The sequence below is a fragment of the Stenotrophomonas daejeonensis genome (assembly GCF_001431505.1).
Classification (GTDB): Bacteria; Pseudomonadota; Gammaproteobacteria; order Xanthomonadales; family Xanthomonadaceae; genus Stenotrophomonas; species Stenotrophomonas daejeonensis.
Map to the genome: position 1 here is coordinate 1 of NZ_LDJP01000016.1, position 115343 is coordinate 115343.

97 protein-coding genes, 1 tRNA gene and 2 pseudogenes (1 of these 100 running past the window's edge) are annotated in these 115343 nt (G+C 68.1%); 53 read left to right on the forward strand and 47 right to left on the reverse strand.

The features are described 5' to 3' along the window. The 6 genes and pseudogenes from ABB34_RS03435 to pilG all read right to left on the reverse strand — a co-directional run. Positions 1-871 (reverse strand): annotated as a pseudogene (locus ABB34_RS03435) (chemotaxis protein CheB); the annotation flags it as partial. After that, positions 858-7022 (reverse strand): Hpt domain-containing protein, encoded by a 6165-nt coding sequence (locus ABB34_RS03440; protein ID WP_057639853.1) that lies wholly within the window; start codon positions 7020-7022, stop codon positions 858-860. The gene ABB34_RS03440 and the pseudogene ABB34_RS03435, both read right to left, overlap by 14 nt. Before the next feature lie 111 nt (positions 7023-7133). Further along, the gene (locus ABB34_RS03445) at positions 7134-9170 is read right to left on the reverse strand and encodes a methyl-accepting chemotaxis protein (RefSeq protein WP_057639854.1); all 2037 of its coding nucleotides are present in this window, start codon (positions 9168-9170) and stop codon (positions 7134-7136) included. A 38-nt stretch (positions 9171-9208) separates the two neighbouring features. Next, positions 9209-9739 carry a chemotaxis protein CheW gene (locus ABB34_RS03450; RefSeq protein WP_057639855.1) on the reverse strand — a complete coding sequence of 177 codons (531 nt, stop codon included), beginning with the start codon at positions 9737-9739 and terminating at the stop codon, positions 9209-9211. Beyond that, the gene (locus ABB34_RS03455; RefSeq protein ID WP_057639856.1) at positions 9739-10101 is read right to left on the reverse strand and encodes a response regulator; all 363 of its coding nucleotides are present in this window, start codon (positions 10099-10101) and stop codon (positions 9739-9741) included. The genes ABB34_RS03450 and ABB34_RS03455 overlap by 1 nt, the downstream gene beginning before the upstream one ends. Positions 10102-10120: 19 nt before the next feature. Further along, positions 10121-10522, reverse strand: coding sequence for a twitching motility response regulator PilG (gene pilG, locus ABB34_RS03460; protein ID WP_057639857.1), 402 nt, complete (start codon positions 10520-10522; stop codon positions 10121-10123). Positions 10523-10775: 253 nt separating this feature from the next. Here pilG and gshB point away from each other — a divergent pair, with 253 nt between their 5' ends. Together gshB and ABB34_RS03470 are read left to right on the forward strand one after the other, a co-directional pair. Then, a complete protein-coding gene (gene gshB, locus ABB34_RS03465) occupies positions 10776-11723 on the forward strand; it encodes a glutathione synthase (RefSeq protein ID WP_057639858.1) in 948 nt (315 codons plus the stop codon). After that, on the forward strand, positions 11720-12610 hold the full coding sequence (locus ABB34_RS03470; RefSeq protein ID WP_057639859.1) for an energy transducer TonB family protein: 891 nt from the start codon (positions 11720-11722) through the stop codon (positions 12608-12610). Before gshB ends, ABB34_RS03470 begins: the two co-directional genes overlap by 4 nt. A gap of 164 nt (positions 12611-12774) precedes the next feature. Here ABB34_RS03470 and ABB34_RS03475 read toward each other — a convergent pair whose 3' ends face one another. Continuing rightward, a complete protein-coding gene (locus tag ABB34_RS03475) occupies positions 12775-14460 on the reverse strand; it encodes an amidohydrolase (protein ID WP_057639860.1) in 1686 nt (561 codons plus the stop codon). A gap of 363 nt (positions 14461-14823) precedes the next feature. On the opposite strand from ABB34_RS03475, the gene ABB34_RS03480 reads away from it, so the two are divergent. The 3 genes from ABB34_RS03480 (at position 14824) to ABB34_RS03490 (ending at position 16411) form a co-directional block, all read left to right on the forward strand. Continuing rightward, a complete protein-coding gene (locus tag ABB34_RS03480; RefSeq protein WP_057639948.1) occupies positions 14824-15222 on the forward strand; it encodes an HU family DNA-binding protein in 399 nt (132 codons plus the stop codon). Positions 15223-15439: 217 nt separating this feature from the next. Beyond that, a complete protein-coding gene (locus ABB34_RS03485; RefSeq protein WP_057639861.1) occupies positions 15440-15739 on the forward strand; it encodes a DUF3861 family protein in 300 nt (99 codons plus the stop codon). Between the two features lie 84 nt (positions 15740-15823). Further along, a complete protein-coding gene (locus ABB34_RS03490; protein WP_057639862.1) occupies positions 15824-16411 on the forward strand; it encodes a DUF1439 domain-containing protein in 588 nt (195 codons plus the stop codon). Between the two features lie 104 nt (positions 16412-16515). Here the strand turns inward: ABB34_RS03490 and ABB34_RS03495 are convergent, their stop codons facing one another. Then, positions 16516-16983 carry an SET domain-containing protein gene (locus tag ABB34_RS03495; protein ID WP_057639863.1) on the reverse strand — a complete coding sequence of 156 codons (468 nt, stop codon included), beginning with the start codon at positions 16981-16983 and terminating at the stop codon, positions 16516-16518. A gap of 176 nt (positions 16984-17159) precedes the next feature. On the opposite strand from ABB34_RS03495, the gene ABB34_RS03500 reads away from it, so the two are divergent. From ABB34_RS03500 to ABB34_RS15630, 13 genes are all read left to right on the forward strand, one after another. Next, positions 17160-17606, forward strand: a complete 447-nt coding sequence (locus tag ABB34_RS03500; protein WP_057639864.1) for an SUF system Fe-S cluster assembly regulator — start codon at positions 17160-17162, stop codon at positions 17604-17606. Positions 17607-17628: 22 nt separating this feature from the next. Continuing rightward, entirely contained in the window at positions 17629-19104 is a 1476-nt protein-coding gene (gene sufB / locus ABB34_RS03505) for a Fe-S cluster assembly protein SufB (protein WP_057639865.1), read from the forward strand. A 164-nt stretch (positions 19105-19268) separates the two neighbouring features. Continuing rightward, on the forward strand, positions 19269-20033 hold the full coding sequence (gene sufC, locus ABB34_RS03510) for a Fe-S cluster assembly ATPase SufC (RefSeq protein ID WP_057639949.1): 765 nt from the start codon (positions 19269-19271) through the stop codon (positions 20031-20033). After that, the gene (gene sufD / locus ABB34_RS03515) at positions 20033-21292 is read left to right on the forward strand and encodes a Fe-S cluster assembly protein SufD (protein ID WP_057639866.1); all 1260 of its coding nucleotides are present in this window, start codon (positions 20033-20035) and stop codon (positions 21290-21292) included. The genes sufC and sufD overlap by 1 nt, the downstream gene beginning before the upstream one ends. Then, on the forward strand, positions 21289-22545 hold the full coding sequence (locus ABB34_RS03520; RefSeq protein ID WP_057639867.1) for a cysteine desulfurase: 1257 nt from the start codon (positions 21289-21291) through the stop codon (positions 22543-22545). The genes sufD and ABB34_RS03520 overlap by 4 nt, the downstream gene beginning before the upstream one ends. Positions 22546-22655: 110 nt before the next feature. Next, complete coding sequence (locus ABB34_RS03525; RefSeq protein ID WP_057639868.1) at positions 22656-23192, forward strand: GNAT family N-acetyltransferase; 537 nt, start codon at positions 22656-22658, stop codon at positions 23190-23192. Next, positions 23189-23521: a non-heme iron oxygenase ferredoxin subunit gene (locus tag ABB34_RS03530; RefSeq protein WP_057639869.1), complete on the forward strand. Its 333-nt coding sequence runs from the start codon at positions 23189-23191 to the stop codon at positions 23519-23521. The genes ABB34_RS03525 and ABB34_RS03530 overlap by 4 nt, the downstream gene beginning before the upstream one ends. Before the next feature lie 81 nt (positions 23522-23602). Then, positions 23603-24046, forward strand: coding sequence for a hypothetical protein (locus ABB34_RS03535; protein WP_057639870.1), 444 nt, complete (start codon positions 23603-23605; stop codon positions 24044-24046). Positions 24047-24204: 158 nt separating this feature from the next. Continuing rightward, complete coding sequence (locus ABB34_RS03540) at positions 24205-26520, forward strand: catecholate siderophore receptor Fiu (RefSeq protein ID WP_057639871.1); 2316 nt, start codon at positions 24205-24207, stop codon at positions 26518-26520. A 75-nt stretch (positions 26521-26595) separates the two neighbouring features. Then, positions 26596-27273 carry a Fe2+-dependent dioxygenase gene (locus ABB34_RS03545; RefSeq protein WP_057639872.1) on the forward strand — a complete coding sequence of 226 codons (678 nt, stop codon included), beginning with the start codon at positions 26596-26598 and terminating at the stop codon, positions 27271-27273. A gap of 153 nt (positions 27274-27426) precedes the next feature. Then, positions 27427-27840, forward strand: a complete 414-nt coding sequence (locus ABB34_RS03550; protein WP_057639873.1) for a hypothetical protein — start codon at positions 27427-27429, stop codon at positions 27838-27840. Between the two features lie 136 nt (positions 27841-27976). Continuing rightward, positions 27977-29056, forward strand: coding sequence for a TonB-dependent receptor plug domain-containing protein (locus ABB34_RS15625; RefSeq protein WP_245625398.1), 1080 nt, complete (start codon positions 27977-27979; stop codon positions 29054-29056). Positions 29057-29113: 57 nt separating this feature from the next. Continuing rightward, the gene (locus tag ABB34_RS15630; RefSeq protein ID WP_245625399.1) at positions 29114-30382 is read left to right on the forward strand and encodes a TonB-dependent receptor domain-containing protein; all 1269 of its coding nucleotides are present in this window, start codon (positions 29114-29116) and stop codon (positions 30380-30382) included. 57 nt (positions 30383-30439) lie between these two features. Here the strand turns inward: ABB34_RS15630 and ABB34_RS03560 are convergent, their stop codons facing one another. Next, positions 30440-30721 (reverse strand): BrnA antitoxin family protein, encoded by a 282-nt coding sequence (locus tag ABB34_RS03560; RefSeq protein ID WP_057639874.1) that lies wholly within the window; start codon positions 30719-30721, stop codon positions 30440-30442. Beyond that, complete coding sequence (locus ABB34_RS03565; protein ID WP_057639875.1) at positions 30699-30974, reverse strand: BrnT family toxin; 276 nt, start codon at positions 30972-30974, stop codon at positions 30699-30701. Before ABB34_RS03565 ends, ABB34_RS03560 begins: the two co-directional genes overlap by 23 nt. Positions 30975-31156: 182 nt before the next feature. Between ABB34_RS03565 and ABB34_RS03570 the strand changes: the two genes are divergently transcribed. The 5 genes from ABB34_RS03570 (at position 31157) to ABB34_RS03590 (ending at position 36053) form a co-directional block, all read left to right on the forward strand. Then, positions 31157-31801: a PepSY-associated TM helix domain-containing protein gene (locus ABB34_RS03570; RefSeq protein ID WP_057639876.1), complete on the forward strand. Its 645-nt coding sequence runs from the start codon at positions 31157-31159 to the stop codon at positions 31799-31801. Positions 31802-31826: 25 nt separating this feature from the next. Further along, the gene (locus tag ABB34_RS03575; protein WP_057639877.1) at positions 31827-32348 is read left to right on the forward strand and encodes a DUF2271 domain-containing protein; all 522 of its coding nucleotides are present in this window, start codon (positions 31827-31829) and stop codon (positions 32346-32348) included. Between the two features lie 26 nt (positions 32349-32374). Then, positions 32375-33181, forward strand: coding sequence for a DUF4198 domain-containing protein (locus tag ABB34_RS03580; RefSeq protein WP_057639878.1), 807 nt, complete (start codon positions 32375-32377; stop codon positions 33179-33181). Positions 33182-33474: 293 nt separating this feature from the next. Next, a complete protein-coding gene (locus ABB34_RS03585; RefSeq protein WP_425478961.1) occupies positions 33475-34449 on the forward strand; it encodes an FAD:protein FMN transferase in 975 nt (324 codons plus the stop codon). Then, a complete protein-coding gene (locus tag ABB34_RS03590; RefSeq protein WP_057639879.1) occupies positions 34446-36053 on the forward strand; it encodes a sulfite reductase subunit alpha in 1608 nt (535 codons plus the stop codon). The genes ABB34_RS03585 and ABB34_RS03590 overlap by 4 nt, the downstream gene beginning before the upstream one ends. Positions 36054-36128: 75 nt before the next feature. Here the strand turns inward: ABB34_RS03590 and ABB34_RS03595 are convergent, their stop codons facing one another. Together ABB34_RS03595 and ABB34_RS03600 are read right to left on the reverse strand one after the other, a co-directional pair. Beyond that, a complete protein-coding gene (locus ABB34_RS03595) occupies positions 36129-36716 on the reverse strand; it encodes a HutD/Ves family protein (RefSeq protein ID WP_057639880.1) in 588 nt (195 codons plus the stop codon). A gap of 103 nt (positions 36717-36819) precedes the next feature. After that, on the reverse strand, positions 36820-38553 hold the full coding sequence (locus ABB34_RS03600; protein WP_057639881.1) for a 3-hydroxybutyrate oligomer hydrolase family protein: 1734 nt from the start codon (positions 38551-38553) through the stop codon (positions 36820-36822). 213 nt (positions 38554-38766) lie between these two features. Between ABB34_RS03600 and ABB34_RS03605 the strand changes: the two genes are divergently transcribed. Continuing rightward, positions 38767-39564, forward strand: coding sequence for a 3-hydroxybutyrate dehydrogenase (locus tag ABB34_RS03605; protein ID WP_057639951.1), 798 nt, complete (start codon positions 38767-38769; stop codon positions 39562-39564). A 120-nt stretch (positions 39565-39684) separates the two neighbouring features. Beyond that, positions 39685-40347 carry a response regulator transcription factor gene (locus ABB34_RS03610; RefSeq protein WP_057639882.1) on the forward strand — a complete coding sequence of 221 codons (663 nt, stop codon included), beginning with the start codon at positions 39685-39687 and terminating at the stop codon, positions 40345-40347. Positions 40348-40440: 93 nt separating this feature from the next. On the opposite strand, the gene trxC is transcribed toward ABB34_RS03610, so the two are convergent. Genes trxC through ABB34_RS03635 form a run of 5 tightly spaced genes read right to left on the reverse strand, consistent with a single transcriptional unit; the run spans position 40441 to position 45899 of the window. Beyond that, on the reverse strand, positions 40441-40875 hold the full coding sequence (trxC, locus tag ABB34_RS03615) for a thioredoxin TrxC (protein ID WP_057639883.1): 435 nt from the start codon (positions 40873-40875) through the stop codon (positions 40441-40443). Next, positions 40872-41348: an OsmC family protein gene (locus ABB34_RS03620; protein ID WP_057639952.1), complete on the reverse strand. Its 477-nt coding sequence runs from the start codon at positions 41346-41348 to the stop codon at positions 40872-40874. Before ABB34_RS03620 ends, trxC begins: the two co-directional genes overlap by 4 nt. A 28-nt stretch (positions 41349-41376) precedes the next feature. Further along, positions 41377-44616 (reverse strand): efflux RND transporter permease subunit, encoded by a 3240-nt coding sequence (locus ABB34_RS03625; protein WP_211258149.1) that lies wholly within the window; start codon positions 44614-44616, stop codon positions 41377-41379. 1 nt (position 44617) lies between these two features. Next, on the reverse strand, positions 44618-45685 hold the full coding sequence (locus tag ABB34_RS03630; RefSeq protein ID WP_057639884.1) for an efflux RND transporter periplasmic adaptor subunit: 1068 nt from the start codon (positions 45683-45685) through the stop codon (positions 44618-44620). A gap of 10 nt (positions 45686-45695) precedes the next feature. Continuing rightward, entirely contained in the window at positions 45696-45899 is a 204-nt protein-coding gene (locus ABB34_RS03635; protein WP_057639885.1) for a YgaP family membrane protein, read from the reverse strand. 190 nt (positions 45900-46089) lie between these two features. On the opposite strand from ABB34_RS03635, the gene ABB34_RS03640 reads away from it, so the two are divergent. Then, the gene (locus ABB34_RS03640) at positions 46090-46437 is read left to right on the forward strand and encodes an ArsR/SmtB family transcription factor (protein WP_057639954.1); all 348 of its coding nucleotides are present in this window, start codon (positions 46090-46092) and stop codon (positions 46435-46437) included. A gap of 25 nt (positions 46438-46462) precedes the next feature. On the opposite strand, the gene hda is transcribed toward ABB34_RS03640, so the two are convergent. The 3 genes from hda to ABB34_RS03655 are packed head-to-tail and all read right to left on the reverse strand — an operon-like array spanning position 46463 to position 49496. Continuing rightward, complete coding sequence (hda, locus tag ABB34_RS03645; RefSeq protein WP_057639886.1) at positions 46463-47164, reverse strand: DnaA regulatory inactivator Hda; 702 nt, start codon at positions 47162-47164, stop codon at positions 46463-46465. Beyond that, a complete protein-coding gene (locus ABB34_RS03650; protein ID WP_057639887.1) occupies positions 47161-48333 on the reverse strand; it encodes an AI-2E family transporter in 1173 nt (390 codons plus the stop codon). Before ABB34_RS03650 ends, hda begins: the two co-directional genes overlap by 4 nt. After that, entirely contained in the window at positions 48330-49496 is a 1167-nt protein-coding gene (locus ABB34_RS03655; protein ID WP_239737494.1) for a DUF2066 domain-containing protein, read from the reverse strand. Before ABB34_RS03655 ends, ABB34_RS03650 begins: the two co-directional genes overlap by 4 nt. 46 nt (positions 49497-49542) lie before the next feature. Here ABB34_RS03655 and purM point away from each other — a divergent pair, with 46 nt between their 5' ends. From purM to ABB34_RS03680, 5 genes are all read left to right on the forward strand, one after another. Continuing rightward, a complete protein-coding gene (gene purM, locus ABB34_RS03660) occupies positions 49543-50601 on the forward strand; it encodes a phosphoribosylformylglycinamidine cyclo-ligase (RefSeq protein WP_057639889.1) in 1059 nt (352 codons plus the stop codon). 12 nt (positions 50602-50613) lie between these two features. Continuing rightward, the gene (locus tag ABB34_RS03665) at positions 50614-51222 is read left to right on the forward strand and encodes a DUF2238 domain-containing protein (RefSeq protein WP_057639890.1); all 609 of its coding nucleotides are present in this window, start codon (positions 50614-50616) and stop codon (positions 51220-51222) included. Then, entirely contained in the window at positions 51219-51872 is a 654-nt protein-coding gene (gene purN / locus ABB34_RS03670; RefSeq protein ID WP_057639891.1) for a phosphoribosylglycinamide formyltransferase, read from the forward strand. Before ABB34_RS03665 ends, purN begins: the two co-directional genes overlap by 4 nt. Before the next feature lie 64 nt (positions 51873-51936). Beyond that, the gene (locus ABB34_RS03675; protein WP_057639892.1) at positions 51937-52707 is read left to right on the forward strand and encodes a DUF3108 domain-containing protein; all 771 of its coding nucleotides are present in this window, start codon (positions 51937-51939) and stop codon (positions 52705-52707) included. 2 nt (positions 52708-52709) lie between these two features. Beyond that, the gene (locus tag ABB34_RS03680; RefSeq protein WP_057639893.1) at positions 52710-53393 is read left to right on the forward strand and encodes a DUF3108 domain-containing protein; all 684 of its coding nucleotides are present in this window, start codon (positions 52710-52712) and stop codon (positions 53391-53393) included. A 227-nt stretch (positions 53394-53620) separates the two neighbouring features. Here the strand turns inward: ABB34_RS03680 and sucD are convergent, their stop codons facing one another. Beyond that, entirely contained in the window at positions 53621-54496 is an 876-nt protein-coding gene (gene sucD / locus ABB34_RS03685) for a succinate--CoA ligase subunit alpha (protein ID WP_057639894.1), read from the reverse strand. Positions 54497-54672: 176 nt separating this feature from the next. Continuing rightward, on the reverse strand, positions 54673-55845 hold the full coding sequence (gene sucC / locus ABB34_RS03690; protein WP_057639895.1) for an ADP-forming succinate--CoA ligase subunit beta: 1173 nt from the start codon (positions 55843-55845) through the stop codon (positions 54673-54675). A gap of 256 nt (positions 55846-56101) precedes the next feature. Between sucC and ABB34_RS03695 the strand changes: the two genes are divergently transcribed. From ABB34_RS03695 to ABB34_RS03705, 3 genes are all read left to right on the forward strand, one after another. After that, positions 56102-57718: a sensor histidine kinase gene (locus ABB34_RS03695; protein WP_057639896.1), complete on the forward strand. Its 1617-nt coding sequence runs from the start codon at positions 56102-56104 to the stop codon at positions 57716-57718. Positions 57719-58023: 305 nt separating this feature from the next. After that, complete coding sequence (locus tag ABB34_RS03700; protein ID WP_057639955.1) at positions 58024-59394, forward strand: sigma-54-dependent transcriptional regulator; 1371 nt, start codon at positions 58024-58026, stop codon at positions 59392-59394. Between the two features lie 223 nt (positions 59395-59617). After that, positions 59618-60127 (forward strand): REP-associated tyrosine transposase, encoded by a 510-nt coding sequence (locus ABB34_RS03705; protein WP_057639897.1) that lies wholly within the window; start codon positions 59618-59620, stop codon positions 60125-60127. A gap of 203 nt (positions 60128-60330) precedes the next feature. Here ABB34_RS03705 and ABB34_RS03710 read toward each other — a convergent pair whose 3' ends face one another. The 3 genes from ABB34_RS03710 to pilB all read right to left on the reverse strand — a co-directional run bounded on the left by ABB34_RS03710 (position 60331) and on the right by pilB (position 66522). Further along, on the reverse strand, positions 60331-62256 hold the full coding sequence (locus ABB34_RS03710) for a sensor histidine kinase (RefSeq protein WP_057639898.1): 1926 nt from the start codon (positions 62254-62256) through the stop codon (positions 60331-60333). Next, a complete protein-coding gene (locus tag ABB34_RS03715; RefSeq protein WP_211258150.1) occupies positions 62249-64453 on the reverse strand; it encodes a GGDEF/EAL domain-containing response regulator in 2205 nt (734 codons plus the stop codon). The genes ABB34_RS03710 and ABB34_RS03715 overlap by 8 nt, the downstream gene beginning before the upstream one ends. A gap of 344 nt (positions 64454-64797) precedes the next feature. Next, positions 64798-66522 (reverse strand): type IV-A pilus assembly ATPase PilB, encoded by a 1725-nt coding sequence (gene pilB / locus ABB34_RS03720; RefSeq protein ID WP_057639900.1) that lies wholly within the window; start codon positions 66520-66522, stop codon positions 64798-64800. 233 nt (positions 66523-66755) lie between these two features. Here pilB and ABB34_RS03725 point away from each other — a divergent pair, with 233 nt between their 5' ends. From ABB34_RS03725 to ABB34_RS14760, 3 genes are read left to right on the forward strand one after another with little or no spacing between them, the layout of a single operon-like run. Beyond that, entirely contained in the window at positions 66756-67613 is an 858-nt protein-coding gene (locus tag ABB34_RS03725) for a glycosyltransferase family 2 protein (protein ID WP_057639901.1), read from the forward strand. 58 nt (positions 67614-67671) lie between these two features. Next, on the forward strand, positions 67672-68796 hold the full coding sequence (locus tag ABB34_RS14755) for a glycosyltransferase family 4 protein (RefSeq protein WP_152979491.1): 1125 nt from the start codon (positions 67672-67674) through the stop codon (positions 68794-68796). A gap of 10 nt (positions 68797-68806) precedes the next feature. Beyond that, a complete protein-coding gene (locus ABB34_RS14760; protein WP_245625400.1) occupies positions 68807-69961 on the forward strand; it encodes a CDP-glycerol glycerophosphotransferase family protein in 1155 nt (384 codons plus the stop codon). On the opposite strand, the gene ABB34_RS14765 is transcribed toward ABB34_RS14760, so the two are convergent. The 6 genes from ABB34_RS14765 to ABB34_RS15765 all read right to left on the reverse strand — a co-directional run bounded on the left by ABB34_RS14765 (position 69939) and on the right by ABB34_RS15765 (position 76519). Then, positions 69939-70364 carry an FAD synthase family protein gene (locus tag ABB34_RS14765; protein ID WP_245625401.1) on the reverse strand — a complete coding sequence of 142 codons (426 nt, stop codon included), beginning with the start codon at positions 70362-70364 and terminating at the stop codon, positions 69939-69941. The two genes, ABB34_RS14760 and ABB34_RS14765, sit on opposite strands and share 23 nt — an antisense overlap. 76 nt (positions 70365-70440) lie before the next feature. After that, positions 70441-71934 (reverse strand): LicD family protein, encoded by a 1494-nt coding sequence (locus tag ABB34_RS15135; RefSeq protein ID WP_161808887.1) that lies wholly within the window; start codon positions 71932-71934, stop codon positions 70441-70443. Between the two features lie 4 nt (positions 71935-71938). Then, positions 71939-73666 (reverse strand): ABC transporter ATP-binding protein, encoded by a 1728-nt coding sequence (locus tag ABB34_RS03730; protein WP_057639902.1) that lies wholly within the window; start codon positions 73664-73666, stop codon positions 71939-71941. A gap of 130 nt (positions 73667-73796) precedes the next feature. Beyond that, entirely contained in the window at positions 73797-74162 is a 366-nt protein-coding gene (locus ABB34_RS15760) for a prepilin-type N-terminal cleavage/methylation domain-containing protein (protein ID WP_057639903.1), read from the reverse strand. Positions 74163-74220: 58 nt separating this feature from the next. Continuing rightward, the gene (locus tag ABB34_RS15140) at positions 74221-76059 is read right to left on the reverse strand and encodes a hypothetical protein (protein ID WP_057639904.1); all 1839 of its coding nucleotides are present in this window, start codon (positions 76057-76059) and stop codon (positions 74221-74223) included. Positions 76060-76153: 94 nt separating this feature from the next. Beyond that, a complete protein-coding gene (locus tag ABB34_RS15765; protein WP_057639905.1) occupies positions 76154-76519 on the reverse strand; it encodes a prepilin-type N-terminal cleavage/methylation domain-containing protein in 366 nt (121 codons plus the stop codon). A 380-nt stretch (positions 76520-76899) separates the two neighbouring features. Here ABB34_RS15765 and ABB34_RS03750 point away from each other — a divergent pair, with 380 nt between their 5' ends. The 3 genes from ABB34_RS03750 to coaE all read left to right on the forward strand — a co-directional run bounded on the left by ABB34_RS03750 (position 76900) and on the right by coaE (position 79745). Then, entirely contained in the window at positions 76900-78159 is a 1260-nt protein-coding gene (locus ABB34_RS03750; RefSeq protein ID WP_057639906.1) for a type II secretion system F family protein, read from the forward strand. Positions 78160-78166: 7 nt separating this feature from the next. Beyond that, positions 78167-79027 (forward strand): prepilin peptidase, encoded by an 861-nt coding sequence (locus ABB34_RS03755; RefSeq protein ID WP_057639907.1) that lies wholly within the window; start codon positions 78167-78169, stop codon positions 79025-79027. A 94-nt stretch (positions 79028-79121) separates the two neighbouring features. Continuing rightward, the gene (coaE, locus tag ABB34_RS03760; protein ID WP_057639956.1) at positions 79122-79745 is read left to right on the forward strand and encodes a dephospho-CoA kinase; all 624 of its coding nucleotides are present in this window, start codon (positions 79122-79124) and stop codon (positions 79743-79745) included. 75 nt (positions 79746-79820) lie between these two features. On the opposite strand, the gene ABB34_RS03765 is transcribed toward coaE, so the two are convergent. The 5 genes from ABB34_RS03765 to ABB34_RS03785 all read right to left on the reverse strand — a co-directional run bounded on the left by ABB34_RS03765 (position 79821) and on the right by ABB34_RS03785 (position 85264). Further along, positions 79821-81158 (reverse strand): sensor histidine kinase, encoded by a 1338-nt coding sequence (locus ABB34_RS03765; protein WP_057639908.1) that lies wholly within the window; start codon positions 81156-81158, stop codon positions 79821-79823. Further along, the gene (locus ABB34_RS03770; protein ID WP_057639909.1) at positions 81151-81828 is read right to left on the reverse strand and encodes a response regulator transcription factor; all 678 of its coding nucleotides are present in this window, start codon (positions 81826-81828) and stop codon (positions 81151-81153) included. The genes ABB34_RS03765 and ABB34_RS03770 overlap by 8 nt, the downstream gene beginning before the upstream one ends. Before the next feature lie 408 nt (positions 81829-82236). Further along, positions 82237-83112, reverse strand: coding sequence for a 30S ribosomal protein S6--L-glutamate ligase (gene rimK, locus ABB34_RS03775; RefSeq protein WP_057639957.1), 876 nt, complete (start codon positions 83110-83112; stop codon positions 82237-82239). 51 nt (positions 83113-83163) lie between these two features. Then, positions 83164-83237: transfer RNA gene (locus ABB34_RS03780), tRNA-Gly, on the reverse strand. A gap of 197 nt (positions 83238-83434) precedes the next feature. Next, positions 83435-85264 carry an autotransporter domain-containing esterase gene (locus ABB34_RS03785; RefSeq protein ID WP_057639910.1) on the reverse strand — a complete coding sequence of 610 codons (1830 nt, stop codon included), beginning with the start codon at positions 85262-85264 and terminating at the stop codon, positions 83435-83437. A 138-nt stretch (positions 85265-85402) separates the two neighbouring features. Between ABB34_RS03785 and thiS the strand changes: the two genes are divergently transcribed. From thiS to ABB34_RS03805, 4 genes are all read left to right on the forward strand, one after another. Next, complete coding sequence (gene thiS / locus ABB34_RS03790) at positions 85403-85603, forward strand: sulfur carrier protein ThiS (RefSeq protein ID WP_057639911.1); 201 nt, start codon at positions 85403-85405, stop codon at positions 85601-85603. Positions 85604-85739: 136 nt separating this feature from the next. Beyond that, the gene (locus ABB34_RS03795) at positions 85740-86534 is read left to right on the forward strand and encodes a thiazole synthase (RefSeq protein ID WP_057639912.1); all 795 of its coding nucleotides are present in this window, start codon (positions 85740-85742) and stop codon (positions 86532-86534) included. Further along, positions 86534-87286, forward strand: a complete 753-nt coding sequence (gene trmB, locus ABB34_RS03800; protein WP_057639913.1) for a tRNA (guanosine(46)-N7)-methyltransferase TrmB — start codon at positions 86534-86536, stop codon at positions 87284-87286. The genes ABB34_RS03795 and trmB overlap by 1 nt, the downstream gene beginning before the upstream one ends. Before the next feature lie 131 nt (positions 87287-87417). Next, a complete protein-coding gene (locus tag ABB34_RS03805; protein WP_057639914.1) occupies positions 87418-89265 on the forward strand; it encodes an SLC13 family permease in 1848 nt (615 codons plus the stop codon). A gap of 90 nt (positions 89266-89355) precedes the next feature. On the opposite strand, the gene ABB34_RS03810 is transcribed toward ABB34_RS03805, so the two are convergent. Further along, the gene (locus ABB34_RS03810; RefSeq protein ID WP_057639915.1) at positions 89356-89703 is read right to left on the reverse strand and encodes a Rieske (2Fe-2S) protein; all 348 of its coding nucleotides are present in this window, start codon (positions 89701-89703) and stop codon (positions 89356-89358) included. A 188-nt stretch (positions 89704-89891) separates the two neighbouring features. On the opposite strand from ABB34_RS03810, the gene ABB34_RS03815 reads away from it, so the two are divergent. The 5 genes from ABB34_RS03815 to ABB34_RS03835 all read left to right on the forward strand — a co-directional run bounded on the left by ABB34_RS03815 (position 89892) and on the right by ABB34_RS03835 (position 95168). Further along, the gene (locus tag ABB34_RS03815; RefSeq protein ID WP_057639916.1) at positions 89892-90164 is read left to right on the forward strand and encodes a hypothetical protein; all 273 of its coding nucleotides are present in this window, start codon (positions 89892-89894) and stop codon (positions 90162-90164) included. Positions 90165-90332: 168 nt separating this feature from the next. Next, complete coding sequence (locus ABB34_RS03820) at positions 90333-91040, forward strand: fumarylacetoacetate hydrolase family protein (RefSeq protein WP_057639917.1); 708 nt, start codon at positions 90333-90335, stop codon at positions 91038-91040. Positions 91041-91098: 58 nt separating this feature from the next. After that, the gene (gene mscL, locus ABB34_RS03825; RefSeq protein ID WP_057639918.1) at positions 91099-91512 is read left to right on the forward strand and encodes a large-conductance mechanosensitive channel protein MscL; all 414 of its coding nucleotides are present in this window, start codon (positions 91099-91101) and stop codon (positions 91510-91512) included. A gap of 323 nt (positions 91513-91835) precedes the next feature. Beyond that, positions 91836-93251 (forward strand): M28 family peptidase, encoded by a 1416-nt coding sequence (locus ABB34_RS03830; RefSeq protein WP_057639919.1) that lies wholly within the window; start codon positions 91836-91838, stop codon positions 93249-93251. A 279-nt stretch (positions 93252-93530) separates the two neighbouring features. Continuing rightward, the gene (locus ABB34_RS03835; protein WP_057639920.1) at positions 93531-95168 is read left to right on the forward strand and encodes an NAD+ synthase; all 1638 of its coding nucleotides are present in this window, start codon (positions 93531-93533) and stop codon (positions 95166-95168) included. 157 nt (positions 95169-95325) lie between these two features. Here the strand turns inward: ABB34_RS03835 and ABB34_RS03840 are convergent, their stop codons facing one another. The 6 genes and pseudogenes from ABB34_RS03840 to cysD all read right to left on the reverse strand — a co-directional run bounded on the left by ABB34_RS03840 (position 95326) and on the right by cysD (position 105280). Further along, positions 95326-96159, reverse strand: coding sequence for a TrmH family RNA methyltransferase (locus ABB34_RS03840; RefSeq protein ID WP_057639921.1), 834 nt, complete (start codon positions 96157-96159; stop codon positions 95326-95328). Continuing rightward, positions 96152-97672: an alanine/glycine:cation symporter family protein gene (locus ABB34_RS03845; RefSeq protein WP_057639922.1), complete on the reverse strand. Its 1521-nt coding sequence runs from the start codon at positions 97670-97672 to the stop codon at positions 96152-96154. Before ABB34_RS03845 ends, ABB34_RS03840 begins: the two co-directional genes overlap by 8 nt. Positions 97673-97899: 227 nt before the next feature. Then, positions 97900-101025: an efflux RND transporter permease subunit gene (locus ABB34_RS03850; RefSeq protein WP_057639923.1), complete on the reverse strand. Its 3126-nt coding sequence runs from the start codon at positions 101023-101025 to the stop codon at positions 97900-97902. Further along, positions 101022-102092: an efflux RND transporter periplasmic adaptor subunit gene (locus ABB34_RS03855; protein ID WP_057639924.1), complete on the reverse strand. Its 1071-nt coding sequence runs from the start codon at positions 102090-102092 to the stop codon at positions 101022-101024. Before ABB34_RS03855 ends, ABB34_RS03850 begins: the two co-directional genes overlap by 4 nt. 396 nt (positions 102093-102488) lie before the next feature. Then, positions 102489-104342, reverse strand: a pseudogene (gene cysN / locus ABB34_RS03860) (sulfate adenylyltransferase subunit CysN); the annotation flags it as partial. 26 nt (positions 104343-104368) lie between these two features. Beyond that, positions 104369-105280 (reverse strand): sulfate adenylyltransferase subunit CysD, encoded by a 912-nt coding sequence (gene cysD / locus ABB34_RS03865; RefSeq protein WP_057639926.1) that lies wholly within the window; start codon positions 105278-105280, stop codon positions 104369-104371. A gap of 194 nt (positions 105281-105474) precedes the next feature. Here cysD and ABB34_RS03870 point away from each other — a divergent pair, with 194 nt between their 5' ends. The 3 genes from ABB34_RS03870 (at position 105475) to ABB34_RS03880 (ending at position 109878) form a co-directional block, all read left to right on the forward strand. Continuing rightward, positions 105475-107319, forward strand: a complete 1845-nt coding sequence (locus ABB34_RS03870; protein ID WP_057639927.1) for an assimilatory sulfite reductase (NADPH) flavoprotein subunit — start codon at positions 105475-105477, stop codon at positions 107317-107319. Positions 107320-107395: 76 nt separating this feature from the next. After that, the gene (cysI, locus tag ABB34_RS03875; RefSeq protein ID WP_275452832.1) at positions 107396-109138 is read left to right on the forward strand and encodes an assimilatory sulfite reductase (NADPH) hemoprotein subunit; all 1743 of its coding nucleotides are present in this window, start codon (positions 107396-107398) and stop codon (positions 109136-109138) included. Beyond that, the gene (locus ABB34_RS03880; protein WP_057639929.1) at positions 109135-109878 is read left to right on the forward strand and encodes a phosphoadenylyl-sulfate reductase; all 744 of its coding nucleotides are present in this window, start codon (positions 109135-109137) and stop codon (positions 109876-109878) included. The genes cysI and ABB34_RS03880 overlap by 4 nt, the downstream gene beginning before the upstream one ends. 24 nt (positions 109879-109902) lie before the next feature. On the opposite strand, the gene ABB34_RS03885 is transcribed toward ABB34_RS03880, so the two are convergent. From ABB34_RS03885 to ABB34_RS03900, 4 genes are all read right to left on the reverse strand, one after another. Continuing rightward, entirely contained in the window at positions 109903-110343 is a 441-nt protein-coding gene (locus ABB34_RS03885) for a BLUF domain-containing protein (RefSeq protein WP_161808888.1), read from the reverse strand. A 79-nt stretch (positions 110344-110422) separates the two neighbouring features. Beyond that, entirely contained in the window at positions 110423-112483 is a 2061-nt protein-coding gene (locus ABB34_RS03890) for a TonB-dependent copper receptor (RefSeq protein WP_057639931.1), read from the reverse strand. 73 nt (positions 112484-112556) lie between these two features. Further along, positions 112557-112937 (reverse strand): DUF2946 domain-containing protein, encoded by a 381-nt coding sequence (locus tag ABB34_RS03895; protein WP_057639932.1) that lies wholly within the window; start codon positions 112935-112937, stop codon positions 112557-112559. A gap of 191 nt (positions 112938-113128) precedes the next feature. Then, the gene (locus tag ABB34_RS03900; protein ID WP_057639933.1) at positions 113129-114112 is read right to left on the reverse strand and encodes a LysR family transcriptional regulator; all 984 of its coding nucleotides are present in this window, start codon (positions 114110-114112) and stop codon (positions 113129-113131) included. A 166-nt stretch (positions 114113-114278) separates the two neighbouring features. On the opposite strand from ABB34_RS03900, the gene cysG reads away from it, so the two are divergent. Continuing rightward, positions 114279-115343, forward strand: the 5' portion of a protein-coding gene (gene cysG / locus ABB34_RS03905) for a siroheme synthase CysG (protein ID WP_057639934.1). 393 nt of this gene lie beyond the right edge of the window; 1065 of the gene's 1458 nt are visible here — the first part of the coding sequence; its start codon is at positions 114279-114281; its stop codon lies beyond the right edge, outside the window.

Here is a 115343-nt window from a genome sequence, read left to right on the forward strand (position 1 = left end):
CGCCGATGCCGGCCAGCAACAGCACCGCGCCCTGCACCGGGTTCGCCGTCCCTGCCCCGGCTTCCACCACCGGTTCCAGTTCCAGCATCGAATCGGAAAGGAGAGCCGGCGTCGGCTCGGCAGCCGCGGCGGCGTCCGCCACCGGGGCGACATAGGCGTCGTCGTCCACCAGCGACCAGTTGGCGAAACTGCCCGGCTCCACCGCCGGCAACGGCGATGCAGCCGGCGGCACGCTCGCTTGCGCGTCAATGGCCGGCAACGGCGGCGGCAACGCGGGCGCGGCCGGCGTTTCGTCCAACGGCGCGCGCGGCGCCATCGCCATCAGTTCCTCGAAGCTGAGCACGCCCGCTTCCGGTTCGGCCGGCGGCACGTACAGGGCATCGGCCGGCACTTCGTCGGCATGCTCGACGGCTTCGTCGAGGTGGAACTGCAGCGGCGCGTCGGCGTGGCGTTCGGCCGGGCGCTCGGGCATGCCTGGCTCCGGCAACGGCGCGACGTCCTGTTCCTGTCCCGGCGGCAGCACGTTGTCGTGGCCGTGCAGCTTGGCCGCCAGGTGGCGGACCCAGCGCTGCGCTTCCCAGCCTTCACGGCGCCCGGCCAGCTCCGCCTCGTCGAACACCAGGCTCAGGTGCGGCGCCTGCAGCACGGTTTCGAGGCGCTCCAGCGCGTCCTCGACCGCCGGCTCCAGCGCCACCAGCACCACGCTGGCGCTGGAGGCCTGCAAGGCCGCCGCGTCGAGCGTGTTCGGGTCGTCTTCCAGCACCAGGCGGCCACCGGCGGCCTGCAGGGCTTCCTTCAGGCGCTCGCGTGCGGCGCCCGGCCGGGCCAGCAGGGCCACCGGCTTGTCGGTGGGGCGGTCATTCGCGAGCACGGGCAATCCCCAGCAGGTCGTAGACATTGCGCATCAGATCCAGCTCCTGGTACGGCTTGCCGAGGTAGCGCTGCACGCCGATCTCGAAGGCGCGCTGGCGGTGCTTGTCGCCGCTGCGCGAGGTGATCATCACGATCGGCACCGCCTTGTAGCGCGCGTCGGCACGCATCGCGGTGGCCAGCTCGTAGCCGTCCATGCGCGGCATCTCGATGTCCAGCAGCATCAGGTCGGGCACGCGCTCTTCCAGCCGCTCCAGCGCTTCCACGCCGTCGCGCGCAACCACCACCTCGAAGTTGTGGCGTTCCAGCACGCGGCCGGTGACCTTGCGCATGGTCAGCGAGTCGTCCACCACCATCACCAGCGGCACCTCGTGCTGGCCGGTGGCCGCCTCGGCCTGTACCGGCGCCTGCGGCTGCGACAGGTGGCGGCGCACCAGCGGGGCGACGTCCAGGATCACCACCACGTTGCCTTCGCCGGTGATGGTGGCGCCGTAGATGCCCTGCACCGAGGCGATCTGCAGGCCCACCGGCTTGACCACGATTTCGCGGTTGCCCAGCACCTGGTCGATCGCCACCGCGGCGCGCAGTTCGCCGGCGCGGACCAGCAGCAGCGGCACCTGCGGCTGGCCCTCGGCCTTGGCCGCGGCCTGGCCGACCAGCGTGCCCAAGTCGTGCAGCGAATAGTCCTCGCCGTTGTAGTGGTAGCCGCCCTGGCCGGATTCGAAGCGTTCGCGGGCAATGCGGCCGATACCGCTGACCGAGGCCACCGGCACGGCGAAGGTGGTTTCGCCGATGCGCACGAACACCGCCTGGGTGACCGCCAGCGTCTGCGGCAAGCGCAGGGTGAAGGTGACGCCCTGCCCGCGCACGGAGTGGATGTCCACCGAGCCGCCGAGCTGGCGCACTTCGTTGCGCACCACGTCCATGCCCACTCCGCGGCCGGCGAGCTGGCTGACCTGCTCGCTGGTGCTGAAGCCGGAGGCGAAGATCAGGTTGTCCAGCTGCGCGTCGTCGAGCTGCGCGCCGGCTTCGATCAGGCCGCGCTGCTCGGCGCGGCGGCGGATCGCCTCGCGGTCGAGGCCGGCACCGTCGTCGGCCACTTCCAGCACGATTTCCGAACCTTCGCGGCGCAGGCGCAGGGTGATGTTGCCCTCTTCCGGCTTGCCGGCGGCCTGGCGCGCGGCCGGCGTTTCCAGACCATGCGCGACGGAGTTGCGCAGCATGTGTTCCAGCGGCGCGACCATGCGGTCGAGCACGTTGCGATCCAGTTCGCCGTGGGTACCGTCCAGCAGCAGATGCACCTGCTTGCCGGTTTCCTGCGCGGCCTGGCGGACCACGCGGCGCAGGCGCGGCACGAGGCCGTCGAACGGCACCATGCGCGCGCGCATCAGGCCGTCCTGCAGTTCCGAGCTGACCCGCGACTGCTGTTGCAGCAGGGTGTCGTAGTTGCGCGACAGGTCGTCGAGCACGCCCTGCAGGCCACCCAGGTCGGCCGCCGACTCGTTCAACGCGCGGCTGAGCTGCTGCAGCGTGGAGAAGCGGTCCAGCTCCAGCGGGTCGAACGCCTGCTCGGCCTGGTCCTGCTCGCGCTGGTAACGGGCGACGATCTGCGCTTCGGTTTCCAGGTCCAGGCGGCGCAACTGGTCGCGCAGACGGGCGTTGGTGCGGTCCAGCTCGGCCATCGCGTTGCGGAACGCACCCAGCTGCTGTTCCAGGCGCGAGCGGTAGATCGCCACTTCGCCGGCGTGGTTGACCAGGTTGTCGAGCAGGTCTGCGCGGACGCGGACCTGTTCCTGCGTGCGCGGGGCGCCCTCCTCGTCGCTGGCCTGCGCTTCCACCACCGGCGCCGACAGCGGCGCGGTGGCAATGGCGGCGACCGGGGCGGCGACGGCCTCGGCGACCGGCACCGCGGTTTCGACAGTCACCGGCGCGGGAATTTCTTCGGCTGCCGGTTCGCTTTCAGGCGTCGCTTCCGGCGATACGGCATCGAACGTGGGCAGCGCCACCTCGACCGGAGCTTGCGGCTGCGGCGCGAGGTCGGCGGCCGGCGCGGCTTCCTGCACCGGGCTGCGGCCGGCGGTGCGGGCCTCGAAGGCTTCGACCAAGTCGCCGGGCATCCGTACCGCACGGTGGGCGCCGGTGTGGAGCAGCAACTGGTGCAGGCGGTCGAAACCGCGTTCGAGCAGTTGCACGTCGCTGCGGCCGATTTCGGTGCGGTTGGCCGCCACCGCTTCCAGCAACGATTCGATGCCGTGGCCGAGGTCGCCGATGGCGTTGATGCCGGCCATGCGCGCGCCGCCCTTGAGCGTGTGCAGGTCGCGCTGCAGCTCGGCCAGCAGTTCGCGGTCTTCCGGCGCCGAGCGCAACTGGCTGATGACGCCATCGCAATGGTCGAGCAGGTCCTTGCCTTCCTCGACGAAGATATCGACAAGTTCGCGGTCGAGTTCGTCGAAGTCGAGCGGGCCGGCATCGAGCCCAGCCTTGTCGGCGCTGGCCACGGCCATCGCGGGTGCGGGGATTTCCTCTTCGACCGGCGCGGTCAACGGCGCCAGCTCGACGGCTTCGGCTTCGGCTTCGGCTTCGGCTTCGGCTTCCAGCGTCAGGCCAGCGGCGTGTTCGTCAAGCGCCGCGAGCGGTGCTTCCGCCTCGGCCTCCGGCATTGCCGGTACAACCTCGGCGGGTGCGTCGATTTCATCGATCGCGATCGTTTCGACGACGGCTTCGGTTGCCTCGTGATCGACAACGGGTTCTTCGATGCCCGCCTGCGGCACCTCGACCTCGGCGCTTTCGGCCGGCAATCCGGGCGGCAGGACGACCGGCGCTGGATCGGCATGGTCGTCGGTACCGGCGGCGATGCCCGGATCGAACGCTTCCATCGACAGCGTGGGGGCAGGCACGTCTTCCTGCGCATCGGCAGTTTCGACGGCCGGTTCGAGCGGGATGCCGGCGTCGAAAGTTGCCGGCACGTCGTCCACGAACGCGACAGGCAGTTCCGCAGCCACGTCGTCCAGACGGATTTCGTCTCCACCGGTGACCGCCTGCGCGGCTCCACTGTCGCCAGACGGCAGGTCCAGCAGCGACGGGTCGAAATAAGCGGAAAGATCCTCGATGCCCGCCAGTTCCTGCACCTCGGCGACCGGGGTTTCGGGTGCGGCGTCAGCGTCGTCCGCCTCGTCATCGGCAAGGTCGTCGACCAGCGGCGGCCACTGCGCCTCGGGCAATGCATCGACCAGCACCTGCAGGCGCGCGGCCAGCGGTGCGAACGACGGAATCAGCGGCGAAGGCGCCTGCAATGCAGTGATCGTCGCCGCCACCGCGGCGGCGGCCTCGGCCATCGCTTCGACCCCCTGCGGGTCCGGGGTGACCGCGTTGGCCAGCGAACGCTTGACGAAGGACTCGACCGGCGCGGTCACCGCGGTGATTTCCGGCACGTCGGTCATCGCGAAGGCGCCACTCATCGTGTGCACCGCGCGCAGCAATTCGTCGGTCACCGGCTGCGGCTGCGGACGCGAGCGCGCCAGCCACTCCTCGACCGTGGCCAGGTGCTGGCCGACTTCGGCTTCGAGGATTTCGCGCAGCACGCTGTCCACCGACGCCGGCGTGCCGGTCGGCACCGGTTCCACAGCAAGTTGCGGTTGCTGCACGACCGGTGCGGCGGCGGGCGCCGCCACTTCGCCGGCGACGTGGAAGGCTTCCTCGCCGGCGGCGATGCGGTCGGCCACGTCCTGCATGCCGAGCACGTCGGAATGGATGTGGCCGCTGCCGCGCAGCGCGGCATTGAACTGCGGCAGCACCTCGTAGGCCTGGTTGACCATCGCCACCACCGCCGGGCTGGCCGGGCGGCTGCCGTCGAGCACGCGGTTGAGCATGCTCTCGATCTTCCAGCTGAACTCACCCAGCGTGCGTGCGCCCACCAGCCGGCCACTGCCCTTCAGCGTGTGGAACACGCGCCGCACCGGGCGCAGGCGTTCCAGGTTGTCCGGCGCGGCGCGCCAGATCGGCAGCAGGCGGCCGAGGTTTTCCAGTTCCTCGTCGAATTCCTCGATGAACACCTCGCGGATGTCCTGGTCGATCTGCTCGGCGCTGTCGTCGAAACCGCCTTCCACGCGCGGCACGCTGGCCGCGGCGGAAGCCGCTATCGGCACCGACGGAGCGGGTACCGCCGTTTCCGCCGGTGCGGTGGATTCCGCGGCGAGCGGGTCGAACGCAGCCGCGGCCATGTTCAACTCGGCCATGAAGGCGGCGATTTCGGGGTCCACTTCGATCGCTGGCGCGTCGGCCGGCTGCGTCGATGCGTCCTCGGCTTCGACCTCGGCGGGCGTGGTAAGCGGCATCCCCGGTGCGGGGCCCGCATCATGCCCGGCTTCGGCCACAGGCTGCTGGACTTCGGCCTCGAAATCGAAGGGCGTGGCGCTGCCATCGCCGGTATCGGCGGGGGCATCGGCCAGATTCCAGTCCTCGGCGGACACTGGGTCGAAGGCGAGGAAACCATCGCTGACCGGCTTGGCCTCCCCGGCGGCTTCATGCGTCGTCACCGGCTCGGTGCCGAAGGAATGCGGAAGTTCCGGCAGCTCGACCGGCACCGGCGCGGCGCCATCGTCGGCATCCAGCGCAGTGAACGTCATGCCATCGGCCGCGGTGACCACCGGTGCAATGTCGGCAGGCGCCGGATCGGCAGCCGGGATCGGCAGTTCGGGCGGCGGCACTGCCGCTGGCGACTCCGGCGGAGTCGGCTTGGCGTGGATGGCCTCGGCAAACAGCAGCGGCCGCGGCGGCGCAGCCGGAGCTTCCACCACCGGCGCCGGGACGCTGGCAACGGGAGCGGCGATTTCTTCGCTGGCCGGCGGCGGCACGACGGGGGCCGCCAAGGCAACCTCGGCGACCGGCACATCCGCATCCTGCCGCTCCGGCGGCACCGGCCAGTAGTGCAGCGCTTCCAGGCTGCTGCGGGTGATGTCGAGGATTTCGTCGCGGCCCGGACGGCGCTCGCGCAGGGCTTCGAGGTAGTACTCCAGGCTGGCCATCGCATCGGCCAGCGTGTCGAGCTGGCGACCACCGGGGACGCGCTTGCGGCCGATCAGCTCGACGCCGATGTACTGGCGCACGCCGCCCAGGTAATCGGCGGGAGTCGGCAGGTCGAGCATGCGCAGCGCGCCGGCGACCTCGTCGAGAAGGCGCGGCACGTCCTGCAGGCGGGCATGGTCCCAGTTGGTCTCGATGAAGGCGATGAAGGCTTCGCGCGCGGCGGCGAAATTGGCGATGGCCTCGTGTGCCAGCACCTCGACCGTGCGCCGGGTTTCCACCGAGGCCGGGTCTTCGTCGCCATCGATGTTGGCGCCCAGGTAGGCAACCTGATCGTCCAGCGAGGCATCGACGTAGAGCAGTGCACCGGCGATGTCCAGCAGCAGGTTGTCGTCGATCGGCCGGGTACCGGCCACCACTTCGCGCAGCGCGTCGCGCTGCTGCGTCACCACGCCGCGCGCCACGCCCAGCCCCATCACCCCGAGCGTGTCGGCCACGGCGTTGAGCTCGTCGACCTGCGGCTGCAGTTCGGACGGCGTGCCGCCCATGCGCACGTGCAGGTCCAGTGCGTCCTTGATGCGCAGCAGTTCTTCCTTGACCGCGCCGCCGACCGTGTCCAGCAGCTCGCGGTTGCGCCCGGCCAGGCTGCCGCGCGCGTGTTCCAGCTCGGCTTCGCTGGCGTCGCCGGCCTCCGGGTTGAAGGCGAACAGCACGCTTTCGTTGATGCCTTCGGCGCCGCGTGCGGCGCGGATCTCGTTGAGCAGCGGCAGCAGCACGATCGGGATGTCGCGGTGGCCGTTCTGCAGGCGTTCCAGGTAGTCGGGCAGCAGCACGGTGCCGCGCATCAGCGTGGCGCAGGCTTCGTCGCGGTCGGGCACGCCGCCGTCGCGCACGGCGTCGGCCAGCTGCTCCAGCTCCTCGGCAACCATCGCCGGGGCGTACAGCTCGACCATGCGCAGCGTGCCCTGCACCTGGTGCAGGTAGCCGGCGCAGAAACGCATGCGGCTGCCGTCAGCGGGGTCCTCGACGAAATACTCGATTTCATTGCGGGCCTGGCGCAGGGTTTCGTCCAGTTCCGGCTTGACCCAGCCCAGCGCCGCGTGGCTCATCGCATCGCGCAAGGTATTCATCGCACTCCCCCGTACAGCATCGATCGCATGCCGTCCGGGCGGCCCTGCTTTGCGTTGTGACGACACTTCATCAGCTGGTTCCTTTGCATCCCCGCCCCCCGTTCAGGCGCTTCAGGCCGGCAGCTTGAAGTCGGCCACCGAGCGGCGCAGCTCGGCTGCCAGCTGGTTCAGCTGGCCCAGCGACTCGGCGGTCTGCCCAGCACCCTGCGAGGTCTGGCCGGTGATCTGCCGGATCACGCCCATCGTCTGGGTGATGTCGGTAGCGGCGGCGGACTGCTGGTGGGCGGCGATGGAGATGTTTCGAATGAGGGTGTTCAGCGCGTTGGACACGCGCTCGATCTCGGTCAGTGCGGTACCGGCGTCCTCGGCCAGGCGCGCGCCGGACACCACTTCGGCGGTGGTCTGCTCCATCGAGGTCACCGCTTCGTTGGTGTCGGCCTGAATCGCCTGCACCAGGCCTTCGATCCGGCGGGTCGCGCCGGAGGTGCGCTCTGCCAGTCGCTGCACTTCGTCGGCCACCACCGCGAAACCGCGGCCGGCCTCGCCGGCCGAGGCCGCCTGCACCGCCGCGTTCAACGCCAGGATGTTGGTCTGCTCGGAAATGTCGTTGATCAGTTCCACGATCGAACCGATCTCCTGCGAGGACTCGCCCAGCCGCTTGATGCGCTTGGAGGTTTCCTGGATCTGGTCGCGGATCTGGTCCATGCCCTGGATGGTCTGGCGCACCACGCCGGCGCCCTCGGTGGCGATGACCACCGAGCGCTGCGCCACTTCGGCCGACTCGTTGGAGTTGCGCGACACCTGTTCGATGGACGAGGCGATCTCGCCGATGCGGTCCGAGGCGCTGGTGATCTCGTCGGCCTGGTGGCCGGCCGCTTCGGCCAGCTGGATGGCGGTGGCCTGAGTTTCCTGCGCCGACACCGCCACCTTGCTGGAGGTGTCGTTGATGGTGGTCACCAGGTGGCGCAGTTCGTCCACGGCGTAGTTGATTGCGTCGGCGATGGCGCCGGTCATGTCCTCGGTCACCGAGGCCTTCACCGTCAGGTCGCCTTCACCCAGCGAGCTGATTTCGTCCAGCAGCCGCATGATCGCCTGCTGGTTGCGGCTGTTGAACTCCACCTGGGTCTGGTAGCGCAGTTCCTGCTCGCGCGAGCGGCTGCGCACCGAGCTCCAGACGAAGGCGATGATCGACAGCAGCGACAGCGCGCCGAACACCACGCTCCACCAGAAGTTCGGGAAGATGCGGGTGTCGCGGGTGGAACCGAACGCGGAGAAGGCGTCGAACAGCTTCTTGCTGTCGGCCAGCATCTTGTCCGAGCCGGCCGCCAGCGCCGCCGCCGAGGACTGCGCGGCGAACAGGTTGCGCGAGCTGGCCAGGATGGTGTCGGCGTCCTTCTTCATCTTCGCCCACTGGTTGGCCGACTGCTCCAGCGCCACCTGCACGTTGGCGTTGCGCACCGCGGTAATGCCCAGTTCCTCGTTGCCGTTGCGCAGGCCTTCCAGCACCTGGCTGAACACGGTCATGTCGCGCGCCAGCGCGTCGCCGGCGCTGCTGGCACCGACGCCGCCGGCACGGATTTCCGTGACCCGGCGTGCCATCGTGCCGACGACCACCACCTGCTGCAGGCCACTGTAGATCTGCGAGGCCTGGGCGCCGCTGGCGGTCATCGCGCGCACCACCTCGTTCAGCTGCGCCTGCAGCTGCGGCACCGCGCCGACGAAGTTGTCGGCATTGCCGGCCAGCGCCAGCACCGCCGGCTCGCTGGCCACGATCTGCTCGGCGTTCTTGGACAGCGGCTGCCAGGTATCGACCAGCGTGCGCAGCGGCGCGGCCACGCCCGGCTCCTGGCCGAAGCGCCCGTCCAGCGCGGCCACCGTGCTCTCCACCTTGGTGCGGGTGTCCTTGAACGCGGCGTAGGCGTCGCGGTTGCCGGCCACGGCCTCGCGGCCCTGGTTGGCCAGCTGCTGCGACAGCACCTGCAGGTCGGCCACGCCGGTGCTGGCGCCGGCCAGGCGGCTGCCCTGCCACGTCGCCACGCCGGTGTTGGCGCCGAACACGATCATCGACAACACCAGCAGGCCCAGCCAGAAATTGGTTCCCACGTTGCCGGTCTTGCCCGCCTTGGCGGCATCTGCAGCAGTACTCATGTTCAACCTCTATCCAATACGGAAGGGCGGGCCCGCGCTCAGGCGGCGGCCTGCCGGAATTCAGGGGTGCGGGACAGCAGCGAAAGCGAGAACACGCCCCAGTCGTGGCTGCCGTCGTTGAACGCACGCTCGACGAAATGGGCATAGCGGCCGCGGGCGATGGCGCCGGCGTCCACCTGCTGCGAGGCTTCGAAGCTGCGCTGGCCGTACAGCTCGTCGATGCTCAGCGCGACGTCGCCGCCGGTCTGGCGCATGATCAGCACGCGGTGGCCTTCCTGCTGGACGGTGCGCTGCCCTTCCAGGAAATACTTCAGGTCCACCACCGGGAACAGGTTGCCGCGCAGGTTGCCCACGCCCAGCAGCCACGGCTGCGCGCCCGGCACCGGGGTGACCGGCGGCATCGGCACGATTTCCACCACTTCGCGGAAATCGGACACCAGCCGCTGGTTGCCGACGCGGTAGCCGACGCCGCGCCACACGTCCTGCGCGAACTGCCGCTCGGGCAACTGCACCGCGTGCGCCAGGCTGCGGCGTTCGTAGGCTTCGAGGATGTCGAATGGCGAGCGCATCAGCCCACCAACTGGTTGATGCGCGCGATCAACGCATCTTCGCGCGGCGGCTTGACGATGTAGTCGGTAGCGCCCTGGCGCATGCCCCAGGCCATGTCGGTTTCCATGCTCTTGGTGCTGACGATCAGCACCGGGATGTTGCGCGTGGCCTCGTCGCGCGACAGCGCGCGGGTGGCCTGGAAACCGCTCATGCCCGGCAGCACCACGTCCATCAGCACCAGCTGCGGCGACTGGCTGCGGGCGATCTGCAGGCCTTCCTCGGCATTGTCGGTGGCCAGCACCTCGTGCCCGGCCTTTTCGAGCCATTGCGTGAACACCGCCCGGTCGGTCGGTGAGTCCTCGATCAACAGGATTCGAGCCATTGTTGCCTTACCCCCTGGTTCAGGCGTTGACGTATGTGCGGATGGCACCCAACAGTTCGTCGCGCGTGAACGGCTTGGTGAGGTACTGCTCCGAGCCGACGATGCGGCCACGCGCCTTGTCGAACAGGCCGTCCTTGGAGGACAGCATGATCACCGGCGTGGCCTTGAACAGCTGGTTGCCCTTGATCAGCGCGCAGGTCTGGTAGCCATCCAGGCGCGGCATCATGATGTCCACGAAGATGATCTGCGGCTGCTGGTCGGCGATCTTGGCCAGTGCCTCGAAGCCGTCGCTCGCGGTCACGACCTCGCAGCCTTCGCGCTTGAGCAGCGTTTCGGCAGTGCGTCGGATGGTCTTCGAATCATCGATGACCATCACCTTCAATCCTGCGAGTTCCCCACCCGCAGCCATGTTTTCAACCATTGGCAATTCCCCGGCGCGCGCAACGCTCCATTTGGACACGGCGTTGCTGCGAAGGCGATCTATATCCCAATACCGCCGCGAACTGTCAAGGGCGGGCGTTGCGGCGCGGCCGCCGGGAGCCCGGATGTGAACCCCATCGCAGTCGCGTGCGCGGGGCCATTCAGCCGCGCAACGCACCGGGCCACGCGCGGCGCTGGGCGCCCGCCATGCGCGGACGCTACCATCGCCCCCCTGACCCGAAAGGCTGCGGACCATGCTGGACGTCATCGTGGTGATGGACCCCATCGCCCAGATCAAGATCGCCAAGGACACCACCTTCGCCATGCTGCTGGAAGCCCAGCGCCGCGGCCACCGCCTGCACTACGTGCGCCCCGGCGGGCTGGCGCTGCGCGGCGGCGCTGCGGTGGCCGAGGCGGCGCCGCTGCAGGTGCGCGACGACAAGGCCGGCTGGTTCACGCTGGGCGAGTTCGCGCCGCTGGCGTTCGGCCCTGGCCAGGTGGTGCTGATGCGCAAGGACCCGCCGTTCGACGGCGAGTACCTGTACGACACCCACGTCCTCGGCGTCGCCCAGCAGGCCGGCGCGCAGGTGGTCAACGACCCGCAGGGGCTGCGCGACTTCAACGAGAAGCTGGCCGCGCTGCTGTTCCCGCAGTGCTGCCCGCCCACCCTTGTCAGCCGCGACGTCCGCGACCTGAAGGCGTTCGCGCTGGAACACGGGCAGGTGGTGCTCAAGCCGCTGGACGGCATGGGCGGGCGCTCGATCTTCCGCAGCGGCACGGGCGACCCCAACCTCAACGTGATCCTGGAAACCCTGACCGACGGCGGCCGCCGGCTGGCGCTGGCGCAGCGCTTCATCCCCGACATCAGCGCCGGCGACAAGCGCATCCTGCTGATCGACGGCGAACCGGTGGACTACTGCCTGGCGCGCATCCCGCAGGGCGACGAGTTCCGCGGCAACCTCGCCGCCGGCGGCCGCGGCGAAGGCCGGCCACTGAGCGAGCGCGACCGCTGGATCGCCGCGCAGGTCGGCCCGGAGATGAAGCGCCGCGGCATGCGCTTCGTCGGCCTGGACGTGATCGGCGACTACCTCACCGAGGTCAACGTCACCAGCCCCACCTGCGTGCGCGAGCTGGACGCGCAGTTCGGGCTGAACATCGCCGGGCAGCTGTTCGACGCGATCGAGGCCGGCCCCACCCGATGAACGCCCCCCCCGGCACCCTGCCCGCGCCGCCGCAGGCCACCGAGCAGCAGCGCCTGGGCGCCACCCTGGTGCTGTCGGCGCTGGTGCACGGCCTGCTGATCCTCGGCGTGGGCTTCGCGGTCAGCGACAACGCGCCGCTGGTGCCGACCCTGGACGTGATCTTCAGCCAGACCAGCACGCCGCTGACGCCGAAGCAGGCCGACTTCCTCGCCCAGGCCAACCAGCAGGGCGGCGGCGACCACGACACGCCGCAGCGGCCGCGCGACAGCCAGGGCGGCATCGTGCCGCAACCGCGCGCCGGGCTGGCGCCGGTGCCGCAGCAACGTCAGTCCGCCGCCATGCAGCCACCGCCGCAGGCACGCGTGGTCAGCAGCCAGCGCGGCGAAGACGTGGTGCCCAACGCGCAGCCCCGGCCGCTGCCCGAGCTGCCCGACGCCAACGCGCCGATGACCGCGCGCGAGCAGCGCGACGCCGAGATGGCGCGGCTGGCCGCCGAAGTGCACCTGCGCTCGGAGCAATACGCCAAGCGCCCGAACCGCAAGTTCGTCTCGGCCAGTACCCGCGAATACATCTATGCCAACTACCTGCGCGCCTGGGTGGACCGCGCCGAGCGCGTCGGCAACCTGAACTACCCGGACGAAGCGCGCCAGCGCCGGCTCGGCGGGCAGGTGGTGATCACCGTCGGCGTGCGCCGCGACGGCAGCGTGGAAAGCAGCCGCATCCTGCGCAGCAGCGGCACCCCGCTGCTCGACGCCGCCGCGCTGCGGGTGGTGGAGCTGGCGCAGCCGTTTCCGCCGTTGCCTCGGACCAACGACGACATCGACATCCTGCAGGTCACCCGCACCTGGGTGTTCCTGCCCGGCGGCAGCCTGCGCGACGACCGCTGATGGCAGGTCGGGGACGTAGCCCCGACCTGCGACGTTTCCCGTAGATGCGGGGCTTGCCCCGCATGTGGCTTCACCGGGAAAGCGCCGTGTGGGGCAAGCCCCACACCTACAAGTGCATTCGGCAGTTGCCGATGGCCGCATCACGCCTGAAGTGCGCCCCACACTCAATCGGCGTGCAAATCAGCCTCGTACGCCGCCTCGCCATCGACCCACGTGGACAACACCTTCAATTCGTCCAGACGCACGTCCTCATCCAGCGGGTCGCGGTCGAAGACGACGAAATCGGCATGCAGGCCGGGTTGCAGGCGGCCGACCTCGGCCTCGTCGTGGCCGGCCCACGCCGCATCGCTGGTGAAACCACGCAGCGCTTCGGCCGCGCTCAGCCGTTGCTCCGGCTGCCAGCCACCCGGCGGCTGGCCGTCGCGGTCCTGCCGCGTCACCGCCGCGTACAGGCCCAGGCGCGGATCGACCCGTTCAACCGGGAAATCCGATCCCAGCGCCAGATGCGCGCCACTGTGCAGGTAGCGCTGCCACGCATAGGCGCCCTTGATCCGCTCCGGGCCGACGCGCAGTTCGGCCCAGCCCATGTCCGAGGTGGCGTGGGTCGGCTGCATCGAGGCGACGACACCCAGCCCGGCGAAGCGCGGGATGTCCTCCAGCGCCACCACCTGCGCATGCTCCACCCGCCAACGGTGGTCGCTGCCCTTGTCCGCGCCCAGCACCCGTTCATAGGTATCGAGCACGATGCGGTTGCCGCGGTCGCCAATGGCATGGGTCGCCACCTGCAGCTTGCAGCCGGCGGCCTTGCGCACGGCCACTTCGTAGTCCTGCGGCGAGGTCACCAGCAGGCCGCGGTTGTGCGGGTCGTCGCTGTAGTCGGCCAGCATCGCCGCGCCGCGGCTGCCCAGCGCGCCATCCATGAACAGCTTGACCCCGCGCATCTGCAGGCGCCCGCCCGGATGCCGGTACGGGCCATCCGCGCACAGGTCGTCCAGCGCGGCGCGGTTGCCATCGGCATAGGCATCGATGCGCAGCGGCAGCCTGCCCTGGTCGGCCAGTTGCTTCATCAGCGCCAGGTCTTCGCGCGACACGCCCATGTCGTGCACGCCGGTGAGGCCATTGCGCACCGCTTCGTGCAATGCGGCCAGCAGGCGCTTCTCGCGCGCGGCCGCATCCGGCGACGGGATGTGGGCGCTCACCAGTCCGGCGGCGTTATCCACCAGCACGCCGGTCGCGTTGCCGGCGGCATCGCGCACGATGCGCCCGCCCTGCGGCTGCCAGTCGCCGGCCAGCGGCTTGCCGGCCGCCTGCTCGGCGATGCGCAGCGCCGCACTGTTGACCCAGCCGGCGTGTCCGTCGATGCGATCCAGGTACACCGGGCGCTCCGGGAAGGCCGCATCCAGATCCGCGGCGGTGGGAAAGCCGGTGCCGTCCTCCCAATGGTTCTGGTCCCAGCCAGCGCCGAGCAGCCATTCGCCCGGCGCCAGCGTCTGCTCGAATGCACGCAGGCGCTGCACCACTTCGGTGCGGCTGCGCGTACCGGTCAGGTCCGCCTGCGCCAGCGCGTTGCCCAGGTAGACCAGGTGCGCATGCGCGTCGATCAACCCGGGTACCACGGTGGCGGCGCCGGCATCGATGCGCGGGGCCTGCGGATACTGCCGCAACAACGCCTCGCGCTGCCCCACCGCCAACAGGCGGCCATCTTCCGTGTCCCATGCCAGTGCGGTGGCCAGCGGCTGCTGCGGATCGCCGGTGCGGATGCTGTCGGCGACCAGCACGCGTACTTCGGCATGGGCCGGCAATGCGTGCAGGCACGGAAGCAACAGGGCAAGACAGGCGATGCGGCGCATGCGGGGCACTCCCGGACTGAGGTGCGGCGACTATGCCGCCATCGAGCGGGAGGTGACAAACCGGATCGGCACGAACGATGCGCAGCATCGGCCGGCAGCTTGTGCATTGCAGCGCCCGGACATGCGCGAAAGCCGGCCTGCCGGCGCCAGTCCGCAACCGCCGCGAAGTGCGGGCACAAGCGGGAAAACCCGGCTTTTTCCGCATGCCACGAGCGCTCACATGCCGCATGACGGCCGATGGAAGCGATTTTGACGGGCTTTTTTGTGCGATTCCCTATTGGCGATGCCCGGCGCATGCCCTACATTTCGCTAGCCGACGGGGTCGGCACGACCAACAACCAACCGTTCACGGAACAGGAAATCATGGCAAAGACCGCTAAGAAGGCTGCCCCGAAGAAGGCAGTGAAGAAAGTTGCACCGAAGGCTGCCGCCAAGCCGGCCGCTCCCAAGCCGATCAAGGAAGCCCTGACCAAGTCCGGTCTGGTCGCCCACCTGGCCGAAGCGACCAGCGTCGCCGCCAAGGACGTCCGCGCCGTGCTGGCCGCGCTGGAAGGCGCCGTTTCCGCGTCGGTCCACAAGAAGGGCGCGGGCAGCTTCACCCTGCCGGGCCTGCTGAAGATCAGCACCGTGCACGTGCCGGCCAAGCCGAAGCGCAAGGGCATCAACCCGTTCACCAAGGAAGAGCAGGTGTTCGCCGCCAAGCCGGCCACCACCAAGATCAAGGTCCGCCCGCTGAAGAAGCTCAAGGACGCCGCGCTCTGACAACGCGCGCGCCTTTCAGGCGAACCGGACGGGACGGCAATGCCGTCCCGTTTGTTTTTGTCCCGGCATCCACGGCCGCGTGACGACGCTGCAACGGACCGGTCCGTTCCAGGCGCGACGCCCGTTCCACGCTGGAACACAGCGTCATGGCCGGGACCTCGCCGCGGCCATGCCGGCGGCCTATGGTGGCCCTCAGGCACTCTCCCCCGGCACCACCATGTCCAACCCGCACCGCTATCGCATCACCGTCACCCCCATCGAGGCCGATGGCTTGCCCTGCACCGGCCGCTGCACCATCGAGTTCGAGCAGCGCAGCCCGCGCAACTGGATGCGCGAACTGGAAGGCATGCAACGCCAGTTGTCCTGCACAGAGGCCGCCAGCGCGGTGGTTGCCGCCGGCCTGCTAGAAACGCTGGCGGCGTCGGCACGCAACGACGCCCATCTGCTGGCGGCATTGCAACCGGAACTGGGCGGGCTGGTCACCAAGCTGCAGGCGTTGCGCGACGTGCAGCAATGAACGCCATGCCGGCGGCGCGCGGCTAACCGGGCGTTCACCGTTTGCGGTTATCGTGCGAGCCATCGCCACCACCGTCCACGACCGATGAACTTCCGCACCCTGCTGTTGCCCGCCGCGGCCTGCCTCGCCCTTGCCGCCACCGCCCACGCCGCGCCGCAGGTCAAGGGCCGGCAGCTCACCGTGGATGCGGCCGACGTGCAGCAGTACCTGGACGGCAGCTTCCCGCGCTCGCAGAAGGCATTGGGTGGCCTGCTCGCGCTGACGGTCAGCCAGCCCCACCTCACCTTGCCGGCCGGCAACCGCCTGAACCTGCAGTTCGACCTGGCGATGGCCGCCGCCGGCAGCGCATCGATGCCGGTGGGCAGCGTGGGCCTGAGCAGCGGCCTGCGCTACGACGCCGGCACCCGCGGCTTCCACCTCGAACAGCCCACCATCGACACCTTCAAGCCGGCGATGGCCGGCGGCGAGCTCGACGCCGGCACCCGCAGCCTGCTCAACACGTGGCTGGCCGACTACGCGCGCCGCGAGCCGATCTACCGCATCGACCCGGCCATCGCCCGGATCATGGACACCCTGCAGGTGCAGTCGGTGGGCATCGAGAACGGCCGCATCGCGGTGGATTTCAACCGGAACCTCGGCAACCTGTTGCCGCAAGGGCTGCTGGGCAACTGAGGATCCATGCCGGGCAAATCCGGCGCCTGTAGGTCGGGGTTACATCCCCGACGCAGGCAGTCCCGTATCCCGTGCGTCGGGGATGTAACCCCGGCCTACGGACCCTAGCGCTTCGGCTGCAGCATCGTCCCGGTGCACTTGCGCGAGCCGCAACGGCATTCCCAGATCTTTTTCAGCCGCGGGGTGTGCCGCTCGGCCAGGGTGATGCCGTAGTTGTAGGTCAGCTCCTCGCCCGGCTTGATGTCGCGGATCGCCTCGATGAACACCTTGTCGGCGGTGCGGTCGTCGCCCTCGGCCTCGGCGATCACCGCCTCGCAGTTCGGCGCGCAGCTGTGGTTGATCCAGCGCGCATCATTGCCCTTGTGGTTGGCGTCGATGACGTAGTCGTCATTCAGGGTGAACAGGAAGGTGTGGCCGCTCTCCACGTCGCCGGCGTCGTCGGCATCCACCTCGGCATGGGTGCGGCGCAGGCCCCTGTACTCGATCACCCGCTCGCCCTTGCGCAGGGGAGCCAGCGCAAACACGCCGTTGCCGTGGATGGTGGATTTGCGCGCCTGGATCTTCTTGGGCATGGGGACGACCGTGAACGATGGGAACGGTGATTCTCGCGCAGGAACGCGCCGCATCCCAAGCCCGGCGCCATCCGAGGCCGCCTTGACCTGGGTCAACCGGCCGGCATTGCCCGGGTTTGAGGCGCCGGCGGCAAAAGAGTACAATTTCGGTCCACATTGAATTCCCCCGCCCAGCGATGCTCCGCGTCACCAAGCTCACCGATTACGCCACCGTCGTGCTGACCGTGCTCGCCGCACGGCCAGGCGAAGTGCTGAGCGCGACCGAACTGGCCGAGGCCGCCGGGCTGGAGCCGCCCACCGTCAGCAAGCTGCTCAAGCCGCTGGCACAGGCCGGGCTGGTGGAAGGCCTGCGCGGCGTGCGCGGCGGCTACCGCCTGGCCCGCCCCGCCACCGACATCAGCCTGATCGAGATCGTCGAGGCGATGGAAGGCCCGCTGGCGATCACCGAATGCAGCCACGACCACAGCCAGTGCGGCATCGCCGACCAGTGCGGCGTGCGCTCGAACTGGCGCCTGATCAACGACGTGCTGGCCGAAGCGCTGCGCGGCGTCACCCTGGCGCAGATGCTGCACCCCTTGCCCATTGCCGACCGACGACGGATCACCGTCGCCGTCGTTTCCTGAATCACCGTAGGCAGCCCCCCACATGGCCACCGAAACCATCGAAACCCCCGCCACCGCCGACAGCGCCAACCGCGAGATCCACGAGCAGCTCGGCCGCAAGTACGACGCCGGCTTCGTCACCGACATCGAGTCGGACTCGCTGCCGCCGGGCCTGGACGAGGACACCATCCGTGCGCTCTCCGCGCGCAAGGAGGAGCCGGAGTGGATGACGCAATGGCGCCTGGACGCCTACCGCCACTTCCTGACCATGCGCCAGCCGGACTGGGCCAAGCTGAAGATCGGCGCGATCGACCTGCAGGCGCTGAGCTACTACTCCGCGCCAAAGGGGCCGAAGTACAAGTCGCTGGACGAGGTTCCCAAGGAGCTGCTCGACACCTACGACCGGCTCGGCGTGCCGCTGCACGAGCGTGCCAAGCTGGCCGGCGTGGCGGTGGACGCGGTGTTCGACTCGGTGTCCGTCGGCACCACCTTCCGCAAGGAGCTGGCCGAGAAGGGCATCGTCTTCTGCTCCATGTCCGAGGCCATCAAGGAACACCCCGAGCTGGTCAAGCAGTACCTGGGCACCGTGGTACCGGTGGGCGACAACTACTTCGCCGCGCTGAACTCGGCGGTGTTCTCCGACGGCAGCTTCGTGTTCATCCCGGCCGGGGTGCGCTGCCCGATGGAGCTGAGCACCTACTTCCGCATCAACGCCGGCCACACCGGCCAGTTCGAGCGCACCCTGATCATCTGCGAGGACAAGGCCTACGTCTCGTACCTGGAAGGCTGCACCGCGCCGATGCGCGACGAGAACCAGCTGCACGCGGCGGTGGTCGAGCTGGTCGCGCTGGAAGACGCCGAGATCAAGTACTCCACCGTGCAGAACTGGTACCCCGGCGACGAGAACGGCGTCGGCGGCATCTACAACTTCGTCACCAAGCGCGCCGAATGCCGCGGCGCGCGCGCCAAGGTGACCTGGACGCAGGTGGAAACCGGCAGCGCCATCACCTGGAAATACCCGTCCTGCGTGCTGCTGGGCGACGACTCGGTGGGCGAGTTCCACTCGGTGGCGCTCACCCACCACCGCCAGCAGGCCGACACCGGCACCAAGATGATCCACGTCGGCAAGCGCACCAAGAGCAAGATCGTCAGCAAGGGCATCAGCGCCGGCCACGGCCAGAACACCTACCGCGGGCTGGTCAAGGTCGCCGCCGGCGCCGATGGCGCGCGCAACTACACCCAGTGCGACTCGCTGCTGATCGGCAAGAAGTGCGGCGCCCACACCTTCCCCTACATCGAGGTGAAGAACCCCGGCGCCACCGTCGAGCACGAGGCCACCACCTCCAAGATCTCCGACGACCAGATGTTCTACTGCCGCTCGCGCGGCATCGACCAGGAGAACGCGGTGTCGATGATCGTCGACGGCTTCTGCAAGCAGGTGTTCCGCGAACTGCCGATGGAGTTCGCGGTGGAAGCGAAGAAATTGCTGGAAGTCAGCCTCGAAGGTTCGGTCGGCTGACGCGCTTTTCCCTTCTCCCTCCGGGAGAAGGTGGCGCGAAGCGCCGGATGAGGGTACGGGCGAAGCCTCGTGCGCCGAACTCCGCAGCGGCTTCGCCCCGAACCCTCACCCCAACCCCTCTCCCGCCGGGAGAGGGGCTTGAAGCAAAAGACATGGACAACATCATGCTCAAGATCGAAAACCTCCACGCAAGCATCGCCGGCAAGGAAATCCTCAAGGGCCTGTCGCTGGACGTGAAGCCGGGCGAAGTGCACGCCATCATGGGCCCCAACGGCGCCGGCAAGTCCACGCTCGGCAACGTGCTGTCCGGCCGCGAGGGCTACGAGGTCAGCGAGGGCAGCGTGGCGTTCGAGGGGGCCGACCTGCTGGAACTGGAACCGGAGGCGCGCGCCGCCGCCGGCCTGTTCCTGGCCTTCCAGTACCCGGTGGAAATCCCCGGCGTCAACAACACCTACTTCCTGCGCGCCGCGCTCAACGCCCAGCGCAAGACCCGTGGCGAGGAGGAACTGGATTCGATGCAGTTCCTCAAGCTGGTGCGGCAGAAGCTGGCGGTGCTGCACCTGAAGGACGAGCTACTGCACCGTGGCGTCAACGAGGGCTTCTCCGGCGGCGAGAAGAAGCGCAACGAGATCTTCCAGCTGGCGGTGCTGGAGCCGAAGCTGGCGATCCTCGACGAGACCGACTCGGGCCTGGACATCGACGCGCTCAAGAGCGTGGCCGACGGCGTCAATGCACTGCGCAACGCCGAGCGCTCGTTCATCGTCATCACCCACTACCAGCGCCTGCTCGACTACATCAAGCCGGACGTGGTGCACGTGCTGGCCGACGGCCGCATCGTCAAGAGCGGCGGCCCCGAGCTGGCGCTGGAACTGGAGGCCCACGGCTACGACTTCCTGAAGGACCGCGTGGTGCGCGAGGCGGCCAAGTAATGAGCGCGCTCCTGCAATCACTGGCCAGCGCCTTCTGCGGCAGCGACGAGCGCCGCGAGGTGCTCGATGCCGCGCTGCATGCCGGCCTGCCCGCCGCGCGCAACGAAGCGTGGAAATACACCTCGCTGCGCCAGCTCGAACGCCGCAGCTTCAGCCCGGCGCCGCTGCAGGCCCCGGCCATCGACGCCGCGCTGCTGGCCGGCATCCCCGCACCGCGGCTGGTGTTCGTCAACGGCCGTCCCAGCGACGCGCACAGCGACCTGTCCGGGCTGGACGCCGGCGTGCGGGTGCGCACGCTGTCGGCCGTGCGGCACGACGAGCCGGAGGCCGCGCGCTTCCTGCAGCGCCGCTTCGACCGCGCCGAGGAAGTCTTCGCCCAGCTCAACGCCGCGCTCGCCGACGAAGGCGTGCTGGTGCAGGTGGCCGCCGATGCCATCGCCGCGACGCCGCTGCACCTGGTGTTCGTGGGCTGCGGCGACGGCACCGACCGCGCGTGGCACCATCGCCACCTGCTCGACCTGCAGCCCGGTGCGTCGCTGAAGCTGGTCGAACACCACCTGCAGGGCAGCGACAACGCCAACTTCGACAACACGCTGGTGCACGTGCAGCTCGCGCAGGGCGCGCAGCTCGCCCACGCCCGCGTGCAGGCCGATGGCGCACGCGCGACTTCGCTGCTGCGCACCGACGCGGTGCTGGAGCGCGATGCCCGCTACAGCCGCGTCGACCTGGAACTGGGCGCGGCGCTGAGCCGCCACGAGCTGAACGTGCGGCTGCAAGGCGACAACGCCCGGCTCACCGCCAACGGCGTGCTGCTCGGCAACGGCCGCCGCCACATCGATACCCGGCTGGGCATCGAGCACGTCGCCCGCGACACCGCCGCCGAACTGCTGTGGCGCGGCGTGGCCGCCGGCCGCAGCCGCGTGGTTTTCCACGGCGGCATCCACATCCGCGAGGGCGCCGACGGCACCGACGCCAACCTGTCCAACAAGAACCTGCTGCTGTCGGCCGACGCCGAGATCGACACCCAGCCGACGCTGGTGATCGACGCCGACGAGGTCAAGGCCGCGCACGGCGCCACCGTCGGCCAACTCGACGCCAACGCGCTGTTCTACCTGCGCTCGCGCGGCCTGCCGGCCGAACAGGCGCGGGCGATGCTCAGCGCCGCGTTCTGCCACGAGCCGCTGGCCGTGGCCGGCGCCCTCGGCGACACCCTGGCCCGCCACCTCGACCACGCGCTGCAACAGGCAGGCATGGCATGAACCTTTCCTCCCCGCTTCCACTCCAGGCCACGGACGCCGCACCCGACTGGGCCCGCGTGCGCGTCGACTTCCCGCTGCTGATGCGCGAAGTGCATGGCAAGCCGCTGGTGTATTTCGACAACGCCAACACCGCGCAGAAGCCGCTGCCGGTGATCGAGGCCACCAGCGCGTTCTACCGCCGCCACAACGCCAACGTCAGCCGCGCCGTGCACGCGCTCGGCACCGAGGCCACCGACGCCTACGAAGGCGCGCGCGGCAAGCTGGCCCGTTTCCTGGGCGTCCGCGCCGACGAACTGGTGCTGTGCAGCGGCACCACCTTCGCCATCAACCTGGTCGCCTATTCGTGGGCGCTGCCAAGGTTGAAGGCCGGCGACGTGATCCTGGTCTCGCGCATGGAGCACCACGCCAACATCGTGCCGTGGCAACTGGTGGCCCAGCGCACCGGCGCGACGATCCGCGTGGCCGAGATCGCCCCCGACGGCACGCTGGACCTGGACGCGCTGCACGCGGCGATGACCCCCGAGGTGAAGCTGCTGGCGGTGGCGCACGTGTCCAACGTGCTGGGCACCATCAACCCGGTGCGCGAGATCTGCCGCGAAGCGCGCCGGCGCGGCATCGTCACCGTGGTCGATGGCTCGCAGGCCGCGCCGCACCTGCCGCTGGACGTGGCCGCCATCGGCTGCGACTTCTACGCCGTCACCGGCCACAAGATGTGCGGCCCCACCGGCACCGGCGCACTGTGGGCGCGGCGCGAGCACCTGCAGGCGATGCCGCCGTTCCTCGGCGGTGGCGAGATGATCAAGGAAGTCAGCTTCGACGGCACCGTGTTCAACGACCCGCCGCACAAGTTCGAGGCCGGCACCCCGAACATCGCCGGCTTCGTCGGCCTCGGCGTGGCCGTGGACTACCTCGACGCGCTGGGCCGCGAACACATCGCCGCGCGCGAGCAGGAACTGCTGGCGCACTTCACCGAGGAACTGCGGCGCGTGGATGGCGTGCGCATCTTCGGCACCGCCGCGCACAAGGCCGCGGTGGTGTCGTTCCAGGTCGAAGGCGCGCATTCGCACGACATGGCCACCCTGCTCGACCTGCAGGGCGTGGCGGTACGTTCCGGCCAGCACTGCGCGCACCCGCTGCTGCAGTACTTCGGCGTCGCCGCCACCTGCCGTGCCTCGCTGGCGTTCTACAACACGCACGAGGAAATCGAGGCCTTCATGGCGGCATTGAAGAAGGTGCGCGCGTTGCTGGGGTGATTCTTGCCTGTAGGAGCGACGCGAGTCGCGACCGGGCCTTCCCGGCAAAGCCCCGGTCGCGACTCGCGTCGCTCCTACAGGCGAAGTGAGGCGCGGGCTAAACTACCGCCATGACCGACCTCACCTTCCGCGCCGCCACGGCGGACGACATCCCGGCCCTGATCGAACTGGTCACTTCCGCCTACCGCGGCGATGCCTCGCGCGTGGGCTGGACCACCGAGGCCGACATCCTCGATGGCGAGCGCATCGATGCCGAAAGCATCCTGGTCCAGCTGCAGCGCCCGCGCAGCGTGATCCTGGTCGCCGAGCGCGATGGCCGCATGCAGGCCTGCTGCCACATCGCCGACGAGGACGGCCACGGCTATTTCGGCATGTTCGCGGTCAGCCCGGCGGCACAGGGCGGCGGCATCGGCAAGCGGGTGATGCAGGAGGCAGAGCACCACGTGGCCGAACAGTGGCAGCTGCCGGCCATGCAGATGACGGTGATCGACTGCCGCGACGAACTGATCGCCTTCTACGAGCGCCGCGGCTATGCCCGCACCGGCATCAAGAAGCCGTTTCCCTACGGCGACGAGCGCTTCGGCATCCCCAGGCGCGACGACCTGCGCTTCGAGGTGCTGGAAAAGCCGCTGGATGCCCGCGCATGAGCGAGACCTGGACCTTCATCTGCGACAGCGACGAACTGCTGCCGGGTGAAATGAAGACCGGCTTCGACGAGGTGACCGGTGCGCCCATCGTGGTGTTCAACCTCGACGGCGAGCTGTACGCGCTGGAAGACCAGTGCACGCACGAGGAATTCGAGCTGTCCTCCGGCCACCTCGACACCGCCGAGGGCAGCGTCGAATGCGTCCTCCACGGCGCCCGCTTCGACGTGCGCGACGGCCGCGCGCTGTGCGCCCCGGCCTATACCGCGGCGCCGAAATTCCCGGTCAAGCGCGAAAACGGCGGCATCTGGGCGCGCGACGACCGCGACTGAGCTTTCCGGTGCCGTCTTGGCGGCATTGATGATCGCGGTCACGATATGGACATGCGAATCATTATCGTTTAATTTATCGTCATGTATCCACATGACGCCAGCCGTCGGGCGGCCTTCCGGCCCGCTTCCGGCAACGTGCCGGCCCGCCCGCAGCGGGCGGGCCGGCACCTGTGGCTGGTCGTCCTGCTCCTGCTGGCCGTCGCCGCGACCGCGCTGGCTGCCGCCGGCGGGCATGGTGCCGGTGCCGATGACGCCCCGCGGCTTTCGGCCACGCTCCCCGCCGCACTCGACGGTTGTCCGCCGGCTCCGCTGCAGCCCTTGCTGCACCCGCCCGGCATCAGCGAAACCGACGGCGAAAGCGGGCGCAGCCAGCGCCCGACGGATACCACGCCGGCCCCGTGGCCCGCACGCACTACCCGCAACGGCACCGCGATGAGGGTACCCACCGTCTTCGCCAGCCCGACCCTCGGCCAGCCTTACCGCACGCCACCCGCGCACGCCCCGCCGACCCACCGCCACGGCTGAACCCACGCGCGGGCCTGCCCGCGGCCGATCCGCGGCGCGGCGCCTCCCCGTTTTCCCCTCGTTGTATCCCACCGCGCATCAGCCGGTGTCGGGCCCCGTGTCCGGCATCCCGGTTGTCGCTTCCGTGTCCTTCTCCTCCGTCCAAGGCCCTCAACTCCATGAGCCACATCAAGAGTCGCAAGCACGCCTCCCCCGCCCGTACCGTCGGCCACCTGGCCACCGCCGGCCTCGTCACCGGCCTGAGCCTGGCCGCGCTGCCGGGCCTTGCCCATGCCGAGGCGCCGCCCGATGCCCGCACCCTGGACCAGGTCGAGGTGCACGCCACCCGCGGCTACAAGAGCGAGAAATCCGCCTCGCCCAAGTTCACCCAGACCCTGCAGAACACCCCGCAGACCGTCCAGGTCATCACCGGCGACCTGTTCAACCAGCAGGGCGCCACCACCCTGACCGAAGCGCTGCGCAACAGCGCCGGCGTGGGCACCTTCTATGCCGGCGAGAACGGCAACACCAGCACCGGCGACACCGTGTACATGCGCGGCTTCGACACCTCCAGCAGCATCTTCGTCGATGGCGTGCGCGACCTCGGCTCGATCTCGCGCGACGTGTTCAACACCGAGCAGGTGGAAGTGGTGAAGGGCCCGGCCGGCACCGACAACGGCCGCAGCGCGCCGACCGGCGCGATCAACATGGTCAGCAAGCAGGCGCACCTGCACGATGCCGTCTCCGGCACCGTCTCGGCCGGCGTCGATGGCCAGCAGCGCGCCACCGCCGACTGGAACCAGACCCTGGGCGAAACCTCGGCACTGCGCCTGAACGGGTTGTGGCAGGACAGCGACGTCGCCGGCCGCGACCACGTCAACAACAGCCGCTGGGGCATCGCGCCGTCGCTGGGCTTCGGCCTCGGCACCGACACCCGCTACCACCTGAACCTGCTCTACCTCAAGCAGGACAACATCCCCGATGGCTTCGTGCCGACCATCGGCCTGCCGGGCTGGGAGCCGCAGCCGGGCCTGGAGCAGCTGGCCGGACACCCGGTCGATCCGGAAAACTTCTACGGCACCCGCTACGACCACGACGACGTGACCGCGCAGCAGGCCACCTTCCGCTTCGAGCACGACTTCTCCGACACGCTGAAGCTGAGCAACATCGCGCGCTGGGGCAAGACCGAGCAGGACTACCTGCTGACCGCGTTCATGTCCACCGGCGGCAACGTCGACAACCCGCTGGCCGGCAACATCAAGTGGACCGACATCGATGACCTGTCCAGCTACACCCTCAAGCGCAGCAACCTGACCTACAAGAACCAGGAAAACACCATCCTCACCGACCAGCTCAACCTGCGCGCCGACTTCGCCACCGGCAGCGTGCAGCACAACCTGAGCACCGGCCTGGAGTTCACCCGCGAGCAACAGAAGTCCTGGGGCCTGGCCGGCACCGTCGACGGCAACTGGACGCCCGCCAACCTGTACCACCCGGACTGGAACGCCAGTGGCCTGAGCACCCACCGCACCGGCGCCCACAACGACGGCAAGACCACCACCTCGTCGCTGTACCTGTTCGACACGCTGAAGTTCGGCGAGAGCTTCATGCTGACCGCCGGCGTGCGCGCCGACCACTACAAGACCGAATACGCCAATGCCGCGGTATGCGGCGGTCGCGGCGGCCCGGCCTGCGGCAGCAACCCGGCCGGCACCGTCATCGCCAGCCCGACGCTGGAGGACTCGGACACCCTGGTCAACTGGAAGCTCGGCGCGGTCTACAAGCCGGTCGAGGCCATCCGCCTGTACGCCAACTACGCCCTCTCGCAGCAGCCCCCCGGCGGCAGCAACTTCCAGTTGAACGAGTCGCCCAACAGTGCCAACAGCATCAACATGGACCCGCAGGAAACCCGCACCGCCGAGGTCGGCAGCAAGTGGAGTTTCCTCGATGACGCGCTGGCGCTGAACTTGGCCCTGTTCCGCACCGAGGTGACCAACGAGATCACCGGCAACAACGATGACGGCTACTACCAGAACGGCCAGAAGACCGTGGAAGGCGTGGAAATCTCCACCGTCGGCCGCATCACCGACAACTGGTCGGTGTCGGCCGGCTACACCCACCAGAAGACCCAGGTGGACAAGGGCGGCCTGCTGACCGCCGACGGCAGCAACAACCTGACCTATACCCCGGAAGACGCGTTCACCAGCTGGACCACCTACAGCTTCCCGTTCGGCCTGACCATCGGCGGTGGCGTACGCTACTCCGGCGAGATGCACCGCGGCACCGACGGCGCCAAGGGCACCCCGGCGTTCACCAAGTCCTACTCCGTCTACGATGCGATGGCGTCGTACACGGTCAACGACCACCTGGTGCTGCGCCTGAACGCCTACAACCTGTTCGACAAGCAGTACGTGGCCGCGATCAACAAGAGCGGCTACCGCTACACCCCGGGTACCCCGCGTACCTTCCTGTTCAGCGCGGACTTCCACTTCTGATCCGACGTTCCTGATCCAACCGTGGTGACCGGGGACGCCTTCCGCAGGGAAGGCGTCCCCGCATGGAGCCTTCGCATGCTGCTGCACATCCCCAACATCCTCGGCGCCGACGAAGTGGCGCATTTCCGCCGCGCGCTGGACGGCGCCGACTGGGCCGACGGCCGCGAGACGGTCGGTGCGCAGGGCGCGCAGGTCAAGCGCAACGAACAGCTGCCCGACGGCTCGCCGCTCAAGGCCGAGCTGGGCCGGGCGGTGCTGGCCGCGCTGAAGCGCAGCCCGTTGTTCTTCGGCGCCGCGCTGCCGCTCAAATACCTGCCGCCGCGCTTCAACCGCTACACCGGCGGCGGCACCTACGGCTTCCACGTCGATGGCGCGGTGATGAACCTCGCCCAGGGCGAGCAGCTGCGCTCGGACGTATCGTGCACGCTGTTCCTCAACGACCCGGACGAATACGACGGCGGCGAGCTGGTCATCAGCGACACCTACGGCGAGCACGAAGTGAAGCTGCCGGCCGGCGACCTGATCCTGTACCCCTCCAGCAGCCTGCACCAGGTCACGCCGGTGACCCGCGGCGCGCGGCTGGCCTCGTTCTTCTGGGTGCAGAGCATGATCCGCGACGACGCCCGCCGGCGCACGCTGTTCGAAATGGACGGCGCCATCGAAACCCTGCGCCGCGGCAATGCCGACGCCGGCGCGGTGCTGCAGCTGACCGGCATCTATCACAACCTGCTGCGGCAGTGGGCCGAGGTCTGAGCCGGCAGGCAGGTTTCCCCATTCCGGCCTGACCTCCGTCAAGCCGATGCAAACAAGATAAATTCTTATTTGCATCCGATAACGAATCCCAACTACACTCCGCACCCGCCGGATCTGCGGATCCGGCGCACTCCGCACCATTCGGGGATTCGCGTGCGCCAGCCACACCTCCATCGCCGCCTGCCTGCCGCCACGCGCCTGCGTGCCGGCCTGCGTGCATCCGTGCTGGTGCTGCTGGCGGTGTTCTCGATGCTGCTGCCGCAGTGGCAGGGCCTGGCGTTGCCCATGGCCGCGGCCACGCTGGCCGGCGGCACGTACGCCGGTGGCGAAGAAGCCCCGGCCCGCGAGTTCGCCGAGGAACAGGCCCCGGCCAAGCTGCGCCGCGCGGCGCCCCTGCAGGCCTCGCGCGCGGCGGCAAGCCACCCGGCCCCGGCACTGCCGCCGGCACGCATGGCCGGCGCCGAGCCGGTCGTGCTGTCCAGCGTACCGGCCGTCCCATCGGCCTGCCCGCCCGCCACGCCCCTGCGCTGGCGGCGGCAACGCGGCCAGGCGCCCCCGCTGGCCTGAGCCGGCCGTTCCGCCCGTGCCTGCCGCGACTCCGCGGCGGCGACCCCGCGTCTCCCGTTCTTCTCCGCGCAACCGCGCGGCGCCCGCGCGCGCCGCCGGTTCGCCACACCCATTTTTCCACTCCGAGGTTTCCATCATGGCCCTGCGCCATCGCTTCCATGCCCGCCGTTCGCGCAACACGCTGTCCATCGCCCTGCTTGCCGCGCTCTCCTCCCCGGCCCTTGCCTCCGGCGCCCCCGCCGGCCAGCCGACCACGCTGGACAAGGTGGTGGTCACCGCGGCCGGCTTCGAGCAGAAGATCACCGACGCGCCGGCCAGCATCTCGGTCATCACCCGCGAGGAACTGGCCAAACGCCCCTACGTCACCCTGCTCGACGCGGTGCGCGACCTGGAAGGCGTGGACGTGGGCGAAACCCGCGACAAGACCGGCCAGGGCACCATCTCCATGCGCGGCATGGGCTCGGACTACACCCTGATCCTGGTCAACGGCCGCCGCCAGAACAACCACGGCGACATCTACCCGAACAACTTCGGCGGCAACCAGTTCAACCACATCCCGCCGCTGGATGCGATCGAGCGCATCGAGGTGATCCGCGGGCCGATGTCCACGCTTTATGGCGCTGATGCGATGGGCGGGGTAATCAACATCATCACCAAGCGCACGCTCGACAGTTGGCATGGTTCGGCCAGCATCGCCCGCACTTTCGAAACCAACGATGCCTTCGGTGACGACACTACCGCCGATTTCTTCGTCACCGGTGCCCTGGTACCGGGCGTGCTCAATCTCAGCGCGCGCGGCAGCTGGTACGACCGCAAGGCCTCCAACCCGGTGTATGCCTCCGTCACCGATCCGGCCGGCCAGCAACACAACCGTTCGCTGGGCTTCGGCAGCGGCGGCAAGACCGTGGACAACACCAACAAGGCCGGCGGCATCACCCTGACCTGGATGCCGAGCGATGACCAGACCGTGACCTTCGATTACGACGCATCACGCCAGGAGTACGACAACGCCATCAAGATCAACGATGCCGGCAACGAGGAATATCCGGTCGGCACCGTGGACAACATCAACAGCATCTGGTTGGCCGGCAACGCCTGCCTCGGTGCGACCGGCAGCGATGCCACTGTCTGCGCCACCAACGGCGGCACCTGGGGCCGTCGTGCCAACCCGCGCGCCGGCTATGGCCCGGTGCAGGAGTTCACCCGCGACGCCTGAGCGCTGACCCATGAAGGCCAATGGGACTTCGGCAACAGCTTCATCTCGCTGGCACACGTGGCCACCAACAACGACGGCCGCACCATGCCGTTCACCGTGGCCGAGCGCGAGCACCTGCTGCAGATGATCGACGCCACCGGCGCTTATGCCGGCATGAGCCTGGACGAGCGCCGCGCACTGGCCGAATCCACCTTCCTGCCGCGCCCCAAGCGCGTCCTGGAAAGCGCGCAGTACACGCTGGACGCCAAGCTCGACATCCCGTTCACCGCCGCTGGCGAGCACACCCTGGTGGCCGGCACCCAGGTCATCCGCGGCGAACTGACCGACGGCGTGTTCGGCACCGAGAGCGGCACCCCGGGGCTGAAGCAGGACCACAACATGTACTCGCTGTTCGTCGAGGACAACTGGAAGGTGACCGAACCGCTGACCCTCACTGCCGGCCTGCGCTACGACGACCACGAAGTCTTCGGCAGCCAGGTCAGCCCGCGCCTGTATGGCGTCTATGCGGTCAGCAAGCAGTGGACGGTCAAGGGCGGTGTCAGCACCGGCTTCAAGACCCCCAAAACCACCCAACTGTATGACGGCGTCACCGGCTTCGGCGGCCAGGGTACCTCGCCGATGTTCGGCAACCCTGACCTGAAGCCGGAAACCAGCACCAGCACCGAGCTGGCGTTGTACTGGCAACACCCGGCCGGGCACGGCTTCAACGCCACCTTGTTCCACAACAAGTTCGACGACAAGATCGCCAGCCAGCCCTGCGGTACCGGCTTGGCCCTGAGCTGCATCAGCTCCGGCGAATACCTCGACCTGGGCTATGCCAGCAGCAGCAAGACGGTGAACATCGACGAGGCCGTGGTGCAGGGTGCCGAGGTGGCGGGCCGCTGGAAGATCAGCGAAGCCTTCGCCTTCCGCGCCAACTACACCTACACCGACAGCGAGCAGAAGAGCGGCAGCCAGAAGGGCCGCCCGCTGACCAACAGCGCCAAGCACATGGCCAATGCCTCACTGGACTGGCATGCAACGGATCGCTTCAGCATGTTCCTCACCGGCGAAGCGCGCTCCAAGCGCTACCGCGGCGTCAGCAGCACCGGCGAGCACCTGCACTACAAGGACTACACCGTACTGCACCTGGGCGCCTCGTTCGAGGCTACGCAATGGCTGACCGTCAATGCCCGTATCAACAACCTGCTGGACCGGGATTTCACCACCTACGATGCAAACTTCACCGACAACGGCGACGGCACCTGGACGTTGAGTCCGCAAGATCACTACAACAACAAGGACAAGGCCCGCAATTTCTGGGTAAGCCTGAATTTCCGCTTCTGACGCAACAGGGAGCTGCCCCCGCACCCGGCCCATGCCGGGTGCGGAGGCGATGCAGCCTCATGCCGATGCATGCGGGTGTTCCCTGAGCCAATCGCGCAGCGCGGCGTCCATGCGCGTCTGCCAGCCGCTGCCGGTGGCACGGAACGACGCCAGCACGTCGGGGGACAGGCGGATGGTGATGCGCTCCTTGACCACTTCCGCCTTCGGACGGCCCGGGCTGCGCAATTTTGCCTGCAACGATCCGGGAAGCGAGGAAAACGGAACGGCGCGCTCGACCCTTTCGCTCGTCCATTCCGGGTTTTCGGTATCGGTCCGCTCAGGATCCGGACGCTTGTTCATAGTGCTGTACCTCGCGTTTGTTCGCCTTGCGGAAGCTGATGACACGGATGCCAACCGGCGTTTCGATGAATACCAGCGCATGGACCCGGCCATCCACTCGACCCAAGCCGCTGTAACGGACTTCGCCGTAATCCCTGCGCTTATCGATCCAGAAGAGGGCTGTCCGGAAATCGAATCGGGCGACCCACTCGAAAGACAAACCGCGCTCGGCGATGTTGCGGGCCTCCTTGGCCGGGTCATGGCTGATCTCCATGCAATTAATGTATGCACATTAATTAATGAAATCAAGCAGCTCGAAGCGATACCACCTCAGCCTGCAAAGTTGAGTATTGCCCGCAGGGGAATGCCGCTCCCACTACGGATACAGATCGACACAAATTGCGAATCATTCTCATCAATGCTCTAATCCCGGTTCTTTGATTCCCCTCCGCGCACGTGTCCGCCGAACGCTCCACCGCCCATCTCGTCCAGCAGCAGGCCAGCCGTGGTTTCTGGCTGCGCACGCTGCACCAGTGGCACTGGATCAGCTCGGCGGTGTGCCTGGTCGGCATGCTGCTGTTCGCGGCCACCGGCATCACCCTCAACCACGCGGCGAAAATCGAAGCCACCCCGCAGGTGAGCAACCGCCAGCTGGAGCTGCCCGCGCCGATGCTGGAAGCCCTGGGCACGCGCGAAGAAGGCAATGCACCGCTGCCGGCCAAGGTCGCCGATTGGCTGTCGCGCGAACTGGGCGTATCCATCGGCAGGCGCAGCGGCGAGTGGTCGCCCGAGGAAATCTACCTCTCCATGCCCGGCCCCGGCAGCGATGCGTGGCTGAGCATCGACCGCGAAACCGGCGCGGTGGAATACGAACAGACCCGGCGCGGCTGGGTGTCCTATTTCAACGACCTGCACAAGGGCCGCAACGCCGGCCCCGGCTGGGGCTGGTTCATCGACGTGTTCGCCATCGCCTGCCTGGTGTTCTGCATCACCGGCCTTTTCCTGCTGCACCTGCATGCGCGGCAGCGGCGCATGACCTGGCCGCTGGTCGGCCTGGGCCTGCTGGTGCCGCTGCTGATCGCCCTGCTCCTGATCCACTGACCCATTCCCTCCACGGAGTCGCACCATGCGCGTCACCCTGACCATCGCCCTCAGCGGCCTGCTCGCCACCGCCCCGGCCGCCTACGCCGCCAGCATCGACGTCAACGTCGAAGTCCCCAAGCTCAACGTGGCCGAATACCACCGCCCGTATGTGGCCGTGTGGATCGAGGACGCCGAGCAGAAGGCCGCCGCCAACCTGTCGGTGTGGTACCAGCAGACCTCCAACAACGAAGGGCACGGCACCAAGTGGCTGCCGGACCTGCGCCAGTGGTGGCGCAAGAGCGGCCGCAACCTGCAGGTGCCGGTGGACGGCGTGACCGGCCCGACCCGCCCGGCCGGCACCCACGCGCTGAGCTTCGGCGACAGCCAGCCGCAGCTGCGCGACCTGCCCGCCGGCCAGTACGCGCTGGTGGTGGAAGCGGTGCGCGAAGTCGGCGGCCGCGAGCTGCTGAAGATCCCCTTCACCTGGCCGGCGCGCACGGCCCAGAACGGCCGCGCCCAAGGCAGCACCGAGCTCGGTGCCGTCACCCTCGCCATCAAACCCTGATTGCCCACCCGAACCGGAGTCCGCAGATGAAACGTTCCCTGCTCCTCGCCGCCGCGCTTGCCGCCGCCCTTCCGTTCACCGCCGCCGCGCACAAGGCATGGCTGCTGCCGTCGCAGACGGTCATCGCCGGGCAGAACCCGTGGATCACCGTGGACGCGGCGGTCTCCAACGACCTGTTCTACTTCAACCACGTGCCGCTGCGGCTGGACGGGCTGATGGTCACCGCGCCCGACGGCAGCACCGCGCAGCCGCAGAACCTGGCCACCGGCAAGTACCGCAGCGTGTTCGACCTGGAACTCACCCAGCAGGGCACCTACCGCCTGTCCAACGTCAACGCCGGCCTGATGGCCAGCTGGAAGGAAGACGGCAAGCCCAAGCGCTGGCGCGGTGATGCCGCCAAATTCGCCAGCGAAGTACCGAAGAACGCCACCGACCTGAAGGTTTCCCAGAGCCTGGGCCGCGTGGAGACCTTCGTCACCAACGGCACCCCGAACGACACCGCGCTCAAGCCCAGCGGGCAGGGCCTGGAACTGGTGGTCCTGGGCCACCCGAACGACCTGTTCGCCGGCGAGGCGGCCAGGTTCCGCCTGCTGGTGGATGGCAAGCCGCAGGCCGGGCTGGAAGTGGAGATCGTCCGTGGCGGCACCCGCTACCGCAACGCGCAGGAGGAGATCAAGGCCACCAGCGATGCCAACGGCGAGTTCAGCGTGACCTGGCCGGAAGCCGGCATGTACTGGCTGGAAACCGGCACCGAGGACGACAAGGTCGCGGTCCCGCAGGCCAACGTGCGCCGCCTGAGCTACGTCGCCACGCTGGAAGTGCTGCCGCAGTAAGGCGGGGAAATGGAGAGGAAGCAGCACCCGCAGCTCCCTCTCCGCCCGACCCCATGACCAGCAGCACGGACTTGAGCCCCTCTCCCAACGGGAGAGGGGTTGGGGTGAGGGGCGAACGGAGCCCGGTCACCTGAACCACCGGGAGCCCGCCCCCCAAAATCCGCATCCCGGCAAGCAGATTGCGCCGACGAAGGGACTCCCGGTGCCTCCATGCTCGTTCCCCCCGACGCTGGGCTTGGCCACGCCCAACCCAACCAACGCATTCGTTCCCGAGCCTCGCCCCGCCCATCCCCATGCCTTCCCATTCCGACATCGCCACCCTCGGCGGCCACAGCATGGGCACCTCCTGGAGCGTGAAGCTGGTGGCGCCGCGCAACCGCGACCTGCATCCGCTGCACGCCGGCATCCAGCAGCAGCTCGACCGCGTCGTCGCGCAGATGAGCACGTGGGAGGCCCGCTCGGACATCAGCCGCTACAACCGTGCCGACGCCGGCAGCTGGCAGGTGCTGCCGGACGATTTCTGGCGGGTGCTGCAGGCCGCGCACGACGTCGCGCAGCGCAGCGACGGCGCCTTCGATCCCACCCTCGGCCCGCTGCTCGCGCTGTGGGGCTTTGGCGCCGATGCCGGGCGGCAGCGCGTGCCCGGGGCCGCGCTCGTGCGGGAAGCCGCCACGCGCTGCGGCTGGCAACGGCTGCAACTGGACGCGCAACGGCAAGCGGTAGTGCAACCCGGCGGCCTGCACCTGGATCTGTCGGCCATCGCCAAGGGCTACGGCGTCGACCTGGTCGGCCGCTGGCTGCGCACGCAGGATGTCGCCGCCGCGCTGGTCGAGGTGGGCGGCGAGCTGCACGGCTACGGCCGCAAGCCCGATGGCCAGCCGTGGCGCGTGCTGGTCGAATCGGCACCGGAGGAAGACGCCGGTGCCGACTACCCGCCCCGGGTGCTGGCACTGGACGACCTGGCGGTGGCCACCTCCGGCGACCGCTGGCACCGCTACGAACAGGACGGCACGCGCTACAGCCACACCCTGGACCCGCGCCGGCACGCGCCGGTGGCGGCGGCCGCCGCCGCGGTCACCGTGATCCACCGCGAGGCGATGCTCGCCGACGCCTGGGCCACCGCATTGACGGTGATGGGCGCCACCGTGGGGCCGGCCTTCGCCGAAGCGCAGGGGCTGGCCGCGCGCTTCGTCCAGCGTGGCGACGAAGGGCTGGCCGAAACCCTGTCGCCCGCCTTCCGCCAGCATCTGGACGCCAGCGCCACATGAACCCTTCGCGCCCGCCCCGTGCACTGGCCGGCAACCTTGCCGTCATCGCCCTGCTGCTGGTCGCCGCCGGCCTGCTGCTGCGGCTGCACATGGGCGAGGACTGGTGGCTGGCTGCACCCCTGCCCGCACGGCGCACCGGCGCACTGGCCGCACTGTGCGCCTACCTGGCGTGGTGCCTCGTGCTGTGGTGGCGCGCACGGCCGCGCAGGGACGAGGCCGGCAGCGACGGTGAACCGCCCTTGCTGGTGGTCTGGGCCAGCCAGACCGGTTTTGCCCGGCAGTTGGCCGAGCGCAGCGCGCAAAGCCTGCGCGAAGGCGGCTGCAAGGTCCGCCTGCGGGCATTGGACGAAGTCGATGCCGCGCTGCTGGCGGCCACGCGCAAGGCGCTGTTCGTCGCCAGCACCACCGGCGAGGGCGACCCGCCGGACCATGCCCTGGCCTTCCTCAGCCGGGTGATGAAGCAGCCGGCGGCGCTGCCGCACCTGCAGTACGCGGTGCTCGCGCTGGGCGACCGCAGCTACGACCATTACTGCGCATTCGGCCACCAGCTCGACGACTGGCTGCGCCGGCACGGCGCGCAACCGTTGTTCGATACCGTCGAGGTGGACAACGCCGACCCGGCCGCGCTGCGCCATTGGCAGCAACTGCTCGGCCAGCTCGGCGACGGCAACCCGCAAGCCGACTGGAGCGCGCCCGACTACCAGCACTGGCAGCTGTGCGACCGGAAGCTGCTGAACCCCGGCAGCGCCGGCGGCCCTGTGTTCCACCTGCACCTGCAACCGGCGGACGGCCCGCTGCCGCAGTGGCAGGCCGGCGACATCGCCGAGATCGGCCCGCGCCATGCGCCGGCCACCGTCGAACGCTGGATGCAGGCGCACGGCTTCGACCCCGGCACGACCTTGGCCAATGGCCGCGCACTGCGCGACCTGCTGGCCGCCTCGCGGCTGCCCGATGCCATCACCGCCAGCGATGCCGACGCACTGGCCGCCCGCCTGCAACCGCTGCCGCACCGCGAATACTCCATCGCCTCGCTGCCCGCCGAAGGCGGCCTGCAACTGCTGCTGCGCCGGCAGGCGCATGCCGATGGCACGCCCGGGCTGGCCAGCGGCTGGCTCTGCGACCACGCCGCGATCGGTGCGCGCATCGACCTGCGCCTGCGCGAGAACAGCAACTTCCATCCACCGGCAGGCGACGCGCCGCTGCTGCTGATCGGCAACGGCACCGGCATCGCCGGCCTGCGCGCGCACCTGCGCGCGCGCATCGACGCCGGCGCGCGCCGCAACTGGCTGCTGTTCGGCGAACGCAGCCACGCCCACGATTTCCACTTCGGCGACGAGCTGCGGCAGTGGCAGCGCGACGGCTGGATCGAACGGCTGGACACGGTGTTCAGCCGCGACGGGCAGGCGCATCGCTACGTGCAGGACGCCCTGGCCGCCCACGCCGACGTGCTGCGGCAATGGGTCGGGGACGGCGCCACCGTGCTGGTCTGCGGCAGCCTGCAGGGCATGGCCCCGGCGGTGGACGCGGTGATCGCGCAGGCGCTGGGCAGCGAGCGCAAGGAACGGCTCACCCTCGAACGCCGCTACCGCCGCGACGTGTATTGAGCGCACCGTAGGTCGGGGTTACACCCCCGACATGCTTTTGGAGCAATCCCGAGGCGTCGGGGGTGTAACCCCGACCTACGCCGGCGTGACCCGGATCGCCAGCAATTCGCCACCGCCATCCAGCGAGTAGCGGCGGCGCTCGCCTGCCCCCAGCCACGCGGTATCGCCGGCCTGCAACGGCGGCAATGCGCCATCGACAAAGGCCGCCTGCCCGGCCAGCAGGTGGATCGCCCATGCCGCCTGCGGTTCGGTGAAGAACAGCATGTTGCCGACCAGCGGCCGATGCAGCAGCTCGGCCCGCAGGTCCGCGCGCCGCCACATCAGGTTGAAATCCTGGGTGGCGCCATCGACCAGTTCGCCGGTCAATTCGTCCTCGCCGGCGAAGCGCAGCCGCTGATGCGGCGGCAACAGGGTTTCGCAGCGACCATCGGCAAAGCGCAGGCGCAGGCCTTCGCCATGCAGCAGCACCAGCTCGCGTTCGACGCCGGGGAAGGCCGAGAACGCCGCGTCCTGCTCGATCTCGGCGATGGACAGGCGCAGTTGCCACTCGCCCTCTACGGGCAGGCGCAATATCTCGCGGGTCCAGCCCAGCCCGTTGCGCCAACGCTCTCGGCGATAGTCGGCAGCGGGAATGACGCGGGAGGGGAAGCTCAGGATTTCCATCGCGGCATGATGCCATTGCCGCCATCTCGGTAGGAGCGCACCTTGGTGCGCGATGGGCTTTCCCGGCGAAGCTTCATCGCGCACCAAGGTGCGCTCCTACGGACTACTTCGGCATCGCGAGATTTTCCATCGTCAGCGACTTGCCCACGCGCGGCACGGTCTCGATCACCGCATCGGCCGGCAGCGGCGTGCCCTTGTCCAACCGTTCCTGCACGCGGTCCAGCGCGGCGTAGACATAGGGCAGCAGCGGCAGGTAGCGCGCGCCGTAGTCCGGCAGGCCGAGGAACGCATCGAAGTGCTGCACGTGGCGCACCTGCCAGTAATTCACCTCGCGCCCGGCGGCCTTGGCCGCGGCCACGTACGGCGCGCTGCTGAAGGCCGGCGGGATCAGGCCGTCGTCGGTACCGTGCACCACCATCACCGGCAGGCCGGCGCGCGGCAGGCCGGCGCGGGTCTGCTCGATGCCGGCCCGCACCCGGCGTGCGTCCTCGCCCTGCCCGTCCCACAACGCACGCAGGCATTTCAGGCCGGGGTAAGTCAGATCGGGCAATTGCACCTTGCTGTCCAGCAAGCCGACGCCGGCACCGGGCGGAATGCCGCCGCCATCGGCGATCCACGCGGCACGCTCGATGGCACTGGCCGCACGCGGCGAAAAGTCCGGGTTCTGTGCGGCGAAGCCGAAGCCGCACGGATGCTCGCCCACGCCATAGCGGCCATAGGCCGAGGCATAGGTGGCGGCGATGGCACGCCACAGGTCGAAGCCGGTGGACAGCGCTCCGGCACGCAGGCCGGCATCGGTCCAGCCCTTGCCCAGCATCAGCTCGTAGGCGGATCTGGCCTGCGCGGCAGGCGTTGCACCGCCGATGACGCCCTCGGCCGCCAGCGTCGCGCAGCGCACGGCCGCGCCGGCCTGCAAGGCGGCGGTCAACGGCGGTTGCGGCAGATCGGCCATGTGCAGCTGCGCGCACGGCATCAGCAGCGCCGCCTCGGTGGCGTAGTCGTACAGCGCGCGGTTGCCGGGGCCATCAGACAGCACGCTGGGCTCGCCTGCGACCACCGCGTCGAGCCAGTCGCCTTCCAGTTCGGCCGCGCGCAACACCGCGCCGCCGCCGTTGGAGATGCCCACCGCGATGATGCGGGTGTTGTCGAAGGTGAACGGCGCCGCCTGCGGGTAAGCCTGGTCCAACGCCAGCAGCGCATACTCGGCGGCCTGCTTCACGTGGCGGCCCCAGTCGGCCTCCGGGTTGTCCTGCGAATGGGCGTGCTTGAAGGCCACGCCCGAGGCATTCATCGGCGCATCCGGCACGAAGGCCAGGTCGGCGGCCTCGCCCAGCTTGCCGACCATGCCGTTGGCGCGTACGCCCACCTGCGCGTCGAGGTCGAAATAGTCGCTGCCGGCGCCCTTGTCGGTGTAGACCACCGCGCAGCCCCTGGGCAGGCCCCAGGCCGCCGCCACCGACACCGCGCCGTAGATGCCACGTGAGCCGGAGGCCGGCGCCACCAGCACGCAGCGCTTGCCGGTGTCGAAGTTGTCCGGCACCTGCGCCAGCACCCGGTGCGGCTGGCTGGCACCGGGCAGGCGCGCATAGGCCGAGTATTCGCGGCCCGGCACCGGCGCCAGCGTGCCGAACAGTTCGCCGTAGCCGCCGCCCGGGACCAGGTCGGCGATGCCGCGCCAGCTGCCCCACAGCGCGCGCCGGCGCAATTCGTCCACGGTCGGCGCGGCGGCGTCGGCGAACGCCGGCGGCGCCATGCTGCGCAGCCCGGCCAAGCCCAGGCCGGCGGTCAGCAGGTCGTCGTCGCCACGGTGTTCGCTGCGCAATTCGTTGCTGAACATGGAAGGCTCCACGGACGGGCGGGCGGGCCCGCTGGCACAGGACGCCAGGCCGAACCCGACGAGGAGGCCGCAAGCGGCGCGCAGGAGGGAAATAGTCATGGCGGCACGTTAACAGAGCCTTCCACCGGGCCCATCGTACTTTGGTACCACGCGCGACGGCGCCGCGGCTGTTACGTTCTGCGGCATCCCCACACCCGTTTCATGGAGTTCCCGATGGACCGCTTCCTGCAAGGCCGCACCGCGCTGGTGACCGGCAGCACCTCCGGCATCGGCCTGGCCATCGCCCGCGCGCTGGCCGCGGCCGGCGCGCGCGTGGCGATCAACGGCCTCGGCAGCCCCGAGCAGATCGACGCCGCGCTGGCCAGCGTGCGCGAGGCCGGCGCCGAGGCCTGCCATTTCGGCGCCGACCTGCGCAGGCCCGAAGAGATCGCGGCACTGATGGCGCAGGTGCAGGACTGGGGCACACTCGACGTGCTGGTCAACTGCGCCGGCATCCAGCACGCCGCGCCGCTGGCCGAGCAGCCCACATCCAAATGGGACGACATCATCGCCATCAACCTCAGCGCCGCCTTCCACACCATGCAGCAGGCATTGCCGGGCATGGCCGAACGCGGCTACGGCCGGGTGGTCAACATCGCCTCGGTGCACGGGCTGGTGGCGTCGAAGAACAAGGCGCCCTACGTGGCCAGCAAGTTCGGCATCGTCGGCCTGAGCAAGGTGGCGGCGCTGGAGTACGCGGCCGCCGGCAGCCGCGACAGCGGCGGCGTCACCGTCAACTGCGTGTGCCCGGGCTGGGTGGAGACGCCGTTGATCGAGCCGCAGGTCCAGGCCCACCGCAACGGCGGCAGCCGCGACGACGGCGTGCGCGCGTTGCTGGAGGAAAAGCAGCCCAGCCAGCGCATGTCGCTGCCCGAAGACATCGCCGCGATGGTGGTGTGGCTGTGCCGCCGCGAGGCGCACAACCTCACCGGCGCGGCGCTGCCGATGGATGGCGCCTGGACGGCGCAGTGAAGCAGGAACGAGTGAAGAGGAACGAGTGAGAGCAGTGCCGCGCTTGCTTTTCGCGCTTGCTTTTCGCCCTTGCCTTTGCCTCTACTCGTTCCTCGTTCCTCCCCACTCGTTCCTAGCCCCATGCCCAACCTGCTGATCGCCGACGACCACCCGCTGTTCCGCGCCGCGCTGCGCCAGGCGGCCAGCGAGGCGATGGCCGATCTGCAGGTGCATGAAGCCGAATCGCTGGAAGGCGTACTGGCGGCGCTGGACGCCGCGCCGGACACCGACCTGATCCTGCTCGACCTGCACATGCCCGGCAACCACGGCCTGGCCGGGCTGGCGGCGATCCGCGCCCAGCACCCGGGCGTGGCGGTGATCGTGGTGTCGGCCAACGACGACCCGCGCGTGGTGCGGCGCGCGCTCGACCACGGCGCGGCCGGCTACCTGCCCAAGAGCTCGGGCCTGAACGAACTGCGCGAAGCGATCCGCAGCGTGATGGCCTGCGAGCAATGGCTGCCGGCCTCGCTGCGTGCGGCGGTGGCGCGGGCGCAGTCGTCCAGCCACGACAGCGAACTGGCCGCGCGGCTGGCGAGCCTGTCGCCGCAGCAGTTCCGGGTGCTGGCGCTGGTCGCCGAGGGCCTGCTCAACAAGCAGATCGCCGACCGCCTGGACGTGCAGGAACGCACGGTCAAGGCGCACCTGTCGGCGATCTTCGAGCGGCTGGGCGTGCGCAACCGCACCCAGGCCAGCGTGGTGCTGCGCGAACTGGAACTGAGCGACCCGGCGCGGCAGATCGAGTGAGCGGCAGAACCGCCTCGTGGATGCGGGGCTTGCCCCGCATGGGGCTTTGCCGGGAATACCCGGTGCGGGGCAAGCCCCGCACCTACGGAAAGCTCAGGCGTGCGCCTGCGCCCAGCGCACGATGTCGGCCTGCCCCATCGCGCCCGGCTGGCGCGCCCGTTCGCGGCCGCCCTTGAACAGCACCAGCGTTGGAATGCTGCGGATGCCGAAGCGCGCACCCAGCTCCGGCTGTGCCTGGGTGTCGACCTTGCCCAGCCGCAGCCGTGGCTCCAACTGCGCGGCGGCAGCCTCGAAATGCGGCGCCATCATCCGGCACGGGCCGCACCACGGCGCCCAGAAATCGACCAGCAGCGGCAGCTCGCTGTCGATCGCATGAGCCTGGAAACCCGCTGCGTCCAGCGCCAGCGGATGCGCGTCGAACAGCGCCCTGCCGCAGCGCCCGCAGTTCGGGCGCTCGCCCAGGCGCTCGCCGGGGACGCGGTTGAGCGCGTTGCAGTGCGGGCAGGCCACCCGCAACGGCGCAGTCACGCACCCGCTCCCGCGCGGCTGTCGTGGACCAGCGCGCCGCTGCCGTCCTTGACCACCACCTGCACGTCGATGCCGGCGCGCACGCTCTGGGTAACCACGCAGAACTCCTCGAACTGTTCGAGGATGCGCGGCAGTTGCTGGTAGTCGGCGGCCGGGTCGGCCAGTTGCAGCTCGACCTGCGCGCCGGTGAGGCGCCAGCGGCCATCGGCGTTGCGCTCGGGCTGGGCACGGATGCTCGCCTTCAGCGGCCCCGGTGCGTTCCTGAACTTGCGCAGGGCGAACAGCAGGCTGGCGGCCATGCAGTTGGCCACCGCGGCCAACAGCAGGCGGGACGGGTTGGGCCCCCGGTCGTGGCCGAGCGGCGCCGGTTCGTCGCCCAGCAGCGGCGCCAGCGCGGTGTCGTCGAAGCCGATGCGGAAGGCGTAGTCGCCGTCCTGTTCGAGGCTGATGCGGATCGGTTGGTCAATGCTCACGGCCATCTCCTGCGGTCGGGATTCGGGTTCACGATACGCCACGCAACGGACGCCGCAGCAGCGCGTAGTACAGCAGCGGGATCACCACCAGCGTCAGCACGGTGGAGACGAGGATGCCGAAGATCAACGCGATCGCCAGTCCGTTGAAGATCGGATCGTCGAGGATGAAGAACGCGCCGGCCATCGCCGCGATCGCGGTCAGCGCGATCGGCTGCGCGCGCACCGCGCAGGCCTCGACCACCGCGCGCTCCAGCGCGTGCCCGCGTTCGACCAAGTGGTTGATGAAATCCACCAGCAGGATCGAGTTGCGCACGATGATGCCGGCCAGCGCGATCATGCCGATCATGCTGGTGGCGGTGAACTGCGCGCCGAGCAGGGCATGGCCGGGCATCACCCCGATCACGGTCAGCGGGATCGGCGCCATGATCACCAGCGGCACCACGTAGCTGCGGAAATACGCCACCACCAGCAGGTAGATCAGCACCATGCCGGCGGCATAGGCGATGCCCATGTCGCGGAAGGTTTCCCAGGTGATCTGCCATTCGCCGTCCCACTTCAGGCCGAAGCCCGCGGTATCCGCTGGCTGGCGCACGAAAAACTGCGACAACCGCTGGCCGCCGATGGCGTTGTCGCCGACCTGCCCGACCAGATCGAACATGCCGTACAGCGGGCTGTCGAAGCTGCCGCCCTCGTCACCCGTCACGTAGACCACCGGCAGCAGGTCCTTGTGGTGGATGGCACCATCCCACTGCGTGCGCCGTACCTGCACCAGTTCCGACAGCGGCAGCAACTGGCCGTCGCCGCCGCGCACGCGCAGCGCCAGCACGCCGTCGAGCGTGGTCTGCCCGGCAGCCGGCAGACGCAGCCGGATCGGACGCGGGTATCTGGAACTGCCGTCGATGACGTGGCTGGCGTCCATGCCGGACAAACCGGCGGCGATGGTCCGGGCGATATCGGCCTGCGACACGCCCAGCCGCGCCGCGCGCACGCGGTCGATGGCCAGCACTTCGCGCGTGGCGTCGGCTTCGACGCTGGTATCGACATCGACGATGCCGTCGGTATCGAGGAAGCGTTGTTCCAGCGCACGGCCGATGCCGCGCAGGCGCGCATGATCCGGGCCGTACAGTTCGGCCACGATCGGCGACAGCACCGGCGGGCCGGGTGGCACCTCCACCACCTTGACCGACGCGCCATGACGGCGGCCGATCCCCGCCACCTGCGGACGCAACGCCACCGCGATGTCGTGGCTCTTGCGGCTGCGCTCGTGGCGACCGACCAGGTTGACCTGCAGGTCGCCGACGTTGGCGCCTTCGCGCAGATAGTACTGGCGCACCAGACCGTTGAAATTGATCGGCGCGGCGGTGCCGGCATGGCCTTGGTAATCCCGTACTTCCGGGGTGCGGTCGAGCACCCCGGCCAGTTCGACAAGCAACGCGTTGGTGTCCTCCAGCGTGCGGCCTTCGGGCATGTCCACCACCAGCTGCAATTCGGACTTGTTGTCGAACGGCAGCATCTTCAGTACCACCAGCTTGAACACCACCAGGCTCGCGGCCAACGCCACCAGCGCGGCCATCGCCATGAACAGCAGGCGGCGCCGGCGCGCGCCGCCATCGGCGACGAGGAAGGGCGTCATTGCCCGTTCGAACATGCTGTGCAGGCGTGCGGCCATGCTGTTTTCAGCATGACCGTGTTCGCCTGTTGCCTGTGCACCGGCATGGCGACGCAGCAGTTTCAGCGACAGCCACGGCGTCACCACCAGCGCGATCGTCAGCGACAACAACATGCCGACCGAGGCGTTGACCGGAATCGGCCGCATGTACGGCCCCATCAGGCCGCTGACGAAGGCCATCGGCATCAGCGCGGCGATCACGGTAAACGTGGCCAGAATCGTCGGCCCACCTACTTCATCGACCGCCGGCGGGATCGCCTCGCGCAGCGTTTTCCCGCCCTGCGCCATGTGCCGGTGGATGTTCTCCACCACCACGATGGCGTCATCGACGAGGATGCCGATCGAGAAGATCAGCGCGAACAGCGACACCCGGTTGAGGGTGAAGCCCATCGCCCAGGACGCGAACAGCGTCACCGCCAACGTCAGCACCACCGCGCTGCCGATGACCACCGCCTCGCGCCGGCCCAATGCGAACAGCACCAGCAACACCACCGAGCCGGTGGCGAACACCAGCTTCTTGATCAGCGTGCGCGCCTTGTCGCCGGCGGTGGCACCGTAGTCGCGGGTGACGGTGACTTCCACGCCCTCGGGGATGACCTGCCCGCGCAGTGCCTCGACCCGCTCCGACACCCTGCGGGTGATGTCGGTGGCGTTGCCGCCCGGCTGCTTGGCGATGGCCAGCGTGACCGCCGGCGCCATGCCGGTGCGCGGGCCGGCGCGGCCGGCCGGTGCGCCATGCCAGACGTAGCTCGACGGCAGATCGGCGGCATCGTCGACCGTGGCGACGTCGGCAAGGCGTACCGGCTGCCCGCCGGCAACGCCCAGCACCAGCCCGGCGACGTCTGCGCGGTCGGCAAGGAACTGCCCGGCGCTGACCTGCACCACGCCATCGCCACCGATGCGCTCGCCGGCCTGCCGGGCGAGGTTGGCGGCCTGCAAGGCGCCGGCCAGATCGGCCACCGTCAGGCCGTGCGTGGCCAGCCGTGCCGGGTCCAGCGTCACCCGCATTGCCCGCTCCGGCGCGCCGAGGGTGTGGATGTCGCGGGTGCCGGGGATGTGCTTGAGTTCGGTTTCCAGCGTGTGCGCCACTTCGGCCAGGTCGAGCGCACTGCGCTGCGCATCGTCGGTCCACAGCGTCAGCGTCATCACCGGCACGTCGTCGATGCCCTTGGGCTTGACGATGGGCTGGCCGACGCCGAGGTCCGGCGGCATCCAGTCCCGGTTGGAAAACACCTTGTCGTACAGCCGCACCAGCGCCGGCTGCCGCGGCACGCCGACCTCGTACTCCACCGTCAGCACCGCCATGCCGGGGCGGCTGACCGAATAGGTGTGCCGCACCTGCTCGATCCCGGCCAGCTTCTGCTCCAGCGGGTACGCCACCATCTGCTCGACCTGCCGCGCGTCGGCACCGGGGAACGGCACGATGACGTTGGCCATCGTCACGTCGATCTGCGGCTCTTCCTCGCGCGGGGTGATGGCCACCGCGACCAGGCCCAGCAGCAGCCCCAGCAACGCGAGGATCGGCGTCAACGGGTTGTCCTGGAAGGTGCGGGCAAGGCGGCCGGAGATACCCAGCCGCGGCGTATCGTGCACGGCCATGTCACTGCTCCCCGCGCGCGGCGGCCAGCGCCTGCATCGCCGCCAGCGGATCGGCGGCGATGCGCTCGCCCGGCCGCAGGCCGGCGATCACCTCGACCTCGTTGCCCACGCGTTCGCCCAGGCGCAACTGGCGCAACGCCACGCGCCCGTCGGCCAGCACGTAGACCGCATTGACCTCGCCCCGGCGCAGCAGCGCCGATGCCGGTACGCGCACACCGGCGTCGCCTTTCAGTGCCGGGAACGCGACGCGGGCGGTGCTGCCCGGCCACGGCGCGGGCTCCAGCGCAGGCAGTTGCACGCGCACCTTCACCGCATGGGTGGCGGCATCGGCGGCGGGGAATACCGTCACCTGCGCCGCATCGATGCCGCGGCCATCGTCGAAACGCACCCGCGCCTGCGGATGGGCGCGGATGGCCTCGGCGTCGGACTGCGGCACGCTGACCTCGATGCGCAGCGCATCGGGCGCGAACACCGTCATCAGCACGCGGCCTGCACCGACGCTTTCGCCCGGCTCCACCTCGCGCATGCTGACGATGCCCGCATACGGTGCACGGATCGTCGTGTAGGCGCTCTGCTGACCGGCATGGGCCAGCTGCGCGCGTGCCGCATCGCGTGCGGCGACGGCGGCGTCGCGGCTGGCACGCGCCTGGTCGAACTGCGCGCGCGACACGTACCGGCCCTGCACGAGATCGGCATGCCGCCGGTAGTTCAACTCGGCTTCGTTGGCGCTGGCCTCGGCCGCACGCAGCTGTGCGCGCGCCGCATCGACGCCGGCCTGCTGCTCGACCGCACTGAGCCGCAGCAGCACCTGCCCGGCGCTGACGCGGTCGTTGACGTCGGCCAGCACCTCGCCGACCCGGCCGCTGGTCTGCGCCGACAACGTGGCCTGATGCACCGCCTCGACCACGCCGTCCCAGCCACGGCCTTCGGCCGCATCGGCGGCCCGCACCACGAGGGTCTGCAGGCCGTCGACCGCGGCCGGCGCCTGTACCTTCCCGCCACCGCCGCAGGCCGCCAGCGCGACGGCCAGCAGCGTCGGCAGCAACCAGCGTGTCGTGCGCAGGCTCACGGCATCGCCCTCACTTGAACGCGCAACCGCCGGGAACACCCAGTCTGCGGAATACCAGCGCGGCCGGGCAGAAACCGGTGAAGCTGGCCTGCAGCAGGTTCAGGCCGACGAATGCGGTGAGCCACAGCCACGAAGGGGAAACGAAGTGCGCCAGCGCGACGCTGGCAAGGATCATCACGCCGGCAAAGGCGAGTACGGCACGGTCGAGGTTCATTGCGGCATCTCCAGTCGGTTCGCCGGGCGGCCACGCTGGCCGGGGCACCATAAAATTAGCAACAACTAATATTAGAATCAACTGATATATTGAATGCAAGGCAACCCGCGGCCCCCCGCGTCCACGCATCCGCTTGCCGGCGGCGCCGATGCGTGGCGCAATGCACGATTACCGCTCCAGTGGAATGACGATGGCCAAGAACAGCGGCAGCGGCTTCGACGTGACCGCGATGCGCGCCCACGCCGGCGACGCGGCGCAGTTGCTCAAGGCGCTGGCCAACGAGAACCGCCTTCAGGTGCTGTGCCTGCTTGCCGAGGGCGAACGCTCGGTGGGTGACATCAACGCCCTGCTCGACCTGAGCCAGTCGGCGCTGTCGCAGCACCTGGCGGTGCTGCGCGAGGAAGGGCTGGTACGGACCCGGCGCGAGGCGCAGACGATCTACTACGCGCTGGCGCCGGGCCCGGCGCTGTCGGTCATGCAGACCCTGCATGGCATCTACTGCGCGCCACCGGCACGAAACAGGCCGGGCCGGCGGTGATCCCGGCGCGCTCGCGCCGGCGCCGCTACAGGTCCGAAGCGTCCAGTACCTGGCGCAGGAACGGCACGGTGATGCGCCGCTTGGCCGCCAGCGATTCGCGGTCGAGGCGGTCGAGCAGCCGCACCAGCCCGGCCAGGTCGCGGCCGGTACGGGCCAGCAGCCAGTCTATGGCGGCTTCGTCCAGCACCAGCCCGCGGCGCAGCGCACGGGTGCGCAGCACCGCGCTGCGGCCTTCGTCGTCCAACGGCGACAGCATGATGCGGCCGCATTGCGCCAGCCGCGAGCGCAGGTCCGGCAGCACCAGTCCCAACCCGTCGGGGGCGGCGGAGGCGGTATAAAGCAGGGCCACGCCGGCCGCGCGTGCGCGGTTGTGGAAGTCGAACAGCGCCACCTCGTCGTCACGCCGGCCGGCGATGGCGTCCAGCCCGTCGAGGGCGATGACGTCACGCCCTTCCAGCGCTTCCAGCGCGTCGCGCAGGCGGCCGGCGGCCGCGGCCAGCGGCAAATAAGCCGAGCCGCGCCCGGCCTGCTCGGCGGCCGCGCACAGGGCCAGCGCTAGATGGGTCTTGCCGGTGCCGGCCGGACCCAACAGGTAGACCCAGTCCTGCGCCTCGCCCACTGCGATCGCGCGCAACTGCGCCAGCGCCCCGTCCGGGGCGCCGATGTAGCTTTCCAAGCGCTGGTCCGGCGGGTAGCGCAGGGCCAGCGGCAACTGCGGCACGCTCACTGCGGGTCGGCATCCTTGGGCACGATGCCCATGTCCGCCGCCGGCTCTTCGTGCGAAGGCGGCAGCACGATGGTCGGGCCGTGGCCGGCGTACAGCTCGCTCTGGCGGTAGCGTTCATGCGCATAGCGCAGCAGCACGTTGATCACCGCCGCCGCCGGCAGCGCCAGCAGCATGCCGAGGAAACCGAACAACTGGCCACCGGCCATCACCGCGAAGATCACCGCCACCGGGTGCAGGCCGATCTTGTCGCCGACGATGCGCGGGGTCAGCACGTAGCTTTCCAGCAACTGGCCGACGGTGAACACCACGCCCACCAGCACCAGCAGCTTCAGGTCGAAGCCCTGCGCCTGCACCAGCGCAGCCAGCACCGCCAGCACCACGCCGGTGGTGGCGCCCAGGTACGGGATGAAGCTGATCAGCCCGGCCACCAGCCCGATCAGCAGGCCGAGCTTGAGCCCGACCAGCGACAGGCCCAGCGCATAGACCAGGCCCAGCGCGATCATCACCACGATCTGCCCGCGGATGAACGCCCCCAGCACCTCGTCGGATTCGCGCGCCAGCCGCGACACGGTCCCGATGTGGTTGCGCGGGATCATCGACGCCACACGCTCGACCAGCCGGTCCCAGTCGCGCAGGAAGTAATAGGCCAGGATCGGCAACAGTGCCAGGTTGACCACCCATGCCACCATCGCGAAGCCCGAGCGCGACAGGTAGCCGAAGAACGTGCTGGCCACGCCGCCGGCCTGCTGCCAGTGGCTGCGCATCCATTCGAACAGCCGTTCCGGCTCCAGCCACGCCAGGATTTCCACGCCGGTCTTCTGCTCGATCCACGGCAGCGCCTTGCCCAGCAGCCACTCCTGCCCCTGCGGCAGCACCGCCACCAGGGTGACGATCTGGCGTTGGATCATCGGCACCAGGATCAGCAGCGCCAGCGCCAGCAGCAGGATCATCAGCACGAACACCAGCACCACCGCGGTGTTGCGCGAGCGCCCGCGCGCCTCCAGCCGGTCCACCAGCGGGTCGCCCAGCCACGCCAGCATCAGCGCGACCACGAACGGGGTCAGGATCGGCGCCAGCAACCACACCACCCACAACCCGAGGGCGCCGAGCACCAGCCACCTGAGGCGCCGCAGGAACAGCGCGATCTCGTCTTCGGCGGCACTGGTCATTGGACGCGGTACTCGGCCGGGCCGGTGCTGACCGGCGGTTCATCCTCACCGGGCGGCGCCAGCGGTTGCAGCACGGAATCGGCGCCGAGCATGCGGTTCAGCCCCTGCAGGCCGCTCAACAGTTCCAGGTCCAGCTCCAACTGCTCGCCGCCGGCCTGCACCGGCATGATGGCCCTGACCACCGGCACCGCCTGCAATGCCGCCGCCACCCGCAGGTAATCGGCGGCGCTGCGAATACCGGTGACGCGGATGCGATAGGTACCGGCGGCACCGGCCACCGCGGCTTTGGCGTAGCGCTTGACCAGCGCGTCGGCCGCGCCGTCGGCGCCGCCGGCCATCGCCCGGCGCGCATCGCCGTCGCGGGTGCTCCACTTGGCCAGCTCGCGGCCGCCATCGACGAACACCCAGTCGGCCATCCAACCGCCGCCACTGGCGCGATAGAGCTTGCCGATCAACTGCATCGGCGGCGAATAGCGCGACGAGGCGCGGGCAACGGCGCCACTGTCCTTCCGCCAGATCGCCCCGACCAGCGCCTGCTCGGCCGCGCCCCCGCCCGGCAGGCCGAGGCGGAAACCACGTTCGACCGCGCGGTCCAGCAACGGCCGCGCCGCGTTCGACTGCTGCACACCGACCAGCCGCGGGCCGCTGCCATCGTCGATGGCCAGCCACACCACCGGCTTCGGCCGCGGTTGCGGCCACACCGGCAGGCCCAGCGCGGCGACCAGCCCGTCCACGTCGTCCGGGCGGAAACGCGCCACCAGCAGGGTGCGGAAACTCGGCGCGCCGCTGGCCGAGACGCTCTGGTCCTGGCGGTAGTCGTAGCTTTCGACCATGTTCACCGCGCCGCGCAACGCCTGCGCCACGCCGGGGCGGGTCATCGCGCTGCGGTCGCCGGACAGCTTGCCCAGCACCGCGCCCAGCGCGCGCGCCAGCGCCCCGCTGCGGTCGGCATCGCTCTGGCTGTTGACCGGCACTTCGGCCTCGTAGGCGCTCTGCGCGCTGGCCACGTCACCTTCGGTGCGCAGGCCGGACTGCGCCAGCGCCGCCGGGGCGGACAGGCAAAACGCCAGAAACAGGGTGAAGACCAGGCTGCGACGCATTGAGGATTCCATTGCTCGACGGTTCCGGCGGGAATTGTTGCCCGAATGCGGCCTTGGCGCCAACGTGGCCTGTTAAAATCGCCCGTTCACCCCGCCAGCGCAGCCGACCGTGACCAGCACCCCGACTCCCGCCCACTCTCCCCTGACCTACCGTGACGCCGGCGTGGACATCGACGCAGGCAACGCACTGGTCGAACGCATCAAGCCGCTGGTCAAGTGCAGCTTCCGCCCCGAGGTGATGGGCGGGCTGGGCGGCTTCGGCGCGCTGTTCGACCTGTCGAACAAGTACCGCGAGCCGGTGCTGGTGTCCGGCACCGACGGCGTCGGCACCAAGCTCAAGCTGGCCCAGCAACTGGGCCGCCACGACAGCATCGGCATCGACCTGGTCGCCATGTGCGTCAACGACGTGCTGGTGCAGGGCGCCGAGCCGCTGTTCTTCCTCGACTACTTCGCTACCGGCAAGCTCGACATCGACACCGCCGCGGCGGTGGTCGGCGGCATCGCCAATGGCTGCACCGAGGCCGGCTGCGCGCTGATCGGCGGCGAAACCGCCGAGATGCCGGACATGTACGCGCCGGGCGAATACGACCTGGCCGGCTTCACCGTGGCCGCGGTGGAAAAGAGCGAGCTGAAGGACGGCTCCGGTGTGCGGCAGGGCGACGTGCTGATCGGCATCGCCTCCTCCGGCCCGCATTCCAACGGCTATTCGCTGGTGCGCCGCATCTACGATCGCGCCGGCCGCCCGGCCGAGTTGGTGCTGGAAGACGGCACCAAGCTGGTCGATGCGCTGATGGCGCCGACCCGGCTGTACGTCAAGCCGGTCCTGTCGCTGCTCAAGGAACATGGCGAAGCGATCCACGGCATGGCCCACATCACCGGCGGCGGTCTGACCGAGAACATCATCCGCGTCGTGCCCGACGGGCTGGGCCTGTCGATCGACGCCTCCAGCTGGACGCTGCCGCCGGTGTTCCAGTGGCTGCAACGCGAAGGCAATGTCGCTGACAGCGAAATGTGGCGCACCTTCAACTGCGGCATCGGCTTCGTGCTGCTGGTGCCGGCCGAGCACGTGGCCGCCATCAACGCCTCGCTGGACGCGCTGCAACTGGCGCACTGGCAAATCGGCGAAGTGGTGGCCGCCGGCGACGGCGAGCGCGTGCGCATCGGCTGACCGCCCGCGCCCATGTCCCCTGCCAAGAAGGCTGCGTTCATCGGCGTGCTCGCGGTATTCGCGCTCACGTGGATCAAGCCGCTGTGGCCGGTCGAGCAGGCACTGCACAGCTCGCTGACCGTACTCGGCCTGGCCGGCCTGTGGTGGGTGGACCGGCGCTGGCCGCTGGGCAACGGCGCGTTCGCGGCCATCTGCGGCTTCATCGCCGTCCACTGCATCGCCGCGCGCTGGCTGTATTCCAACGTGCCCTACGAGCAGTGGCTGCAGGCCAGCCTCGGCTGGTCGCCGGCCGCGACGTTCGGCTGGCAGCGCAACCATTTCGACCGGCTGATCCACTTCCTCTACGGCGCCTGCCTGACCCCGGCGCTGGTGCAGTTGGCGCGCCACGTCTGGCCGGCCTTGCGCGGCGGGCAGGCCTTCGCGCTGGCGCTGATGGCGATCATGTGCTCCAGCCTGGTCTACGAATGGCTGGAATGGGGCATCGCCCTGCTGATGTCACCGGAGGCGGCCGAGGCCTACAACGGCCAGCAGGGCGACATCTGGGACGCGCACGCCGACATGCTGCTGGCCACGCTGGGCAGCCTGCTGTCGTGGCCGCTGCTGCGGAAGATCGCCCGATGAGCGCCCGCATCGCCGTGCTTGCTTCCGGCCGCGGCAGCAACCTGCAGTGCCTGCTGGACGGCATCGCCGCCGGGCAACTGGATGCCGACGTCGTCGGCGTGTTCTCCGACAAGCCCGCCGCCGCCGCGCTGGACAAGGTGCCGCCGGAACGCCGCTGGGCGCGTACTCCCAAGGCATTCGGCAGCCGCGATGCCTTCGACGCCGCCCTCGCCGACGCGGTGGCCGCCAGCATGCCGGACTGGATCGTCTGCGCCGGCTACATGCGCATCCTCGGCGCCGGCTTCGTGCAGCGCTTCGCCGGCCGGCTGGTCAACATCCACCCCTCGCTGTTGCCGCGGCACAAGGGCCTGCACACCCATGCCCGTGCGATCGAGGCCGGCGACACCGAACACGGTGCCAGCGTGCACTTCGTCGTGCCCGAGCTGGATGCCGGCACGGTGATCGCCCAGGCACGGGTGCCGGTGCTGCCCGGCGACGACGCCGACACGCTGGCTGCACGCGTGCTTGCGGTAGAACATCCGCTGCTGCTGGCGACGGTGCGGTTGCTGGTCGCCGGACGCGTAGCTGAACAGGATGGCAGGGTCCGGCTCGATGGTCAGTCCCTGTTTAATCCGTTGCGCCTAGATTCCGCCGGGAACCTGCAACCCTGACCGGCCCCCGCCACGGATGCACGGGCCGGCAGCGCACCCTCTCCCTTCCCCGCCCTTTCCGAGCATGAACCTCGCCTCCCTCAACTCCCTGTTGCTGACGGCCCTGCTGGTGGCCGCGCCGGCGCTGGCGCAGGAGCCGCCACCGGCCGACAACCCCCTGCTGCCGCCTGCCGAATGGAACCCGCCGCCGCTGGAACCGTTCGTCGCCACCTACCAGGCCTTCTACAAGGGCAAGGAAGCCGGCGACGCGACGATGCAGGTGGTTCACGGCGACAACGGGCAGTGGCGCGTGGACATGGCCGTGCACGGCAAGCGCGGCTTCGCCGGCGTGCTCGGGCTGAACCTGGAACAGAGCACGGTGTTCGACAACCAGGGCACGGTGTACGTGCCGCTGAGCCAGAGCACGGTGAAGAAAGCGCTGTTCTTCGGCAAGAAGGTCACCGGCGTCTACGACTGGCGGCATGGCAGCGCGCAATGGCAGGGCAACCTGAAGAAGGAACGCCAGCGCCCGATCCCGCTGCAGCGCGGCGACCAAAGCGCGCTGCTGCTGAACCTGTCGCTGATGCGCGACGCCCGCCCCGGCCAGCCGTTGAGCTACCGCTACGTGGACGTGGGCCGGGTGCGCCAGTACGAATACATGGCGGCAGCGGCCGCCGAGACCGTGCAGGTCGGCGACCTCAGCTACGACGCCCTGCGCATCCATCGCACCAACGGCGGCAACGACGAAACCATCCTGTGGATCGCCAACGGCGTGCCGACCCCGGTGCGCATCCTCCAGCGGGAAGACGGCGAGGACGCCATCGACCTGCGCCTGATCGAATACCAAGGAGCCTGAGCATGAAGCCCATCTTCCGCAACCTTTCCGTGGCCGCCATTGCCCTCGCCGCCTTCGCCAGCCTGCCGGCGCTGGCCATGCAGCCGTTCACCGCCAACTACCGCGCCAGCTACATGGGCATGCAGGCCAGCGGCACGATGACCCTGGCCAGCGAGGCCGGCAACCGCTGGCGCTACAGCCTGCAGATCAAGAACCCGATGGCCGACCTGAGCCAGAGCACCGTGTTCGAGGAGCATGGCGACGCGTTGCGCCCGCTCAGCAGCCACGACCGCTCGGTGCTGCTGATCAAGCGCAAGCAGGTCGACGCGAGCTACGACTGGAACCGCAGGCAGGCCACCTGGAGCGGCGACGTCAAGCCGGAACGGCGTGGCCCGGTGCGCCTGCAGAACGGCGACATGGACGCGCTGCTGATCAACCTGGCGATCGCCCGCGACGTCGCCGCCGGCCAGCCGCTGAACTACCGCATGGTCGACGATGGCCGCACCAAGGCCCTGTCCTACCGCGTGGTCGGCAAGGAAAACATGACCGTCGACGGCAAGACCGTGGAGACGACCAAGGTGTCGCGCGTGGATGGCGACAAGGAGCAGATCGCCTGGATCGCCGCGGATATGCCGGTACCGGTACGCCTGTTGCAGCGCGAGGGCGGCAAGGATGCGCTGGACCTGACCATCCAGTCGTTGAATTGAGGCTCAAAAGCCCCTCTCCCTCCGGGAGAGGGGTTGGGGTGAGGGTTCGAGGGCGAAGCCCTCTTGATGTCAGGCTGCACGAGGCTTCGCCCGTACCCTCATCCGGCGCTTCGCGCCACCTTCTCCCAAAGGGAGAAGGGAAAAACACAGCGCAGCGCACAGGGAAAGAAAAGCAAAAAGGCCGCCCTTCCGGGCGGCCTTTTCATTACGACGCAGCCGGTCCTGTCTTACTTGACCAGCTTGGCAATCGCCGCGCCCAGATCACCCGGCGAGCGCACGGTGACGACGCCCGCGGCTTCCATCGCCGCGAACTTGCCTTCGGCCGTGCCCTTGCCGCCCGAGGCGATCGCGCCGGCGTGGCCCATGCGCTTGCCGGCCGGGGCCGAGGCGCCGGCGATGAAACCGACGACCGGCTTCTTCACGTGGTGCTTGATGTACTCGGCGCCGGCTTCCTCGGCGTCGCCGCCGATTTCGCCGACCATGATGATGCCTTCGGTCTGCGGGTCTTCGTTGAACAGCTTCAGGCAATCGACGAAGTTCAGGCCATTGATCGGGTCGCCGCCGATGCCGATGCAGGTGCTCTGGCCCAGGCCGACCTCGGTGGTCTGCTTCACGGCTTCATAGGTCAGGGTGCCCGAACGCGACACGATGCCGATCTTGCCCGGCTTGTGGATGTGGCCCGGCATGATGCCGATCTTGCACTCGCCCGGGGTGATCACGCCGGGGCAGTTCGGCCCGATCAGCACGGTGTCCGGGTAGGTGCGGGTCAGCACGTTCTTCACGCGCAGCATGTCCAGCACCGGGATGCCCTCGGTGATGCAGACGATGACCTTGATGCCGGCAGCGGCCGCTTCCAGGATCGCGTCGGCCGCGAACGGCGGCGGCACGTAGATCACCGAGGCGTCGGCGCCGGTGTCCTGCACCGCATCGGCCACGGTGTTGAACACCGGCAGCTCGAGATGGGTGGTGCCGCCCTTGCCCGGGGTGACGCCGCCCACGACCTGGGTGCCGTACTCGATCATCTGGGTGGCGTGGAAGGTACCCTGCTGGCCGGTGAAGCCCTGCACGATCACCTTGGTGTTCTTGTTGATCAAAACGGACATTTCTTTGAGTCCTTCGTAAATTTTTTGGACTGGCTTCGGGTGCATCGCCATCGGTCGAGACCGATGTCCGTGCCGTTGCTTCCAGAACCCCCGTCACCCCGCTTCGCGGAGTGCCTGCCCCCTTGACTCAAGGGGGCAACGGCGCGGCTCTGCTGGCTATCCCGTCACCGTGACGATCAGGCGGCAGCGTTCTTGACCGCTTCAACGACCTTCTTGGCGCCGTCGTTGATGTTGTCGGCCGGGATGATGGCCATGCCGCTGTCGCGCAGCAGCTGCTTGCCTTCTTCCACGTTGGTGCCTTCCAGGCGCACCACCACCGGGACCTTGACGCCCACTTCCTTGACCGCGGCGATGATGCCCTCGGCGATCATGTCGCAGCGGACGATGCCGCCGAAGATGTTGACGAAGATGCCCTCGACCTTGTCCGAGGACAGGATCAGCTTGAACGCCTCGATCACGCGCTGCTTGTTGGCGCCGCCGCCCACGTCGAGGAAGTTCGCCGGCTCGCCGCCGTTGAGCTTGATGACGTCCATCGTCGCCATCGCCAGGCCGGCGCCGTTGACCATGCAGCCGATGTTGCCGTCCATGGTGACGTAGTTGATGTCCAGCTCCGAAGCGGTGACTTCGGTTTCGTCTTCCTGGGTCTTGTCGCGCATGGCGACCAGTTCCTTGTGACGGAACGCGGCGTTGTCGTCGCTGTTGAACTTGCCGTCCAGCGCGTACAGGTTGCCGTCGTCCAGGATCGCCAGCGGGTTGATCTCGACCAGCGCCAGGTCCTTCTCGTTGAAGATGCGGTACAGGTTCACCATGATGTTGGCGAACTGGCCGGCCTGCTTGGCGGTCAGGCCCATCTTGAAGCCGATGTCGCGGCCGTGGTAACCCTGCACGCCCTCGACGAAATCAACGTTCAGGGTGTGGATCTTGTCCGGGGTCTCGGCGGCGACCTGCTCGATCTCCATGCCGCCTTCGCTCGAGGCGATGAAGCTGATGGTGCGGGTGCCACGGTCGACCAGCACCGACAGGTACAGCTCCTTGACGATCTCGCCGGCGGTGGTCACCAGCACCAGGTTGATCGGCAGCTCGACGCCGGCGGTCTGGTAGGTGGCCATGCGCTTGCCGAGCATGCCGGCCGCAGCAGCCTTCACGTCATCGACGGTCTTGCAGAACTTGACGCCGCCGGCCTTGCCGCGGCCGCCTGCGTGGATCTGCGCCTTGACCATCCAGGGGCCCTGGCCCAGCGACTGGGCGGCCGCAACCGCTTCGTCCGGGGTCGCCGCGACCTTGCCGGCCGGCACGGGAATGCCGTACTCGGCAAGCAGCTGTTTTGACTGGTACTCGTGGAAATTCATGTGTCACCGTGGGAATGGGAACAACCGCCACAGGTCCTCGGGGCCAGAAACTGGCCTTCCGGCAGGGCGGGCGGGCCCGCCATTGTCGCCGACCGCGGCCCGTGGCGCAAAGCAAACCCACTGGAAACGGTGCGTCCCGGAAAATTTCCCCGGCCTTTTCAGCCACTTGCCGTGGCAAGCCCGACACCGGCAAGCGCGGCATGGCAAGCGCGGCCGGCACCTATACTGGACACCGACCGCCGCAGGAGTCCCGCGCTTGCACTCCCGTTCCTCGCTCATCGACCGCATCGAGTCGCTGCCGCGGCGCGAGCTGTATTTCTTCGCCCTGTTCCGGGTGCTGATCGCCAGCCTGATCGCGGCGCTGGTGTTCAGCCCGCTCAGCGCGCTGATGCAGGAGGCGCACCACCCGGGGTTGGCCGAAGCGGTATCGGTCGTCTACCTGCTGGCCGCGGCCTGCTTGCTGGTATGGGGCCGCAACGAGCGCTGGCTGCAGCCGCTGGTGTTCTGGAGCGCGGTGCTCGACATCCTCGCCGCCACCCTGCTGACCCACGCGCTGCCCGGTGCCAGCGCCGGCATCTCGATGACGCTGCTGTTCAACATCGCCGCCGCGGCCACCCTGCTGCCGCTCTCGCGCGGCATGCTGCTGGCGCTGGTCGCAAGCAGCGCGGCGGTGGCCGAATACACCTGGCGCGAGTTCGAGGGCGGCGACGGCACCCGCAACATCGCCGAACTGGCGATGTTCGCCGCCAGCTACCTGGCACTGGCCTGGATCAGCCACCAGATCGGCAGCCGCGCCCGCCGCAACCAGCAACTGGCCGAACAGCGCGGCGCCGAGGTGGCCAACCTGTTCGAGATCAACGAGCTGATCATCCGCCGCATGCGCACCGGGGTGCTGGTGGTGGACGGCAGCGGCCGCATCACCGTCGCCAACGAGGCGGCCACCGCGCTGATGGGCGAGAGCGGCGACCACCTGGCCAGCGGCGAGGCGCGGCTGGCGCAGGCCGTGCCGGAACTGGCGCGGCGCCTGCAGCGCTGGCGCAACGGCGCCAACGAGGAGGAACTGCCGCTGCAACTGGCCAGCGACCTGCCCGAGGTGCAGCCGCGCTTCGCCCGGCTGCTGGCCGACAGCGACCAGACGCTGGTGTTCCTCGACGACACTACCGTGGCTTCGCGCCGCGCCGAATCGCTGACCCTGTCCACGCTCGGGCGGTTCTCGGCCAGCCTCGCCCATGAAATCCGCAACCCGCTGGCGGCGATCAACTACGCCTCGCAACTGCTGGAGGAATCGGCCGACCTCGGCGAGGCCGACCGCCGCCTGCTGCAGATCATCCACCAGCAGTGCCAGCGCACCAACGGCATCGTCGAGAGCGTACTGGCGCTGGCGCGGCGCGAGCGCGCCAACCCGGAACACTTGGACCTGGCCACCTGCGTGCGCCGCTTCGTGCTGGAGTACCGGCAGATGCTGTCGGCCGAGGCCGGCAGCGTGGAAACCCTGATCCACGAATCGTCGGTGCCAGGGCTGTTCGACCCGCGCCACCTGCACCAGATACTGACCGCGCTGGTGCACAACGGGCTCAAGTACGGCCGCAGCGGCGAGGCACCGGCGCAGGTGCGCATCCGCGTCGCATCAAGCGGGCGCAACGCCGTGATCGAAGTAACCGACCGCGGCCCCGGCATTCCCGACGCCGTGGCCACCCAGCTGTTCCGGCCGTTCTACACCACCTCCGAGCATGGCACCGGGCTGGGCCTGTACATCGCCCGCGAGCTGTGCCGCGCCAACCAGGCGCAACTGGACTACGTGCCCGTCGCCACCGGCGGCGCCTGCTTCCGCCTCACCCTGGCCACGGCGCGCAGCACCTTCGCCGGTCATTGAATGAGCCCCTCTCCCTCCGGGAGAGGGGTTGGGGTGAGGGTTGGGCGAAGCCGCGTGATGTTCATCGTCGAAACAGCGGTATCCCGATTGTCTTCCCACTGGGCGCATGGCGACGCATTCATCATCGCGACCACTGGGGGCTGTTTGCGTCACGGCTTCGCCCGACCCTCATCCGCCCCTGCGGGGCACCTTCTCCCGGAGGGAGAAGGAAACAACCGACGCTCGGCCTCGAATTGGGGCGGTAGAACCCCCCTCACCGTGAAAACCGGGTGACGATCCGCGTCATCCTCGGCTATCGTTCCAGCATGAATGTGACGCATAGCGCCCTGGTCGTCGACGACGAACGCGACATCCGCGAACTGCTGGTGCTCACCCTCGGCCGCATGGGGCTGCGCATCAGCACCGCCGCCAACCTGGCCGAAGCCCGCGAACTGCTGGCCAACAACCGCTTCGACCTGTGCCTGACCGACATGCGCCTGCCCGACGGCAACGGCATCGAGCTGGTCACCGAAATCGCCCGCGACCACCCGTGCACGCCGGTGGCGATGATCACCGCCTTCGGCAGCATGGACCTGGCGGTGGAGGCGCTGAAGGCCGGCGCCTTCGATTTCGTCAGCAAGCCGGTGGACATCGGCGTGCTGCGCGGCATGGTCCGCCACGCACTGGAACTGAACAACACCGAGCGCCCGGCCAGGGTGGAACCGGCCGAGAGCGCCTCGCGCCTGCTCGGCGACTCCCCGGCGATGGACGCCCTGCGCGCCACCATCGCCAAGGTCGCGCGCAGCCAGGCGCCGGTCTACATCGTCGGCGAATCCGGCGTCGGCAAGGAGCTGGTGGCGCGTACCATCCACGACCAGGGCGCGCGCGCGGCCGGGCCGTTCGTGCCGGTCAACTGCGGCGCCATCCCCGGCGAACTGATGGAAAGCGAGTTCTTCGGCCACAAGAAGGGCAGCTTCACCGGCGCCCATGCCGACAAGCCGGGGCTGTTCCAGGCCGCGCACGGCGGCACGCTGTTCCTCGACGAAGTGGCCGAGCTGCCGTTGCAGATGCAGGTCAAGCTGCTGCGCGCCATCCAGGAAAAATCCGTGCGCCCGGTCGGCGCGGCCAGCGAGGTGCCGGTGGACGTGCGCATCCTCTCGGCCACCCACAAGGACCTGTCCGAACTGGTGCAGGACGGCCGTTTCCGCCACGACCTGTACTACCGCATCAACGTCATCGAGCTGCGCGTGCCGCCGCTGCGCGAACGCCGCGAGGACCTGCCGCAGCTGGCCGCCGCCATCCTGCGCCGTCTGGCCCGCGCGCAGCAGCTGCCGACGCCGCTGCTGTCGCCCTCGGCGCTGGATACCTTGGCCGGCTATGCCTTCCCCGGCAACGTGCGCGAGCTGGAGAACATCCTCGAACGCGCCCTCGCCCTGGTCGAAGGCGACAGCATCGGCGCCGGCGACCTGCACCTGCCGGCCCCGCGCCACGAAACAGCTGCCGCCGTGCAGGCCGAAGTGGCAACCGATCCCGACCCGGCCAACGCCGCGTTGCCGTCCTACATCGAACAGATGGAGCGCGCCGCGATCCAGAAGGCGCTGGAAGAAAACCGCTGGAACCGCACCCGTACCGCCGCCCAGCTGGGCATCACCTTCCGGGCGCTGCGCTACAAGCTGAAGAAGCTGGGGATGGACTGATTGCCAGCCAAGAGCTTTCCCGGCACGGAGCTCTAGCGGGAAAGCCCCATGCGGGGCAAGCCCCGCATCTACACAAGCCTCCACCGCGCATCATGTAGGTGTGGGGCTTGCCCCACACGAAGCTTTCCCGGCGATCCCCCAGCAGGGCTGGGCCTCGCTCTACAAATTCGACCGCTTGCGGCGCTCGCAAGGATTTCGCCGATGCGATATACGGCAATCTCCGATGCACATCGCCATCGCCTGCCCGCACGCTGGCCGCATGTCCAGCCCAAGACTCACGAGAGGGCGTCATTCCCGGCAAAATGCGGTGTATGCCGTGACCATGGCCACGCATCACCGGCAACCATTGTTCCAGACGCCGGCGCTGGCCAATGTCGTACACGACCAACTGCACCACTGCGACCGGGAAGGCATCAGCCAGACCCATGCATGGGTGGCCATGCCCGACCATCTGCATTGGCTGTTTACCTTGCGCGAGGATGATCTTTCGGCCTGCCTTCGTCGCTTCAAATCGCGTTGCGCGCGGGCCATGAACACGATTCGACGGGTTTCGGGACCTGTCTGGCAAAGCGGCTTCTACGACCATCGTTTGCGCGATGACGAGGACCTGCGGGTACAGGCGCGGTACGTCGTCGCCAACCCGGTACGGGCTGGGTTGGTCACCGACATCCGGGAATACCCGTACTGGGGATGCCAATGGATTTCCCGCCATGCGGGATTCGATGACCTATAGAGCATTCCCCGGCAAAGCCTCTCATCCACAGCCGCTGTACATCGTAGGTGCCGGGCTTGCCCGGCACGGGGCTTCACCGGGAAGGCTTCATGCGGGGCAAGCCCCGCATCTACACAAGCCGCCTCACCATGCTGCACGTAGGTGCCGGGCTTGCCCGGCATGGGGCTTCACCGGGAAGGCTTCATGCGGGGCAAGCCCTGCATCTACGGGGTTTCGGCCGTGCGGTCCGGGCCTTGGCACGGCAGGTACAAGCTGAAACGCGTTCCCGCCGGCCCGTCGCCGGGGTCGCCGGCACGGCGGCTGTGCACCTCGATGCGTCCGCCCAGCACCTCGGTCACGATCTGGTGGACGATGTGCAGCCCCAGCCCGGTGCCCCCGCGGTTGCGGCGAGTAGTGAAGAACGGCTCGAAGATGCGCGGCAGGTCATCGGCCGCGATTCCCTGCCCGTCGTCGGCCACGTCTATGCGCACCTGTTCTGGGCCGTCCGCATGCGCCGACAGGGCGATGCGGCCCGGGCCACCCGGCGGGCAGCCGTGCAGCAGGGCATTGGCGAACAGATTGGCCACCACCTGCCCCAGCGGCCCCGGGTAGCTGTCCATCGCCACGCCCGGTTCCAACTCCAGCACCAGTTCCACGCCTTCCACCGGTCCGCCCTTGCGCAGCCGCGGATCGGCATCCAGCAGCACTTCGGCCAGGTCGAACCGGCGCCGTTCCAGCGAGGCACGGTCCACCGCCACCTGCTTGAACCGCTGCACCAGCGCCGCGCTGCGCCGCAATTCGTTGCCGGCCAGGGTGCAGGCGCTGGTCGCATTGGCGAGGAAGGCGTCCATCTCCGAACGCCGCAGCCCCGTGCGCAATTGCTCCTGCAGGGTGGTGATGGCATCGCCCAGGCTGCCCAGCGCCAGCTGCGCGCTGGCCAGGGGCGTGTTCATTTCATGCGCGACGCCGGCCACCATCAGCCCCAGCGAGGACAGCCGTTCGGCGCGCGCCAGTTCCTGCTGCGCCATCAGCAGGCGCTCGTTGGCCAACGCCAGCGCCGCGTTGCCGTCGCGCAGGCGCTGCACGTAGGCGGTCTCGCGCGCCAACCCGCGCGCCTGCCCGAGCACCACCCACGCCACCATGCACAGGCCGAGCACCGCGAACACGGCCAGGATCAGCTGCCAACGCGCTCCCTGCGGCGGCACGCGGTGCACGAGGATGCGTAGTTGCGCCAGCGTCGGGTCGGCATGCGCCAGCAGGCGGCCCTCGCCCTGCCCCCATGCGGCTTCCAGCGTGGAGAAACTCCACCCCTGCCAGTAACCGGCCGGATGCCGCTGCAATTCGCGCCACAACGCCGGGTCGAACGCGGCCACGTTGCGCTCGCGGTGCCCCAGTTGCCAGCCCCACGCATCGGATGCCTGCGGGCCGATCAACCAATAGCCCCTGGGGTGCACCAGGTACAGGGTGAAGCCGGATTGCTGCGCCTGTTCGCGCAGCCGCTCCAGCAGCACGCGGCCATGCAGGTTGAGCACCACCACGCCGCTGCCGCCGTCGGCCAGCACGAAGGGCGAGGACGCGCGCAGCGTGGGCCGCAGCGGCTGCTCTATGCCGCCGTTCTCGACGTTCAGGTCCAGCGGCGAAAGATGCACCTGCCCCGGCTGCAGCGGCAGCGCTTTCTCGAAGAACGGACGTCCCTGCTTGTCCTGCAGGGACGGCACCGGCACCCGCCGGATGTCGCCGCCGTCCTGGTCCAGACGCAGGCGCTCGTGGCCGGTGGCATCCAGCCAGCGCACCTTGTGGTAGTCGCTGCCGGCACGCAGGAAACTGCCGTAGGTTTCCACCAGCGAAGCCTGCGAGCCGTCCTCCAGCAGGCGCGGCGTCAGCAGCGCGAGGAAACGGGCGTCGTCGCTCAGCCGTTCCATCCAGCGCAGCATGGATTGCGCGGCGTACTGCACCGCGTCATGGCTGGCCTGGCGCTCGGGCACGCGCAGCACCCGGTCGGTTTCGTACCAGAGCAACGGCAGCGCGGTGAGCAGGCCAAGCAACCACGGCGCGGCGATCAGCGCCACCCGCCACGGCTGCAGGCGCACGCCCGCCCAGGCCTCCTGCCAGCGCCGCCGGAGGAACCCCGCGCGCGGCACTTCAGCCATCGCCCGTCCGCTGCCGGCGCATGCGGGCGATGAAATCCTCCAGCGGTTCGGGCCGCGCGAACAGGTAGCCCTGGGCGCAGGGGCAGTCGTGTTCGCGCAGCCAGTTGGCCTGCTCCCGGGTTTCCACGCCTTCGGCCACCACGTCCAGCCCCAGCCGGCGCCCCAGTGCGAGGATCATGTCGGCCACGCTGCTTTCGCCGCGGGCTTCGCCGATTTCCGAGGTGAAGTGGCGGTCCAGCTTGAGCCGCGTCACCGGCAGCGAGTGCACGTAGCGCAGCGACGAATAGCCGGTGCCGAAATCGTCCACGGCGATGCCGAACCCCAACCTCCGCAACCGCGCCAACAGTTCGCGTCCAGCCTGGTAGTCGTTCATCACCGCGCCTTCGGTGATTTCCAGTTCCATCCGCCGCGGTTCGATGCCCTGCTTCTCCAGCGTGGCCGCCAGTTCGTCGATGAATTCGCGCCGGTGCAATTGCAGCGGCGACACGTTCACCGACAGCGGCACCTCGGGGAAGCCGGCCGCCTCCAGCGCGCGCAGCGCGTCGCAGGTCAGTTCGATCACGCGCTGGCCCAGCGGCACGATCAGGCCGCTGGCCTCGGCCACCGGGATGAACTCCGCTGGCGACACCGGCTGGCCGTTCTCGTTCCAGCGCGCCAGCACCTCGGCGCCGACGACGGCGCCGCTGTCCATGTCCACCTGCGCCTGCAGCGCGACACCGATGCGGTCCTCGCGCAGCGCGCGGTACAGCGCCCGCGACTGCAGGAAACGCTGCAGGTTCTCCTGCTCGCCCTCGGCACGGTAGTCGGCCACGCCATGCCCGCCATCGGCGCGGATGCGGTTCACCAGCAGCAGGCCCGCGGCGACTGCTCCGCCGGCACCGCCGCGATAATGGTCCAGGTCCACCCGCGCCGCATCCACCCGCAGGAACGGCAGCTCGCCGGTGTCCTCGCTCTGTTCCAGTGCGCTGACCGGATCCAGCGCCAGCCACGTCGTCGGGCCCAGCACCGCGAACGTGCCCTCGTGCAGCCGCGCTACCCTGCACGGCGGGGGATACAGCTGCCCCAGCCGTTCGGCCATGCGCTGCAGCAGCAGGTCGCCCTGCTCCGGGCCAAGCGCCAGGCTGCCGTCAGTGTATTGCCCCAGGTCCACCACCAGCAGGCTCTGCCCGCTGGGCCAGGGCTGCTCCAGCACCTGCTGCAGCTCCAGCCGCAGCGCATTGCCGTTGGGAATGTCGAGCAGGCTGTCGCGGTAGGCCACCCGGTCCAGCCGCGAGGTCAGGTCGACATTGACCAGGCTGGCATTGGCATGGGCGGTGAACACCTGCAGCAGTTCATGCTCCTCGGCGTCGAGCGAACGCTCGCTGGCCAGGTACGCCACCAGCGGCGGCACCCGGCCATCGCCATCCAGGTACAGCATCTGGCAGGCCGGCATGCCGACGCTGGCACGGGTGGCGAACGCCTCGGCCAGCAGGTCGCGCGCCATCGCATCGTCGACATCCGCCAGCCAGCGCCCCTGCTGCGTCGCGAAGGCACCATCGGCGGCAATCACGCGCACGCCCTCCGGCGGCGTGCCGTTCCCGTCCTCGCGCACGCACACCAGACCATCGGCAGGCATTTCCAGCAGCGTGGCCAGTTCATGCAGCAACTGTCGCGAAAAACCGTCCAGGTCGCGCTGCCCGGTCAGGCGGTTGCCCATCTGCACGATGTGCTGCAGGCCACGCTTGGCCCGCGCCAGCGCGTGGATCTCGCTCCAGGTGCGCAGCGAGCCGGTGACGATGCCCTGCAAGCGCTCGCGGTACAGGTCGGTCTTCAGCCAGTAATCGCTGACATCCAGCTGCTGCAGTGTCTTGCGCATCGGCGCCATGCCCGGCTGGCCGGTGATCAGCACGATGCGTACCTCGGCGTTGCCCAGTTGCTCGCGCACCGCGCGCACCAGCTGCAGGCCGGCGTCGTCGCTCTCCATCACCACGTCCAGCAGGATGGCCGAGACATCGGGGTGGGCGACCATCACCTCCTGCGCTTCACTGGAGGAGGACGCGGTCAGCAGCCGCAGCGGGCTGTCGTTGAAGCGGAAGTCGGACAGCGCCATGCGCAGCGACTGCTGGAACGCGGGGTCGTCGTCCACGCTCAATACGGTAAAAGCGACACCGTCGGCAGGCGGACCGTCGTCTGCCTGTTCCTGGCGGAACTCGAACATCCTGTCATCGCCCGACCGAACGCTACCGCTCATGCACTCTTCCCCCCAGACACCGCTGCGTGGACCGACACGTGCCGCGCCAGCCTACCGCAACCCCGCGCAGCGGTCGAACCACCCTGCCAGCCCCTGTCCCCAAGGTATCGGCCGGGCGTCAACTCGCTTGAGGAGCGGGACGCGTAGGTGCCGGGCTTGCCCGGCACAGGGCTTCACCGAGAAAGCCCCATGCGGGGCAAGCCCCGCATCTACAAGATTGCCTCGTAGGTGCCGGGCTTGCCCGGCACGGGGCTTCACCGGAAAAGCGCCGCGGGGCGAGCCCCGCATCCACAAAGGCACGAGGGACTGGCTCAGTCCTTGGTGACGCGGTTGATCTCGGCCAGGCTGGTGATGCCTTGCGCCGCCTTGAGCAGAGCCGACTGGCGCAGGTCGTTGACGCCGATCTGCTGCGCGGCCTCGGCGATGTCCAGCGCGTTGCCGCCGCGCAGCACGATGGTGGCGATCTCGTCGGTCATCGGCATCACCTGGTAGATGCCGGTACGGCCCTTGTAGCCCTCGGTGCAGTCGTCGCAGCCGACCGGCTCGTACAACTGGATGCCCTGGCTGATCTGCGCCGGGGTGAAACCCTCGGCGAGCAGCGCGTTTTCCGGCAGGTCCGCCGGCCGCTTGCAGTGGCTGCACAGCCGCCGCGCCAGGCGCTGGGCGATCACCAGCGTCACCGACGAGGTGATGTTGTACGGGGCGATGCCCATGTTCATCAGGCGCGCGATGGTCTGCGGCGCGTCGTTGGTGTGCAGCGTGGACAGCACCATGTGGCCGGTCTGCGCCGCCTTGATGGCGATCTCGGCCGTTTCCAGGTCGCGGATTTCGCCGACCATGATCACGTCCGGGTCCTGGCGCAGGAAAGAGCGCAGCGCCGCAGCGAAGGTCATGCCGCGCTTGTTGTTCTGCTGCACCTGGTTCACGCCCGGCAGGCGGATTTCCACCGGGTCCTCGGCGGTGGAGATGTTGCGGGTCTCGTCGTTGAGGATGCCCAGCGCGGTATACAGCGACACCGTCTTGCCCGAGCCGGTGGGACCGGTCACCAGCACCATGCCGTAAGGCTTGTGGATGGCCTCCAGGAACAGTTTCTGCTGCTCCGGCTCGTAGCCGAGCTTGTCGATGCCCAGCTTGGCCGCGCTGCCGTCGAGGATACGCAGCACGATCTTCTCGCCGAACAGCGTCGGCAGGGTGCTGACGCGGAAGTCGATCTGCTTGGTCTTGGACAGGTTGAGCTTGATGCGGCCGTCCTGCGGCACGCGCTTCTCGGCGATGTCCAGCTGCGACATCACCTTCAGGCGCGCGGCGATGCGCTCGCGCAGCTTCACCGGCGCCTTGGCCACGGTCTTGAGCAAACCGTCGATGCGGAAACGCACGCGGTAGTCGTCTTCGTACGGCTCGAAGTGGATGTCCGACCCACCCTTGCGGATGGCGTCCACCAGCACCTTGTTGACGAACTTCACCACCGGGGTGTCATCGCCCTTGGCATCGACGCCGGAATCGCTGCCACCACCCATGTCCTCGTCGCCGGCACTGACCTCCAGGTCGCCCATATCCTCGTCGCCGCCGCCCAGCGAATCGCCCAGCGAATCGTTGCTGGCCATCCACAGTTCCAGGGTGCGGCGGATCTGGTCCTCGTCCACCAGGATCGGCTCGACCACCAGGTTGGTGTGGAACTTGATCTCGTCCAGCGGCTGGGTGGGGTGACTGGTGCCGATAAAGAGCTTGCCGCCGCGCTTGAACAGCGGCAGCACATTGTGCTTGCGCAGCAATTCCTCGCTGACCAGCTTCATCGCATTGTGGCTGGCGTCGAACACCGACGCGTCCAGCAGCGGCATGCCGAATTCCACGGCATTGGCCGCGGCCAACTGCGCCGCGGTGGCCAGACGCTTGTCGGCCAGCCACTGCGCCAGCGGCACCTTGGCCTCCCCGGCCTGTGCCATTGCATTGCGGGCGACGGCCTCGTCCAGCGCCCCGTCCTGCACCAGCCGGCGCGCAATGCCGGTGATGCCCACGAGATTGGCGGCTGCGTTCATTCAGTTTTCCCCAGAGCAGACAGCAATGGGGCGATTGTAGCCTTGGGCCGGCGCCATATGCGGCGGCCATGCGGAGCAGGCATTTCCCTGCCCCATGCCTCGGGCCAACCAACCCGACCAATCTGCCGCACCCACTCAAATTCTGCGACGAGCACCACGTCCCGGCACACCCGCATTCCCCGGTGGCCGCTTCCCGCTACCATGTGGCCGGGGAGAATCAACAGGTACACCACGTGCAGCAACTGAGCATCATCCTGCCGGCCAAGAACGAGGCCGAGGGCCTGCAACGCACCTTGCCGGCACTGCGGCAGGCATACCCGCAGGCCGAGATCATCGTCGTCAACGACGGTTCCACCGACGACACCGCCGCCATCGCCGCCAGCCACGGTGCGCAGGTGGTCAGCAACCCCTACTCGATGGGCAACGGCGCGGCGATCAAGCGCGGCAGCCGCGCCGCCAGCGGCGACGTGCTGGTGTTCATGGATGCCGACGGCCAGCACAGCGCGCAACACATCGCCGCGCTGCTGGCCAAGCTGGAAGAGGGATACGACATGGTGGTAGGAGCGCGAGACGCCAGCGGCCAGGCCAACCTGCATCGCGGCCTGGCCAACGGCTTCTACAACCGCCTGGCCAGCCACATGACCGGCCACTGCATCGATGACCTGACCTCCGGCTTCCGCGCCGTACGCGCGGAGAAGTTCCGTGAGTTCCTGCACCTGCTACCCAATGGCTTCAGCTACCCCACCACCAGCACCATGGCGTTCTTCCGCAGCGCCTACCCGGTAGCCTATGTGCCCATCCCGGTAGCCAAGCGCGTGGGGACCGGCAGCCACATCCGCCCGATAAAGGACGGCATTCGTTTCCTTCTGATCATCTTCAAGATCGCCACGTTGTATTCGCCGTTGAAACTGTTTGCGCCCGTAGCCATTGCCTTTTTCCTCACTGGGCTGGGTTATTACGGCTACACCTTTGCCACCATGCACCGTTTCACCAATATGAGCGTCCTGCTGTTCAGCGCAGCAGTAATCATCTTCCTGATCGGGCTGATTTCCGAGCAGATCACCAATCTGACCTATCGGCGCGATGGCTGAACCCCTACGCCCCCGGGTTCTCCTCGTCACCCGCAACCTGCCGCCATTAGTAGGCGGCATGGAACGACTGAACTGGCATATTGCCGATGAACTGTCACGCTATGCCCAGGTACGGATAGTCGGTCCCGAAGGCTCTGCCACCCAGCGCCCCGCACAGGTAGAGCTGACCGAAGTGCCGTTGCGTCCGCTATGGCGATTCCTGATTATCTCGGCTTGGCGAGCCATGCACATTGCCCTCTCTTGGAAGCCGGATATCGTATTGGCCGGCAGCGGGTTGACTGCTCCCGCAGCCCTGATGGCCGCACGCATGGCAAATGCCCGTGCCAATGTGTACCTGCATGGACTAGATGCCGCTGTACGACACCCCATCTATCGCGCGCTATGGCATCCCGCTATCCGTCGCATGGATGGCGTCATCGCCAACAGCCGGCCCACCTCCGAACTGGCACTCAGGCTGGGAGTCATCGAACCTCGCTTGCGCATCGTGCACCCTGGCGTGCAGATTCCGAACGCACCGCAGTCTGCTGCTACACTTCAGGCATTCCGGCAACGCCACGGCCTTGGCGACAACCGTCTCCTGCTGTCTATTGGCCGCCTGACCACCCGCAAGGGATTGCGCGAGTTCGTTCAGCATGCACTACCGGCCATCGTCCACGAGATCCCCGACACCACCCTCGTCGTCATTGGCGATGCTCCCGCCGACTCGTTGCACGTCAGCCAGCAAACCCGCGAAAGCATCCAGGCCGTAGCTAATGCCGCAGGTATCGGCCAACATCTGCGCTTCCTCGGTGTCATCACTGATCCTGCAGAACTAACATGCGCCTATGAATGTGCAGCATTGCACGTGTTTCCGGTACGGAGCCTTCCTGGCGATCCAGAGGGTTTCGGAATGGTTGCCATCGAAGCTGCTGCACATGGAGTGCCCACCGTTGCATTCGCCACCGGGGGCGTAGTGGATGCCGTAGCCCAAGGACAATCCGGCTATCTGGTGGAACCAGGAGATTATTCTGGACTGGCGCAGGCCGCGTTACGGGCCCTGAATGGGAAAACCACCATGGAACGGAGCAGAGCAACGTTTTTTGCCCGACAATTCGCATGGCCACGTTTCGGTGAAAGCCTCCGCGAAGCACTGCAATTGACCACAAGCCCACCTAATCCCCAGGCCTGCGTTGAAAATAAATAAGCATAACCCGGTGCATTGGTGCCAACTTGCTACCTTCGCACTGCAAGCAGTGATCGGGCTTCTCTTCCGCCCTTTCAGGAAGAAATCAGCCATCGTTCTTTATGGCCACAAGCTCAACGGCAACCTGCTGCCTATATACCAGCGCTGTCCTTCTGCCATATTCCTGAGCATGGACCGCGCATACTGCCGGGAGCTGCAGTACGCCGGCATCCGCAGCCAATGGGCTTGCTCCCCCAGAGCCGCGGCACTACTGGCACGCACCCTGGCCATCATCAGCGATCACGGCCTGCATAGCCTTGAAATAATGTTGCCTGCCTACCGCAAGGCAGGCTTGAGGTGCATTGATGTCTGGCATGGAATCCCCTTCAAGGGTTTCGACATCAATGATTTCCGTTTGCAGCATGAATATGACGAAATCTGGGTAGCATCAACATCGCAGCGAAGCCTTTGGATTGAAAAATTCGGATTTTCTCCAGACAAGGTCCACGCCACGGGGTATATGCGGACTGATCGTTTGATCCTTCGAACCGCGGACGAATCAATCGCCAAGCTCCAACTGGGTCTGGATCCGTCGACATGCGGCAAGACCATCCTGTTTGCTCCCACATGGACGCAGGATGACGAGGGGCGCAGCATCTACCCCTTCGGTTGCAACGAACAGCAATTCCTCGCAGCCCTGTCCGCATTGGCCGTCGATCATGGCGCGACGATCCTGCTGCGCAGCCACCTAAATACCGGCGCCAAGCCCTCTCCCGCCCTTCCGAGGATAGTGAGTCTGCCCAGCACCATCTACCCTGATGCGGAGTCCATCCTCCTCGCCAGCGACGTCCTTGTATGCGACTGGTCATCTATCGCCTTCGATTTTCTTCTGCTTGACCGCCCTACCCTGTTCCTGGACGTGCCTCCACCATTCCGCAAAGGATTCTCACTCGGCCCCGAATATCGCTTCGGCAGTATCGTGAAGGACCTGCATGGTCTACTGCGCATGCTGGAAATGTGCATCAATCAGCCGAGAACCTATTGGCAGGCACATGAAATACATCATCAGGACATCAAGGAACGGGTATACGGCAACATGGCAGACGGCAATGCAACGGAAAACTGCATTGCGCGCCTGCGAAAAATATCGGGAAAGCCGGAAACTAGAGCCTTATCTTCTCGATGATTTCCGTGGTGGATACGGACGGCGTCCGTTCGAAATAGACCACCCTGCAGATATCGGAATATTCATCGAAGCGTCCTCGCCAGTCATCTCCCATTGCCAATACATCCGCTGCATGCTGCAGCAAATAGTCACGCTTCTGTGCAAGTGACTCCTCAAGAAACACCGAGTCGACGCAACGCAACGCAGAAACCAAACGCATCCGTTCGTTTTGCGGGAACACCGGCAAACGCCCCTTCTTGGCAAAATTCAGTGCATCGGATGAAATGCCCACGGCCAGACGATCACCCAATGACGCTGCACGTTCAAGAATACGCAGATGCCCGACATGAAGGACATCGAAAGTACCGAACGTGAGAATAGTTGTCATGTGCTCGCAGCCCAAGGAATCCGAAACAAAATCCATATACTCACACCGCGGGACTGACACATTGGTTCCCCATCAGGAAACAATGCAATCATCGGGCATTCACAATGCCGCCCTACCAGTCACAAAGTTCCTCGTAACGTTCCAAGGGATAGATCGATTGAAGACCAGTGGCGATCAAGGCTCCACCACCGGTATCGGAGGATTTGATCTGCCCGTGCATCCACGTCAATTGCTTTGGGGTAACACAGGAACGCTTGAGAAATCGCAATTTCCAACGAGGAAAGCGGCGTGCTGCTGTGGAGTATGCCGGATTGGGAATATGCCAGTCGGCCCCATAATAACCTTCAAGAAAAGCTTCCGGGTGATTCGGCACATATACGCTCATGCCATTCAGGCTACCCGTTCTGGCCGGCAAGAAATCTTCCCGATTGCAGTCCAAGCTGGCCATCGGGTGTACCCAGAGTCTATCGCGCTCGTGCCAGATTGCGTGGACATCCAGATGACAGGCTGGTGGAAACCCAGGCAAACGAAGCCGAAAAAGCCTGCCGCCACGATTAACTGTAACGATGAAGCCCGCCTCCACCAAAGCAATAGCAATAGCCATTCCTTCGGAAAGAACATCCCGGGAACAATCCGCATCCGAATAATAACCGACATCGAAATCATCATCACCGGGTATGATGCCCTGATTCCGGTGTTGCCCAAGCAGGGTCCCGTACAAGACAAACAATGGCCGTCCCCATGACATATCAAAGAAGTCTCTCGCCCGGCCATAGACCTCCATGAAGCCTCGGTGGAGCATTGCGATATCAATCGTGGCATTGACCGGGAAACCCTTCTTATCCAGCCTCACTTCGTCATCGAATACCAACCCTGAACATCGACCATGAGGAATATGGAGCTTGGTATAGCCACAACCGTCATGAAGCAGCATATCTCCGTTCGCGAGCCGTAATGACAAGTCGCATTCGGAGGGCAGCATGGCCACAGCAGCGCGTGATATGTCAAGTGCAAATACACCGAACCCGAACAAATCCCGCGCGGACGTCAACCGGCAGATGACCTTCCCATCCACCAGCACATCAAGCTCCGACATCCCAAGTCCAGGACGCAGGAACCCATCAATCGACACTCCCCTGTATCCCATGAACACCTGATAATATCCGGGCGCCCTCCTTCGGACATCATTCGGCACGGCGCTGGCCATATCCGGACAAGCATTGCAATCGAAGAGTGGATCAACAACCTGCCCACGGCCGAGTCGAGCCAGATTCCGCTCGCCCTGGAACTCCCAGGATTGGCGCCCTCCAAAAACAAACCTGCTGGACGAGGCATCCGCGCAACGCAGGGCGGTGGCATACAGCCGCATTGCCACCGTCCGAAGGCCCACATGCTCGGACAGTCGAGCGAGCAGATAGATACTCCCAGGCAGAGTTATTCCATTTTTCCTCAGATACCGTGCCATGCGTTTCATGCGCGAAAGCAACCGCTCCATGATGACAGGAATCGGCAAGCTCCCCTCTTTCATGGCAGACGACGGGGAGGGGACAGAATGACACTGTCGCATGCCCCCCACACGACCAAGGGATTCTTTTTCTTCATCCATTCTTTCACGAACCATTCGAATCGCCCGCATCCACCCTGATTATCGACCCACAGGACTGAAGGGATATATCCCTGTGAGCGATGATGACAATGGTCTTCCTACTTGCGAGAATGCTGATTGCTCTGGCCAAGGCAAGCTCTGTCTCGGTATCCAGCGCGCTGGTAGCTTCATCAAAGAAAAGCACGGCGGGATCATGGTACAGCGCCCGCGCAATGCCTATCCGCTGCCGTTGTCCACCTGACAATCTGATGCCGCGCTCCCCCACAAAGGTGGCATACCCATCGGGCAATTCGCCGATGATGAAATCATGTATCTGCGCAGCCCGGGCAGCCCGCTCCACCGCCCTCATGTCGATGCTTCCTTTCTTCACGCCAAAAGCAATGTTTTCGGCGACACTTGCGTCGGTCAGATAGATATGCTGCGGGACATAGCCAATGGCACGTTGCCAGTTGGCCACATTGGCACCTGTTATAGGCACCCCATCCACGCTAAGGGTGCCAGCTTGCGGCGATAACAGGCCAAGCAACAGATCCATTACCGTGCTCTTGCCGGCACCACTTTTGCCGACAATACCAACACTGCCATTGGCAGGGATCACCAGGCTGAAATCATCGAGCACCCGCCTTTCCGGTGCGGCAGGATAAGCAAAGCAGACGTTTTCCAGGCGGATTTCCTGCCTCGGGACCAGCATGCCTTCTGCCTTGGGCTCCGCCACGAACGGAAGTGCCAGGTCACGATGGATCACATCCAGTGCGGGCGATGAAAATTTCAGCTTGGCAAATCCACGATATACGATTTGTGCAGCAGGCAACATCCGGTAGGCGGCAAAACCATACAGTCCAAGTGCCGGCAATACATGGGCCACATCATCCGTTCGAAGCAAAAGGGCCAAGGCTATCAGGATCAAGCCGCTATAGCCCACGGCTTCCACCAGATACAATGGTGTCTGGCTCAAGGTATCGTTGGTTGCCTGATGCCTTGAATACAACCGTGATGCGCGTTCGAAGCGCTCCATGTATGCCGCAGCAGAATGAGTGATCTTGACATCCTTTATGCCGCCAAGCACTTCGTTGCTGGCTTGGTAACGATCACGATTGGCATGCATCCGCTCCATGCCGGTACGCACCAATCGTTTACGCACCACACCGTAGATGGCGCCATACAATGACGCCACTCCAAACAATATGACCAATGCCATCCACGGGTCATACCAGATGATCAATCCCCCCATCGCCAGTATCACCGCCCCCTGCGCAAACATTTGTGCCAGCGGTTGTACGAGATTGAACAGCATCTGGTCGGTTTCGGACAGGATGTTCTTGGACAGGTCCGCGGAGTTATGCCCCAGGAAGAATTCGTATGGCTGGCGCAAATAGCCCGACAGCAACCGGCTGCTAATCGAATGCCGCTCCAGATGGACGAAGCGGTTGACCAGGTGCAGGGTAACGGTCTTGAACAAGGATGAAGCGATCACTACGGCAATCGAAGCTACGCCCAGGGCCAGGATGAAGTTGCGCTGCCCCCCGAAGTCCAACCATTCGTAGGCCGCTTGCAGCAGCGGGTTCTCGTGGATCACCGCCGGCCGGCCCAGCACCGACAGGAACGGCATGATCGACAGCACGCCAAGCGTCTCCGCTGCTGCCATCAGCACCACTAACCCCAGCATCCATGTTGCCCTGCGCCGCTCCACGGGGGTGAATACGGCCCAGATTTTCTTGAGATCGGCAATCATTGGCTCACGAACGCATCACGCCTCGGCTCCGGCATCCGCATTGTACCTGCGGGAAGCCAGCCCCGCCGCCGACCATTCCTGTTAGGAAGCCACTACCCCATGCCAATCATAAATAGAACAGAAAGCAGGCTCAGTCATCCACCAACTCGCACTGGGCGCTGCCGGTATTGCAGACGGCATTTTGCTTGATGTCGGCATTGCCCTTGGTGCGGGTGTCGAACGTGACGGTTCTGGGCGTGGCGAAATCAGTTGCAATCAGGTTTGGGTTGGCGCTGGCATCGCAGGCTTTCGGCACGTAGGTCGCAGGTGTGACGGCACCCGCCAGGTCGGCCACTGCCGTGCTCAAGTAGGCGCGCGCTTCCGCAAGGCAAGCGGCATTGGCCGAACGCTGGGTGTAATTGCGGTATTGCGGCAGCGCAATGGCCGCCAGAATGGCGATGATCGCCACGACAATCATCAACTCGATGAGGGTGAACCCTCCGTTTTTCCCCTTCATGACACGCCCCGGTTTGGATGTGGAAATGCAAATTCAAGGAAGCATGATTCGTGCCACCTCAGCGTTTTGGTGACGCCCTTGGCAGTTTCTCCAGTTCCTGCACCCAGTCCCCGCGCCCTGCTGCACGCAACTGGGTCAGCAACTTGTCGATGTCCGGGTCACCTGGGGGTGACTTTTCCACCGCGCGACGCAGATAGGGCAAGGCCTTGCCGGGCTCACGCGTCTCGTTGTGGATGTAGGCTCCGATTCGCAGATATTCGTCGGCTCTGAAGCCGGTGCGACTGGAAATGCTCTCGATCACGCGCAGCACGCCCCCCCTGTCCAACGGTATCTCGCGATCCACATTGTTGAGCATCACCCAGATAATGCGCCTGTTCTGTGCATTCATCGGCACTTGCTGCAAGCGGGTCAGAAACTTCTCCCAATCCGCTGGGGTGACGTTCCCCCTGATGGTTTTGAAGGTCACCACGTTTGACAGCAACGTCGCGGACCCCGTGGCGGCAGCACCTTTTTGATAGGTGGCGATGGTCAGGTCAAGGCTGGGATTGTCGGCTCTGGACTGGATGCGGCTGGCGTACACGCCGCCAAGTTGCAACCAGGCCCGTTCCGAATGCGGCGATATCTTGACGGTTTCCAAGGCCTGCCGCAGCGGGTCGCCCCAGGTGTGGGCGCGCACACCCGTGGCGGTGCCCAAGCCAATAATGGCCAAGCCCAGCAAGCCGTAACCGGCCCGGTGCGGTACGGCCCAACGCTGGCAAGCCGCCATGCACAAGTCGCCGATGGCCAGCACTGCGCCAATCAAGGGTAAATGGTTGCGGTGTTCAAACGCCAGTTCCAGATTGATCACATTGCTGGTAATGAAATGTCCGGCGAAGAACAGCAACACGCCAAAGGCGAACAAAGGCCGATTGGTGCGCCAACGCCATGCCCAAGCCAGCAGGCCAAACACCAGCAGCCATGCAGGCAAGGTGGCGGCCGGTTGCCACAGGCTGCGTGAAATACTCAGGTCGTCATATACAAACGGCATGCGGCCCGGCATGGGCAGCACAATCTGCCCCAGGTACATCACCAGCACGCGCCCTTGGGTCAGCAGGCGTTCCCAACTGTCAAAATCCCGCCCGGGGTAGGCCTGCCAACGCCAGAAGTGCGGCACCACCACCAGCAGATAGACCACCACACCCACCACCACCAGCCACAGATAACCCTTGCGCAGCACGGTGGCCAGCAGCGGTTGCGCGGCGCGGAAGCGCAATACGGTCAGTTCCAGTACCCATGCGTAAAGCGGCAGGAGTACGGCATCTTCCTTGGCTGCAAAGCCCAACGCCCAGAACAGCACGGCCAGCACGCCGTATTGGCGGCTGCGCAGCCCCGCCATTTGCGCTTGGCGCATGGCCAAGTAAGCCCACAAGGCCAGCACCATGAACAAGGTACACAGGGTTTGCATGCGCTGTACCACGTACAGCACGGATGACACCTGCAAAGGGTGGATGGCCCACAGCAGCGCAAAGATCAAGGCCCCCGTGGCCGCACGCCGCGCCGGCCATTGCACCGCAGTCAGCAAGCGGCGCAGCAGCAGCGCCAGTGCCAGCGTGGTCAAGGCGTGAATCAGCAGATTGGTGGTTTTGAATACCTGCGGGTCAAGCCCGCCGCCGCGCAAGTAGTCCAGCGCAAAACTGAGCATGCTCAGCGAGCGCGAGCCATGCCCCGGCTGGAAGCTGTAGGCCGCATACAGCACGTCATCCAGCTTCAGCGATGTCAGGTGAAGTACGGTGTTCTCGATGATGTTCGGCTTGTCGTCGAAGATGAAGCCGCCGCCAAGGCCCGGAAGGAACAAGCAGGCAGCCAGCATGGCCAGCAATGCGGCAAGCAACGGGAAACGCAGCGAAGAAGCATTCATCGGAAACCGGAAATTTCGAGTGTATTTTTCAGGCAAAGGAAAGGCGCCTTGCGGCGCCTTTCCAATTCAAGCTTTGCACAAAATGCCGCAAGACTTACGGAGACACCGGATCCAGCTCGCAGGTGCCGCTGCCGACGTTGCAGGAGGTGTCCTGCTTGATCTTCGCATTGCCCTTGGTATTCGCAGCGAAGTTGATGGTGGCACCATCGCTGTAGTCCGCCTTGGTTGCAGTGTCACCGCTAGCGCAGGCCTTCGCGCTGAAGTTGGCCGGGGTACGGTCGTCAGCGGCATCCGCCACGGCGGTACCGATGTAGGCCTTGGCTTCAGCCAGGCAGGCGCCATTGGCCGAACGCTGGGTGTAATTACGGTACTGCGGCAGCGCGATGGCGGCCAGGATGGCGATGATCGCAACCACGATCATCAGTTCGATCAGGGTAAAGCCCTGCTGCATCTTCTTCATGAGTACATCCCCTAGAGGTCTGGATTGTAGGTACGGATGGGCCGTCGCCCAGCCGGTACGGGTATGCGAAGCAGGTTGCGTGCCAAATGCCAGCCCCCTGCCAACTCCCCGGTGCGCATGATGGCAGCATCCAGCGGAAAGAAAAGCCCCTTGTGCCGATTCTGGGACGAATCCGCCAAGGTGACGCATGGCGTCACTTTTCGACCGCAGGCTGTCATGTGTGTGCCAAGGGCCGTGCCGGGCAAGCCCGGCACCTACGGTCCACCGGGGAACGTGATGTGAACCACGCTTGTTGGTCACTCCGGGTGCCGCACGGCGGCAGACCGGCTAACATGCGGGGATCGTCCGGCCCGGGGAGTGGCCGGCTGGGGAGAAGATCGATGTCCGTTACCCGTAGCGCAATGAAAAAAGAGCCGGTGTCCCGCAGCACCAGCCTGATGCAGCCATTTGTCTGGGAAGGCACCGACAAGCGCGGTGCAAAGATGAAGGGCGAGCAGGACGCCCGCAATGCCAACCTGCTGCGTGCGGAACTGCGCAAGCAGGGCATCACCCCCACGGTGGTCAAGCCCAAGCCCAAGCCGTTGTTCGGCGCGTCGGGCAAGCCCATCAAACCCAAGGACATCGCCTTCTTCAGCCGCCAGATGGCGACGATGATGAAGTCCGGTGTGCCCATCGTGACCGCGCTGGAGATCATCGGCAGCGGCCACAAGAACCCGCGCATGGCCAAGATGATCGGGCAGATACGCGCCGATCTGGAAGGCGGCTCTTCGCTGAACGAGGCCATCAGCAAGCACCCGGTGCAGTTCGACGAGTTGTACCGCAACCTGGTAAAGGCAGGCGAAGGCGCCGGTGTGCTGGAAACAGTGCTGGAGACCATTGCCAACTACCAGGAAAACCTGGAATCACTGAAGGGCAAGATCAAGAAGGCCCTGTTTTACCCGGCGATGACCATTGCCGTGGCGCTGCTGGTCAGTGCCATCCTGCTGGTATTCGTGGTACCGCAGTTCGAAGAAGTGTTCAGCAGCTTCGGTGCCGATCTGCCGGTGTTCACGCAAATGATCGTGGCAGCCTCGCGCTTCATGGTGGGCTGGTGGTGGCTGATCCTGCTGGTAGTGGTGGGCTCGATCGTGGGCTTCATCTTCGCCTACAAGCGCTCGCCCAAGCTCCAGCATGGCATGGACCGCCTGATCTTGAGGGTGCCGGTGATCGGCCAGATCATGCACAACAGCGCCATCGCCCGTTTCTCGCGCACCACGGCGGTGACCTTCCGCGCTGGCGTACCGCTGGTGGAGGCCTTGGGCATCGTGTCCGGCGCCACCGGCAACAAGGTCTACGAAGAAGCCGTGCTGCACATGCGCGACGACGTGTCGGTGGGTTACCCCATGAACATGGCGATGAAGCAGGTGAACGTTTTCCCGCACATGGTCATCCAGATGACCGCCATCGGCGAGGAAGCCGGTGCGCTGGACACCATGCTGTTCAAGGTGGCCGAATACTTCGAGCAGGAAGTGAACAATGCGGTGGATGCACTGAGCAGCCTGATCGAACCGATGATCATGGTGTTCATCGGCGTGGTCGTCGGCGGCATGGTCGTCGGCATGTACCTGCCCATCTTCAAGCTCGCCTCCGTTGTCGGATAACTGATACATGGCATTTCTCGACCAGAACCCCGGCCTGGGCTACCCCCTTGCTGCCGGGCTGGGGCTGCTGGTCGGCAGCTTCCTCAACGTGGTGATCCTGCGCCTGCCCCGGCGCATGGAGTGGCAGTGGAAGCGCGACGCGCGCGAGATCCTGGAAGAGCCGGACCTCTACGAGCCGCCGCCGCCAGGCATCGTGGTGGAACCGTCGCACTGTCCCCATTGCAAGCACAAGCTGAGCTGGTACGAGAACATCCCGCTGTTCAGCTGGCTGCTCCAGCGTGGCAAATGCCGTCATTGCCAGGCCCCCATCTCCATCCAGTACCCGCTGGTGGAACTGCTGACCTCATTGATGGTGCTGGCCTGCGTATGGCAGTTCGGCTTTGGCTGGCAGGGCTTCGGTGCCATCGTGCTGACCTGCTTCCTGATCGCCCTGTCCGGCATCGACCTGCGCACGCAGTTGTTGCCCGACCAGTTGACCCTGCCGCTGATGTGGCTGGGGCTGGTGGGCAGCATGGACAACCTCTACATGCCGGCCAAGCCGGCGTTGCTGGGCGCGGCGGTGGGTTACCTGTCGCTATGGACGGTGTGGTGGCTGTTCAAGCAGATCACCGGCAAGGAAGGCATGGGCCACGGCGACTTCAAGCTGCTGGCCGCGCTGGGCGCATGGTGCGGGTTGAAAGGCATCCTGCCGATCATCCTGCTGTCCTCGCTGGTGGGCGCCATCATCGGCTCGATCTGGCTGTATTCGCGCGGCCGCGACCGCGCCACGCCAATCCCGTTCGGCCCCTATCTCGCCATCGCCGGCTGGCTGGTGTTCATGTGGGGCGACCAGATGATTGCCGGCTACAGGCAACTGGCAGGCTTCTGACGTAGGTGCGGGGCTTGCCCCGCACGTGGCATTACCGGGAAAGCCCCAATGCGGGGCAAGCCCCGCATCTACGCCAGCATCTATGGTATTCGGCATGAGCACCTTCGTCATCGGCCTCACCGGAGGCATTGCCTCGGGCAAAAGTGAAGTCACCCGACGCTTCGAGGCGCTGGGCATCGTCGTGGCCGATGCGGACGTGGCCGCACGCGAAGTGGTTGCCCCCGGTAGCCCAGCGTTGCAGCGGATTGCCGAGCGTTTCGGTGCGGACATGCTGCAGGCCGACGGTACGCTCCATCGTGCGCGGCTGCGCGAGCACGTATTCGCGGACGATGGGGAGCGCAGGGCACTGGAGGCCATCACCCATCCCGCCATCCGTGCATTGATAAGGGCTGCCTGCGAATCCGCGAGCAGCCCCTATGCCATCGCCGCAATTCCATTGCTGACCGAAGCCGGTGGCCGCGCAGCCTACCCGTGGCTGCAACGGGTGCTGCTGATCGATGCCCCGCAGGCGGTACAGCATGCCCGGCTGCTGCGCCGTGACAGTATCGACGAAGCCTTGGCCATGCGGATGATCGAGGCGCAGGCCAGTCGCGAGCAGCGGCTGGCGCTGGCCGATGATGTGATCGTCAACGACGGGCACCCGGAGCAGTTGCAGCCGCAGGTGGAGGCCTTGGATCGTCTATACCGGCTATTGGCTGCCGGCTGCACGAAGCCGTAGGTGGGGGGCTTGCCCCCCACATCAATGCACACCGCCCAAGGCAGCGGGCCAAGGCCCGCTCTACGAAAGACGGGATCAAACGGCCGGGGCAAATGTCAGCGTCGCCACCACGCCGCACTCCTCGCCCGGGTGGATACCGACCTGCCAGCCGTATAGCGTGCACAGCCTGCTGACGATGGACAGGCCGATGCCGCCCCCCTGCGAATGCCCTGCATGGGTGCCACGGTAACCGCGCTGGAACAAGCTGGCCGCATCCTTCTCGCTCAGGCCGGGGCCGGTATCGACCACTTCCACCGCATTGTCGAGCACGCGTACCCGCACCTGCCCTTCCTGCGTGTACTTGACCGCATTGCCGATCAGGTTGCCGAGCGCCACCGACAATGCCGCCTCCGGCGCGTCCACAACCAGTTCGCGGCCGCCTTCCAGCACCAGCTCCAGTGGCTTGCCGCCAAGCTGTGCACGGTGGGCCTCCAGCAGTTGCTCGGCCACCTTGGCCACGTTGCTGCTGCCCTGCCCGCGCTCGTTGCGCGAAAGCAGCAGCAACGAGCCGATCAGATCGCTGCATTGCTGCTCTGCTCTCTGGATGCGCTGCAGGCGTTGCTGCATCTTGTCGTCCAGCCCAGGGCGGGCCAGCAACAGTTCGGTGGCACCACGGATCACCGCCAGCGGCGTGCGCAGTTCGTGGCTGACGTCGGCATTGAACTCGCGGTCGCGCTGCACCACCTCGGTCAGGCGTGCCGAGTAGTCGTCCAAGGTCTCGGCCAACTGCCCTACCTCGTCGTCGGTAAAACGTGGCGCAAGTGGCTCGGGATGGCTGCTGCCCCCGCGATAGGCCCGCAAGCGCGCAGCCAGATCGGATACGGGCCGCATCACCCGGGATGCGGACCACCAGCCCAATACCCAGGACAACAGGCTGAACACCAGGACCGACAGGAAGAGGGCACGCTTCAGCTGTTGCTCGCCGCGGACGGATTGGCTCATGTCATATGCAACGAAGAACCAGGCGTCAGGCGTCTTGCGCACCCCCACCTTGTAGGAAAACGCCCTCCCGTCAGCGTCCTCGCCACTGAAGTTGTGGATACCGTCCTGCAAGTGCTCCCACTCGGGATAATCGCGACGCAACCCATCCAGCTTGTCGGGGCGATACAGGAACGCGCGCATCTGCTGCACCGGCGCAACCACTTCCCGGCCACTGCTCTGGATATAGCTCTGCCAGGAAGCATCCAGATTGCGGTTCATCACATCCTCGACCAACTGGTTCTCCACGCGCATGCGCGCCCAGTTGGTGGCGAAGGCGAACAGCGCCGTCAGGCAGAAGCCCAGCAGCGCGAACGAAACGATGATGCGGCTGCGCAGGCGGCGGCGGTAACGTCCCCGCTTGTGCACGTTGCCCTGCGCCGTGGTTTCAGGCATCGGGTGCGGCGATCCGGTAGCCGATGCCGTGGCGGGTCTGGATCATCGGTGCGTTGAACGGCTTGTCCACCACCGCTCGCAGGCCGTGGATGTGCACGCGCAGGGAATCCGAATCGGGCAATTCTTCGCCCCAGACGCGGGTTTCCAGCTCCTGCCGGGTGACCACCGCCGGCGAGGCTTCCATCAGCGCCTGCAGGATCTTCAACGCGGTGGGGTTGAGTTGCAGCAGCTTGCCCTGGCGGCGTACTTCCAACGTGTCCAGGTTGTATTCCAGGTCGCCGGTTTCCAGCACGCGGGTGTGGCCGCCCTTGCCGCGCCGCGACAGCGCATTGAGCCGCACCTCCACTTCCTGCAGGGCGAAGGGCTTTATCAGGTAATCGTCGGCGCCGGAATCGAAGCCGGCCAGCTTGTTCTCCAGCGAGTCGCGCGCGGTCAGCATCAGTACCGGCGTCTGCTTGCGCGCATCGTTGCGCAGCTTGCGGCAGACCTCGATGCCGTCCATGCCGGGCAGGTTGAGGTCGAGCACGATGGCGTCGAAATCATGCACCACGGCCAGGTGCAGGCCGGTCACGCCGTCTGCGGCGAAGTCCACCGTATGCCCGCGGTCTTCGAGGTAGTCGCCCAGGTTGGCCGCGATATCGCTGTTGTCTTCGATTACGAGAATGCGCACGTTGGCCTCTGTTGTCCTTGCCGGTGGGTATCGTATGTGCAGGGGAGGCGATGCCGGCGCATCGCTGCCGCGTACTCTGACGGAAATCAGGGCGCAAAGTTCACTGCATGCCCTGTGCGCCCTTTGGTTCTCTACCGCACCTTGCCATATCCGCACGTGAACCTTTCCATTGCGGTACTCGCTGTCATGGCATGTTCCAGTGCTGTTCCCAACGAAGCGGAGATCCGACTTTAGCGGCCCGGTTTTACCGCAACAAGTGACAAAACGAGGCCCCGGCGGATCCCGCCGGGGCCTGAAGATTCCCGATCACCGGACCCGCCGAGGAGAGCGAGGGCACAGTGCGTCCAGCCTATGCGCCGCAGAATTAAAGTGTCGTTAAAAAGATGGGAGTAAAGCGCAAGTCCGGCCTCAGCGCCTCAGGCCTGCGACGTAGTCGATCATCCGCCCGGCGACGTCGCCGCCGGAAACGGCCTCGATACCCTCCAGCCCGGGCGTCGAATTCACCTCCAGCACCAGCGGGCCGCGCGCCGAGCGGATCATGTCCACGCCAGCGATGCCCAGCCCCAGAGCCTTGGCCGAGCGCACCGCCACCTGCTGCTCGGCCCTGCTGCATACCACCGGCTCGGCGCTGCCGCCGGCGTGCAGGTTGGAGCGGAAGTCCCCTTCCGGCGCCTGCCGGCGCATGGTCGCCACCACCTGGTCGCCCACCACCAGGCAGCGCAGGTCGGCACCCTGCGCTTCGGCGATGAATTCCTGCACGAGGAAATTGGCGTACAGGCCACGCAGCGCCTCCACCGTGCCGCGCGATGCACTGAGCTTTTCGGTCAGGATCACGCCCCTGCCCTGGGTGCCTTCGCTGAGCTTCACCACGTGCGGCGGCGGGCCGAGCATGGACAGCAGGTCGTCGGTGTCGTCGGGATTGTCGCCGAACACGGTCACCGGCATGTCGATGCCCTTGGCCGCCAGCACCTGGTGTGCGCGCAGCTTGTCGCGCGCACGCAGGATCGCATCGGAAGGGTTCGGCGTGCGTGCGCCCATCATTTCGAACTGCCGCAGCACCGCGGTGCCGTAGCGGGTGATGGAAGCGCCGATGCGCGGGATCACCGCGTCCACCCCGGTCAGCGGCCTGCCCTTGTAGTGCATGGCGAAGCCGTCCGGCGCGATGCGCATGTAGCAGCGCAACGGGTCGAGCACGCGCACCACGTGCCCACGCGCGCGCGCCGCCTCGATCAGGCGACGAGTGGAATAGAGCTTGCTATTGCGGGAGAGGATTGCGAGCTTCATCGCAGGCGTGCCGGGCAGGAAGCGCGGCAGCATACGCAGCGGTTGCGTATCTGGAGCGGGCGATGGGAATCGAACCCACGTCAGTAGCTTGGGAAGCTACAGCTCTACCATTGAGCTACGCCCGCGTGGCGCGGGGTGAAGTCTATGCGGTGGCAGGTGTGCAGTGCAACGGGCTCACCCTTGCAGGTGCCGAACTTGTCCGGGTAGGTCGGGGCTACGCCCCCGACGCTGGATGTTCGAGCATGCGGAGCGTCGGGGGCATAGCCCCGACCTACCGGCAAAAAGGCGGTGCCGCTTGTCGGCACCGCCTGCTTTCATCGGATCAGAAGCTGCCGCCGAAGCTGGCGAACAGGGTCGCGTCACGGGCCGACTTCTGCGCGGTGGTGGTGCTCAGGCCGATGTTGCTGTCCAGCCCCCACAACGTGATGCGCGCACCCAGCACGGCGCTGGCGTAGTTGCGGTCGAACTGCAGCCCCGGCACCTTGTAAGCGCCCACGTCGGCCATCGTCTGCAACCAGGCGCTGGCCTGCCGGCCGTCCTCGAACTCGTGGTCCCAGGTGACCTGCACGTAGGGACGGACGCTGCCGCCATCGAAACGCGCCTGCCAGCCGATGCGGCCCACGGTGGAATCCACCTCCTGGTCGCCATAGCCCAGCGCGGTGGCGCTGGCATTGCTTTCGACGTAACCATCGAGCTTGACCTTCTGCCAGGTGACGCCCGCCACCGGGCCGTGGCGGAAGCCGCCTTGCTGGCCGAACTCGTAGCCGGCGTTGAGCGCGGCGGTCAGGTTGCTGCCATCCGGCGAGCCCTTGTGCACGCGGGTGGCCGGGCCCAACTGCACCTTGCGGGCGACGTCATAGTCCAGCCAGCTGTAGCTGACCTGGCCGTTGACCCAGGTACGCTCGCCATACCAGCCGGCGAACAGGCCCAGGGTGGTATCGGACTGGGTGAAGTCGCCCTGGCTGTTGCCGAAATCGGCATCCATGCGGCCATAGCCGGCGAAGCCGCCGAATACCGTGCCGTTGCGCGCCCAATCGATGCCGAACAGGCCGGCCGGGGCCATGCCGTCGTACAGGTCGGCGTGGCCGTAACGCTGCATGTCGCCACGCACGTTGCCCCACCAACGCAGGCCGTCATCCTGCTGGCCGACCAGATGAGCACCGACCTGATCGGCACGGGCACGGCCGGTGGTCTGCGCCGAATGGCTCAGCACCTGCTGCAGGCGTGGTGCCTCGAGGATCGAGATGGCGTACTGGCCCAGGATCCGGTGCGCGGCGGTGGTCGGGTGCACGCCGTCGGCGAACACGTAGGCATCCGCTGCGCCGGGGCTGGCATAGCTCAGCGGGCTGCAGGTCAGCGACGACGCCGAGGCGCAGGCCATGTCGCTGACGTTGCTGAAGCCGTAGCTGCCGGGGTTGGCGACGATTTCCTGCAGGATGCTGAAGGTATCGACCGGGATCACCTGCAGGCCGGCCTGCTTCAGCCCGCCGAACAACGCGTCGTTGTAGGCCTTGGCCAGCGCGGTGCCCTGCGCCATCGCCACCGCGCCACCGGCGCGCGAAGACGGGGTCAGGCCGATGTCGGGCAGGTTCGGCACCATCACGTACTGCGCGCCGGCGCCTTCGAGCGTGGCGACCATGCCCACCTGGTCGGCCACCGCCGCACCGATGGTGGCCTGCGCCGGCGCGCCGGCAGCCACCGCGAACAGGTCGTTGGCGCCGCCCCACACGGTGTAGAGCGCATTGGCGTCGGCCTTGCCGCCATTGGCGGTCAGGTAGGCATTCAGCTGGGTCTTGAGCGACGGGGTGGCCGGCAGCATCGGGTTGAGCGGATTGGTGTTGTCCACGCCCACCCGCGCGCCGCCGGCGGCATAGTTGTCGCCGGTCTGGCCATTGCCATTGGGCATGGCATTGGTGCCGTAGTAATCGGCCAGATAATCGGACCAGACCCAGCCGGGGTTGGTGGTGAAACGGCCGACGATGGAAGCGCTGGGGTCAAGCTGCACCAGGACCGGGCGGTAATAGCCGGTGTCGGTCAGGCTGTCGCCGAAGAACACCGTCTTCGAGAACGGGGACTGCGCCAGTGCCGGTACGGCGGCAAGGGCAAGCGCCGCGGCAAGGGCCGAGCGCAAAGGACGGGACGGGAAACGCATGGGAGAACTCCTGGCGAACGAGGAAAGCGGCAGCGTACGCCGCCGCACGGTGTTAGTTTTTCATTACCCCACGGCGGGCTCACGCTGCACCGCGGCATCGGGCTGGGATTTTCCTCTTCCGCTGGCGAGAATGGCCGCATGAACATCCAGCTCAACGGCGAACCCCGCCAGTTTCCCGCTCCCCTGACCCTGGCCGCGCTGCTGGCCGCCGAAGGCCTGGCCGAACGCCGCGTGGCCGCGGAGGTCAACGGCGAGATCGTGCCGCGTGGCCGGCATGGCGAGCATCCGTTGAACGAGGGCGACGTGGTCGAGATCGTGCACGCGCTGGGCGGCGGCTGATTTCTCCCCCCAGTCGTAGGTGTGGGGCTTGCCCCACACGGAGCCTTGCCGGGGAAGCTCCATGCGGGGCAAGCCCCGCATCTACGGGGTAGCGCCACGCAACGCAGCGTTTGGCATGATCGGCGATAATCCGCGCATGAATGCACACGCCCCCACCGATTCGCTGGTCATCGCCGGCAAGACCTATGCATCCCGGCTGCTGACCGGCACCGGCAAGTTCAAGGATCTGGAAGAAACCCGACTGGCCACCGAGGCCGCCGGCGCGCAGATCGTCACCGTCGCCATCCGCCGCAGCAACATCGGCCAGAACCCGGGCGAACCCAACCTGCTCGACGTGCTGCCGCCGGACCGCTACACCATCCTGCCCAACACCGCCGGCTGCTACACCGCCGAAGACGCGGTGCGCACCTGCCGGCTGGCACGCGAGCTGCTCGATGGCCACAACCTGACCAAGCTGGAAGTGCTGGGCGATGCGAAGACCCTGTACCCGGACGTGGTGCAGACCCTCAAGGCCGCCGAGCAACTGGTCGCCGACGGTTTCGACGTCATGGTCTACACCTCCGACGATCCGATCCTGTGCAAGCGCCTGGAGGAAATCGGCTGCGCCGCGGTGATGCCGCTGGCCGCGCCGATCGGCTCGGGGCTGGGCATCCAGAACAAGTACAACCTGATCGAGATCATCGAGAACGCCAAGGTGCCGATCATCGTCGACGCCGGCGTCGGCACCGCCTCGGACGCGGCCATCGCGATGGAACTGGGTTGCGACGGCGTGCTGATGAATACCGCCATCGCCGGCGCGCGCAACCCGGTGCTGATGGCCGCCGCGATGCGCAAGGCGGTGCAGGCCGGGCGCGAGGCATTCCTGGCCGGGCGCATCCCGCGCAAGCGCCACGCCAGCGCCTCCTCGCCGGTGGACGGGTTGATCGGCTGATGACCAACCCGTTCGACAGCGCCGGCGCCAAGGCGCCGCCCAAGCCCTTCACCGTCACCGAGGGCCGCCGCGAGGTACGCAGCTTCGTGCTGCGCCAGGGCCGCTTCACCCCGGCCCAGCAGCGCGCGTTCGACGAACGCTGGCCGCGCTTCGGCATCGACTTCGACGGCCAGCCGCGCGACCTCGACGCCACCTTCGGCCGCAGCGCGCCCAAGGTGCTGGAGATCGGCTTCGGCAACGGCGCCGCGCTGCGCCATGCCGCGCGGTTCGACCCGTCCAAGGACTACATCGGCATCGAGGTCCACGCCCCCGGCGTCGGCCGCCTGCTCAACGCGCTGGCCGAGGACGACGCAAGCAACGTCCGGCTCTACCACCACGACGCGGTGGAAGTGCTGGAGAAGGAGATCGCCGACGGCGCGCTGGACGAGGTGCGCATCTACTTCCCCGACCCGTGGCACAAGAAGCGCCACAACAAGCGCCGCCTGGTGCAACCGGCGTTCGCCGCGCTGCTGGTGCGCAAGCTGCGCCCCGGCGGGCGGTTGCACTGTGCCACCGACTGGGAGAACTATGCCGAGCAGATGTGGGACGTGCTCGACGCCACCCCGGGGCTGGTCAACCGCGCCGGCCCGCGCGGCAGCGTGCCGCGCCCGGACTGGCGGCCGCAGACCCACTTCGAGACCCGCGGGCAGAAGCTGGGCCACGGCGTATGGGATTTGCTGTATGACAGGCAGGGAACAGGGAACGGGGACTGAGGGAATGAAACTGCCATGACGCTTTCACGTTCCAGCGGGGCCCTGCCAAGCGCAAGCGCCGGAAGCAACGCGCGGATGAAGGCACCTGCCCTCTTCCATTCCCGGTTCCCCGTTCCTCGTTCCCTGCCGTAATGGATACCGCGCTGACGCTGACCACCGACATGAAGCTCGTGCTCGGGCTGGTCGGCTTCACGATGGCGATGTTCCTGTTCGAGCGCATCCGCTCCGACGTGGTGGCGCTGGTGGTGATGGTGGTGCTGGGCGTGACCGGGCTGATCGCGCCGGAAGAAATCTTCGCCGGCTTCTCCGGCAACGCGGTGATGAGCATCATCGCCACCACCATCCTCGGCGCCGGGCTGGACCGCACCGGCGCGCTGAACCGGCTGGCCAGCTGGCTGCTGCGGCGCTCGCGCGGCATCGAGCAGCGCCTGCTGCTGCTGGCCAGCGCCACCGCCGGCATCAATTCCGCGTTCATGCAGAACACGTCGGTGATGGCGCTGTACCTGCCGGTGGCCGCGCGGCTGGCCTCGCGCAGCGGGCTCACCCTCAAGCGCCTGTTGATGCCGATCACCGCCGCCATCGTGATGGGCGGCGGGCTGACGATGGTCGGCAACTCGCCGCTGATCCTGCTCAACGACCTGCTGATCTCGGCCAACAACAACCTGCCCTCGGGCAGTGCCACCATCGAGCCGCTGCGGATGTTCGCGCCATTGCCGATCGGCGTGGCGCTGCTGGTCGCCTCGCTGCTGTACTTCCGTTTCCACGGCGACCGCAAGTCGCTGGCCGGAGAAGACGGCGACGGCGAAAGCCAGGCCCCGGCGCGCACCGAGAGCTACTTCGCCCGCGCCTATGGCATCGAGGGCGACGTGTTCGAGCTGACCGTCTCCACCGAAAGCCCGCTGGTCGGCATGACCGTCAGCGAGGCCGAGAACCTGTTCGACGCGCCGCTGCTGCTGGCGCTGAAGACCGGCAGCGACACCCGCCTGGCGCCGCCGGCGGACATGCGCATCTGGGTCGGCAGCGTGATCGGCGCGATGGGCCCGCGCCAGCAGGTGGCCGACTTCGCGCAGAACCAATTCCTGCGCATGTCCTCGCGCCTGCGCAATCTCGGCGACCTGTTCAACCCCAGCCGTGCCGGCATTTCCGAGGCGGTGATCCCACCGACCTCGAAGCTGATCGGCAAGACCGCCGGCCAGTTGCGCCTGCGCAAGGAGCGCGGCATCAGCCTGCTGGCGATCAACCGCGACAAGCAGGTGATCCGCGAGGACGTGCGCAACGTGGCGCTGCGCGCCGGCGACATGCTGGTGTTCCACAGCATCTGGCAGGACCTTTCCGCCGCGGCGGAAAGCCGCGATTTCGTGGTGGTCACCGACTACCCGAAGGGCGAGCAGCGCCCGCACAAGTTCAAGATCGCGATGGCGATCTTCGCCATCACCATCATCATCGCCCTGACCTCGCGGCTGCCGGTGGCGCTGACCCTGCTCACCGGCGTGGCCGGCATGCTGCTCACCGGCGTGCTGCGCATGGACGAGGCCTATGCGTCGATCAGCTGGAAAACCATCTTCATGATGGCCGGGTTGATCCCGCTGGGCTGGGCGATGGATTCCAGCGGCGCGGCGGCGTGGGTGGCCGGGCACACCATCGACAAGCTGCCCGACGGCATCCCGATATGGGTGCTGGAACTGGCGCTGGCGCTGCTGACCACCGCCTTCTCGCTGGTCATCAGCCACGTCGGCGCCACCATCGTCACCGTGCCGATCGCGGTCAACCTGGCGCTGGCCGCTGGCGGCAATCCCACTGCATTCGCACTGATCGTGGCCCTGTCGGCCTCCAACAACCTGATGACCGCCTCCAACCCGGTCATTTCGATGGTGATGGGCCCGGCCAAGTACACCCCGCGCGAGATGTGGCGCATCGGCGCGCCGCTGTCGCTGCTCTACACGGTGATCGTGGTGGTGATGATCAACATCATGTTCTAGGAGGGGCGACCCGTGGATGCGGGGCTTGCCCCGCATGGGCATTACCGGGAGAGCCATGTGCCGGGCAAGCCCGGCACCTACGGTCACCACTCAACCCAGCACCACCATGCCGTCCTCCACCCGCACCGGCACCGCGCGCAGCGCATCGCCCTTGCACGGGCCGGCCACGCAGCACCCGCCCTGCAGTTCGAACGCGGCGCCATGCACCGCGCAGACCAGGTGGCCGTCACCGCTCTTCAGGAACTGGCCCGGCGCCCAGTCAAGGTTGCGGCCGGCATGCGGGCAGACATTGAGCCACGCCCGTACCTGCCCGCCGTCGCGGTAGAGGATCAGCGGCTCGGCATCCCCGTCGATCACCGCCTCGGCGGCATGGAAACCCTGGTCGGGCAAGGCATCGAGCGGAACCAGCTCGACTGGCGTGGAGGCGTTGGCTGACATGGCGATACGCGCGGAGACAGGGATTGATTGTCGCATGGGCCGGCAACGGGCACGGTGCGCGGGGCTTGCCGCGAGGGGCGACAGGACGCCGGTGCCCGCCTGCGCGCCGACCGGATTTAACGACAACTTCACGCAATACCCCTCCCCAGCACCGATACTGCCCTTTGCCATACCGTCATCCTTCCGTCATGCAGACCCGTTACTTCCAGTTCGCCCATCTCCGCAACCTGTTCGCGCCGCGCAAGCCGCGCAACCCGTTGCTGCGGGTCGTGCTGGGCCTGCTGGGCCTGGCGATCCTCGCGGTGCTGGTGGTGGCCGGCGTGGTCGTCGGCGCGGCGATGATCCTGATCGGGCTGGCGTGGAAACTGCTGGCCGCGCGCAAGGCCCGCAAGGCCGCCGGCAACGTGATGGATGGCGAATACCGGGTGGTGCGCAAGCCGGCGCTGCCCGGCACGCATTGACCTCTGCATCCCGGTAACGCTTGTTTGCGGTAGCGCCCGACCGTTGGTCGGGTGGCGATGGTTGCCACCAAATACCAGTGCCGACCAACGGTCGGCACCCACCGGCGCTATCTGCACCCTTTCATCCTCCGGCATCATGGCGCCTGCCCATCGCTTTCCGGACGACCCATGACCGACCTGATCCCCGCCCCGCCCGTGCCGCGCATCCCGGTGGCCGGCGGCGGCACCTTCCCGGTGCACCGCATCTACTGCGTGGGCCGCAACTTTGCCGACCACGCGCGCGAGATGGGCGCCAGCGCCCCGGCCTCGGCGGCCGGGCGCGGCCAGCCGATGTTCTTCATGAAGCCGGCCGATGCCATCGTCACCGACGGCGCGGCGGTGCCCTACCCGTCCGCCACGTCCGAGCTGCACCACGAAGTCGAACTGGTGGTCGCGCTGGGCAAGGATGCGCCGGCCGGCGTGCTGCCGGTCGCCGAAGCCATGGCGCTGGTGCTGGCCTGCGGCGTGGGCCTGGACCTGACCCGCCGCGACCTGCAGGCCGCGGCCAAGGCCAAGGGCGGGCCGTGGGACATCGCCAAGGGCTTCGACCACTCCGCGCCGGTCGGCGAACTGGTGCCGATCGCGCAGGTGGGCGAACTGGCGACGCTGGAATTGTCGCTGGAAGTCAACGGCGAGCCGCGCCAGCGCTCCACCCTCGACAACCTGATCTGGAACGTGCCGGAAATCCTGCACGAGCTGTCGAAACTCTACGCGCTGCGCGCCGGCGACCTGGTGTTCATGGGCACGCCCGCCGGCGTGGCCGCGCTGCAACCGGGCGACCGCTTCAGCGCGCGCCTGGGCGACGTCGCCCGCTGCGACGGCGTGATCGCCGGATGAACCCGCGCCGGGGTAGTCTGTGCCGGCTCCCTTTCATGCATGCCTACAGGAGAAACACATGGGAATGATGGCTGAATTCAAGGAATTCGCGATGCGCGGCAACGTCATCGACCTGGCGGTCGGCGTCGTGATCGGCGGCGCGTTCGGCAAGATCGTCAGCTCGCTGGTGGACAAGGTGATCATGCCGCCGATCGGCTGGCTGATCGGCAACGTCGACTTCTCCGACCTGGTCTGGACGCTGGCCCCGGCCAAGGTGGCCGCCGACGGCAGCGAGATTCCGGCGGTGGTGATCGGCTATGGCGACTTCATCAACACCCTGATCCAGTTCGTCATCGTCGCCTTCGCCATCTTCATGCTGGTCAAGGTGGTCAACAAGCTCTCGCGCAAGAAGGAAGAAGCCCCCGCCGCACCGGCCGAGCCGAGCGAGGAAGTGCTGTTGCTGCGCGAGATCCGCGACAACCTGAAGAAGTGACCCTCCGGGCACGCTGTTCGCTGTCAAGCTCCGGCAGCAAGTAGGCCGGGGTTACATCCCCGGCGCTTTCCGATTCATGGCGTCGGGGACGTGGCCCCGACCTACCCGACTGCAACGTAGGAGCGCACTTCAGTGCGCGATGAAGCATCCCCGGGAAGGCCCCATCGCGCACTGAAGTGCGCTCCTACGGACAGAAGCGATGACCTCCAGCACGTTTCACCTCGAAGCCGCGGGCGTATGCTCGCGGCTTTGCCGTTTGCGAATCCCTCGCAAGAGCACCGCACACTCCATGTGCGGGAATCCAACTTGACCCGGAGCCGCCCATGCGCCGTCTTGCCTTCGCCATCGCCGCCGTGCTCGCCTGCGCCAACGCGCAGGCCGCGCCCACCCGCATTCCCGAGCAGGCGCTGGCACAGGCCGCGCAACTGCGCGAGCAGGCACTGGCCGACGATACCGGCTGGAAGGTGGTCGAGGCGCTGACCACCGAGGTCGGCCCGCGCCTGGCCGGCAGCGAGGCCGACGCGCGCGCGGTGGAATGGGCCAAGGCGCGGTTCAAGGCGCTGGGCTTCGACAAGGTGTGGACCGAGCCGGTCACCTTCCCCAAGTGGGAGCGCCGTGGCGAACGCGCCGAGGTACTGGGCGCGCATGCGCAGCCGTTGTCCATCACCGCGCTGGGCGGCAGCCCCGGTGGCAGCGCCGAGGGCGAGGTCGTGCGCTTCGACGGCCTCGATGCCTTGAAGGCCGCGCCGGCAGGTTCGCTGGCCGGCAAGATCGCCTTCATCGACTACCAGATGAGCCGCAGCCGCAACGGCATGGACTACGGCATCGGCGGCACCGTCCGCAGCCAAGGGCCATCGGAGGCGATCCGCAAGGGCGCGGTGGGCTACATCATGCGCTCGGCCGGCACCGATTCGCACCGCGTGCCGCATACCGGCATCACCCACTTCGATGAGGGCCTGACGCCGGTGCCGTCGGCGGCGCTGGCGATGCCCGACGCCGACCAGCTGGCGCGGCTGGTCGCGCGCGGCCCGGTCCGCATCCGCATGGCGCTGGATTGCGGCTGGGACGGCAGCTACACCTCGCAGAACGTGATCGGCGAGATCACCGGCCGCGAGTTGCCGCAGGAAGTGGTGGTGATCGGCGGCCACCTCGACTCGTGGGACCTGGGCACCGGCGCGATCGACGATGCCGCCGGCGTCGGCATCACGATGGCCGCCGGCCACCTGATCGGCCAGCTCGAGCAGGCACCCAGGCGCACCATCCGGGTGATCGCCTTCGCCAACGAGGAGCAGGGCCTGCACGGCGGCTTCGCCTATGCCGCCGCGCGGGCGAAGGCCGGGGAGATCCCGTTGCAGCACATCGGTGCGGAAAGCGACTTCGGCGCCGGCCGCATCTATGCGTTCAATACCGGCTCGGGCAACCCCGACGGCTCGCGCGAGGCCACCGCGCAGATCGCGCAGGCGTTGGCGCCGCTGGGTATCGAATACCGCCCCGACGAGGGCGGGCCGGGGCCGGACATCATTCCGCTGGCGTCCAAGGGCGGCGCCTGGGCCTGGCTGGCGCAGGACGGCACCGACTATTTCGACCTGCACCACACCGCCGACGACACCCTGGACAAGATCGACCCGAAGGCGCTGGCGCAGAACGTGGCCGCCTACACCGTGTTCGCCTACCTGGCCGCCGAGGCCGAGGGCGGCTTCGGCAGCGAGGCGAAGGACGTGGTACCGCCGCAGGAGTGACGCACCCGAAAACCCCTCTCCCTCCGGGGCGAGGCCGCACAGTTTACGCGCCACTGGCGCGTGTGCGGTTGAGCGCCCACGGCAGGGGCGCGGTGCGGGGGATTGGGAAAGGGTACGGGGCGAAGCCTCCGTGGAATTTGGCTACACCAGGCTTCGCCCGAACCCTCATCCACCCCTTCGGGGCACCTTCTCCCGAAGGGAGTAGGGAAAAACTCCCTCGCGCACCAAGGTGCGCTCCTACGGGATAATGCGGGCACCGCACAGCAAGGCAGCCGCTCCATGTCCCGTTCCCTCCGCATCGCCCTGGCGCAGCTCGATTTCCCGGTCGGCGACGTCGCCGGCAACAGCGCGCGCATCGTCGAATCGATGCAGGTCGCGCGCGACGAATACGGTGCCGACGTGGTGCTGTTCCCCGAGCTGGCGATCAGCGGTTATCCGCCGGAGGACCTGCTGCTGCGCCCGTCCTTCCTGCGCGACTGCGAACAGGCACTGGCGCGCATCGCCGCGCACGCGCAGGGCATCGTCGCCGTGGTCGGCTGGCCGCAGGACGCCGGCGCGGTGACCTACAACGCCGCCAGCGTGCTGCGCGACGGCGCCATCGCCGCCACCTACCGCAAGCGCGAGCTGCCCAACTACGCGGTGTTCGACGAACGCCGCTATTTCGACGTCGATCCGGATGGCGGCGACTGCGTGTTCGAGGTCGCCGGGGTGAAGCTCGGGCTGCTGGTCTGCGAGGACCTGTGGTTCGCCGAGCCGCTGGCCGCCACCGTCGCCGCAGGCGCCGAACTGGTGCTGGTGGCCAACGCTTCGCCCTACGAGCGCGGCAAGCATGCCCAGCGCGATGCGCTGCTGGCCGAGCGCAGCCGCGACGGCGGCATCGGCATCGCCTACGTCAACAACGTCGGCGGGCAGGACGCGCTGGTGTTCGATGGCTCGTCGGTGGTCGCCGACGGCGACGGCACGGTGCACCCGGCGGCGGTGGCGTTCGCCGAGGAAATGCTGGTGGTCGAGTACGACGCCGATGCGCGCGCGTTCACCCCGCTGCGTTGGATCGACGACGGCGACGAAAGCATGGACGCGCTGGCCTGGCGCGCGGTGACCCGCGGCATCGCCGACTACTGCCGCAAGAACGGCTTCGGCAAGGTCTGGCTGGGACTGTCCGGCGGCATCGACTCGGCGCTGGTGCTGGCACTGGCGGTCGATGCGCTCGGTGCTGACAACGTCACCGCCGTCGCCCTGCCCTCGCGCTACACCGCCGGCCTGTCCAACGACCTGGCCGCCGAGCAGTGCCGCGCATTGGGCGTGAAGCTGGAAACGGTGCCGATCGAGCCGGCGTTCCAGGGGCTGATGCAGTCGCTGTCGGCGCTGTTCGACGGCCTGCCCGGCGACGTCACGGAGGAAAACCTGCAATCGCGCAGCCGCGGCGTGATCCTGATGGCGCTGGCCAACAAGTTCGGCGGGCTGCTGCTGACCACCGGCAACAAGAGCGAGTACGCGGTCGGCTACGCCACCATCTACGGCGACATGTGCGGCGGCTACGCGCCACTCAAGGACCTGTACAAGACCGAAGTCTACGGGTTGGCGAAGTGGCGCAACACGGTGGGCGGTGCGCCGGTGATCCCGCCGGCGGTGATCGCGCGCGCGCCCTCGGCCGAACTGCGCGAGAACCAGACCGACCAGGATTCGCTGCCGGCCTACGACGTGCTCGATGGCATCCTCTACCGCTACGTCGACCAGGAGCAGTCGCGCGAGGACATCGTCACCGCCGGCTACGCGCCCGAGGTGGTGGACCGGGTGCTGCGGCTGGTGCGCACCAGCGAGTGGAAGCGCCATCAGGCCGCGCCGGGGCCGAAGGTGTCGCGCAGGGCATTCGGCCGCGAGCGCCGCTACCCGATCAGCAATGGCTATCGGGGTTGAGGGCAGTCGCCCGAGGACACGGTAGGTGCCGGGCTTGCCCGGCACGAGGCTTCGCCGGTGAAGCCCATGCGGGGCAAGCCCCGCATCTACGATGAACCCGGCATCCTTGCGCAATACCGACGGGCTTCGCTGGTGACTTGCGTCGCTCCTGTTGGTGTCATTGACGGCGCCGCCAGCCCGACAGGAACACCGCAGTGGCCGCGGCCACGTTCAGGCTCTCCACCGCGCCGGTGCCGGGAATCGACAGGCGCAGCTCGCAATGCTGGGCCAGCGTGCGGTCCATGCCCTCGCCTTCGGCGCCCATCACGTAGGCCATGCGCGCCGGCAGCGGCGTGGCGAACAGGTCGTCGCCGCCTTCGACCAGGGTGGCGGCCAGCGCGAAGCCGGCCCCGCGCAGTTGCGCCAACGCCTGCGGCAGCAGCGGCAGGCGCACCAGCGGCACGTGCTCGGCGCCGCCTTCGGCCACGCGCGCGGCGGCGCCGGACAGGCTCAGCGAAGACTCGGCCGGCAGCAGGATGCCAGCCACCCCGAAGTGCGCGGCCGAGCGCAGGATCGCGCCGAAGTTGTGCGGGTTGCCGACGCCGTCCAGCCACAGCGCCAGCGCCGGGCCGTCGCCCAGCGTGGCCAGCCACGCCGCCAGCGACAGCGGCTCGGTGCGCAGCACGTCGGCCACCACGCCTTCGTGGTGGGTGGTGGCGGCGAGCTTGTTGAGGTCGCCCTCGCCGACCACGCGGTAGCCGACGCGGTTGGCCACGCACCACTTGAGCAGCGGCTGCAGGCGCGGGATCAGCGCCTCGGCCAGGTACAGCTTGCGCAGCGCCTGCGGGCGCCGGGCGAACATCGCCCGCACCGCGTTGACGCCGTACAGGCGCAGCTCGTCGCTGCCGCGCAACGGCACCCCGGCCGCGGCCGGCGGCGCGCCGGGCGCTGCAGGCGGCGTGGCGCGCGGCGGGCGCGCGGATGGGCGCCGGTTGTTCCAGGGGTTATTCACCGCGCGCCGCCTCGCTCCTGCGCTCCACCCAGTAGTTCGCGTTGCGGATGCCCACCGCGTCCGGGTCGAACACCGGGTCCAGGCCCAGCTTCTTCTGCCGTTCGTAGTCGCGCAGCGCCAGCATCGCCGGCTTCTGCAGGATGAAGATCGCGATGACGTTCAGCCACGCCATCAGGCCGACGCCGATGTCGCCCAGCGACCATGCCATCCTGGCGTCGTGGAACGCACCGAACACCACCATGCCGATGATGCCCAGCCGCAGCAGCAGGGTCGCCAGCGGATGGGTGCGGCGGGTGCCGGCGATGTAGGTCAGGTTGGTCTCGGCCATGTAGTAGTAGGCCATGATCGTGGTGAAGGCGAAGAAGAACAGCGCCAGCGCGACGAAGCCCGCGCCCCAGCCCGGCAGCACCGATTCCACCGCCGCCTGGGTGTACTGCGCACCATCGGAGGGTTGCAGGCCCGGCACGCCGGAGACGATGGCTTCCAGCGTCTCCTTGCCGCCGTCCCTGACCACCCGGAAGGTGTTGTACATGCCGGTGGAGAGCACCAGGAACGCGGTGGACGTGCACACCAGCATGGTGTCGAAGTAGATCGCGAAGGCCTGCACGTAACCCTGCTTGGCCGGGTGCGAGACCTCGGCGGCGGCGGCCGCGTGCGGGCCGGTACCCTGGCCGGCCTCGTTGGCGTAGACACCGCGCTTGACGCCCCAGGCGATGGCCTGGCCGATGATCGCGCCGAACGCGGCGTGCGCACCGAACGCGCTGGAGAAGATGTCGGAGAACATCTTCGGCACCTTGTCGGCGTTGAGCACCATCACCGTGACCGCCATCAGGATGAAGGCCAGCGCCATGAACGGCACCACCACCTCGGCGAAGGTGGCGATGCGCTTGATGCCGCCGAAGATGATCGCCCCCAGCAGCAGCGCCACGGCGATGCCCGCCCACAGCTTGAACATCCCGGTACCGCCGACCGCGGCGCAACCATCGGTGCCGCACAGCACGTTGGCCGCGCTGTCGGCGATGGCGTTGGCCTGCACGCCCGGCATCAGGAAGCCGGCGGCGATGATCGTGGCGACGGCGAAGGCGACGGCGTACCACTTCAGGCCCATCGCCTTCTCGATGTAGTAGGCCGGGCCGCCGCGGTAGCGGCCCTCGGCGTCCTTGACCTTGTAGATCTGCGCCAGCGTGCACTCCACGTAGGACGTGGCCGCGCCGAGGAAGCCCATCACCCACATCCAGAAGATCGCGCCGGGGCCGCCATAGGCAATCGCGGTGGCGACGCCGGCGATGTTGCCGATGCCCATGCGCCCGGCCATCGACACGGCCAATGCCTGGAACGAGGACACGCCGGCGTCGGACTTCTCGCCGCGCACGGTGAGCCGGCACATCTCGGCGAAGCCGCGCACCTGCAGGAAGCGCGTGCGCAGGCTGAACCACAGCGCCGCGCCCAGGCACATGAAGATGAGCGCATTGCTCCAGATGATGTCGTTGACGAACTGGACGATGGATTCCACGTATTTCCCCGGATGGTCTGACGGCGATGGTTGCCGATGTCAGGAAGCGGCGATTCTTCCACGATTCAGCATGGATGTGCACCTGAATGGCGTAGATGCGGGGCTTGCCCCGCATGAAGTACACAGGCATCGGGCCTGTCTGGAACAAGGCATCACCGGGAAAGCTTCATGCGGGGCAAGCCCCGCATCTACGGTGCCGGCCAATGCCGGCACCCGCCACGGCGCGATCAGGCATGCCCGCCCACCGAGGGCGTTTCCCGTTCCTGTTTGGCCAGCTCGTTGGCCACGGTTTCCGGCGAGCGGGTGTACGGCGCCAGCAGCGCGTAGAACGCCGGCACCACGAACAGCGACAGGAAGGTGGACACGGCGACGCCGAAGATCACCACGATGCCGATGGTGCCGCGGCTGGCCGAACCGGGGCCGCCGGCCAGCACCAGCGGCACCGCGCCGACGATGGTGGCGATGGAGGTCATCAGGATCGGGCGCAGGCGCACCGTGGCCGATTCGACGATGGCCCGGTGCACGTCGCGGCCCTCGTCGCGCAACTGGTTGGCGAACTCGACGATCAGGATGCCGTTCTTGGCCGCCAGGCCCACCAGCATCACGATGCCGATCTGGCTGAACAGGTTGAGCGTGCCGCCGCTGAGGTACAGGCCGACGAAGGCGCCGAGCACGCCCAGCGGCACGGTGAGCATGATTACCAGCGGGTGGATGAAGCTCTCGAACTGCGCGGCCAGCACCAGGTACACCACCAGCAGCGCCATCGCGAAGGTCAGCAGCACCGCGCCGCCGGCCTTCTGGTATTCGCGCGACTCGCCCTTCCAGTCGATCTGCGCGTATTCGGGCAGTTCCTCGCGCGCGGCCTGCTGCACCCAGTCGATGGTTTCGCCCAGGGTATGGCCGGGGGCGATGCCGGCGCTGATGGTGATCGAACGCAGCCGGTTGAAGCGGTTCAGGGTGCCGGCCTCGGCCACCTCGCTGAGCGTGACCAGGTTGGACAGCGGCACCAGTTCGCCCGAGCGCGCGCGCACCTGGATGGCCGACAGGTCGGCCGGCGAGGCGCGGCCGTCGCGGCTGGCCTGCACCAGCACGTCGTACTCCTCGCCGTTGTCGACGAAGGTGGTGACGCGGCGCGAGCCCATCATCGTCTCCAGTGCGCGGCCGATGTCGGTGACGCTGATGCCGAGGTCGGCGGCGCGCTGGCGGTCGATGTTCACCCGCATCTGCGGCCGGGTTTCCTTGTAGTCCGAGTCGGCGCCGACCAGGCCGGGGTAGTCGGCCATGCGCGCCAGCAGACGGTCGCGCCACTGCGCGATCTCGGCGTATTCCGGCCCGCCCAGCACGATCTGGAACGGCTGGCCGAAGCTGCGCACCAGCCCGCCGCCCACCTGGGTGCGCACGCGCACCCCGCTCAGGCCGTTGAGCTCGCCCTGCAGCGCGTTGGCGACGTCGGCGGTGGCCTGGTGGCGCTGCCGCCACGGTTGCAGGAACACGCTGATGCGGCCGGTGTGCATTTCCTCGCTGTTGCCCCAGCCGCCGGGCACGCGCGGGTTGGCGCGCACGATGGGCTCGTCGGGGCCGACGAAGCGGCCGACGATCTGCTCCACCTGCTGCACCTGGCCGACGGTGTAGTCGAAGCCGGCGCCCTCGGGGCCGTCGATCATGATTTGGAACGAGCCGCGGTCCTCGGCCGGCGCCAGTTCCGAGGGCAACTGCGTGAACAGGCCCCAGCTGGCGCCCAGTGCGGCCAGCATCACCAGCCCGAACACCCAGCTGCGCTGCACGTGGCGATCGAGCACGCGCCCGTAGGCCGCGGCCAGCCGCGCCAGCTGGCGGTTGATGAAGCCATTGAGGCGGTTGCCCTTCCGCTCGCTGTGCGGGCGCAACAACTTGGAAGCCATCATCGGCGTCAGCGTCAGCGCGACGAACGCCGACAGCGCCACCGCCGCGGCCAGCGCGACGGCCAGCTCGCGGAACAGGCGGCCGGTGTTGCCTTCGAGGAAGCCCACCGGCAGGAACACCGCCACCAGCACCGCGGTGGTGGCGATCACCGCGAACGCCACCTGCGCGGTGCCGCGGCGGGCGGCCACCAGCGGCGGTTCGCCGAGGTCGATGCGGCGCTGCACGTTCTCGACCACGACGATGGCGTCGTCCACCACCAGGCCGATGCACAGCACCAGCGCCAGCAGGGTGAACAGGTTGATCGAGAAGCCGAAGGCGAACAGCGCGATGAACGCGGCCACCAGGCACACCGGCACCGTCACCGCCGGGATCAGCGCCGCGCGCAGGCTGCCCAGGAACAGCCAGATCACCACCAGCACCAGCACCATCGCCTCGATCAGGGTGGCGTAGACGCGCTCGACCGCCGCCTCGATGAAGGTGGTGTTGTCGAAGGCGACGAAGATGCTGGTGCCCTGCGGCAGGGTCGCGGCGATGCGCTCGGCCTCGGCGCGGGTGGCGCGGGCCACGTCCAGCGCGTTGGCGGTGGAGGTCTTGACGATGCCCAGGCCGATGCCCGGCTCGCCGTTGCTGCGGTAGTAGGCGCGGCGCTCGGCCGAGGCCAGCTCGACCTTGGCCACGTCGCCCAACCGCACCACGTAACCGTCGGCGCCCTTGCCCAATGGAATGCTGGCGAAATCGGCCGGGGCCACGTAGCTGCGCTCCACGCGCAGGGTGAAGTCGCGGTCGGCCGATTCGATGCGCCCGGCCGGCAGCTCCACGTTCTCGTTGCGCAGCGCGGTCTCCACCTCGGCCACGGTCAGACCGCGCGCGGCCAGCTGGTCGCGGTCCAGCCAGATGCGCATGGCGTAGCGCTGGCGGCCGCCGATGCGCACCTGGGCCACGCCGTCGATGCTGGAGAAACGGTCCACCACGTAGCGCTCGGCGTAGTCGCTCAGTTCCAGCGTGTCCATCGCCGAGGACGCCATGTTGAACCAGATGATCGCGTCGGCGTCGCTCTCGACCTTGGCGATCTCCGGCGGCCGCGCCTCCTCGGGCATGCGGTCGGCGACGCGGCTGACCGCGTCGCGCACGTCGTTGGCGGCGGCCTCGATGTCGCGGTTGGCGGTGAACTCGATGCTCACCGAGGCGCGGCCGTTGGTGCTGCGCGCGTTGATGGTGTCGATGCCCTCGATGCCGGCCAGCGCGTCCTCCAGCACCTGGGTGATGCGGCTTTCGATCACCGCCGCCGAGGCGCCGGTGTAGTCCACCGACACCGAGACGATCGGTGGGTCGATGGCCGGCAGCTCGCGCAGGGTGAGCCGGTTGAACGACATCACCCCCAGCACCACCAGCAGCAGGCTCATCACCACGGCCAGCACCGGCCGCTTGATCGACAGGTCCGACAGCTTCATCCGGCGCTGGCCTCCGTGGCCGGCGCGGCCGCGGCATCCTCGATGCGCAGGCCCGGGCGCAGCTTGCCGGTGCCGTCCACGACGATGCGGTCACCGGCCTCCAGCCCTTCGACGATCTCGACCACGCCGGCGCGGCGGGTGCCGGTGCGCACGTCCACCCGCTCGACCGTGGCGTCGTCCCCGACCCGGTAGACGAACGAATCGCGCCCGACCTGCACCACCGCGATCTCGGGGATCACCAACGCCTGCCGCTCGGGGCGGAACACGCGCACGTCCAGCAGCATGCCCGGGCGCAGCGCGTGGTCCGGGTTGGGGAAATCGGCGCGCACGGTGACCGCGCGGCTGCCGGGGTCGACCCGCGCATCGACGGTGCTGACCTCGCCGTCGAAATTGCGCCCGGGCCAGGCGATGCTGCTGCCGCTGACCTTGTCGCCGGGCTTGAGCGAGGCCAGCTCGGCCTCCGGCACCTGGAAGTCGACGTGCATGCGCGACAGGTCGTCCAGCGTGGCGATCACCGTGGTCGGGGTGACCAGCGAACCGGGGCTGACCTGGCGGATGCCGAGCACGCCGGCGAACGGCGCGCGTACCTGGCGGTCGGTGACGTCGGCGCGCATCTGCCGCACCCGCGCCTCGGCGGCGTCGCGGATCGATTTCTGCGTATCCAGCGTGGAACTGGCGACCAGCTGCTGGGTGGCCAGCTCGCTCTGCCGCCGGTACAGGCGGTCGGCCTCGTCGAAGGTCGCCTGTGCCTGCGCCAGCGCAGCCTGCTGCGCGTCCACCCGCAGCGTCACCAGCGGCGCCCCGGCGGCCACTTCCTGGCCGCTGCGGAAATGCACCGTGTCGATGATCTCGCTGACCTTGGCGGTGACGACCACCGATTCGCGCGCCTTGGCGGTGCCGATGGCCTGCAGGGTGTCGTTCCAGGCCGAGGCCCGGACCACCTGGGTGGTGACCGGCACCGCGCCCGCCTGCGCGCGCGGCGCTTCGTTCCCCTCCTTGCCGCAACCGGCCAATGCCAGCGCCAGCACCATGCCACCGGCCACGGTGGCGGCAAAACGTCGCAACATGCCCAATTCCGTCAGATACCCGATCCGGCAGTCTAGCCGGGCCATGTGACGACCGGATGTGCCATTGGGTGGGGCGCTCCCTTCCCCTTCCTGATGAATCCGGTGGGTGCCTGAACCCGGCGGGAGCCGACCGTTGGTCGGCGCTCTCGGCCGGTTCGCGGCAAGCCCCACGGCGCTGCGCGCCGTCGCCCGGCCAACGGTCGAGCGCCACCGGGGTGAGGTGCCGTAGGTCGGGGTTACACCCCTGACGCACGGGATACGGGAGTACCGACGTCGGCGGAAGATGCCCCGCAGGGGTGGATGCGGGGCGAACGTAGCCAGTGACGGTGAACCCTCTGGACTCCGTCTGCCCCTCACCCCAACCCCTCTCCCGGGGGGGGAGGGGCTTTCAAGGCCTCAGCGCAGCACCAGCCGCACTACCTGGTCGACCATCGCGTCCAGCGCCTCGCCATCGGCGTACAGGTGCAGCTCCGGGTTCTCCGGGGCCTCGTAGGGCGAATCGATGCCGGTGAAATTGGGGATCTGCCCGGCGCGCGCCTTGCGGTACAGGCCCTTGACGTCGCGCGATTCGGCCACCTCCAGCGGCACGTCGACGAACACCTCGATGAACTCGCCTTCGGCGAAGCGCTCGCGCGCCATCTGTCGCTCGGCGCGGAACGGGGAGATGAAGCTGACCAGCACGATCAGCCCGGCGTCGGCCATCAACCGCGCCACCTCGGCGACGCGGCGGATGTTCTCCACCCGGTCCTCGTCGGTGAAGCCGAGGTCGCGGTTCAGGCCGTGGCGGACGTTGTCGCCGTCGAGGATGAAGGTATGGCAGCCGCGCGCATGCAGGCGCTTTTCCACCTGGTTGGCGATGGTGGACTTGCCGGCGCCGGACAGGCCGGTGAACCACAGCACCTTCGGCGTCTGCCCCTTGATCCGCGCGCGCGCGGCCTTGTCCACGTCCAGGTGCTGCCAGTGCACGTTGCCGGCGCGGCGCAGGGCGAAGTCCAGCGTGCCGGCGGCGACGGTGGCGTTGCTCTGGCGGTCGATCAGGATGAAGCCGCCCAGCGCGCGGTTGCGCACGTAGGGCTCGAAGGCGATCGGCTCGTCCAGCGACAGGTTGCAGTAGCCGACCTCGTTCAGCTCCAGCCGCTTGGCCGCCAGCTTCTCCTGCGTGTTCACGTCGACGCGGTGCTTGATCTCGCTGACGCTCACCGCCACGGTGCGGCTGCCGATCTGCAGCCAGTACGGGCGGCCGGGCAGCAGCGCGGCATCGTCCATCCACAGCACGTGCGCGGCGAACTGGTCGGCCACTTCCGGCGGGTCGCCGGCGGCGGCGATGACGTCGCCGCGGCTGACGTCGATCTCGTCGGCCAGGGTCAGCGTCACCGCTTGCCCGGCGACGGCCACGTCCAGCGGGCCGTCCGGCCCCAGCACCTGCCTGACCGTGGAACGGCGCGCCGACGGCAGCACCACCACCGCGTCGCCGGCGCGCACCTGCCCGGCGGCGAGGGTGCCGGCGAAGCCGCGGAAATCCTGGTTCGGGCGGTTGACCCACTGCACCGGCAGGCGCAGGCCGCTGGCCGCGTCGTGGTCGGCGAGCTCCACCGCGTCCAGGTGTTCGAGCAGGCCGGGACCGGCGTACCACGGCATCAGCGCCGAGCGCGTGGACAGGTTCTGCCCTTCCAGCGCCGACAGCGGGATGACCTGCACGTGGGCGATGCCCAGCTGCGCGGCCAGCGCGCGGTATTCGTCGGCGATGCGCTCGAACACGCCCTGGTCGTAATCGACCAGGTCCATCTTGTTGACCGCCAGCACCACCTGGCCGATGCCCAGCAGCGAGATGATGTAGCTGTGGCGGCGGGTCTGCTGCAGCAGGCCCTTGCGCGCGTCCACCAGCACCACCGCCAGGTCGGCGGTGGAGGCACCGGTGGCCATGTTGCGGGTGTACTGCTCGTGGCCGGGGCAGTCGGCGACGATGTACTTGCGGCGGTCGGTGTCGAAGTAGCGGTAGGCCACGTCGATGGTGATGCCCTGCTCGCGCTCGGCGGCCAGCCCGTCCAGCAGCAGCGCGTAGTCAATGCGCTCGCCTTGGGTGCCGTGGCGGCGGCTGTCGGCCTCCAGCGCGGCCAGCTGGTCGTCGAACAGGCGCTTGCTCTCGTACAGCAGGCGCCCGATCAGCGTGCTCTTGCCGTCGTCGACGCTGCCGCAGGTGATGAAGCGCAGCAGCGGCTTGGATTCGTGTTGCTGCAGGTAGGTGGAGATGTCGGAAGACGTGGCGACCGCGTTCATCAGAAATAGCCCTCCAGCTTCTTCTTCTCCATCGAGGCGGACTGGTCGTGGTCGATCACCCGGCCCTGCCGCTCGGAGCTGGTCGAGACCAGCATCTCGGCGATGATCTTCTCCAGCGAGTCGGCTTCCGATTCGATGGCGCCGGTCAGCGGGTAGCAGCCCAGCGTGCGGAAGCGCACCTTGCGCAGCTGCGGCACTTCGCCCGGGCGCAGCGGCAGGCGTTCGTCGTCGACCATGATCAGGCTGCCGTCGCGCTCGACCACCGGGCGCTCGGCGGCCAGATACAACGGCACCACCGGGATGTTCTCGCGGTAGATGTAGAGCCAGATGTCCAGCTCGGTCCAGTTGGACAGCGGGAAGGCGCGCACGCTCTCGCCGGCGTGGATGCGGGCGTTGTACAGGTTCCACAGCTCCGGGCGCTGGTTCTTCGGGTCCCAACGGTGGCGGTCGTTGCGGAACGAGAACACCCGCTCCTTGGCCCGCGACTTCTCCTCGTCGCGGCGCGCGCCGCCGATGGCCGCGTCGAACTTCCACTTGTCCAGCGCCTGCTTCAGGCCCTGGGTCTTCATCACGTCGGTGTGCACGGCCGCGCCGTGGGTGACCGGACCGATGCCCTGGGCGATGCCGTCCGGGTTGATGTGCACGCGCAGGTCCACGCCGGTCGCGGCGGCGCGGCGGTCGCGGAAGGCGATCATCTCGCGGAACTTCCAGCGCGTGTCCACGTGCAGCAGCGGGATCGGCGGCACCCCCGGCGCGAACGCCTTGAGCAGCAGGTGCAGCAGCACCGAGCTGTCCTTGCCCACCGAATACAGCAGCACCGGGTTGGCGAAGCCGGCCGCGACCTCGCGCAGGATGTGGATGCTCTCGGCTTCCAGCCGGTCCAGGTGCGACAGCGGTGCGGTAACGGTCATTGCGGGTGGGCGATCTGCGCGAAGGGGAAAAGGGTAGCAGCGTGGCCGGGCGGTCCCCCGGCAGGGCGGCCAGTGTGGGCATTGGCCGGCGGCGGCAGAAATAAACGCATGGCATGAAGCGATAACCGTCCATCCTTTCCGCCACGCGCGACGGCTGCCTAGCATCGGCCATCCACCTCCAGACCGGACAGGACATGACCGCCGCCGCTGCCACCGTGCCACCCAGCCCCCTGCCCGAAGACCGCCGGGTCCTGCTGACGCGCCTGGTGGACGGCCTGGACGGCAACAGCCTGTGGTGGCTGTCCGGCTTCGCCGCCGGGCTGGCGCAGGGCCACCCGCCGCCGTCGCTGGCGCTGGTCCAGCCCGCCCAGCCGGCCACGCAGGCTGCCGGGCGGCTGACCATCGTCTACGGCAGCCAGACCGGCAACGCGCGCCGCAGCGCCGAACAGCTGGCCGCCGAGAGCGAAGCCGCCGGCCTGTCGGTGCGCCTGCTGCGCGCCGATGCCTACCCGACCCGCGAGCTGGCCGGCGAGCGCCTGCTCTACGTCGTCATCAGCACCCAGGGCGAAGGCGACCCGCCGGACGACGCCATCGGCTTCGTCGAGTTCCTCAACGGCCGGCGCGCGCCCAAGCTGCCGGAGCTGAAATACGCGGTGCTGGGCCTGGGCGATTCCAGCTACGCCGATTTCTGCGGCATCGGCCGCAAGCTGGACGCGCGGCTGGCCGAACTCGGCGCCCAGCGCCTGCAGGCGCTGGGCGAGGCCGACCTCGACATCGACACCGTGGCCACGCCGTGGCGCGCCAAGGCATTGGCCGACGCCCGCGAGACGCTGGGCAATGCCGCCGTGCCCGCCGCCAGCAACGTCACCCCGCTGCGCCACGGCCAGGCCAGCGCGTGGAGCGCGCAGCACCCGTTCAACGCCGAGCTGCTGTCGCGGCAACTGGTCAGCGGCCGCGACTTCAAGGGCCCGGCGTTCGCCGTGCAGGCCGGCATCGACAAGCGCGTGCACCACCTCGAGCTGTCGCTGGAAGGCAGCGGCCTGCAGTACGAACCGGGCGATGCGCTGGGCATCATCCACCGCAACCCGCCGCGGCTGGTCGATTCCATCCTCGCCGCCACCGGGCTGGATGGCGACGCCACGGTCGAGCACGATGGCCACGCGCGGCCGCTGGCGCAATGGCTGGCCGAACACCGCGAACTGACCCGCATCTCGCGCCCGCTGCTGGCCACCGTGGCCGAGCGCGGCGGCAACGCCGAGCTGGCCGCGCTGCTGGAACCGGCGCACGCCGGCGAGCTGGCTGCCGTGTTCGGCGACCACCAGCTGGTCGACGTGCTGCAGCGCTGGCCGGCCGACTGGGACGCCGCCGCGCTGGTGGCGGCGCTGCGCCCGGCCGCGCACCGCCTGTACTCCATCGCCTCCAGCCGCAAGCGCGTGGGCGAGGAAGTGCACCTGACCGTGGACGAGCTGGCCTACGCCGCGCACGGCCGCGACCACCTCGGCGCCGCCAGCGGTTTCCTCGCCGCACTGGAAGAAGGCGCGCCGGTGCCGGTGTTCGTCGAACCGAACGAACGCTTCCGGGTGCCGGCCGACGCCAGCCGCGACATCATCATGGTCGGCCCCGGCACCGGCGTGGCGCCGTTCCGCGGCTTCGTGCAGGAGCGCGCCGAGAGCGGCGCGGCGGGCCGCAACTGGCTGTTCTTCGGCGCGCGCCACTTCAACAGCGAGTTCCTCTATCAGGTCGAGTGGCAGGAAGCCCTGCAGAAAAAGGAACTGCACCGCCTCGACCTGGCCTTCTCCCGCGACCAGGCCGAGAAGATCTACGTGCAGCAGCGCCTGCGCGAGCAGGGCCGCGAACTGTACGACTGGCTGCAGAACGGCGCGCACTTCTACGTGTGCGGTGCCATCGGCATGGGCAAGGACGTGCACGCCGCGCTGCTGGAGATCGTCGCCAGCCACAACGGCGGCGACGCCGAGGCGGCGGCCGAGTACCTGTCCAGCCTGCAGCGCGAAGGCCGCTACGCCCGCGACGTCTACTGATCCCCTCCAGATTCCCCGTAGGAGCGCACCTTGGTGCGCGAGGGGCTTCACCGGGAAAGCTTCATCGCGCACCAAGGTGCGCTCCTACGAAAAACGCAGACAGCCAAAGACCATGAGCCACCCCTCCGTCGAAGACATCAAGATCAACAGCCACCGCCTGCGCGGCACCCTCGCCGAAGGGCTGCTCGACGCCACCACCGGCTCGCTGAACTTCGAGGACCAGCGCACCATCAAGTTCCACGGCAGCTACCAGCAGGACGACCGCGACCTGCGCGACGAGCGCCGCCGGCAGAAACTGGAACCGGCGCACCAGTTCATGATCCGCATCCGTGCGCCGGGCGGCGTGTTCACCCCGCGGCAGTGGCTGGGGCTCGACGAGATCGCCACCACCTACGCCAGCCATTCGCTGCGCGTGACCACGCGGCAGACCTTCCAGATCCACGGCGTCATCAAGCGCGAGCTGAAGGCGACGATGCAGGCGATCAACGCCGCGGCGATGGACACCATCTCCGCCTGCGGCGACGTCAACCGCAACGTGCTCGGCGCCAGCAACCCGTTGCAGTCGGCGCTTCATGCGCAGGTGCATGACTGGGCGCAGCGGCTGTCGCTGCACTTCAAGCCGGCCACCCGCGCCTACTACGAAATCTGGCTGGACGAGGAGAAGGTCGCCGAGAGCGGCGTCGAGCACGAGCCGATCTACGGCGACGCCTACCTGCCGCGCAAGTTCAAGATCGCCGTGGCGGTGCCGCCGTACAACGACGTGGACGTGTTCGCCAACGACCTCGGGCTGGTGGCCATCGTCGACGACGCCGGCCAGCTGGCCGGCTTCAACGTCGCCATCGGCGGCAGCATGGGCGCCAGCCACGGCATCGCCGCGCACTACCCGCGCATCGGCAACGTGATCGGCTTCGTCACCCCGGAACAGGTATTCGCCATCGCCGAGGCGGCGGTGACGGTGCAGCGCGACCTCGGCGACCGCGAGGACCGCAAGCACGCGCGCTTCAAGTACACCATCGACGACCACGGCTCGGACAGGATCGTGGCGATGATGGAAGCGCGCGCCGGCTTCACCCTGCAACCGGCGCGGCCGTTCCATTTCGAGCACAACGGCGACCGCTTCGGCTGGGTCGAGGGCGACAACGGCCTGTGGCACCTGACCCTGTCGCTGCCCAGCGGGCGCATCGCCGACACCCCCGGCCGCCCGCTGCTGACCGGCCTGCGCGAGATCGCCAAAGTGCACGAAGGCGAGTTCCGCATGACCTGCAACCAGAACGTCATCATCGCCGGCGTGCCGGCCGCGCAGCGCGCGCGGATCGACGCACTGGTGGCGCAGCACGGGCTGGACCGCGAGAACAACGCGCCCACCGCGATCGCGCGCAGCGCCGTGTCCTGCGTGGCCCTGCCCACCTGCGCGCTGGCGATGGCCGAGGCCGAGCGCTACCTGCCCGGCTTCCTCGCCGCGCTGGAACCGTTGCTGGACAAGCACGGCCTGCGCGAGGCGCCGATCCTGCTGCGCATCTCCGGCTGCCCCAATGGCTGCTCGCGGCCCTACCTGGCCGAGATCGCGCTGGTCGGCAAGGCGGTGGGCCGCTACAACCTGTTCCTCGGCGGCGACCACCGCGGCATGCGCATGAACACGCTGTACCGCGAGAACATCACCGAGCCGCAGATCCTCGAAGCGCTGGAGCCGCTGCTGGGGCGCTATGCCGCCGAGCGCGAAACCGACGAACGCTTCGGCGACTTCCTGCACCGCGCCGGCATCGTCGAACTGCCGCCCTACCCCACCAACCGCCAGGTTGCACTGGAACTGCACGCATGAGCGCCCTGTCCGTTTCTTCCTTCGCCGACGCCGATACCGAAACCGCCGCGCTGCCCGACGACCTGGCCGGGCCCAACGCGCAGCTGGAAACGATGGACGCCGGCCAGCGCGTGGACTGGGCATTGCGGCACCTGCCCGGCACCCACGTGCTGTCCTCGAGCTTCGGCGCGCAGTCGGCCGTGGCCCTGCACCTGCTGACCCGCCAGCGCGCGGACATCCCGGTGATCCTGGTCGACACCGGCTACCTGTTCCCGGAAACCTACCGCTTCGTCGACGAACTGAGCGACCGGCTCGGCCTGAACCTGAAGGTCTACCGCCCGCTGGTCAGCCGCGCCTGGATGGAGGCGCGCCACGGCCGCCTGTGGGAGCAGGGGCTGGTCGGCATCGAGCAGTACAACAACCTGCGCAAGGTCGAGCCGATGAAGCGCGCGCTGGAGGAACTGCACGCCGGCACCTGGTTCACCGGCCTGCGCCGCGGCCAGTCGGCCAGCCGCGCCGGCACGCCGATCCTGCAGAAGCGCGGCGAGCGCTGGAAGTTCAACCCGATCGCCGACTGGAACGACCGCGACGTGTGGAAGTACCTGAAGCAGCACGAGCTGCCCTACCACCCATTGTGGGAGCAGGGTTACGTCTCCATCGGCGACACCCACACCACCCGCCGCTGGGAGCCGGGCATGCGCGAGGAGGACACCCGCTTCTTCGGCCTGAAGCGCGAGTGCGGGTTGCACGAGGAAATCTGAGCGGCCGGCGGCAACGCCAGCGGGTCAATCATCCATCGCTTGCTGCCGTTCCCAGAACGCAAGCAGTTCGCGCAGGCCGGGCGGATTGCCGGCCAGGGCCACGTCCTCGCGCAGGTAGCCGGCTTCCTGCCGCCACTGCCGGCTGCTCAGTTCCTGCAGCACGCTGCCCTCGGTGTGGCTGCAGCCCATGTGCCAGCGGGTGAAATACAGCCGTTCCACCGGGCCGTTCCGCAGTTCCTCCAGTTCCACGTGCATGCGCGAGGCAAGGACGCGCGCGTAGATGCGCGCCACGCCGTCCTGCGGGCCTTCGAAATACTGGAAGAAGCGGTACCCGTCATGGAGCAACACGCCGGTGACGCCCTCCAGGCGATTGTGCGCGCGGGCATCGACCAGCAGGTGGTCCAGGTCGGCGGGCGTCAAGCCGGCCACGGCGACACTGACGTAGGCCACCGCATACTGCGTCATCTGCATTCTCTCCGGCCGGACCGGCCAAGCATGCCACAGGCGTCCCGCTGCCGGCCGACCGGCAGCGGGAGGAGCCGCGTCAGTAGCGGTAGTCCAGCTTCAACCACAGCGTGCGGCCGGGCTCGTTGATCCGCACCGGGTCGGCGGGGAAGCCGAAGTCGGCGCTGCCGGCCAGGTTCAGGTGCTCGGCATAGGCGCGGTCGAACAGGTTGTCGACGCCGGCACTGGCACGCAGGTGGTCGTTGATGCGGTAGGCGGCGTTGAGCGCGAAGGTGGCGAAGCCGGCGGTGGGGCCAAGGTCGCGGGCGACGACGTTGCCCGCGTCCAGCGCCACCCGGTCCTGCCGGGCCACCACGCGCAGCAGCGCGCCGGCCGACCAGCGTTCGCGTTCGTAGGCCGCGCTCAGGCGCGCTTCCAGCGGCGGGATCTGCGGCATCGCGCCACCGTCGCTGCGGTTCTCGCCCCACGCCCAGGCCAGCGTGCCGCCCAGCTTCCATGCCTCCTGCAGGCGCCATTCCACGCCGGCCTCGGCACCGGCGATGCGCGCATCGACATTGGCCGCGCGGGTGCTGTCGCCCATCATGCCGCCGCTGGAATAGGTGAACAGGATGTAGTCCTGCACGTACCCGGCATAGGCCGACACCCAGGCGCTGCTGCGCTTGCCGCGGAACTGCGCGCCGACGTCCAGCTGCGTGGTCTTCTCCGGCTTCACTCCGGCGAAGGCGTTGGCGGCGCCGGCCGGGCCGGCGTCGGCGGAGAACAGTTCCCAGTAGTCGGGCATGCGTTCGGCATGGCCGAGGCCGGCGTACCAGGTCCAGTCCTTGCCGTGGTCGCGCTCGTAGCGCAGGAAGCCGCTGCCGAGGTCTTCGCTGCGGGTGTGGCCGGCGGTCGGGTTGGACATGGCCATCATGCCGCTGGTCTGGCGCAGGTCGGTGGCTTCGGCATGGTCGATGCGCAGGCCGCCGATCCAGCGCGCCGGTCGCTCCTCGCCCAGGGTCAGTTCGGCGAATACGCCGCGGTTGTCGAGATCGGCATCGCGCGTCCACGCCTTCTGCTGCCACATCCCGCGCATGCCACTGCGCTTGCGGTGGCGGCTGTCCTGCGCGTCGATGCCGGCGACGACGGCCACGTCCTGCCAGCGCCATTCCGCGGCGATGCGTCCGCCGCGGGTGCGCCGCTCCACGTTCGAGGCCATCGCCATCGGCATGCTGCCGTGCGGGTTGGGTTCGCGCAGGCTGTAGTTGTCCATCACGTGGTCGGCGGTGTTGGCGTACAGGTTGGCCTGCAACTTGTCCCACGCGCCGGGCAGGTTGCCGCGCTCGAAACGCAGGCCGTAGCTGCTGCGCTTGAACGCCGCGCCATCCATGCCGCGGCCGGCATAGCGCGCCAGCGCATCGCCGGTGCCGGCGCTCAGCTCCAGCACGGTGTCGGCGTCGGGCGTCCAGCCGATGGCGGCATCGGCGTTCCACTTGCGCCAGCGCGAGGGCACCACGTCGCCGTTGCCGTCGCGGTAGTCGTCGGATTCGGAACGGTTGCCGTTCACCCGCACGTAGCCGGGGGCGCTGCCGAAGGTGGCGTCGAGCACCTGGTCGTTGCGGTTGTTGGAGCCGGCCAGCGCGCTGGCTTCCAGCTCCATGCCCGGCGCGCTGAAACGCGGGGTGTCGCGCTCGAAGCGCACCGTGCCGGCCGAGGCGCCGGCGCCCCAGCGCACGCTCTGCGGGCCCTTGATGACGGTGAGCCGGTCGAAGGTTTCCGGGGCGACGTAGGACAGCGGATTGTCCATCCGCGACGGGCAGGCGCCCATCAGGTTGCCGTCGTTGGTGAGGATGTTCAGGCGCGAACCGGACATGCCGCGCAGCACCGGGTCGCCATTGGTGCCGCCGTTGCGGATCGCGGAAAAGCCAGGGACGGTCTTCAGGTAGTCGGCGCCGTCGCTGGCCGGCACCGGCTGCCGCGGCAGGCTCGGGTCGGTGACCCATTGCAGCGGCGAGGACGGCGCGCTGGCGGTGACGACCACCGTTTCCAGGGTGATCGGGGAACCCGGCGCGTCGGCATGGGCCGCGGCCGGGAACAGGGCAAGCAACAGGCAGGAGGACAGGCACGCCGGTACGACCGGCTTGCGGGGGGAAGCGGGCAACATGGGATTCTCCGTGGGACACGGCCGCGCCACGCCATCGAGGGCGCAGGTCACGCGGCAAAAAAGGGAGGTGTCGTCAGGAGAAACGCGGCGGCCCGCGGGCCAGGTGCGCGGACCAGCGCAGGCTGGCGGGAACATCGACCCGGCGCGGCGAAAACGGTGCCAGCCGGTACGGCAGCGGCGCCAGCACCAGCAGCAGCGCCATCCACGGCAGCAGGCGCATGGCCAGCACGCAGTATTCGCAGGCTTCGGCGTGGTTGGCGTGGGGGCCGGCGGGCGCATCGTGCCCGTGCTCCGGCATCGACGGCGCGTGGCCGGCGTGATCCATGCCGGGCATTGCGTGCGACAGGTGTTCGGCCACCACCGCGGCCATCGCCACTGGTTGCGCCTGCAACGCGCGGCTGACCAGCGGCGCGAGCACCATCAGCAGCGTCGCCACCACGGCGAGCCGGGACATCCAACGGTGCAGGGGCAGTGAACGGATCACGCCGCGATTTTAAGCTGCCGCTCCATTCACCCACGTGCGACACATCGCCGCAGCGGGCGGCGAGGAACGAATGGAGAGGAACGGGGAACGAGGGAAGGAAGAAGCAAGGACATCGCGCAAGCGCTTCAATCCACAGCTTTTTCTTCCAGTCGTTGCTGGCTTCAACTGGTGATGGTCTGGGTCAGTTCTTCCCAGCTCGGCGGCGGCGGCCAGCCGGCTTCTTGATTTCCGTCAAGTACCCGGCGCAGGTCGCGCTTGTCGATCTGCGGGGCAAGCACGTGCACCAGTTCCAGCGCGTAGTCGCGCAGCACGCGCTCGCGCGGCAGCACCGCCCAGGCGATGCACTCGGGCACCGCGTCCGGCGCCGGCCATGCGCGCAGGTCGACATCGTTGCTGTTGACCGCCATTTCCGCCAGCAGGCCCACGCCCAGGCCGGTGCGCACGTAGGTCTTGATCAGGTCGGCATCGAGCGCGGTCAGGGCCAGGTCCGGTTCCAGCCGCTTGGCGGCGAAGGCGCGGCGCAGCGAGGAATTGGGACGGGTGGAGGATTCGTAGCTGATCAGCGGATGCGCGGCCAGCGCGGCCATGTCCGGCACCTTGCCGGCGCGGTCGAGCGGGTGGCCCTTGGGCACCACCACCAGCCGTCGCCAGCGGTAAAGCGGCACGGCGATGCCGGTGGTCGGCTCGCTGCCGGCGGTGCTGACGATGGCCATGTCGGCGTCGCCCTGGCCGAGCAGGTCCAGCGCGTCGCTTTCGGCGGCCTGCTGCAGGTGCACGCTGACCTGCGGGTAGGCCTGCTTGATCCGCGCCACCGCCGGCGGCAGCACGAAGCGCGCCTGGGTGTGGGTGGTGGTCAGCACCAGCTGGCCGTGGCTCTCGCGGCGCTGGTTGGCGGCATAGGTGCGGATGTTGTTGGCCTCGGCCAGCACCGCTCGGGCGCGGCCGATGACTTCCTCGCCGGCCGGCGTCACCGACTCCAGGCTGCGGCCCTTGCGCACGAACAGCAGGAAACCCAACTCGTCCTCCAGCTGCTTGAGCTGCTTGGACAGCCCCGGCTGGGTGGCGTGCACGCGGGTCGCCGCCAGCGTGATGTTCAGCTCGGCGTCGGCAATGGCGACCAGGTAGCGCAGTTGGGTGAGGGTCATCGCAGGGTCGGGGGATAAGGCCGCTCGGAAAGGATGATGAATGTAGGCCAGATTGCCCCCACCACTTATAACCGAAAGGAATCTGAATGGCGGCGCAAGTCATTTCCGGGTGTTCCGGTGCGGGGCTACGGTCATCGTCCCTTCCACCCACCCTGCCCTTGCCGCCTTGAACGCCCCCCTGTTTCCGTTGTTCGCCGATCTGAACGGCCGCGCCGTGCTGGTGGTCGGCGGAGGGGCGGTGGCCGCACGCAAGGTCGAGGCGCTGCTGCATGCCGGCGCGCGGCCGCGGGTGGGCGCACCGGAACTGGCGCCATCGCTGCGCGCGCTGGCCGACGCCGGGCGCATCGAATGGCTGCCCGGGCGCTTCACCCCCGACTGGCTGGCCGAGGACATCTGGCTGGTGGTCGCCGCCACCGACGACGTCGCGGTCAACCAGGCCACCGCCAGCGCCTCCGGGGAACGGCGGCTGTTCGTGAACGTGGTCGACGACGCCCAGTTGTCGCGCTTCCACCTGCCGGCGGTGGTCGAGCGCGGGCCGCTGCAGATCGCCATTTCCAGCGGTGGCGGCGCGCCGATGGTGGCGCGCCACGTGCGTCGCCGCATCGAGGAACTGTTCGACGACAGCTGGGGCCGGCTGACCGAACTGCTCGGCCGCAAGCGCGCGCACATCCGCGCCCGCTTCCCCGATACCGCCGCGCGCCGCCGCTTCTTCGACCGCCTGCTCGAAGGCCCGCTGCCGGGCCTGCTGCGCCGCGGCCAGCGCGCCGCGGCGGAAGACGCGCTGCGCCACGCACTGGCCGGCGAAGCCCCTGCCGCCGCCGGCTCGGTGATGCTGGTGGGCGCAGGCTCCGGTGACCCCGGCCTGCTGACGCTGGGCGCGCTGCGCGCGCTGAACCAGGCCGACGTGATCCTGCACGACCGGCTGGTCAGCGCCGAGGTGCTGCAACTGGCGCGGCGCGACGCCGAGCGCATCGAGGTCGGCAAGTCCGCGCGCGGCCACAGCACGCGGCAGGAACACATCCACGCGCTGATGCTGGAGCACGCCCGCGCCGGCAGGCGCGTGGTGCGGCTCAAGGGCGGCGACGCCTTCGTGTTCGGCCGCGGCGGCGAGGAACTGCAGTTCCTGCGCGCCCACGGCATCCCCTATGAAGTGGTGCCCGGCATCACCGCGGCGCTGGCCTGTGCCGCCCACGCCGGCATCCCGCTCACCCACCGCGACCACGCCCAGCAA

Coding starts and splice junctions, on each gene's coding strand:
- ABB34_RS03495 (WP_057639863.1), bottom strand. CDS start 16,983: ATGCCCAAGAAGATCCAGGCGCGCAAATCCACCATCCACGGCAACGGC.
- ABB34_RS03885 (WP_161808888.1), bottom strand. CDS start 110,343: ATGACGCAGTATGCGGTGGCCTACGTCAGTGTCGCCGTGGCCGGCTTG.
- ABB34_RS03635 (WP_057639885.1), bottom strand. CDS start 45,899: ATGAACCTCGACCGTGCCGTACTCGCCTTTGCCGGCGTGATGATCCTT.
- rimK (WP_057639957.1), bottom strand. CDS start 83,112: ATGAAGCTCGCAATCCTCTCCCGCAATAGCAAGCTCTATTCCACTCGT.
- ABB34_RS03485 (WP_057639861.1), top strand. CDS start 15,440: ATGTCCAACCCGCACCGCTATCGCATCACCGTCACCCCCATCGAGGCC.
- ABB34_RS03795 (WP_057639912.1), top strand. CDS start 85,740: ATGAATGCACACGCCCCCACCGATTCGCTGGTCATCGCCGGCAAGACC.
- ABB34_RS03650 (WP_057639887.1), bottom strand. CDS start 48,333: ATGACCAGTGCCGCCGAAGACGAGATCGCGCTGTTCCTGCGGCGCCTC.
- ABB34_RS03870 (WP_057639927.1), top strand. CDS start 105,475: ATGACCGCCGCCGCTGCCACCGTGCCACCCAGCCCCCTGCCCGAAGAC.
- ABB34_RS03475 (WP_057639860.1), bottom strand. CDS start 14,460: ATGCGCCGCATCGCCTGTCTTGCCCTGTTGCTTCCGTGCCTGCACGCA.
- ABB34_RS03830 (WP_057639919.1), top strand. CDS start 91,836: ATGCGCCGTCTTGCCTTCGCCATCGCCGCCGTGCTCGCCTGCGCCAAC.
- ABB34_RS03880 (WP_057639929.1), top strand. CDS start 109,135: ATGAGCGCCCTGTCCGTTTCTTCCTTCGCCGACGCCGATACCGAAACC.
- ABB34_RS03545 (WP_057639872.1), top strand. CDS start 26,596: ATGCTGCTGCACATCCCCAACATCCTCGGCGCCGACGAAGTGGCGCAT.
- ABB34_RS03595 (WP_057639880.1), bottom strand. CDS start 36,716: ATGGAAATCCTGAGCTTCCCCTCCCGCGTCATTCCCGCTGCCGACTAT.
- purN (WP_057639891.1), top strand. CDS start 51,219: ATGAGCGCCCGCATCGCCGTGCTTGCTTCCGGCCGCGGCAGCAACCTG.
- ABB34_RS03445 (WP_057639854.1), bottom strand. CDS start 9,170: ATGAGTACTGCTGCAGATGCCGCCAAGGCGGGCAAGACCGGCAACGTG.
- ABB34_RS14755 (WP_152979491.1), top strand. CDS start 67,672: ATGGAACGACTGAACTGGCATATTGCCGATGAACTGTCACGCTATGCC.
- ABB34_RS03820 (WP_057639917.1), top strand. CDS start 90,333: ATGACCGACCTGATCCCCGCCCCGCCCGTGCCGCGCATCCCGGTGGCC.
- ABB34_RS03585 (WP_425478961.1), top strand. CDS start 33,475: ATGCCTTCCCATTCCGACATCGCCACCCTCGGCGGCCACAGCATGGGC.
- ABB34_RS03490 (WP_057639862.1), top strand. CDS start 15,824: ATGAACTTCCGCACCCTGCTGTTGCCCGCCGCGGCCTGCCTCGCCCTT.
- pilB (WP_057639900.1), bottom strand. CDS start 66,522: ATGAACGCAGCCGCCAATCTCGTGGGCATCACCGGCATTGCGCGCCGG.
- ABB34_RS03755 (WP_057639907.1), top strand. CDS start 78,167: ATGGCATTTCTCGACCAGAACCCCGGCCTGGGCTACCCCCTTGCTGCC.
- sufB (WP_057639865.1), top strand. CDS start 17,629: ATGGCCACCGAAACCATCGAAACCCCCGCCACCGCCGACAGCGCCAAC.
- ABB34_RS03450 (WP_057639855.1), bottom strand. CDS start 9,739: ATGCGCTCGCCATTCGACATCCTCGAAGCCTACGAACGCCGCAGCCTG.
- pilG (WP_057639857.1), bottom strand. CDS start 10,522: ATGGTTGAAAACATGGCTGCGGGTGGGGAACTCGCAGGATTGAAGGTG.
- ABB34_RS03765 (WP_057639908.1), bottom strand. CDS start 81,158: ATGCCTGAAACCACGGCGCAGGGCAACGTGCACAAGCGGGGACGTTAC.
- thiS (WP_057639911.1), top strand. CDS start 85,403: ATGAACATCCAGCTCAACGGCGAACCCCGCCAGTTTCCCGCTCCCCTG.
- ABB34_RS15765 (WP_057639905.1), bottom strand. CDS start 76,519: ATGAAGAAGATGCAGCAGGGCTTTACCCTGATCGAACTGATGATCGTG.
- sufC (WP_057639949.1), top strand. CDS start 19,269: ATGCTCAAGATCGAAAACCTCCACGCAAGCATCGCCGGCAAGGAAATC.
- ABB34_RS03785 (WP_057639910.1), bottom strand. CDS start 85,264: ATGCGTTTCCCGTCCCGTCCTTTGCGCTCGGCCCTTGCCGCGGCGCTT.
- ABB34_RS03535 (WP_057639870.1), top strand. CDS start 23,603: ATGTATCCACATGACGCCAGCCGTCGGGCGGCCTTCCGGCCCGCTTCC.
- ABB34_RS03855 (WP_057639924.1), bottom strand. CDS start 102,092: ATGTTGCGACGTTTTGCCGCCACCGTGGCCGGTGGCATGGTGCTGGCG.
- ABB34_RS03540 (WP_057639871.1), top strand. CDS start 24,205: ATGAGCCACATCAAGAGTCGCAAGCACGCCTCCCCCGCCCGTACCGTC.
- ABB34_RS03575 (WP_057639877.1), top strand. CDS start 31,827: ATGCGCGTCACCCTGACCATCGCCCTCAGCGGCCTGCTCGCCACCGCC.
- ABB34_RS03810 (WP_057639915.1), bottom strand. CDS start 89,703: ATGTCAGCCAACGCCTCCACGCCAGTCGAGCTGGTTCCGCTCGATGCC.
- ABB34_RS03565 (WP_057639875.1), bottom strand. CDS start 30,974: ATGGAGATCAGCCATGACCCGGCCAAGGAGGCCCGCAACATCGCCGAG.
- ABB34_RS03680 (WP_057639893.1), top strand. CDS start 52,710: ATGAAGCCCATCTTCCGCAACCTTTCCGTGGCCGCCATTGCCCTCGCC.
- ABB34_RS03605 (WP_057639951.1), top strand. CDS start 38,767: ATGGACCGCTTCCTGCAAGGCCGCACCGCGCTGGTGACCGGCAGCACC.
- ABB34_RS03600 (WP_057639881.1), bottom strand. CDS start 38,553: ATGTTCAGCAACGAATTGCGCAGCGAACACCGTGGCGACGACGACCTG.
- ABB34_RS03890 (WP_057639931.1), bottom strand. CDS start 112,483: ATGTTGCCCGCTTCCCCCCGCAAGCCGGTCGTACCGGCGTGCCTGTCC.
- ABB34_RS03440 (WP_057639853.1), bottom strand. CDS start 7,022: ATGAATACCTTGCGCGATGCGATGAGCCACGCGGCGCTGGGCTGGGTC.
- gshB (WP_057639858.1), top strand. CDS start 10,776: ATGCTGGACGTCATCGTGGTGATGGACCCCATCGCCCAGATCAAGATC.
- ABB34_RS03710 (WP_057639898.1), bottom strand. CDS start 62,256: ATGGCTGAAGTGCCGCGCGCGGGGTTCCTCCGGCGGCGCTGGCAGGAG.
- trmB (WP_057639913.1), top strand. CDS start 86,534: ATGACCAACCCGTTCGACAGCGCCGGCGCCAAGGCGCCGCCCAAGCCC.
- ABB34_RS03480 (WP_057639948.1), top strand. CDS start 14,824: ATGGCAAAGACCGCTAAGAAGGCTGCCCCGAAGAAGGCAGTGAAGAAA.
- ABB34_RS03500 (WP_057639864.1), top strand. CDS start 17,160: ATGCTCCGCGTCACCAAGCTCACCGATTACGCCACCGTCGTGCTGACC.
- ABB34_RS03520 (WP_057639867.1), top strand. CDS start 21,289: ATGAACCTTTCCTCCCCGCTTCCACTCCAGGCCACGGACGCCGCACCC.
- sucD (WP_057639894.1), bottom strand. CDS start 54,496: ATGTCCGTTTTGATCAACAAGAACACCAAGGTGATCGTGCAGGGCTTC.
- ABB34_RS03470 (WP_057639859.1), top strand. CDS start 11,720: ATGAACGCCCCCCCCGGCACCCTGCCCGCGCCGCCGCAGGCCACCGAG.
- ABB34_RS03675 (WP_057639892.1), top strand. CDS start 51,937: ATGAACCTCGCCTCCCTCAACTCCCTGTTGCTGACGGCCCTGCTGGTG.
- ABB34_RS03580 (WP_057639878.1), top strand. CDS start 32,375: ATGAAACGTTCCCTGCTCCTCGCCGCCGCGCTTGCCGCCGCCCTTCCG.
- ABB34_RS03805 (WP_057639914.1), top strand. CDS start 87,418: ATGGATACCGCGCTGACGCTGACCACCGACATGAAGCTCGTGCTCGGG.
- ABB34_RS03625 (WP_211258149.1), bottom strand. CDS start 44,616: ATGGCCGTGCACGATACGCCGCGGCTGGGTATCTCCGGCCGCCTTGCC.
- sufD (WP_057639866.1), top strand. CDS start 20,033: ATGAGCGCGCTCCTGCAATCACTGGCCAGCGCCTTCTGCGGCAGCGAC.
- ABB34_RS15140 (WP_057639904.1), bottom strand. CDS start 76,059: ATGAATGCTTCTTCGCTGCGTTTCCCGTTGCTTGCCGCATTGCTGGCC.
- ABB34_RS15760 (WP_057639903.1), bottom strand. CDS start 74,162: ATGAAGGGGAAAAACGGAGGGTTCACCCTCATCGAGTTGATGATTGTC.
- ABB34_RS03900 (WP_057639933.1), bottom strand. CDS start 114,112: ATGACCCTCACCCAACTGCGCTACCTGGTCGCCATTGCCGACGCCGAG.
- ABB34_RS03835 (WP_057639920.1), top strand. CDS start 93,531: ATGTCCCGTTCCCTCCGCATCGCCCTGGCGCAGCTCGATTTCCCGGTC.
- coaE (WP_057639956.1), top strand. CDS start 79,122: ATGAGCACCTTCGTCATCGGCCTCACCGGAGGCATTGCCTCGGGCAAA.
- ABB34_RS15135 (WP_161808887.1), bottom strand. CDS start 71,934: ATGGATGAAGAAAAAGAATCCCTTGGTCGTGTGGGGGGCATGCGACAG.
- ABB34_RS03700 (WP_057639955.1), top strand. CDS start 58,024: ATGAATGTGACGCATAGCGCCCTGGTCGTCGACGACGAACGCGACATC.
- sucC (WP_057639895.1), bottom strand. CDS start 55,845: ATGAATTTCCACGAGTACCAGTCAAAACAGCTGCTTGCCGAGTACGGC.
- ABB34_RS15625 (WP_245625398.1), top strand. CDS start 27,977: ATGGCCCTGCGCCATCGCTTCCATGCCCGCCGTTCGCGCAACACGCTG.
- ABB34_RS03530 (WP_057639869.1), top strand. CDS start 23,189: ATGAGCGAGACCTGGACCTTCATCTGCGACAGCGACGAACTGCTGCCG.
- ABB34_RS03850 (WP_057639923.1), bottom strand. CDS start 101,025: ATGAAGCTGTCGGACCTGTCGATCAAGCGGCCGGTGCTGGCCGTGGTG.
- ABB34_RS03455 (WP_057639856.1), bottom strand. CDS start 10,101: ATGGCTCGAATCCTGTTGATCGAGGACTCACCGACCGACCGGGCGGTG.
- ABB34_RS03715 (WP_211258150.1), bottom strand. CDS start 64,453: ATGTTCGAGTTCCGCCAGGAACAGGCAGACGACGGTCCGCCTGCCGAC.
- ABB34_RS03730 (WP_057639902.1), bottom strand. CDS start 73,666: ATGATTGCCGATCTCAAGAAAATCTGGGCCGTATTCACCCCCGTGGAG.
- ABB34_RS03525 (WP_057639868.1), top strand. CDS start 22,656: ATGACCGACCTCACCTTCCGCGCCGCCACGGCGGACGACATCCCGGCC.
- ABB34_RS03560 (WP_057639874.1), bottom strand. CDS start 30,721: ATGAACAAGCGTCCGGATCCTGAGCGGACCGATACCGAAAACCCGGAA.
- ABB34_RS03590 (WP_057639879.1), top strand. CDS start 34,446: ATGAACCCTTCGCGCCCGCCCCGTGCACTGGCCGGCAACCTTGCCGTC.
- ABB34_RS03665 (WP_057639890.1), top strand. CDS start 50,614: ATGTCCCCTGCCAAGAAGGCTGCGTTCATCGGCGTGCTCGCGGTATTC.
- cysD (WP_057639926.1), bottom strand. CDS start 105,280: ATGACCGTTACCGCACCGCTGTCGCACCTGGACCGGCTGGAAGCCGAG.
- ABB34_RS03750 (WP_057639906.1), top strand. CDS start 76,900: ATGTCCGTTACCCGTAGCGCAATGAAAAAAGAGCCGGTGTCCCGCAGC.
- mscL (WP_057639918.1), top strand. CDS start 91,099: ATGGGAATGATGGCTGAATTCAAGGAATTCGCGATGCGCGGCAACGTC.
- ABB34_RS03610 (WP_057639882.1), top strand. CDS start 39,685: ATGCCCAACCTGCTGATCGCCGACGACCACCCGCTGTTCCGCGCCGCG.
- ABB34_RS03815 (WP_057639916.1), top strand. CDS start 89,892: ATGCAGACCCGTTACTTCCAGTTCGCCCATCTCCGCAACCTGTTCGCG.
- ABB34_RS03705 (WP_057639897.1), top strand. CDS start 59,618: ATGCACATCGCCATCGCCTGCCCGCACGCTGGCCGCATGTCCAGCCCA.
- ABB34_RS14765 (WP_245625401.1), bottom strand. CDS start 70,364: ATGGATTTTGTTTCGGATTCCTTGGGCTGCGAGCACATGACAACTATT.
- ABB34_RS03640 (WP_057639954.1), top strand. CDS start 46,090: ATGGCCAAGAACAGCGGCAGCGGCTTCGACGTGACCGCGATGCGCGCC.
- ABB34_RS03895 (WP_057639932.1), bottom strand. CDS start 112,937: ATGTCCCGGCTCGCCGTGGTGGCGACGCTGCTGATGGTGCTCGCGCCG.